Annotated in this window: 90 protein-coding genes, 3 tRNA genes, 3 rRNA genes and 3 pseudogenes (1 of these 99 running past the window's edge); 66 read left to right on the top strand and 33 right to left on the bottom strand. The window is 47.0% G+C overall.

The window, feature by feature from the left end:
- Window positions 1-86: 86 nt before the first annotated feature.
- Complete coding sequence (locus N7386_RS16515) at window positions 87-503, bottom strand: VOC family protein (protein WP_279769758.1); 417 nt, start codon at window positions 501-503, stop codon at window positions 87-89.
- 50 nt (window positions 504-553) lie between these two features.
- Complete coding sequence (locus N7386_RS16510) at window positions 554-1,168, bottom strand: NAD(P)H-dependent oxidoreductase (RefSeq protein ID WP_088210379.1); 615 nt, start codon at window positions 1,166-1,168, stop codon at window positions 554-556.
- A gap of 146 nt (window positions 1,169-1,314) precedes the next feature.
- On the opposite strand from N7386_RS16510, the gene N7386_RS16505 reads away from it, so the two are divergent.
- Together N7386_RS16505 and N7386_RS16500 are read left to right on the top strand one after the other, a co-directional pair.
- Window positions 1,315-1,935: a metalloregulator ArsR/SmtB family transcription factor gene (locus N7386_RS16505; protein ID WP_011623744.1), complete on the top strand. Its 621-nt coding sequence runs from the start codon at window positions 1,315-1,317 to the stop codon at window positions 1,933-1,935.
- Window positions 1,936-1,949: 14 nt separating this feature from the next.
- Entirely contained in the window at window positions 1,950-2,675 is a 726-nt protein-coding gene (locus N7386_RS16500; RefSeq protein ID WP_279769754.1) for a 16S rRNA pseudouridine(516) synthase, read from the top strand.
- A 97-nt stretch (window positions 2,676-2,772) separates the two neighbouring features.
- Here the strand turns inward: N7386_RS16500 and hmpA are convergent, their stop codons facing one another.
- The 6 genes from hmpA to N7386_RS16470 form a co-directional block, all read right to left on the bottom strand.
- Window positions 2,773-3,966: an NO-inducible flavohemoprotein gene (hmpA, locus tag N7386_RS16495; RefSeq protein ID WP_279769752.1), complete on the bottom strand. Its 1,194-nt coding sequence runs from the start codon at window positions 3,964-3,966 to the stop codon at window positions 2,773-2,775.
- A gap of 165 nt (window positions 3,967-4,131) precedes the next feature.
- On the bottom strand, window positions 4,132-5,757 hold the full coding sequence (locus tag N7386_RS16490; protein ID WP_011717995.1) for a methyl-accepting chemotaxis protein: 1,626 nt from the start codon (window positions 5,755-5,757) through the stop codon (window positions 4,132-4,134).
- Between the two features lie 162 nt (window positions 5,758-5,919).
- Window positions 5,920-6,006, bottom strand: a tRNA-Leu gene (locus N7386_RS16485).
- 44 nt (window positions 6,007-6,050) lie between these two features.
- Window positions 6,051-6,137, bottom strand: a tRNA-Leu gene (locus N7386_RS16480).
- Between the two features lie 55 nt (window positions 6,138-6,192).
- A tRNA-Phe gene (locus N7386_RS16475) sits at window positions 6,193-6,268 on the bottom strand.
- 219 nt (window positions 6,269-6,487) lie between these two features.
- Window positions 6,488-7,249 (bottom strand): outer membrane protein assembly factor BamD, encoded by a 762-nt coding sequence (locus N7386_RS16470; protein ID WP_039978513.1) that lies wholly within the window; start codon window positions 7,247-7,249, stop codon window positions 6,488-6,490.
- A gap of 122 nt (window positions 7,250-7,371) precedes the next feature.
- Here N7386_RS16470 and rluD point away from each other — a divergent pair, with 122 nt between their 5' ends.
- The 3 genes from rluD to clpB all read left to right on the top strand — a co-directional run bounded on the left by rluD (window position 7,372) and on the right by clpB (window position 11,805).
- A complete protein-coding gene (gene rluD / locus N7386_RS16465; RefSeq protein WP_279769749.1) occupies window positions 7,372-8,343 on the top strand; it encodes a 23S rRNA pseudouridine(1911/1915/1917) synthase RluD in 972 nt (323 codons plus the stop codon).
- 3 nt (window positions 8,344-8,346) lie between these two features.
- The gene (gene pgeF / locus N7386_RS16460) at window positions 8,347-9,114 is read left to right on the top strand and encodes a peptidoglycan editing factor PgeF (protein WP_279769747.1); all 768 of its coding nucleotides are present in this window, start codon (window positions 8,347-8,349) and stop codon (window positions 9,112-9,114) included.
- Window positions 9,115-9,231: 117 nt separating this feature from the next.
- Window positions 9,232-11,805 (top strand): ATP-dependent chaperone ClpB, encoded by a 2,574-nt coding sequence (gene clpB / locus N7386_RS16455; RefSeq protein WP_279769745.1) that lies wholly within the window; start codon window positions 9,232-9,234, stop codon window positions 11,803-11,805.
- 182 nt (window positions 11,806-11,987) lie between these two features.
- On the opposite strand, the gene N7386_RS16450 is transcribed toward clpB, so the two are convergent.
- Window positions 11,988-12,452, bottom strand: a complete 465-nt coding sequence (locus N7386_RS16450; protein ID WP_279769743.1) for a DUF4124 domain-containing protein — start codon at window positions 12,450-12,452, stop codon at window positions 11,988-11,990.
- A gap of 91 nt (window positions 12,453-12,543) precedes the next feature.
- Here N7386_RS16450 and pssA point away from each other — a divergent pair, with 91 nt between their 5' ends.
- From pssA to N7386_RS16415, 7 genes are all read left to right on the top strand, one after another.
- On the top strand, window positions 12,544-13,362 hold the full coding sequence (pssA, locus tag N7386_RS16445) for a CDP-diacylglycerol--serine O-phosphatidyltransferase (RefSeq protein WP_279769741.1): 819 nt from the start codon (window positions 12,544-12,546) through the stop codon (window positions 13,360-13,362).
- Between the two features lie 692 nt (window positions 13,363-14,054).
- A 16S ribosomal RNA gene (locus N7386_RS16440) occupies window positions 14,055-15,597 on the top strand.
- Window positions 15,598-15,908: 311 nt separating this feature from the next.
- A 23S ribosomal RNA gene (locus N7386_RS16435) occupies window positions 15,909-18,801 on the top strand.
- 128 nt (window positions 18,802-18,929) lie between these two features.
- Window positions 18,930-19,045, top strand: a 5S ribosomal RNA gene (rrf, locus tag N7386_RS16430).
- The 16S, 23S and 5S rRNA genes sit together here, the layout of an rRNA operon.
- Before the next feature lie 809 nt (window positions 19,046-19,854).
- Window positions 19,855-20,112: an OadG family transporter subunit gene (locus N7386_RS16425; RefSeq protein WP_011717989.1), complete on the top strand. Its 258-nt coding sequence runs from the start codon at window positions 19,855-19,857 to the stop codon at window positions 20,110-20,112.
- 11 nt (window positions 20,113-20,123) lie between these two features.
- Window positions 20,124-21,959 carry a sodium-extruding oxaloacetate decarboxylase subunit alpha gene (oadA, locus tag N7386_RS16420; RefSeq protein WP_279769739.1) on the top strand — a complete coding sequence of 612 codons (1,836 nt, stop codon included), beginning with the start codon at window positions 20,124-20,126 and terminating at the stop codon, window positions 21,957-21,959.
- Window positions 21,960-21,967: 8 nt separating this feature from the next.
- A complete protein-coding gene (locus N7386_RS16415; protein WP_279769738.1) occupies window positions 21,968-23,098 on the top strand; it encodes a sodium ion-translocating decarboxylase subunit beta in 1,131 nt (376 codons plus the stop codon).
- A gap of 50 nt (window positions 23,099-23,148) precedes the next feature.
- Here the strand turns inward: N7386_RS16415 and N7386_RS16410 are convergent, their stop codons facing one another.
- Both N7386_RS16410 and N7386_RS16405 read right to left on the bottom strand, forming a co-directional pair.
- Window positions 23,149-23,316 carry a hypothetical protein gene (locus N7386_RS16410; RefSeq protein WP_011623730.1) on the bottom strand — a complete coding sequence of 56 codons (168 nt, stop codon included), beginning with the start codon at window positions 23,314-23,316 and terminating at the stop codon, window positions 23,149-23,151.
- Between the two features lie 153 nt (window positions 23,317-23,469).
- Window positions 23,470-24,723: a dicarboxylate/amino acid:cation symporter gene (locus tag N7386_RS16405; protein ID WP_279769736.1), complete on the bottom strand. Its 1,254-nt coding sequence runs from the start codon at window positions 24,721-24,723 to the stop codon at window positions 23,470-23,472.
- 287 nt (window positions 24,724-25,010) lie between these two features.
- On the opposite strand from N7386_RS16405, the gene N7386_RS16400 reads away from it, so the two are divergent.
- The 5 genes from N7386_RS16400 (at window position 25,011) to N7386_RS16380 (ending at window position 31,495) form a co-directional block, all read left to right on the top strand.
- Window positions 25,011-25,436, top strand: coding sequence for a YqaA family protein (locus tag N7386_RS16400; protein ID WP_086903827.1), 426 nt, complete (start codon window positions 25,011-25,013; stop codon window positions 25,434-25,436).
- 141 nt (window positions 25,437-25,577) lie between these two features.
- A complete protein-coding gene (locus N7386_RS16395; RefSeq protein ID WP_279769734.1) occupies window positions 25,578-28,427 on the top strand; it encodes a pitrilysin family protein in 2,850 nt (949 codons plus the stop codon).
- Between the two features lie 183 nt (window positions 28,428-28,610).
- Entirely contained in the window at window positions 28,611-30,260 is a 1,650-nt protein-coding gene (gshA, locus tag N7386_RS16390) for a glutamate--cysteine ligase (RefSeq protein ID WP_279769732.1), read from the top strand.
- Window positions 30,260-30,721, top strand: a complete 462-nt coding sequence (locus N7386_RS16385; RefSeq protein ID WP_279769730.1) for a hypothetical protein — start codon at window positions 30,260-30,262, stop codon at window positions 30,719-30,721. The genes gshA and N7386_RS16385 overlap by 1 nt, the downstream gene beginning before the upstream one ends.
- 156 nt (window positions 30,722-30,877) lie before the next feature.
- Window positions 30,878-31,495 carry a hypothetical protein gene (locus tag N7386_RS16380; RefSeq protein ID WP_086903831.1) on the top strand — a complete coding sequence of 206 codons (618 nt, stop codon included), beginning with the start codon at window positions 30,878-30,880 and terminating at the stop codon, window positions 31,493-31,495.
- 50 nt (window positions 31,496-31,545) lie between these two features.
- Here N7386_RS16380 and N7386_RS16375 read toward each other — a convergent pair whose 3' ends face one another.
- The 4 genes from N7386_RS16375 to dauA form a co-directional block, all read right to left on the bottom strand.
- Window positions 31,546-32,808, bottom strand: a complete 1,263-nt coding sequence (locus N7386_RS16375) for a sensor domain-containing diguanylate cyclase (RefSeq protein WP_086903832.1) — start codon at window positions 32,806-32,808, stop codon at window positions 31,546-31,548.
- 152 nt (window positions 32,809-32,960) lie between these two features.
- Window positions 32,961-34,058: a 5-(carboxyamino)imidazole ribonucleotide synthase gene (gene purK, locus N7386_RS16370; protein WP_279769727.1), complete on the bottom strand. Its 1,098-nt coding sequence runs from the start codon at window positions 34,056-34,058 to the stop codon at window positions 32,961-32,963.
- On the bottom strand, window positions 34,058-34,549 hold the full coding sequence (purE, locus tag N7386_RS16365; RefSeq protein ID WP_279769724.1) for a 5-(carboxyamino)imidazole ribonucleotide mutase: 492 nt from the start codon (window positions 34,547-34,549) through the stop codon (window positions 34,058-34,060). The genes purK and purE overlap by 1 nt, the downstream gene beginning before the upstream one ends.
- A gap of 243 nt (window positions 34,550-34,792) precedes the next feature.
- Window positions 34,793-36,565: a C4-dicarboxylic acid transporter DauA gene (gene dauA / locus N7386_RS16360; RefSeq protein ID WP_279769722.1), complete on the bottom strand. Its 1,773-nt coding sequence runs from the start codon at window positions 36,563-36,565 to the stop codon at window positions 34,793-34,795.
- Between the two features lie 225 nt (window positions 36,566-36,790).
- Here dauA and N7386_RS16355 point away from each other — a divergent pair, with 225 nt between their 5' ends.
- From N7386_RS16355 to N7386_RS16340, 4 genes are all read left to right on the top strand, one after another.
- Window positions 36,791-38,632, top strand: a complete 1,842-nt coding sequence (locus N7386_RS16355) for a VWA domain-containing protein (protein WP_279769720.1) — start codon at window positions 36,791-36,793, stop codon at window positions 38,630-38,632.
- 44 nt (window positions 38,633-38,676) lie between these two features.
- Window positions 38,677-39,279, top strand: coding sequence for a sigma-70 family RNA polymerase sigma factor (locus tag N7386_RS16350; RefSeq protein WP_279769718.1), 603 nt, complete (start codon window positions 38,677-38,679; stop codon window positions 39,277-39,279).
- Window positions 39,272-39,997, top strand: a complete 726-nt coding sequence (locus tag N7386_RS16345) for a hypothetical protein (RefSeq protein WP_279769716.1) — start codon at window positions 39,272-39,274, stop codon at window positions 39,995-39,997. The genes N7386_RS16350 and N7386_RS16345 overlap by 8 nt, the downstream gene beginning before the upstream one ends.
- A gap of 218 nt (window positions 39,998-40,215) precedes the next feature.
- The gene (locus N7386_RS16340; protein WP_109285562.1) at window positions 40,216-40,752 is read left to right on the top strand and encodes a hemerythrin domain-containing protein; all 537 of its coding nucleotides are present in this window, start codon (window positions 40,216-40,218) and stop codon (window positions 40,750-40,752) included.
- Between the two features lie 67 nt (window positions 40,753-40,819).
- Here the strand turns inward: N7386_RS16340 and N7386_RS16335 are convergent, their stop codons facing one another.
- The 5 genes from N7386_RS16335 to N7386_RS16315 all read right to left on the bottom strand — a co-directional run bounded on the left by N7386_RS16335 (window position 40,820) and on the right by N7386_RS16315 (window position 47,806).
- Window positions 40,820-41,005 (bottom strand): DUF3545 family protein, encoded by a 186-nt coding sequence (locus N7386_RS16335; RefSeq protein ID WP_007650190.1) that lies wholly within the window; start codon window positions 41,003-41,005, stop codon window positions 40,820-40,822.
- A gap of 216 nt (window positions 41,006-41,221) precedes the next feature.
- Window positions 41,222-42,859, bottom strand: coding sequence for a glucose-6-phosphate isomerase (gene pgi, locus N7386_RS16330; protein WP_279769713.1), 1,638 nt, complete (start codon window positions 42,857-42,859; stop codon window positions 41,222-41,224).
- Between the two features lie 20 nt (window positions 42,860-42,879).
- Entirely contained in the window at window positions 42,880-43,836 is a 957-nt protein-coding gene (gene tal, locus N7386_RS16325) for a transaldolase (RefSeq protein WP_126511744.1), read from the bottom strand.
- 246 nt (window positions 43,837-44,082) lie between these two features.
- Window positions 44,083-45,201 (bottom strand): OmpA family protein, encoded by a 1,119-nt coding sequence (locus N7386_RS16320; protein ID WP_167373567.1) that lies wholly within the window; start codon window positions 45,199-45,201, stop codon window positions 44,083-44,085.
- A gap of 238 nt (window positions 45,202-45,439) precedes the next feature.
- Complete coding sequence (locus tag N7386_RS16315; RefSeq protein ID WP_023267627.1) at window positions 45,440-47,806, bottom strand: phosphoketolase family protein; 2,367 nt, start codon at window positions 47,804-47,806, stop codon at window positions 45,440-45,442.
- Between the two features lie 430 nt (window positions 47,807-48,236).
- Between N7386_RS16315 and N7386_RS16310 the strand changes: the two genes are divergently transcribed.
- Together N7386_RS16310 and yaaA are read left to right on the top strand one after the other, a co-directional pair.
- Window positions 48,237-49,703, top strand: coding sequence for a sodium:alanine symporter family protein (locus N7386_RS16310; protein WP_023267626.1), 1,467 nt, complete (start codon window positions 48,237-48,239; stop codon window positions 49,701-49,703).
- Between the two features lie 108 nt (window positions 49,704-49,811).
- Complete coding sequence (yaaA, locus tag N7386_RS16305) at window positions 49,812-50,585, top strand: peroxide stress protein YaaA (RefSeq protein ID WP_279769711.1); 774 nt, start codon at window positions 49,812-49,814, stop codon at window positions 50,583-50,585.
- A gap of 73 nt (window positions 50,586-50,658) precedes the next feature.
- On the opposite strand, the gene N7386_RS16300 is transcribed toward yaaA, so the two are convergent.
- Window positions 50,659-52,065 carry a M28 family metallopeptidase gene (locus tag N7386_RS16300; protein WP_279769709.1) on the bottom strand — a complete coding sequence of 469 codons (1,407 nt, stop codon included), beginning with the start codon at window positions 52,063-52,065 and terminating at the stop codon, window positions 50,659-50,661.
- A 135-nt stretch (window positions 52,066-52,200) separates the two neighbouring features.
- On the opposite strand from N7386_RS16300, the gene N7386_RS16295 reads away from it, so the two are divergent.
- A complete protein-coding gene (locus tag N7386_RS16295) occupies window positions 52,201-52,497 on the top strand; it encodes a metalloregulator ArsR/SmtB family transcription factor (protein ID WP_023267623.1) in 297 nt (98 codons plus the stop codon).
- Between the two features lie 60 nt (window positions 52,498-52,557).
- Here N7386_RS16295 and rpsT read toward each other — a convergent pair whose 3' ends face one another.
- Window positions 52,558-52,824 (bottom strand): 30S ribosomal protein S20, encoded by a 267-nt coding sequence (gene rpsT / locus N7386_RS16290; RefSeq protein WP_011623708.1) that lies wholly within the window; start codon window positions 52,822-52,824, stop codon window positions 52,558-52,560.
- A 252-nt stretch (window positions 52,825-53,076) separates the two neighbouring features.
- Here rpsT and murJ point away from each other — a divergent pair, with 252 nt between their 5' ends.
- The 12 genes from murJ (at window position 53,077) to N7386_RS16230 (ending at window position 66,836) form a co-directional block, all read left to right on the top strand.
- Window positions 53,077-54,636 carry a murein biosynthesis integral membrane protein MurJ gene (gene murJ, locus N7386_RS16285; RefSeq protein WP_279769706.1) on the top strand — a complete coding sequence of 520 codons (1,560 nt, stop codon included), beginning with the start codon at window positions 53,077-53,079 and terminating at the stop codon, window positions 54,634-54,636.
- Between the two features lie 65 nt (window positions 54,637-54,701).
- Window positions 54,702-55,637, top strand: a complete 936-nt coding sequence (gene ribF / locus N7386_RS16280) for a bifunctional riboflavin kinase/FAD synthetase (RefSeq protein WP_023267621.1) — start codon at window positions 54,702-54,704, stop codon at window positions 55,635-55,637.
- A gap of 32 nt (window positions 55,638-55,669) precedes the next feature.
- Window positions 55,670-58,492 (top strand): isoleucine--tRNA ligase, encoded by a 2,823-nt coding sequence (ileS, locus tag N7386_RS16275; RefSeq protein ID WP_279769704.1) that lies wholly within the window; start codon window positions 55,670-55,672, stop codon window positions 58,490-58,492.
- 9 nt (window positions 58,493-58,501) lie between these two features.
- The gene (lspA, locus tag N7386_RS16270) at window positions 58,502-59,014 is read left to right on the top strand and encodes a signal peptidase II (RefSeq protein ID WP_011623704.1); all 513 of its coding nucleotides are present in this window, start codon (window positions 58,502-58,504) and stop codon (window positions 59,012-59,014) included.
- The gene (gene fkpB / locus N7386_RS16265; protein ID WP_037429621.1) at window positions 59,014-59,436 is read left to right on the top strand and encodes an FKBP-type peptidyl-prolyl cis-trans isomerase; all 423 of its coding nucleotides are present in this window, start codon (window positions 59,014-59,016) and stop codon (window positions 59,434-59,436) included. Before lspA ends, fkpB begins: the two co-directional genes overlap by 1 nt.
- Before the next feature lies 1 nt (window position 59,437).
- A complete protein-coding gene (gene ispH, locus N7386_RS16260; RefSeq protein ID WP_133182172.1) occupies window positions 59,438-60,394 on the top strand; it encodes a 4-hydroxy-3-methylbut-2-enyl diphosphate reductase in 957 nt (318 codons plus the stop codon).
- A 217-nt stretch (window positions 60,395-60,611) separates the two neighbouring features.
- Window positions 60,612-61,175, top strand: a complete 564-nt coding sequence (gene pilV / locus N7386_RS16255) for a type IV pilus modification protein PilV (protein ID WP_279769702.1) — start codon at window positions 60,612-60,614, stop codon at window positions 61,173-61,175.
- A gap of 13 nt (window positions 61,176-61,188) precedes the next feature.
- Entirely contained in the window at window positions 61,189-62,148 is a 960-nt protein-coding gene (locus N7386_RS16250) for a PilW family protein (RefSeq protein ID WP_023267616.1), read from the top strand.
- Between the two features lie 11 nt (window positions 62,149-62,159).
- Window positions 62,160-62,621 (top strand): pilus assembly PilX N-terminal domain-containing protein, encoded by a 462-nt coding sequence (locus N7386_RS16245; protein ID WP_039978390.1) that lies wholly within the window; start codon window positions 62,160-62,162, stop codon window positions 62,619-62,621.
- 3 nt (window positions 62,622-62,624) lie between these two features.
- A complete protein-coding gene (locus N7386_RS16240; protein WP_279769701.1) occupies window positions 62,625-66,131 on the top strand; it encodes a PilC/PilY family type IV pilus protein in 3,507 nt (1,168 codons plus the stop codon).
- A gap of 10 nt (window positions 66,132-66,141) precedes the next feature.
- Complete coding sequence (locus tag N7386_RS16235; RefSeq protein ID WP_039978400.1) at window positions 66,142-66,534, top strand: type IV pilin protein; 393 nt, start codon at window positions 66,142-66,144, stop codon at window positions 66,532-66,534.
- Window positions 66,531-66,836, top strand: coding sequence for a TapY2 family type IVa secretion system protein (locus tag N7386_RS16230; RefSeq protein ID WP_279769697.1), 306 nt, complete (start codon window positions 66,531-66,533; stop codon window positions 66,834-66,836). Before N7386_RS16235 ends, N7386_RS16230 begins: the two co-directional genes overlap by 4 nt.
- 163 nt (window positions 66,837-66,999) lie before the next feature.
- Here N7386_RS16230 and N7386_RS16225 read toward each other — a convergent pair whose 3' ends face one another.
- Together N7386_RS16225 and N7386_RS16220 are read right to left on the bottom strand one after the other, a co-directional pair.
- Window positions 67,000-67,494 (bottom strand): GspH/FimT family pseudopilin, encoded by a 495-nt coding sequence (locus tag N7386_RS16225; protein ID WP_023267611.1) that lies wholly within the window; start codon window positions 67,492-67,494, stop codon window positions 67,000-67,002.
- A 182-nt stretch (window positions 67,495-67,676) separates the two neighbouring features.
- Window positions 67,677-67,799: pseudogene (locus tag N7386_RS16220) on the bottom strand (GspH/FimT family pseudopilin); the annotation flags it as partial.
- Window positions 67,800-67,874: 75 nt separating this feature from the next.
- Here N7386_RS16220 and N7386_RS16215 point away from each other — a divergent pair.
- Window positions 67,875-69,430 (top strand): IS3-like element ISSpu6 family transposase gene (locus tag N7386_RS16215; RefSeq protein ID WP_086937296.1). Its coding sequence is split into 2 segments (ribosomal slippage): window positions 67,875-68,337 and window positions 68,337-69,430, totalling 1,557 coding nucleotides; the frame shifts between segments, so codons are not numbered across the junction.
- Here N7386_RS16215 and N7386_RS16210 read toward each other — a convergent pair.
- Entirely contained in the window at window positions 69,384-69,863 is a 480-nt protein-coding gene (locus N7386_RS16210; protein ID WP_279769693.1) for a GspH/FimT family pseudopilin, read from the bottom strand. The two genes, N7386_RS16215 and N7386_RS16210, sit on opposite strands and share 47 nt — an antisense overlap.
- Before the next feature lie 242 nt (window positions 69,864-70,105).
- Between N7386_RS16210 and glnB the strand changes: the two genes are divergently transcribed.
- Window positions 70,106-70,444: a nitrogen regulatory protein P-II gene (gene glnB, locus N7386_RS16205; RefSeq protein ID WP_011073353.1), complete on the top strand. Its 339-nt coding sequence runs from the start codon at window positions 70,106-70,108 to the stop codon at window positions 70,442-70,444.
- Window positions 70,445-70,636: 192 nt separating this feature from the next.
- Window positions 70,637-71,926 (top strand): NAD(P)/FAD-dependent oxidoreductase, encoded by a 1,290-nt coding sequence (locus tag N7386_RS16200; RefSeq protein WP_086903854.1) that lies wholly within the window; start codon window positions 70,637-70,639, stop codon window positions 71,924-71,926.
- A gap of 60 nt (window positions 71,927-71,986) precedes the next feature.
- Here the strand turns inward: N7386_RS16200 and N7386_RS16195 are convergent, their stop codons facing one another.
- Complete coding sequence (locus N7386_RS16195) at window positions 71,987-73,003, bottom strand: LacI family DNA-binding transcriptional regulator (protein ID WP_086903855.1); 1,017 nt, start codon at window positions 73,001-73,003, stop codon at window positions 71,987-71,989.
- A 426-nt stretch (window positions 73,004-73,429) separates the two neighbouring features.
- Between N7386_RS16195 and N7386_RS16190 the strand changes: the two genes are divergently transcribed.
- The 3 genes from N7386_RS16190 to N7386_RS16180 all read left to right on the top strand — a co-directional run bounded on the left by N7386_RS16190 (window position 73,430) and on the right by N7386_RS16180 (window position 78,400).
- On the top strand, window positions 73,430-76,054 hold the full coding sequence (locus tag N7386_RS16190; RefSeq protein ID WP_086903084.1) for a TonB-dependent receptor: 2,625 nt from the start codon (window positions 73,430-73,432) through the stop codon (window positions 76,052-76,054).
- A 96-nt stretch (window positions 76,055-76,150) separates the two neighbouring features.
- Window positions 76,151-77,674, top strand: a complete 1,524-nt coding sequence (locus N7386_RS16185) for a tryptophan halogenase family protein (protein WP_126511737.1) — start codon at window positions 76,151-76,153, stop codon at window positions 77,672-77,674.
- Window positions 77,675-77,710: 36 nt separating this feature from the next.
- Entirely contained in the window at window positions 77,711-78,400 is a 690-nt protein-coding gene (locus tag N7386_RS16180) for a SapC family protein (RefSeq protein WP_126511736.1), read from the top strand.
- An 18-nt stretch (window positions 78,401-78,418) separates the two neighbouring features.
- Here N7386_RS16180 and N7386_RS16175 read toward each other — a convergent pair whose 3' ends face one another.
- Window positions 78,419-79,327, bottom strand: coding sequence for a sulfite exporter TauE/SafE family protein (locus N7386_RS16175; RefSeq protein ID WP_279769688.1), 909 nt, complete (start codon window positions 79,325-79,327; stop codon window positions 78,419-78,421).
- A gap of 490 nt (window positions 79,328-79,817) precedes the next feature.
- Between N7386_RS16175 and N7386_RS16170 the strand changes: the two genes are divergently transcribed.
- The 10 genes and pseudogenes from N7386_RS16170 to N7386_RS16125 all read left to right on the top strand — a co-directional run.
- Complete coding sequence (locus tag N7386_RS16170; RefSeq protein ID WP_279769687.1) at window positions 79,818-80,804, top strand: transporter substrate-binding domain-containing protein; 987 nt, start codon at window positions 79,818-79,820, stop codon at window positions 80,802-80,804.
- Window positions 80,804-82,291, top strand: coding sequence for a methyl-accepting chemotaxis protein (locus N7386_RS16165; protein WP_086903089.1), 1,488 nt, complete (start codon window positions 80,804-80,806; stop codon window positions 82,289-82,291). Before N7386_RS16170 ends, N7386_RS16165 begins: the two co-directional genes overlap by 1 nt.
- 28 nt (window positions 82,292-82,319) lie before the next feature.
- The gene (locus N7386_RS16160) at window positions 82,320-85,010 is read left to right on the top strand and encodes a family 20 glycosylhydrolase (RefSeq protein ID WP_279769685.1); all 2,691 of its coding nucleotides are present in this window, start codon (window positions 82,320-82,322) and stop codon (window positions 85,008-85,010) included.
- A gap of 223 nt (window positions 85,011-85,233) precedes the next feature.
- Window positions 85,234-86,142 carry a BadF/BadG/BcrA/BcrD ATPase family protein gene (locus N7386_RS16155; protein ID WP_279769684.1) on the top strand — a complete coding sequence of 303 codons (909 nt, stop codon included), beginning with the start codon at window positions 85,234-85,236 and terminating at the stop codon, window positions 86,140-86,142.
- Window positions 86,143-86,200: 58 nt separating this feature from the next.
- Entirely contained in the window at window positions 86,201-87,199 is a 999-nt protein-coding gene (locus N7386_RS16150) for an SIS domain-containing protein (RefSeq protein ID WP_279769682.1), read from the top strand.
- Window positions 87,200-87,242: 43 nt separating this feature from the next.
- Window positions 87,243-88,379 carry an N-acetylglucosamine-6-phosphate deacetylase gene (gene nagA / locus N7386_RS16145; RefSeq protein WP_279769680.1) on the top strand — a complete coding sequence of 379 codons (1,137 nt, stop codon included), beginning with the start codon at window positions 87,243-87,245 and terminating at the stop codon, window positions 88,377-88,379.
- Window positions 88,380-88,518: 139 nt separating this feature from the next.
- Window positions 88,519-89,706 (top strand): DUF5009 domain-containing protein, encoded by a 1,188-nt coding sequence (locus tag N7386_RS16140; RefSeq protein ID WP_279769678.1) that lies wholly within the window; start codon window positions 88,519-88,521, stop codon window positions 89,704-89,706.
- A gap of 339 nt (window positions 89,707-90,045) precedes the next feature.
- A pseudogene (locus tag N7386_RS16135) lies at window positions 90,046-91,074 on the top strand (MFS transporter); the annotation flags it as partial.
- An 81-nt stretch (window positions 91,075-91,155) separates the two neighbouring features.
- The gene (locus N7386_RS16130) at window positions 91,156-92,073 is read left to right on the top strand and encodes an IS5-like element ISSpu16 family transposase (RefSeq protein WP_014610914.1); all 918 of its coding nucleotides are present in this window, start codon (window positions 91,156-91,158) and stop codon (window positions 92,071-92,073) included.
- A 55-nt stretch (window positions 92,074-92,128) separates the two neighbouring features.
- Window positions 92,129-92,407: pseudogene (locus tag N7386_RS16125) on the top strand (glucose/galactose MFS transporter); the annotation flags it as partial.
- Window positions 92,408-92,471: 64 nt separating this feature from the next.
- On the opposite strand, the gene N7386_RS16120 reads toward N7386_RS16125, so the two are convergent.
- The 4 genes from N7386_RS16120 to N7386_RS16105 all read right to left on the bottom strand — a co-directional run bounded on the left by N7386_RS16120 (window position 92,472) and on the right by N7386_RS16105 (window position 96,645).
- On the bottom strand, window positions 92,472-93,194 hold the full coding sequence (locus N7386_RS16120) for a TorF family putative porin (protein WP_086903095.1): 723 nt from the start codon (window positions 93,192-93,194) through the stop codon (window positions 92,472-92,474).
- Between the two features lie 185 nt (window positions 93,195-93,379).
- Complete coding sequence (locus N7386_RS16115) at window positions 93,380-93,745, bottom strand: cupin domain-containing protein (RefSeq protein ID WP_126511731.1); 366 nt, start codon at window positions 93,743-93,745, stop codon at window positions 93,380-93,382.
- 17 nt (window positions 93,746-93,762) lie between these two features.
- A complete protein-coding gene (locus N7386_RS16110) occupies window positions 93,763-95,253 on the bottom strand; it encodes a CoA-acylating methylmalonate-semialdehyde dehydrogenase (protein ID WP_086903097.1) in 1,491 nt (496 codons plus the stop codon).
- 51 nt (window positions 95,254-95,304) lie between these two features.
- On the bottom strand, window positions 95,305-96,645 hold the full coding sequence (locus N7386_RS16105; RefSeq protein WP_279769675.1) for an aspartate aminotransferase family protein: 1,341 nt from the start codon (window positions 96,643-96,645) through the stop codon (window positions 95,305-95,307).
- A gap of 280 nt (window positions 96,646-96,925) precedes the next feature.
- On the opposite strand from N7386_RS16105, the gene N7386_RS16100 reads away from it, so the two are divergent.
- The 4 genes from N7386_RS16100 (at window position 96,926) to N7386_RS16085 (ending at window position 100,581) form a co-directional block, all read left to right on the top strand.
- On the top strand, window positions 96,926-98,422 hold the full coding sequence (locus N7386_RS16100; protein WP_279769673.1) for an aldehyde dehydrogenase: 1,497 nt from the start codon (window positions 96,926-96,928) through the stop codon (window positions 98,420-98,422).
- A 192-nt stretch (window positions 98,423-98,614) separates the two neighbouring features.
- Window positions 98,615-98,980, top strand: coding sequence for a septal ring lytic transglycosylase RlpA family protein (locus N7386_RS16095; RefSeq protein ID WP_279771046.1), 366 nt, complete (start codon window positions 98,615-98,617; stop codon window positions 98,978-98,980).
- Window positions 98,981-99,125: 145 nt separating this feature from the next.
- Window positions 99,126-99,983 (top strand): sulfurtransferase, encoded by an 858-nt coding sequence (locus N7386_RS16090; protein ID WP_279769671.1) that lies wholly within the window; start codon window positions 99,126-99,128, stop codon window positions 99,981-99,983.
- An 85-nt stretch (window positions 99,984-100,068) separates the two neighbouring features.
- Window positions 100,069-100,581 (top strand): DUF2937 family protein, encoded by a 513-nt coding sequence (locus N7386_RS16085; protein ID WP_279769669.1) that lies wholly within the window; start codon window positions 100,069-100,071, stop codon window positions 100,579-100,581.
- A 44-nt stretch (window positions 100,582-100,625) separates the two neighbouring features.
- Here N7386_RS16085 and N7386_RS16080 read toward each other — a convergent pair whose 3' ends face one another.
- Window positions 100,626-101,933, bottom strand: a complete 1,308-nt coding sequence (locus tag N7386_RS16080; RefSeq protein ID WP_279769667.1) for an FAD-binding oxidoreductase — start codon at window positions 101,931-101,933, stop codon at window positions 100,626-100,628.
- Window positions 101,934-102,167: 234 nt separating this feature from the next.
- Between N7386_RS16080 and N7386_RS16075 the strand changes: the two genes are divergently transcribed.
- From N7386_RS16075 to gabT, 10 genes are all read left to right on the top strand, one after another.
- On the top strand, window positions 102,168-102,716 hold the full coding sequence (locus N7386_RS16075; protein ID WP_039977919.1) for a cupin domain-containing protein: 549 nt from the start codon (window positions 102,168-102,170) through the stop codon (window positions 102,714-102,716).
- A 392-nt stretch (window positions 102,717-103,108) separates the two neighbouring features.
- Window positions 103,109-103,870: a gamma-glutamyl-gamma-aminobutyrate hydrolase family protein gene (locus tag N7386_RS16070; protein ID WP_279769665.1), complete on the top strand. Its 762-nt coding sequence runs from the start codon at window positions 103,109-103,111 to the stop codon at window positions 103,868-103,870.
- A 1-nt stretch (window position 103,871) separates the two neighbouring features.
- Complete coding sequence (locus tag N7386_RS16065; protein ID WP_011623668.1) at window positions 103,872-105,227, top strand: glutamine synthetase family protein; 1,356 nt, start codon at window positions 103,872-103,874, stop codon at window positions 105,225-105,227.
- A 617-nt stretch (window positions 105,228-105,844) separates the two neighbouring features.
- Window positions 105,845-106,945: a polyamine ABC transporter substrate-binding protein gene (locus tag N7386_RS16060; RefSeq protein WP_041408839.1), complete on the top strand. Its 1,101-nt coding sequence runs from the start codon at window positions 105,845-105,847 to the stop codon at window positions 106,943-106,945.
- A gap of 158 nt (window positions 106,946-107,103) precedes the next feature.
- The gene (gene potA / locus N7386_RS16055) at window positions 107,104-108,240 is read left to right on the top strand and encodes a polyamine ABC transporter ATP-binding protein (RefSeq protein WP_011623666.1); all 1,137 of its coding nucleotides are present in this window, start codon (window positions 107,104-107,106) and stop codon (window positions 108,238-108,240) included.
- Entirely contained in the window at window positions 108,237-109,142 is a 906-nt protein-coding gene (locus N7386_RS16050; RefSeq protein ID WP_220053641.1) for an ABC transporter permease subunit, read from the top strand. The genes potA and N7386_RS16050 overlap by 4 nt, the downstream gene beginning before the upstream one ends.
- On the top strand, window positions 109,139-109,954 hold the full coding sequence (locus N7386_RS16045; protein ID WP_011623664.1) for an ABC transporter permease subunit: 816 nt from the start codon (window positions 109,139-109,141) through the stop codon (window positions 109,952-109,954). The genes N7386_RS16050 and N7386_RS16045 overlap by 4 nt, the downstream gene beginning before the upstream one ends.
- Window positions 109,955-110,249: 295 nt before the next feature.
- Window positions 110,250-111,536 carry an FAD-binding oxidoreductase gene (locus N7386_RS16040; RefSeq protein ID WP_279769661.1) on the top strand — a complete coding sequence of 429 codons (1,287 nt, stop codon included), beginning with the start codon at window positions 110,250-110,252 and terminating at the stop codon, window positions 111,534-111,536.
- 57 nt (window positions 111,537-111,593) lie between these two features.
- Window positions 111,594-113,042: an NADP-dependent succinate-semialdehyde dehydrogenase gene (gene gabD, locus N7386_RS16035; RefSeq protein WP_279769658.1), complete on the top strand. Its 1,449-nt coding sequence runs from the start codon at window positions 111,594-111,596 to the stop codon at window positions 113,040-113,042.
- Window positions 113,043-113,144: 102 nt separating this feature from the next.
- Window positions 113,145-114,422: a 4-aminobutyrate--2-oxoglutarate transaminase gene (gabT, locus tag N7386_RS16030; protein WP_088210455.1), complete on the top strand. Its 1,278-nt coding sequence runs from the start codon at window positions 113,145-113,147 to the stop codon at window positions 114,420-114,422.
- Window positions 114,423-114,475: 53 nt separating this feature from the next.
- Here the strand turns inward: gabT and N7386_RS16025 are convergent, their stop codons facing one another.
- Window positions 114,476-115,343: the 3' portion of an LLM class flavin-dependent oxidoreductase gene (locus N7386_RS16025; RefSeq protein ID WP_279769655.1), read on the bottom strand. The gene runs 182 nt beyond the window's last position; the window shows 868 of its 1,050 coding nt (coding positions 183-1,050); its start codon lies off the right edge, out of view; it ends in the stop codon at window positions 114,476-114,478.

Here is a 115,343-nt window from a genome sequence, read left to right as displayed (position 1 = left end):
AAGTAACGATTTTTAGGGTTGGATCTAAGGAGTCCATAAGGCGAGGAATACTGAATTTATGTATCCCGTCGCCTTAGGATTAGCACTTAATAACGATTGCGTTCGTTGGGCAGATCGCTGAGATACTCCACAAACTCGACCTCAAAACCATGGGCATCGAAGAAGTAAATATTGCGCCGGAAAGGATCTTCCATGCCATCTTTGGCTATCGGAAAACCAGCTTGGGTTAGTCTTGCTATCACGGCATCTAAATCATTCACCACAAAGGCAAAATGGGCTAAGCCAATTTGATGGCCCGTTAAGTCACGGTTTTCGCCCTCACCGTTATCGCTAAAGGCAATGTACTGATAATCATCGCCAAAGTGGATCCAATTGCGTGGCTTGCCGTACCAAGTCCCTTTATCTCCGCCACGGACGCGCCAATGGGGGAAGGCGGCTTGATAAAAAGTGAGTGCTTTGGGGATGTCGTCAACGACTAGGTTGATGTGTTCTAAATAGATCATGATGCGTTCCTTGTAATGATTTTAGTCAGAGTGATAAACATCCAAGCTGCTTACATACCATAGCAGTATTCCTGCTGCTTGGGGTAGGGTTGATGAACATGGCGTTGGCGTATCGGCGCTAAGGCTTGGGCATATTGATGCAACATAAACAGGCTGTATTGCACTCTTTCCCTGAGGTCGATATCCCGCGTACCTTGGGGCGTAGCGTTGAGTACATTCTCGACATTACGGATGATCAAATGGTCGGGAATCGGCACTAATTTATTGTTTTTGAGTGCATTCATTTTGACTTCCACAATGGGGTAGGCACCGCTAATGCCGCTACAAACTGAAATCAACAACACCGGCTTATGGGCGGTTTCCTGACGGCTACACATCAACAGGAAGTTTTTAAGCAGTGGCGATGCCATTCCACCCCATTCGGGCGTAATCAAAACCAGGGCATCCGCAGCATCTACTCTTTGTTCAATCTCGGGCCAATGTTCGCCCTTGTTGTCCTCTTCACCGTCCCAAAATGGCAGATTGAACTGGCAAAGCTCTAAGTGATGGATAGCGTCGTAACCGACACTATGGGGCGATAAAAAACTGGTTTCGGCTATGTATCTCGCGACTTTAGCGCTTTGTGAGTGAGCTCTTTGGCTAGTGCTGATGATGAGTAAGTTCATTATGTAAACCTATTTGTTTATAAATTATTTATAAGGTAATTGCTTTATTTAATCTTGTAAAGAGTAAAATAAATAAAAAACTTTATTTATTCTGTTAAAAGGTGGGCGATTGAGGGATAATCCGAGGCGAAGAGCGGAGAGCGCATATGAAAACCACTGATAAGATTATTCAATTACTTAAGCTGCATGGTCCTTTAACGGCAAAGACCCTAGCGGAAGAACTGGCCCTGACCACTATGGGGGTTCGGCAGCATTTGCAGGCCTTAGAGGATGCGGGTGATGTCGATATTGAAGATAGAGTCGAAGGCCGTGGACGCCCAACCCGGTATTGGGGATTAACGGAGCAGAGTCGGACTCACTTTGCCGACCGCCACAGTGAGCTTAGTTTGCAATTGATTGATTCCGTTAAAATGATATTTGGCGATCAAGGTTTGGATAAACTGATTGAGCATAGGGAGCAAACCGCTATGCAGCAGTATCGCAGCGCGATGCTCGGCATGACGGATATTGCCAGTCGTTTAACGAAACTGGTGGAGCTGCGAACCCTCGAAGGCTATATGGCGACGCAGGAACAAGCGGATGGCGTTTTCTGGTTGCTTGAGAATCACTGCCCAATTTGCAGCGCAGCAACTAAATGCCAAAACTTTTGCCGCTCCGAACTGCAACAATTCCAGCAATTATTTGCCGATATCGCCACAGTGAGCCGTGAAGAGCATATCATCGACGGCGCCCGTCGCTGCGCCTATCGCATTGCGCCTTTATCTTAGCGCTGGGTGGGGTTATGCAATCAAAACGTGGTCGTCTCGACAGATATCTTGCCGTTAAGCTGCAAATTCACCGTAAAGCCGTGCGAGAACTCTTGCTGGCGGAGCGAGTGTATGTGGATGGCGCGCCTGCCAAAGCGCTCGATCTGCTGGTGGATGAATTTTCCCACATAGTATTTGATGGGCAAGTCTTACAGGCCAATAAGCCCGTTTATCTAATGCTGCACAAGCCTGTTGGCGTAGTGAGTGCCACCAAAGACACAGAGCATCGAACAGTGATTGATTTACTCGACTGTGATGCTCGCCATGAGCTGCATATTGCTGGGCGGTTAGATTTAAATTCTTCGGGTTTATTGCTGCTGACCAATGATAGCCGTTGGTCCGAAGCGCTCATGTCTCCTGAGCAAAAGGTGGATAAAGTGTATCGGGTGACTTTAGCGAATCCTTTGAGTGAGGAGTATATCGCGGCATTCGCCCAGGGGATGTATTTTGGCTTTGAAGATATCACAACACAGCCAGCAAAGCTGACTATCCTCGACACTCATATTGCAGAAGTCACGTTAAGGGAAGGAAAGTATCATCAAATCAAGCGGATGTTTGGTCGTTTCCGTAATCCAGTGGTGGGATTACATCGGCTTTCTATCGGTGAGATTACCTTGGATGATGGCTTAAAGCCGGGCGAGAGTCGTATGTTGACGGCACAGGAGGTGGCTTCTGTCTATCTTGCTGGGAAGTCTGCCTAACTCAGCGTTTATGGAACAAGCACAAAGCCACCTTGCCTTGCGGGAAGATGGCTTTGTGCTTAGTTATCTATCGATGATTGATAATGACGTTGCAGCCTTAGAGTTCGGCATGTGGGCCAAAGACTTCATAATGCATTTGCTCGCTAGGTACACCGAAGGCGAGTAATTGCTGTTTGATCGAAGCCATAAACCCAATCGGGCCACAGAAATAGTAATGTGCATTAGCCACGATTTTATCGGCGACGGAGGTTAAGTTCATTGTGCCTACAAAATCATAATCTTGGCCTAACACATCAGCCTTTGTCGGCTCTCTGTACCACACATGGCTGGCAAGATTCGCATGTTGGCCGAGTTTGTTTTTGATGGCCGATTTAAATCCGTGTACTCCACCGTGTTCGCAGGCATGTAACCAAGTCACTGCACTTGGATGTTTAAGCTTTAAGAGTTGATTTAACATGCTCTTCATCGGTGTTTGCCCAACCCCAGCTGAAATCAATACGACAGGTGTTTCAGCTTGAACCGCTAAAGTGAAATCGCCCGCAGGTGGCATCACTGAAAGTGTGTCACCGACTTGCAGTACATCGTGCAGTAGATTTGATACTTGGCCATTAAGTTCACGCTTTACCGTGATCCGATAGCTTTGACCATTCGGAGCATCCGAGAGCGAATATTGGCGAATTTCATCGAAAGCAAGCTTAGGATGTTGCGCCTTAATGCTTAAGTATTGTCCTGGAACAAAGTCTTTTACCGCTTTGCCATCCACGGGCGTTAATACAAAGGAGGCTATTTCTAAGGACTCGGCTTTTTTCTCACTGATGATAAATTCACGCACTCCCGACCAGCCGCCATCCTGCTGAGCACTTTCTTGATAAATCTGTGCTTCACGATTGATAAAGATATTGGCTAAAAATCCATAGGCATCGGCCCATGCCGTTAATACCTCTTCTGTGACGGCTTCTCCACCCAGCTCTTTGAGTGTCGCCAATAGGTGGCTACCGACAATCGCATATTGTTCTGGTTGGATTAAAAACCCTGTGTGTTTGTGGGCGATACGCTCTACAGCCGAACCGAGTGCTCCTAAGTTATCAATGTTTTTGGCATAGGCCGCAACTGCGTTAAATAGCGCTACGGGCTGACCGCCTGAGTGCTGATGCGCCAAGTTAAATACATCTTTTAACTCAGGATTGTGTTTAAACATCCGTTCGTAAAAATGTTGAGTGAGTGCGGGACCAGCAGATTCGAGTAGGGGAATGGTGCTTTTAATCACTTGGATGGTACGGCTATCCAACATAATGAATCCTTAACATGCTTTATTTATGAATGTTATTTAAGTCTAAAGATACATTTGATTTAGATCAATAAAAATCACACCTAAAACTGTTAGGTGTGATTTTGTGAAGATAGGTATTGAGTAATGAAGTCGTAGGCACAGTGAACCTGTGCCTACGAAGAAATGTTAAAGCCTAAATGCACTCACCTGATTACGCATACTGTTGGCAAGTTTTGTGAGATTAAGTACGGATTCACTCAACTCTAAGGCGGAGTTAGTGGAATGTTCGGCAATATCACTGATGGCGATAATGCTGCGGTTGATGCTCTCAGCCACGCTGCTTTGCTCCTCGGCAGCCGTGGCGATATGGGTATTCAGTTCGGTAATATTGTCGACGGAGGCGACAATCTCTTTTAACGCTTGGCCAGCTTGATTCGCCTTATCGTTGGCATCATCCACTTGATTGATACCGACCTCCATCGCATTCACCGCTTCTTTTACGCCTTGTTGTAGAGTGGCGATCATCGCTTCAATTTCTTGAGTCGATTTTTGGGTTCGTTGCGCCAATGTCCTGACTTCGTCGGCGACCACAGCAAAGCCTCGACCTTGCTCTCCGGCGCGGGCGGCTTCAATTGCCGCATTTAATGCCAGTAGATTGGTTTGTTCGGCAATGCTTTTGATCACATCCAATACCCGACCTATGTTTTGGCTTTCATTGGATAAAAAGCCAATCACTTGCGCCGTTTTTTGAATTTGCTCAGAAAGTTGCGACATGCTGGTGATGGATTGCATCACAATATGATTACCATTGGCGGCATAACTATCCGCATCCTTGGCAGAATCCGCTGCCGCTGCGGCACTTTGGGCCACTTCGGCAACAGTTGCCGTCATCTCATTCATGGCCGTTGCCGTTTGTTCGGTTTCAGCCTGTTGCTGTTGCATGCGTTTATTGGTCGCTTGGGTAAAACTGCTCAGCTCAGTGGCTGAACTATTGACCGTATTTGCGGCTTCGGCAATCGAGTGCAAAATGCCCCGCAGATGTTCAATCACTTGGGTCAGGCTAGTGGAGATCTGCCCGAGTTCATCGTCGTTGAAAGTTTTAAACTTAACGGTGAGATCAGAGTCTTGTCGTATCGTCTTAAGATTTTCAACAATATCACGGATCGGATTCATCACGCTGCGATTCACCCAGAGCCCAATCACTATGCTTATCAGCATGGCGATACCCGCAAGGGTGATAAAAATAGAAATAGAGGATTGGTAAATACCGTTTACGGCATCTTTCTCCTGACCGGCGATCTTAATTTGCAGATCAATCAGCTCGGAGACTTTACCGCTGATGGGATCGATGGCGTTATACAGAGGTAATATTTTGTCGTTCAGTTGATGCACCACATCGCCATTTAATCCCCGAAGATACGTGATTAACTGCTCTATTTGTTCATTGGCGGGAGTAAATAAACGCTCAGCTTGCTGCGCGAGTTGCGATTCTTCCTTGGTAAGCTCAGTTGATAGATATTTCTGCCAGCGTTGATTGACTGTGGATTTAGCACTTTCAAGGGCATTGATGGCCTGAGAAGCCGTAAAGCCGCCGGCATTAGCCTTGTTCACCGCATCAATCACATCCACGGCATATTTATCGGCAATCACTTTGAGATCATCAAGGGGGACGACTCGGTCGTTATAGATGCGTTCGACACCATATTCGATTTTTCCCATCATATTGATGGCGATAAAACCGATAGTCAGTAGCATTAGGAGTGGCACGAGAATGCCAATAAACATTTTTTGTTTTATTTGTAGACCATTCATATGGATTTCCTCGGTGAAACAAGGGAGTCCTTTAGGCAGAGCTCGAGCTGTCCCTATGATGAGTCTGTATGAATAGTTATAGCAAATTTAAGGAAGGTGATAAGTTACTTAAGGAAATTTAATCGCAGATACAAAAAACCTCGCTAAGCGAGGTTTAAATGTTGGTACAGATGAGAGGACTTGAACCTCCACGCCCGCAAGGGCACTAGCACCTGAAGCTAGCGTGTCTACCAATTCCACCACATCTGCATTGATATCCGACATTGTGTCGAATTTTAATTTTAATCGCAATTTGGTACAGGTGAGAGGACTTGAACCTCCACGCCCGCAAGGGCACTAGCACCTGAAGCTAGCGTGTCTACCAATTCCACCACACCTGCACTGTACTTTATTGCGATTCTTTACTACTGGTCGCTAAGGCAACCAATTTAAAGATGGTGCCCGAACCCGGAATCGAACCAGGGACACGAGGATTTTCAATCCTCTGCTCTACCGACTGAGCTATTCGGGCGACGGGCGCAATTTAAAGGCTTTTCGGCTTTTGAGTCAACTGATTTTTACGAAATAATGCAAAAAGTAGTGCGGTTGGATAAGTTTTACACGAATAGCGTATTTATTGACTCTTGCCCATATGAAAAGGAACTTGGCGCGCTGCAGAACCTAAAAGGGAAGGGGCATCAAACGGTGAACTTAAGATAAAAAAATGCCCCTTATAAAGGGGCATTTACGCTTAGTTTGATAAGATTTCGTTGTTTGGGAAGTTAGCTTGCATTACCATGAGCACGTTTTGCTTCAGTTGGTTCTGACCTAACTCGCCATAAGCTTCTGCCATAATCTCCAGTGCACGTTCCGTTGAAGGAGTGCCGGGATATGTTTCCAACACAGATTGAGCACGAACGGCCGCAGCACTCCAAGCGTTCATTTTGATATAATACTCAGCAACTTGAATGGAATATTTTGCTAAACGGTTTTTCAGCGACAACATGCGTTTTTGCGCATCGGCAGCATATTTGCTGTTGGGATAGGTTTTGATTAAACGATCAAAATCCTTAAAGGCATCTTGGGCATTTTTAGGATCGCGGTCGGTTCTATCGATATTCAACATATCGTGGAACAGATAGCTGTCCGCCTGCATATTGACGAGTCCACGCATATAGTAGACATAGTCGATATTCGGATGGGTTGGGTTTAAACGGATGAATCTGTCAATGTTGGCAATGCCAGAGGCAACATCGTCCATTTTGTAATAGGCATAAATCAGATCTAACTGAACCTGAGTTTTATGTGGTCCGAAGGGAAAGCGTGAGTCTAACGCTTCCAATGAACGGACGGCTTTAGAGTAATTGCCAAGTTCCATGGAGGTTCTTGCCTGAGAATAGAGCACATCAGGTGAGGTTTTGGCGGCAATATCGTTATCTTCAGGACTGCTGCTACAGGCTGATAACGCTAGCGAAAATAGGACTAAGGTTAAGCCTTTGGAGAATTTATACATACTTGAATTCAATTCTTTATAAGTTGTAGTTAAGAATTTTTCCATTTCACGATAAAATAGAAAGCATTCGATTGTAACAGATAGCACACATTTTTTGACCCCAAAATGGGGATACGGTTCCTATGACACAAGAGATTAATCTAAAAAGCGAGATTTCGGCAACACAAACTGGCCTGAGATTGGATCAAGCACTGGCTGAGTTGTTCCCAGATTACTCGCGCACGCGCATCAAGGAATGGATCCTATCTGATGCAGTCTATGTTGATGGCGTGATGGTGAATAAGCCGCGCGAAAAGGTATTCGAGCTGCAGCGCATTGAAATAAATGCCACGCTCGAAGAAGAAGTACATGCGGCCGCACAAGCTATTGAGCTGGATATTGTCTATGAAGACGATGATATCTTAGTGATCAATAAACAAGCGGGCTTAGTGGTTCACCCCGGTGCGGGCAATGCCGATGGCACTCTGATGAACGCACTGCTGCATCATTGCCCGAATATTGAGCACGTGCCACGTGCGGGTATTGTGCATCGTTTGGATAAAGACACCACAGGTTTGATGGTGGTGGCCAAAACGGTTGAAGCCCAAACCCATTTAGTGGCTGCGTTGCAAGCCCGTGAAATCACCCGTGAGTATGAGGCGATTGTCCTCGGTACTATGACGGCGGGCGGTACTGTCGATGAGCCTATTGGTCGTCATCCAACAAAACGTACCCATATGGCGGTGCATCATTCGGGTAAACCTGCGGTGACCCATTACCGTGTTGCGGAAAAATTCCGTAATCACACCCGTTTAAGATTGCGTTTAGAATCGGGCCGTACTCACCAAATTCGCGTGCATATGGCATACATTGGCCATGTGTTGGTGGGTGACCCAGTTTATGGCGGCCGTCCAAAACCACCCAAGGCAGCAAGTCCTGAGTTTTTCGAGATCCTGAAAAACTTTAAACGCCAAGCATTGCATGCGGTGCGTCTGGAGTTAGCGCATCCTGTTACCTGTGAAGTTATGAGCTGGACAGCGCCTATCCCAGAAGATATGGTGATTCTAACCAAAGCGCTGCGTCAAGATACCTTAGAACACCCAGTCGAGTACTAAGCTATGCTGCTTCACGATTGGCCTGTACCGGATAATGTGGCAATTGCGATGACTGACCGTCACGGCGGTGTGAGTCTCGCGCCCTACGACAGCCTGAACTTAGGGCTGCATGTGGGGGATGCGCCGCATCAGGTATTGGCTAATCGTGGCATTTTGGCGATACAGTTAGGGCTTGCGACTGAGCCTGTGTGGTTGGAGCAAGTCCATGGCACTCAGGTGATTGATTTGGCCGATATCGCCCCAATTAATCTTGCCCAAGAAGTGCAAGATACGCCACCTTTGGTGGCTGATGCCAGCTATACCGACCTTGCTGGACGGGTTTGTGTGGTGATGACCGCCGACTGTTTGCCAGTACTTCTGTGTAATCAACAAGGTACTGAAGTCGCCGCTGCCCATGCTGGCTGGCGCGGACTCTGTGATGGGGTGATTGAGGCGAGTGTGGCAAAATTTGCCTCTAAGCCAAGCGAGCTGATTGCCTATTTAGGGCCAGCTATTGGGCCTAAGACTTTTGAGGTTGGCGCCGAGGTGCGTGCAGCCTTTATGGCAGCAGATCCTAACGCCGCAAACTGCTTTGTCGCTCAATGTCAGGCAACTAAGCCGGACAAGTATCTCGCCGATATTATCGGATTAGCCAAATTGCGCTTAAAGCAACTTGGCATTACGCAGGTTTACAGCGCCGATATTTGCACTGTCTCTAGCTCAGATTATTTCTCTTATCGCCGCGATAAAGTTACTGGCCGCATGGCATCATTGATCTGGCTTAAATCTTAGGTTTATTCCCCTACAATTTGTATTAATTTCCCGCCGTCTTGCTTGAAATCGGTTAAATAGCCCCCATCTTTTAACTAACAAAATGTTATACCTCATTTGTGAGTTTTAGGAGGCTGTATGCGACTCGATCGTATGACCAATAAATTTCAGCTTGCCATCTCAGATGCCCAGTCGCTTGCGCTCGGGCGTGATCATCAGTTTATCGAACCGTTACATTTGATGATGGCGCTGCTCAACCAGGATTCTGGTTCTATTCATCCTTTATTAACCCAAGCAGGCATTCGAGTGAGTGCGCTGCGCTCGCTCTTGAGCCAAGAGCTTGAACGTCTACCGCAGGTCGAAGGCACTGGCGGCGATGTGCAATTATCCCAAGGTTTAATTCGCTTATTAAACCTGTGCGACAAGTTGGCGCAAAAGCGCAAAGACAAATATATCTCCAGTGAGTTGTTTGTCTTAGCGGCACTCGAGGGCAGCGATGCCTTAGCACAATGCTTAAAGAAATCCGGCGCCACCAAAGAGTTGCTGGAGCAAACCATTGAGCAAGTGCGCGGTGGTCAGAATGTGGATGATCCTAACGCGGAAGACCAACGCCAAGCGCTGAAAAAGTTCACTGTCGATCTCACCGAGCGTGCCGAGCAGGGCAAACTCGACCCTGTGATTGGCCGTGACGATGAAATTCGCCGCACCATTCAAGTGTTGCAACGCCGTAGTAAAAACAACCCAGTGTTGATTGGTGAGCCTGGCGTGGGTAAAACCGCGATTGTAGAAGGCCTCGCTCAGCGTATTGTGAACGGTGAAGTGCCTGAAGGGATTAAAAATAAACGCGTTTTATCTTTAGACATGGGCGCACTGATTGCGGGTGCTAAATACCGTGGTGAGTTTGAAGAGCGTTTAAAAGCTGTACTTAACGAGCTGGCGCAGGAAGAAGGCCAAGTGATCCTCTTTATCGACGAGTTGCACACTATGGTGGGCGCGGGTAAAGGTGATGGCGCCATGGATGCGGGCAATATGTTAAAGCCTGCGCTGGCCCGCGGCGATCTTCACTGTGTGGGCGCGACCACTCTCGACGAATATCGTCAATATATTGAAAAGGATGCCGCCCTTGAGCGTCGCTTCCAAAAAGTATTAGTGGATGAGCCTAGCGTTGAAGATACCATCGCGATTTTGCGTGGTCTGAAGGAGCGTTACGAGCTGCATCACCATGTGGAAATTACTGACCCGGCGATTGTCGCGGCGGCGACTATGTCGCACCGTTATGTGTCGGATCGTAAATTACCCGATAAAGCCATCGACTTGATTGACGAGGCGGCATCGAGCATTCGTATGCAGATGGATTCTAAGCCTGAATCCCTCGACAGATTGGAGCGCCGCGCTATCCAGTTGAAACTGGAAGAGCAGGCATTAGCCAAAGAAAACGATGAGGCGAGCCGCCGTCGACTCGAACATTTACGTGTCGAGTTGCATGAGGTTGAGGCTAAGGCGTCGGAGCTTAACGAAATCTGGCGCACCGAAAAAGCAGCGCTGGCAGGAACTCAGCATATTAAAGCCGACCTTGAGCAGGCGCGGATGGATTTAGAAGTGGCACGTCGCGCGGGCGATCTAACCCGTATGTCCGAGCTGCAATATGGCCGTATTCCAGAGCTTGAAAAGCAACTGGACTTAGCATCGCAAGCCGAAATGCAGGACATGACACTGCTACGCAATAAAGTCACAGACTTAGAAATCGCGGAAGTGCTCTCAAAGGCGACGGGGATTCCGGTTTCTAAAATGCTTGAAGGCGAACGTGAAAAGCTGCTGCAAATGGAAGTGGCACTGCATGAGCGGGTGATTGGCCAAAACGAAGCCGTGGATGCGGTCGCCAATGCGATTCGCCGTAGCCGCGCAGGGCTTGCCGATCCGAATCGTCCTATTGGTTCGTTCTTGTTCTTAGGACCAACTGGTGTGGGTAAAACTGAGTTGTGTAAGTCGTTGGCTAAGTTCCTCTTCGATACGGAATCGGCCTTAGTGCGCATCGACATGTCCGAATTTATGGAGAAACACGCGGTTTCCCGCTTAGTTGGGGCGCCTCCAGGCTATGTCGGCTATGAAGAGGGCGGCTACTTAACCGAAGCGGTGCGCCGTAAACCTTATTCGGTGATTTTGCTCGATGAGGTGGAAAAGGCACACCCAGACGTGTTCAACATTTTGCTGCAGGTGTTGGATGATGGCCGCTTAACCGATGGGCAAGGTCGTACCGTCGACTTTAGAAATACGGTGATCATCATGACCTCAAACTTAGGCTCTGACATTATCCAAGAAGGATTTGGTCACCTAAGTTACAGCGAAATGAAGAGCGCGGTGATGAATGTGGTTACCCATAGCTTTAGACCCGAGTTCTTAAACCGGATCGACGAGTCTGTGGTATTCCATCCCTTGGATGCGGAAAATATCAAGCATATTGCATCTATCCAAATTGCTTCATTGCGTAAGCGTTTGGCAGAGAAAGACTATACGCTGGAGATCACCGACGAGGCATTATCGTTAATCGCCGAAATTGGTTTCGACCCAGTCTATGGTGCAAGACCGCTGAAACGTGCTTTGCAGCAAGAGATGGAAAACCCATTAGCGCAAAAATTACTGCGTGGTGATTTACTGCCCGGCAAACCTATCAAGGTCAGTTGCGCCGCTGGTGAGTTGGTATTCGAGCAATAATTTACGCGGATGGTTACCGTGCTAAATGCTGCTTAACCTAAACAAAAAACCGAAGTCTTAGACTTCGGTTTTTTTATCTCTATATGCTACAGATATAATGTTCGCTAACCCTAAAAGAATGGCTAGCAATAGCGTGGCGTTGCTATTAAGGCTTCAGTCGATCCTATAACAAACGCAGAGCGTTATTTCTTATCGCAAAACAGTTTTATCCGCTGCTGATTCTCGCTAATCGCCGCTTGGCGCTCTTCTTCTGTCATCGCAACAGGTTCTTTATTACCGTCTGCTTGACGGGTGAGTTTAGTATGAGTCGTTAACACATCTAAATTATGTTTAGCATTTTCACAAATCGCTTCGGCTTGCTTAGCGTCTTTCTCTTTAATTAACGCCGCCGATTTTTCGGACTCGGACATTTCAGGGGGCGCATCTTTTTTTACGGGAGCGATATAGCCAATCTTACCAGGCTCGATATCTTCGCTATAAAGTTGCTGCGTTTTGGGTTGCTCCTGCTCCGGTGGCTGCTGACTGTAATGGGTGACACCATTCTCATCAACCCAAGTGTAAATCACCCCAGCTAATACGGGCTGAGTGAGCAGCATTAAGCATGCAATCCGCAGAAACGTTGCGCTAACCTTGGCTTTTTTTAACATAAAAATCATCCCTAAGGGTCACCATCGACATGATAGTAAAATATGCTATCTTGAAGCCTACTTCCATTTCAGCTCATAGCTTTATAAGTGTATGCAAAATTCCACGAATCAAACAGTAAAGAATAAAGGTATCTATTTACTGCCGAATTTATTCACCACTGCTGGCTTGTTTTCCGGCTTCTATGCTGTGATTGCCTCTATGAATGCTAACTTTGAAGCGGCGGCGATTGCGATTTTTGTGGCCATGATTTGCGATGGTCTAGACGGCAGAGTGGCAAGGTTAACGAATACGCAAAGTGACTTTGGTGCCGAATATGACAGCATGGCGGACATGGTGTCCTTTGGTATGGCGCCTGCGTTACTCGCCTATAATTGGGCGCTTGCGGATTTAGGCAAGGTCGGTTGGCTCGCTGCATTTATCTATTGTGCTGGCGCAGCACTCAGACTTGCTCGTTTTAATACTCAAGTCGGCGTGGCAGATAAGCGTTACTTTCAAGGGTTAGCGAGTCCTGCGGCCGCGGCGGTTATTGCCGGTAGCATTTGGCTTGGCAATCAATATAACCTCGATGGTAAGAATATCAGTTGGATTGCCGGATTGATTACGGCTATTACGGGATTATTAATGGTGAGTAATTTCCGTTATCACTCATTTAAGGAAATTGACTGGCGCGGCAAAGTGAATTTCATTGCTATCTTATTTGTGGTTGGCGTGTTTGTGGTGGTGTCGGTGCAACCAGCATTAATTCTCTGTATTGGTTTTTACCTCTACGCCATCTCGGGGCCAGTGATCACTATTCGTACCGTGAGAAAACTAAAAGTGGCGCACATTGTTGGCGATGGAGAGCATGAAAAGGAACAGGACGCGGGAGAGGACAGAAAGAGTTCAACAAATTCTGCGGATAAGCCTTAGGCTGACAGTTCCTACATTCACAAGCTTTAATTCCATGAGTTAGTTCTACGGTTCAAGAGTCGCTATTCGTTACTCTTGAACTGTTTTCCTCATCCGACATATACATCTATATATGCAAAAGTTTTAAAGCGTCCTTTCTTAAGGCTATTCAGTCTATAGAATTCCCTGCACATCCCTGCCGCGTATGCCAAACTTATCAACCCAAGTGACAAAGATTGCAGCATATTTATCCGATATTTGCCGTTTTGCTGGTTATTTGCTCACTTAGCGTAGTTTATTAAAAAAGCCCTTGCACAAAAAGTTCTGCTGCCTATAATGCGCATCCACTGACACGGCAGACAGCGAAAGCGAATGCGGTATCAGTGCGAATCGAATGCAAAATGTACAGTTGATTCGAAAGCGCCAAGAAGTTTGCAAAAACGCCTTGACGCGACTGGGGAAATGCGTAGAATACGCAGCCCTGACCCGCTGAGCGGTAACGCGAAGTGAATGGTCAAATGCTCTTTAACAATCTAAACAAGAAATCTGTGTGGACACTCACAGGTGTTGAGTTAATCGAAATTACTCTGCCGTTTGGCGAGTAATCAAAATTTACATCAATGAATGAGTGTTCATAGCAATATGTACAACGACTTATTAAGTTAAGTTGATTCAGAATTCATTGAGTCGTTTCTTCGGAAACAAAAAACTTTTAATTGAAGAGTTTGATCATGGCTCAGATTGAACGCTGGCGGCAGGCCTAACACATGCAAGTCGAGCGGCAGCACAAGGGAGTTTACTCCTGAGGTGGCGAGCGGCGGACGGGTGAGTAATGCCTAGGGATCTGCCCAGTCGTGGGGGATAACAGTTGGAAACGACTGCTAATACCGCATACGCCCTACGGGGGAAAGGAGGGGACCTTCGGGCCTTCCGCGATTGGATGAACCTAGGTGGGATTAGCTAGTTGGTGAGGTAATGGCTCACCAAGGCGACGATCCCTAGCTGTTCTGAGAGGATGATCAGCCACACTGGGACTGAGACACGGCCCAGACTCCTACGGGAGGCAGCAGTGGGGAATATTGCACAATGGGGGAAACCCTGATGCAGCCATGCCGCGTGTGTGAAGAAGGCCTTCGGGTTGTAAAGCACTTTCAGTAGGGAGGAAAGGTTGTAAGTTAATACCTTGCAGCTGTGACGTTACCTACAGAAGAAGGACCGGCTAACTCCGTGCCAGCAGCCGCGGTAATACGGAGGGTCCAAGCGTTAATCGGAATTACTGGGCGTAAAGCGTGCGCAGGCGGTTTGTTAAGCGAGATGTGAAAGCCCCGGGCTCAACCTGGGAATTGCATTTCGAACTGGCAAACTAGAGTCTTGTAGAGGGGGGTAGAATTCCAGGTGTAGCGGTGAAATGCGTAGAGATCTGGAGGAATACCGGTGGCGAAGGCGGCCCCCTGGACAAAGACTGACGCTCAGGCACGAAAGCGTGGGGAGCAAACAGGATTAGATACCCTGGTAGTCCACGCCGTAAACGATGTCTACTCGGAGTTTGGTGTCTTGAACACTGGGCTCTCAAGCTAACGCATTAAGTAGACCGCCTGGGGAGTACGGCCGCAAGGTTAAAACTCAAATGAATTGACGGGGGCCCGCACAAGCGGTGGAGCATGTGGTTTAATTCGATGCAACGCGAAGAACCTTACCTACTCTTGACATCCAGAGAATTCGCTAGAGATAGCTTAGTGCCTTCGGGAACTCTGAGACAGGTGCTGCATGGCTGTCGTCAGCTCGTGTTGTGAAATGTTGGGTTAAGTCCCGCAACGAGCGCAACCCCTATCCTTATTTGCCAGCGCGTAATGGCGGGAACTCTAGGGAGACTGCCGGTGATAAACCGGAGGAAGGTGGGGACGACGTCAAGTCATCATGGCCCTTACGAGTAGGGCTACACACGTGCTACAATGGCGAGTACAGAGGGTTGCAAAGCCGCGAGGTGGAGCTAATCTCACAAAGCTCGTCGTAGTCCGGATTGGAGTCTGCAACTCGACTCCATGAAGTCGGAATCGCTAGTAATCGTGGATCAGAATGCCACGGTGAATACGTTCCCGGGCCTTGTACACACCGCCCGTCACACCATGGGAGTGGGCTGCAAAAGAAGTGGGTAGCTTAACCTTCGGGAGGGCGCTCACCACTTTGTGGTTCATGACTGGGGTGAAGTCGTAACAAGGTAGCCCTAGGGGAACCTGGGGCTGGATCACCTCCTTACCTATACGACTAACTCGATGTTTGTTGAGTGTTCACACAGATGGCTTGTTGAACTTCTCGAAAGAGGAGGGAGAGCGAAATGCACCGCTTGCCGGTAAGCATTGTTCTTTAACAATTTGGAAAGCTGATAGTAATTAATACAATGATGTCTGTCGTTGTGTTAATACGAAAAAAATTGAGTTCTTAAAACACTTTTTAAGTGTCTTGAATATTCAAGTCTAAGGCGAGTCCATCTTCTTGGTCGAAGATGAGACAAGTAAAACCAGCTGGTCGCAACGACGCAAGTGATGTGAAACTCATTTGGGTTGTATGGTTAAGCGACTAAGCGTATACGGTGGATGCCTTGGCAGTCAGAGGCGATGAAGGACGTAGTAACTTGCGAAAAGCGTTGGCGAGCTAGTAACAAGCATTTGAGCTAACGATGTCCGAATGGGGGAACCCAGCAGCATAAGCTGTTATCACTGCATGAATACATAGTGTAGTGAGGCAAACGAGGGGAACTGAAACATCTAAGTACCCTTAGGAAAAGAAATCAACCGAGATTCCCCTAGTAGCGGCGAGCGAACGGGGATTAGCCCTTAAGTCAGAGGGGTGTTAGTGGAATGGTCTGGAAAGTCCAGCGGCACAGGGTGATAGCCCCGTACACGAAAACTAACCTTTGATGAAAACGAGTAAGGCGGGACACGTGATATCCTGTTTGAATATGGGGGGACCATCCTCCAAGGCTAAATACTCCTGACTGACCGATAGTGAACCAGTACCGTGAGGGAAAGGCGAAAAGAACCCCTGTGAGGGGAGTGAAATAGAACCTGAAACCGTATACGTACAAGCAGTGGGAGCGGTTCTTGAGACCGTGACTGCGTACCTTTTGTATAATGGGTCAGCGACTTACGTTTTGTAGCGAGGTTAAGCGAATAGCGGAGCCGTAGGGAAACCGAGTGTTAACTGCGCGTTTAGTTGCAAGGCGTAGACCCGAAACCCGGTGATCTAGCCATGGGCAGGTTGAAGGTTGAGTAACATCAACTGGAGGACCGAACCGACTAATGTTGAAAAATTAGCGGATGACTTGTGGCTGGGGGTGAAAGGCCAATCAAACCGGGAGATATCTGGTTCTCCTCGAAAGCTATTTAGGTAGCGCCTCGGACGAACACCTTTGGGGGTAGAGCACTGTTAAGGCTAGGGGGTCATCCCGACTTACCAACCCTTTGCAAACTCCGAATACCAAAGAGTGCTATCCGGGAGACAGACGGCGGGTGCTAACGTCCGTCGTCAAAAGGGAAACAACCCAGACCGTCAGCTAAGGTCCCAAAGTGTATGTTAAGTGGGAAACGATGTGGGAAGGCTTAGACAGCTAGGATGTTGGCTTAGAAGCAGCCATCATTTAAAGAAAGCGTAATAGCTCACTAGTCGAGTCGGCCTGCGCGGAAGATGTAACGGGGCTAAACATACCACCGAAGCTACGGGTGCAATCCATTAGGGTTGCGCGGTAGAGGAGCGTTCTGTAAGCCGTTGAAGGTGAAGGGGTAACCCACGCTGGAGGTATCAGAAGTGCGAATGCTGACATGAGTAACGATAAAGGGGGTGAAAAACCCCCTCGCCGAAAGACCAAGGGTTCCTGTCCAACGTTAATCGGGGCAGGGTGAGTCGACCCCTAAGGCGAGGCCGAAAGGCGTAGTCGATGGGAAACAGATTAATATTTCTGTACTTCCGCTAACTGCGATGGAGAGACGGAGAAGGCTAGGCTAGCGCGGCGTTGGTAGTCCGCGTTTAAGGTGGTAGGTGGGTGACTTAGGCAAATCCGGGTCACTATACACTGAGAGCTGATGACGAGTCCCCAAGGGGATGAAGTAGTTGATGCCATGCTTCCAGGAAAATCTTCTAAGCTTCAGGTTAGCGGGAATCGTACCCCAAACCGACACAGGTGGTCGGGTAGAGAATACCAAGGCGCTTGAGAGAACTCGGCTGAAGGAACTAGGCAAAATGGTACCGTAACTTCGGGAGAAGGTACGCTGCTGTTGGTGATGGGACTTGCTCCCTAAGCTGACGGCAGTCGCAGATACCAGGTGGCTGCAACTGTTTATCAAAAACACAGCACTGTGCAAAATCGCAAGATGACGTATACGGTGTGACGCCTGCCCGGTGCCGGAAGGTTAATTGATTGGGTTATCGCAAGAGAAGCTCATGATCGAAGCCCCGGTAAACGGCGGCCGTAACTATAACGGTCCTAAGGTAGCGAAATTCCTTGTCGGGTAAGTTCCGACCTGCACGAATGGCGTAATGATGGCCACGCTGTCTCCAGCCGAGACTCAGTGAAGTTGAAATTGCGGTGAAGATGCCGTATACCCGCGGCTAGACGGAAAGACCCCGTGAACCTTTACTATAGCTTGGCACTGAACATTGACCCTACATGTGTAGGATAGGTGGGAGACTTTGAAGCGGGAACGCTAGTTCTCGTGGAGTCGTCCTTGAAATACCACCCTTGTAGTGTTGATGTTCTAACTTGGGCCCCTAATCGGGGTTAAGGACAGTGCCTGGTGGGTAGTTTGACTGGGGCGGTCTCCTCCCAAAGAGTAACGGAGGAGCACGAAGGTTGGCTAAGTACGGTCGGACATCGTACGGTTAGTGCAATGGCATAAGCCAGCTTAACTGCGAGACAGACACGTCGAGCAGGTACGAAAGTAGGTCATAGTGATCCGGTGGTTCTGAATGGAAGGGCCATCGCTCAACGGATAAAAGGTACTCCGGGGATAACAGGCTGATACCGCCCAAGAGTTCATATCGACGGCGGTGTTTGGCACCTCGATGTCGGCTCATCACATCCTGGGGCTGAAGTCGGTCCCAAGGGTATGGCTGTTCGCCATTTAAAGTGGTACGCGAGCTGGGTTCAGAACGTCGTGAGACAGTTCGGTCCCTATCTGCCGTGGGCGTTGGATGATTGAGGGGAGTTGCTCCTAGTACGAGAGGACCGGAGTGAACGAACCGCTGGTGTTCGGGTTGTCATGCCAATGGCATTGCCCGGTAGCTATGTTCGGAATCGATAACCGCTGAAAGCATCTAAGCGGGAAGCGAGCCCCAAGATGAGTCATCCCTTGGACTTTAAGTCCACTAAAGAGCCGTTCGAGACTAGGACGTTGATAGGTCAGGTGTGTAAGCGTTGTGAGGCGTTGAGCTAACTGATACTAATGACTCGAGAGGCTTAACCATACAACCCAGATGGGTTTTACAAGTACTTAGCTTGAATACAAACACTTAAGAAGTGCAACTCAAACCAGCTTTCCGAATTAATTTACTGCCTGCATCAAGATAAGACGGGTAAGTAAATAACAAATTTGCTTGGTGACAATAGCATTGTGGTCCCACCTGATCCCATCCCGAACTCAGAAGTGAAACGCAATCGCGCCGATGGTAGTGTGGGGTCTCCCCATGTGAGAGTAGGTCATCGCCAAGCGCCCAAATAAACACAAAAGCCCTAGCCTAAACCGTTAGGGCTTTTGTGTTTATACGCTCCGCGAAAAGCTACCTCGATGTCGCCCCACCGCTAAGCGGGCTCCCCAGCTACGAAGACAAGCTTCTTCGCGTTCAATCATGGCTAAATACTGCGTATTTACAGCGCTATGATTTCACCCCCATGTGAGAGTAGATCATCGCCAAGTACCTAATTTTCTCGAAAGAGAGCAGAAAGCCAGCTGAATAAGCTGGCTTTTTTGTTTTTCGCGTTTGCCATTTCAACACTCTATTCCTCAGAATACTTCTTTAATTACTGACTTTTTAATTTATCGCCTCATATGCAATGTTAATAGAGAGCGACTTATTACTCCGTTTTCTTCATTCTCCAACCTTTAGCATCATTCCTTTAAATATCAGCTTGGTCCAAATACTGTAGCGTACCGTATTGAGGTTCCTTTGATTTTTGTCCTTAAAGGACTAATCATTAAATTCAAAGCTCGTACTCATTGTATGCTCGTTTAAGGGAGATTTAGAACCTTGTTGTCAGTTCATTTTTGCTTTTAGTTGCATCTTGGCTCGTATCTTTATCCCGTTCTCACTCCTCAACAAAAGTCTCTGCTTTACTGTTTCATTAACGAATATTCATTTTATCGCTCGTTCACTAAGGATCCCTCAGATACTTGTTGCTGATCTTATGTAAATTGGTCTTACCAATTTACATTCAGCGATTGAGTTTGCTATCAATGGAGATGTTGTGTAGTTGTAAATTTAATCTTTGATGCGGGTTGAGAAGCAGGAGGAGGTACTGACGTGAAAGGGGAGCTAACACAACAGCTTTTAGATGCTGTTGGCATCATGTTATTGGGCATGGGGCTGGTGTATTTATTTTTAAGTGTATTGATATTAGGTGTACATCTGGTTGCTAAGTGGTGCCGTGAAGAGCCCAAAGCAGCAGATCCGTTAAAGGCGAATGATGCTCGCTCGACCGGAGCTGCAAACACCTTGGATCCTAAATTGGTGGCTGCGATCAGCTTAGCCGTCCAGCAGTATCGTTCTCAGGCTAAATAATGGAGCGCCATATGAACCGAGTAAATTCGATTGTGGCGTCTAAGCCATTACAGTTAACCGATGTTGTCTTGAGGGATGCACATCAGTCTATTTTAGCAACGCGTTTACGCATTGATGACATGCTTCCGATTGCACCTCTGCTAGATAAAGTGGGATTTTGGTCGCTCGAGTCTTGGGGCGGAGCGACCTTTGATGCCTGTATCCGTTATTTGGGTGAAGATCCTTGGGATAGGATCCGTGAGCTGAAAAAGTTAATGCCCAATACGCCTCAGCAGATGTTACTGCGCGGACAAAACCTTTTGGGTTATCGCCATTATGCCGATGATTTAGTGACACGTTTTGTCGAACGTGCCCATGCCAATGGGGTCGATGTGTTCCGTATCTTTGATGCGATGAATGATGTGCGTAACCTCGAGATGGCGGTAAAAGCGGTGCGTGACGTCGGTGGGCACGCGCAGGGCACAATTTCCTATACGACCAGCCCTGTTCATACGGTTGATACTTGGGTCGATATGGCAAAGCGTCTTGAGGACATGGGCTGTCATTCACTGTGTATTAAAGATATGGCGGGTCTGCTGAAGCCGATGGAAGCCTTTGAGCTTATCAGTCGCTTAAAATCACAAACTCAACTCATGCTCTCATTGCATTGCCACGCCACCACAGGCCTGAGTACCGCAACCTATCAAAAGGCGATAGAGGCAGGAATCGATGTGCTCGATACCGCGATTTCTTCCATGAGCCAAACCTATGGTCATACGGCAACTGAAACCGTGGTTGCCATGGTGGCGGAGACTGAGCGTGAAACTCACTATGATCTTGCCTTGCTTGAAGAGATTGCCGCCTATTTCCGTGAGGTGCGGAAAAAGTACGCCAAGTTTGAAGGGGCGTTAAAGGGCGTTGATTCGCGCATTCTTCGGGCTCAAGTACCCGGTGGCATGTTGACGAATATGGAGAGTCAGCTCAAAGAACAAGGCGCGGCCGATAAGCTCGATGCTGTGCTGGAGGAGATCCCTAGGGTACGTCAGGATTTAGGTTTTCTGCCTTTGGTTACGCCAACCTCGCAAATTGTTGGCTCACAGGCGGTTATCAACGTACTGATGGGGCAAAGATATCAATCGTTGACGAAAGAGACTGAAGGCGTGTTAAGGGGCGAATATGGCGCCACTCCAGCCCCGGTTAATCCCGAGTTGCAGGCCAGAGTGCTAAACGGCGCAGCGGCGATAACCTGCCGTCCTGCGGATTTACTCGCACCAGAGTTGGACAAACTGCGTACGGAGTTATTATCAAAGGCGCAGGAGCAGGGTATTAGTCTCGTCTCTGAGAGTAATGAAAAGTCTCTGGACGATGATTTACTCATCTATGCGCTCTTCCCGCAGATTGGCTTACAGTTTTTAAAGCACCGTCACGATCCAACCGCCTTTGAGCCTAAACCTGAACTTGCGCCAGTGTCACCTGTTACGCCGCGAGAGGCCGAAACCTATACCGTCACGGTTGAGGGGCAAACTTATGTGGTTGAAGTCGCCGAGGGTGGCGAAATCAGTCAAATCCAAGCTCAAGGGCATGCCGCACAACAGCTTGGTCAAGCTAATCCTCCTCAGTCGAGTGCTGCGCCAGTGCCTCAAACCAGTGAAGTGAAACTTAAGATGAGTGCGCCCCTATCGGGCAATATCTTCAAAGTGCATGTCGGCATTGGTGACAAGGTGTGCGCTGGCGATGTCGTTATCATCCTAGAGGCCATGAAGATGGAAACCGAAATCCGCGCACAGGGGGATGGCATTATTACCCATCTCTTTGTGAAGGAAGGAGATTCGGTTGCAGTGGGTTCTCAATTACTGGCCTTAGCCTAGGAGTCGTTATGGATGGTTTACTGGCTTTCTGGGCCGAAACGGGCATAGCCCATTTTACTGCGGGGCAAGCCTTGATGATGGCTGTGGGCGCCTTGCTGTTATACCTTGCGATAGTGCGTGGCTTTGAGCCACTACTGCTGTTACCCATTGGTTTTGGCGCCGTGCTGGCGAATATTCCCAACGCGGGTTTTACCGATGAGGGCGGTATGCTGTATTACGCCTACCATGTTGGGATTGAAACCGGGGTGTTTCCGCTGCTGATCTTCATGGGGGTAGGTGCACTGACAGATTTTAGTGCGCTGATTGCCAATCCAAAGACCTTACTACTCGGCGCGGCGGCGCAGTTTGGGATTTTCGCGACCTTAATTGGGGCGATAGCGCTAAATCTGGTACCAGGTTTTGAATTTACCATGCAGGATGCCGCTGCCATTGCCATTATCGGTGGCGCGGATGGACCAACGGCGATTTTCCTTGCCTCTAAGCTTGCGCCTGAGTTACTGGGCGCGATTGCTGTGGCGGCCTATTCCTATATGGCGCTGGTGCCGATTATCCAGCCGCCGATCATGCGTCTACTCACGACCCAAGCCGAGCGTGAGATAAAGATGGAACAGCTCAGGGACGTGAGTAAGAAGGAGAAGATCATTTTCCCGCTGATGGTATTGGGCTTAACGATTTTATTCTTACCCGCAGCGACTCCTTTGGTTGGCATGTTTTGCCTTGGCAACCTAATGCGCGAGTCGGGTGTGGTAGATAGATTATCGAAAACGGCGCAAAACGAGCTGATTAATATCGTCACCATTTTCTTAGGTTTGGCCGTCGGTTCTAAACTTTCTGCGGAGCAATTCTTGCGCGTCGAAACCTTGGGGATCTTGGTTCTGGGCGCGTTGGCATTCGGGATTGGTACCGCTGCAGGGGTGCTGATGGCAAAACTGATGTGCAAATTAACCGGCGGTAAGGTCAACCCGTTAATTGGCGCGGCGGGCGTATCGGCAGTGCCAATGGCGGCAAGGGTAGTGAATAAAGTGGGGTTAGAGGCTAATCACCATAACTTTTTGCTGATGCACGCCATGGGGCCAAACGTTGCTGGGGTATTAGGCTCTGCGGTTGCGGCGGGGATTTTACTGGCTGTGCTTGGCTAGGCTGCGAGTTAGGAAGGCTAGAGCAAAGCCTATTGTTAACCAATAGGCTTTTAAGCCGTTAACCATAGGAGCAGCATAAGCAGCAAAATCACCGTGCCGCTGATGGCTATGATGTAGATAAAGCCACGTTTTCCTTGAGCCAGCGGTAAACCATTGGCTTTTAAAAACAGTATCCACAGTAAGCAAAGGATAAGCGGGAATAAAAACAGTTTGGTCATGTTTCATTCTACTTTTGGTAAATAAGTGAAGAGTTTAACAGCTTGCTTGGGCTAAAGTCATGGATGTTTTATTCGCAATAAGTGAAACACGGATAATAAAAAAGACCGCTTTTGCGGTCTTTTTATTGGATAACTCTTAATGATTTATCGTGATTAATTATCGGCAACCGCAGCCGTTTGAGTCTCGTTGCTGTAGAACTGATCAACATCAAGCTCATTTTCAGATTTGCCAATCACCACGGCGGTCATCATATCGCCTGTGACGTTGGTCGCGGTGCGGATCATATCGATAATACGGTCGATGGCGGCAATAAAGGCGATACCTTCTAGGGGTAAACCAATCACACCTAAAGTGACGGTTAACATCACCATGGCGCTGCCTGGCACGCCAGCGGTACCGACTGAGGCCACAGTGGCTGTAACGGCAATCATCACATAATCTAAGGTGTCGAGTGGAATACCGTAAATTTGAGCGATAAAAATCGCGGCAATTGCAGGGTAAATACCACCACAGCCATCCATGTTCATGGTGGCGCCGAGCGGCATAACGAAGGCGCTATAACGCTTTGATACGCCCATGGTTTCAACCGCTCTGGTACTGGCGGGCAGAGTGCCGAAACTTGAAGAGGTACTAAAAGCCACTAATTGCGCTGGCATGGCCTTACGGAAAAATTGCACAGGGCTTAAGCCCGCGGCAAATTTAACTAGTCCGCCGTAGACAAAAATCATATGGATAAGGGCGGCAATATAGATGGCGGCAATAAATTTGCCTAGAGGTAATAGGGTCGATAAACCATATTCACCCACTACCCAAGCCATTAAACCAAATACGCCAATAGGGGTGAGTTTTAGCACCATGCGTGTCAGTTGGAACATGACCTCGGCACCCGCTTCGATGGTGCGTTTTAGTGGTTCGGCTTTCTCACCAACCTTGTTGATGGCGATCCCGACTAACGCAGCAAATACAATGATCTGCAGAACTTTTCCATCCGCCAGTGAGGCAAAGGGATTGACTGGGATCATATCGAGCAGCACCTGCGCGAAGCCTGGAATATTGCGCTCACGCACTTCCGTGGTGGCCAGTTGCATTGTGCCGCCCATATCGATAAGCGAGCCAACCGCTAAACCAATCAGTGAGGCGACAGTGCCTGTCAGCATAAACATGCCTAAGGTCTTAAGACTTAAGCGTTTGAGATTTGTTTGAGAGCCGAGCGAGGTGATACTGACTACAATCGCACAAAAGACCAGTGGCGCAACCAGCATCTTAATGGCGCTGATAAACAAATCACCAAGGGGTTTAAGCACGGTAGCGGTTTCGCCTAACAGTACGCCAACGAGCGCACCTAAAATAAAGCCTGCGAGGACTTTTTGCCAAAAAGGAATGCGGCTAATGGTTTGAAGGATCATGCGTTTTCCAAAAATATATCATTACAAGCCCATGGACCTGAGATGCTAGTATGAGTATCCACTTGAAGTGAATGAACTTATACCAAGCGACGAGTCAGGTACAGGACATTTTTTGCCATTAAAAGCATTGTATCGGCTGTGGTAGGGTTATAACAAACCGATTTTCTTATAACTTATTGTGATAAATGAGTTTGTTGTGAAATGGTTAGTCGCTACATCCTTTTAACGCTGTGGTAGTTCACTGTTTGATAGTGTGAAAGAGCAGTAATTTCATAGAGTAAGCTTTTATGTCTGAATTAAGCATGATGTTTTCTGGGGCTTTTTTAGCCGCAACCTTGTTACCGGGAGGATCAGAAGTTTTACTGATTGCATTGCTGAATAAAGCGCCGCAAGCTTGGGCCGCATTAGTGGTGGTGGCCAGTGTGGGCAATACCTTAGGGGCGATGACGAGTTTTTATCTAGGGCGCATCGGCCGGTTTGCAAAGTCCCCCGAGGCCCTAAGTGAAGGAAAACATGCCAAAGCCTTAGCCCTTATTGAGCGTTACGGTGTTTGGTCGTTATTGTTGTCGTGGGCGCCAGTGATTGGCGATCTATTATGTTTATTGGCGGGGTGGTTAAAGCTTAGGGTGCTTCCCGCATTAGTGATTATTTTGATCGGCAAAACCCTGCGTTACCTTATCGTGGCGGCCGTCACATTGCATTGGTTTAGTTAGTTTTTAAACGTGTTGTTCGGTTAAAGGATGATAAGGCTGCAAAGGAAGTCCTTGTATTACTTGGAACTTTGCAGGGCTTAATGAGTCTGAACTCATTATTGATACTGAGCATTCTACAGGGGCTAATTTTTTAGCCTATTGATGTATAAGGGGAATACCTTGAAAAAATGGATATTAGCGGTCGCGATCTCCGCCGCACTTGCAGGTTGTGCCAGTCAAACCTCAACTCAATTACCCGCGGGCGTAAAGTTAATTGAAAATGTGCAACTGAAGGACTCTGAAGTTGGTATTCCCTTTAAAAAATATCAGCTTGCCAATGGTCTAACGGTTATTTTGCATCAAGATCATTCCGATCCCTTAGTGCATGTCGATGTGACTTATCACGTCGGCTCGGCCAGAGAACTTGCAGGCCGTTCAGGCTTCGCCCATTTATTCGAACATATGATGTTCCAAGGCTCTGAGCACGTCGCCGATGAGCAACATTTTGAGGTGGTGACCGAGGCGGGGGGCACGCTGAACGGCTCCACTAATACCGACAGAACCAACTACTTTGAGACAGTCCCTAGCAACCAGCTCGAAAAAATGCTGTGGCTCGAGTCTGACCGTATGGGCTTTTTGTTGCCGGCGCTAACCAGCGAAAAGTTTGAAGTACAGCGCGAGACAGTGAAAAACGAGCGCGCTCAACGCATTGATAATCAACCCTATGGCCGAATGAGCGAGCGCTTTAATCAGGCGATGTTCCCGGTCGGTCATCCCTATTCTTGGCCTGTGATCGGCTGGCCAGAGGATCTTAACCGCGCCACAGTGGATGATGTGAAACACTTTTTCCAGCGCTGGTACGGCCCGAATAACGCTACGCTAACGATTGGCGGCGATTTTGATGAGCTGCAAGCCTTAGCCTGGGTAAACAAATACTTTGGCGAAATCCCCCGTGGCCCCGAGGTTCAACCCGAGCCTAAGACCTTAGTTACGCTCGATAAGACGCGCTATATCTCGATGGAAGATAACGTGCATCTACCGCTGATCCGCATCGGCTTTCCGACTGTGTATGCCAGCCATCCCGATGAAGCCGCACTGGATTTATTAGCCAATATCCTCGGTGGCGGTAAAACCTCACTCGTTTACAAAAACTTGGTTAAGGACGGTTATGCCGTGCAGGCAAGCGTGAGCCAACCTTGCCAAGAGTTAGCCTGTCAGATGTCGATTTATGCCTTAGCCAATCCGCAAAAAGGCGCGACCCTAGCCGAACTTGAGCAGCGTATTCTCGACTCTATTAATGAGTTTGAGCAGCGCGGCGTCACCGACGATGACCTGCAAAAGGTGAAAGTACAGTTTGAGGCCGATACCATTTTTGGCCTGCAGAGCGTAAAAGGCAAAGTGTCTATGCTTGCCTTGAATCAAACCATGTTTGGTGAGCCGAATAAGATTGCAGTAGACCTTGCGCGCTATGCCAATGTGACCAAAGACGATGTGATGCGGGTATTTAAAAAGTACATCAAAGACAAGCCCATGGTGGTGATGAGTGTGGTGCCGCAGGGAATGACGGCTTTAGTCGCTCATCCGGATAACTTCACCCCTCAAACCTTGCCTGTGGCAGATACGGCTGTAGAGGGCGATTTACCCGCTGCCAAGTTGGTGTCAAGTTTTGACCGCTCCAAAATGCCAGCCTCGGGCGCGGCGCCCGTGCTTAAAGTCCCGACAATTTGGACCACTAAGTTAGCCAATGGCATCGAAGTGATGGGCACTCAAAGCAGCGAAACCCCGACTGTGGAGTTAGTGATTTATCTTAACGGCGGACACAGATTAGTGCCCGTTGAAAAGGCGGGCCTGGCAAGCCTTACCGCTGAGATGCTGAATGAGTCGACGCAAAAGCGCTCAACAGAGCAGTTGTCGCAGGCGCTTGAGATGCTCGGCAGTACGGTGGACTTTAGTGCCTCCGAAACCCAAAGCACGATTAAGGTGTCGGCGCTTACCGAGCACTTGGATGAAACCTTAGCCATTTTAGAAGAAAAGCTGTTCCAGCCTGCGTTTAACGAGGCCGACTTTGCGCGGGTGAAGCAACAACAGTTGCAGCAAATTCAGCATATGCAGTCAGACCCCGGCTATGTCGCTAACTCTGCGCTGTATAGCTTGCTCTATGGTAAGAATAACGCTCAAGGCGTCAGCGATGCTGGGACCTTAGATTCCGTTGCCGCGCTGACACTTGCGGATGTGAAGGCGTTTTATGCCGAACAGTACCGTGGTGCGAACGCTAAAATCATTACGGTGGCGGATCTGCCAGAAAGTGCATTACTACCTAAGCTCGCGGGATTGAGTCAATGGCAAGGGGAGGCGAGTAGATTGCCGCCACTCAAGTCATTCCCTGCACTAAAGGGCGGGACTATCTATCTGATCGATAAACCGGGCGCCGCTCAGTCGGTGATTAACATTGCGAAACGTGCCTTACCCTATGATGCAACAGGTAATTATTTTAAATCTTACCTGATGAACTATCCGCTTGGTGGCGCCTTCAATAGCCGTATTAACCTCAACTTACGTGAGAACAAGGGGTATACCTATGGGGCTCGCAGTTCATTTACCGGTGGCGTCGAAGTCGGTGACTTTGTGGCCTCGAGTGATGTGCGTACCGATGTGACGGCCAAGGCAGTAAATGAATTTATCAAAGAAATCAAAGCCTATCAGCAGAATGGGATGACAGATACTGAGCTCGGCTTTATGCGTAACTCGGTTTCCCAAGGACAAGCATTGGATTATGAGACGCCTTATCAGAAGGCGGGCTTTATGCGGATGATCCAGCGTTACCAGCTGAGCCAAGATTTTACTACCGAGCAGGACAAAATTATAAATACTGTAACAAAAGATGAACTCAATGCCCTCGCGGCTTCCGAGCTAGATATCTCGAAAATGATCATCTTAGTGGTGGGAGATAAGGCGAAAATTGAAGCGGATTTAGCAACTTTAGGCTATCCAATTGAAACTTTAGTATTGTAAATTAGCTTTTCGACCCAATATAAATTGCAGACAAGCTAATTGTGCAGCACAACCTCGCTGCCAGTCTAAAGTATTAACGAGTAAGACGGTGACAGCATTAGCTGTCACCGTCTGCGTTTTATCGTAGAAGAATGTAATTAGGCTTGCCCCACGGACAGGTTTAGATTTATTTTGAGGCGTATTTTGAAAGATAAGCCTCAAAATAAAGGTCTGACTGTTAACCTTGTCGCGATAGCGAATCACCAATCAGAGAAGCGCAAATTGAAGCCATTCAATGAATTAGTACAACATTTCTCGGACGCTCAAGGGCGTGCCGCACTCCTTGGCATGTTACGTGGAATTGAGCGTGAAGCGCTGCGTATCGACGAGTCAGGCTACCTTGCGTTAGATGGTCATCCATTAGAGCTTGGCTCTGCATTAACGCATTCGCGTATTACGACAGATTACAGTGAAGCACTGCTTGAATTTATCACTCCTGTAAACAATCAAGTTGGCCCCCTATTGCAAGGACTGACCGAGACCCATGCCTTTAGCGTGCGTCATTTGCATGGTCAGCGTCTGTGGCCCGTGAGCATGCCATGTTACGTGAAGGATGAGCAGAATATTCCAGTCGCCCGTTATGGCACTTCGAACACGGGTAAGATGAAAACCTTGTATCGCAAAGGCTTAACCTACCGTTATGGCGCCCTGATGCAGATTATCTCCGGGGTGCATTTTAACTTCTCGGTATCGCAGGAGCTGTGGCAAAGCCTCTATGAGTTGAGTGACAAAAGCGTGAGCTTTGAGGATTTTATCTCCGAATCTTACTTTGGCCTCATTCGCAATTACCGCCGTTTAGTCTGGGTATTACCTTATCTGTTTGGGGCATCACCTGCGCTGTGTAGCTCGTTTATCAAGGGGCAGAAGACCGATTTACGCTTTGAAAAATCGGGCCGCGGCACCCTGTATTTACCCTATGCGACTTCACTGCGGATGAGCGATTTAGGTTACACCAATAAAGAGCAAGAAGATCTTAATATCAGCTATAACTCCCTGCCCGAGTATCTGGCTGGGGTGAGAGCCGCGATTAAGATGCCATCGGCCAACTTTGCCAATATTGGGGTGAAGGTGGATGGTGAATATCGCCAGCTCAATGCCAACGTGCTGCAAATTGAAAACGAATTTTACTCGCCTATCCGTGCTAAACGCGTCACCAAAAGCGGTGAGAAACCCTCTGAAGCCCTTGCCCGTGCGGGGGTTGAATATATTGAGGTGCGTGCATTAGATGTGAACCCCTTCAGCCCGATTGGGATTGAAGAGAACCAAGTGCGTTTCCTCGACTTGTTCTTACTCTATTGCTTACTAACCGAGTCGCCTAAGTGCCATGCGGCAGAAGAAGCCCGTTTAAGTGCTAACTTAAAATCCGTCGTGCTTGAAGGCCGCAAGCCTGGGCTCGAGTTATTAACCGAGACAGGTACACGCTCACTGCAAACGTGGCTTTTGGATCTGTTTGAGCATTTGGATGCATTGGCCAAATTGCTCGATGGTGATAAACAGGAATACCAAGCGGCCTTAGCCCATTGGCGTGAAGCCGTGAATGATCCGCAAAAGACCTTGTCAGGGCAGGTCATCCAACAATTAATCACTAACGGCCAAGACCATGGACAATGGGTGATGTCACTGGCGCAGCAATATCACCAATACTTTATGGATTACCCCTTATCAGCCGAGGTTGTCAGCGATTATCAAGCCGAGGCGCAAGCATCGCTCAACAAGCAAGCGGACATCGAAGCGGCGCAAAGTGCGGTATCCTTTGATGATTATCTGACGGACTATTTCGGGACTTCATCCTAATGAGTCACTATTTAACCGGGCACAAACTTACACTAGCCGCCAGTCTACTCGGTCTCACTGCATTGTTGTCTGGTTGTGCCTCTTCGCCTGAAGATGACTTAAGTTGCGGCACTGTGTCCGGGTATTTACAGCCCGATGCCAGCACCCATTGGTATCGGGTTGTGGTGACTCATCTCAATGGTAAGCCCGTGGTGTCTAAACCTAATTATCAATTGGCGCCGGGGCAATATGAGTTCACTGTCGCCGAGCTGATTGATGATCCTTCCCTTGGGGTTTCCCTCAGTGCGCGTACTCCTAAAACCTTCAAGTTAATGGTGGAAGGGCATCAGCGTTACCATATTGGCGCCTTATTCCACACGGATAAACGCTATATGGGTAAAGATACCAACTATTGGGAGCCCGGTGTGTGGCAGCAAGAAAATCATGAATGCCAGTTTGACCTTAGCCCTGAAACAAAATAATCAGATTTAACAATGGATTGTCATTTCTGTTAATGAGTTTGGTCTGATAATAGGCGCTAAGGTGATCTTAGCGCCAAAAACAGGATTGGCGCTTTGCCTCACCCTGTGACTGTGCGATGATGAGCCAGTTTTATTTCTTGGGAGAACAAGCGCTGAATGAAATGGCTTTCGACAACTCTGCTATGTGCATCCATTGGTTTACTCTCTGGCTGCGCTACGTCTCCGCCTAAATCTCCCGATAACCTTTGCGATATTTTTCAAGAGCATCGTTCATGGTACGAAGCCGCTAAGGACACCCGTGATAAATGGGGCGTGCCTGTGCATGTGCCGCTGGCGATGATGTATCAAGAAAGCTCCTTCAAGCATAATGCCGCGCCGCCCATGGAGTACTTTTTAGGGTTTATTCCCATCGGTCGAGCCAGTGATGCCTATGGCTATGCGCAGGCCAAAACCATGACCTGGGATGATTATGTTCGCGAGACGGGAAACAGCTGGTCTTCTCGCAGTAATTTTGATGATGCCATGGATTTTATGGGCTGGTTTATTTACAAGACTAATAAGATCAATGGCGTTTCCAAGTGGGATGCGAGGGCGCAATACCTCAATTATCACGAAGGGTGGGGAGGCTATCGCCGCGGGACTTATAAGTCTAAGGCGTGGCTGGTTAAAGTTGCGGCTAAGGTAGATGACAGGGCTAAGCGCTATGCGGCTCAATATAAAACCTGTCAGGAGGATTTAGATTCTTCTTGGCTGTGGCGCTTATTCTTCGGCTAGTAATAGATTTATGCGTTTAGGAGCTTATGGTTGATAAGCTCCTAATGTCACTACCGCGCCAATTGGTTATTGGCCGCAATCGCTTCGAGTGCTTTTATCGCTTTCTTCTTACCGCGTTTTTGCTCATACATAGCTTGGTCTGCCTGTTTAAATGATTTTGCCCAATCATTGTCGTATGCGGCTATACCCACGCTGAAGTTAAGATTTAAGGATGACTCTTGGTGTAACTTGACGCGCATAGCATCCAAATCGCTTTCAAGCAGCTCTAATGGACCATGGCAGAGGGCGACAAACTCATCACCCCCGAAGCGCGAGATAATGCCTTTATGCTTCCAATAGCTCAGTATGGTATTCGCTACTCGCTTAATGGCCATATCGCCCGCCTGATGCCCATGCTGATCATTAATGGTCTTGAGATTATCCATATCGATAATCACCAAAAAGCTGCCTAGATGAGCCTTAGGTTGCCAATGTTGCAGAGCATCTTCGAAGTTTTTACGGTTATAGAGTCCGGTTAAGTTATCGAAGTTGGCGAGTTTAGTGATTTGCAATGACTTCTGGTACAGGGCAATCGCATTGCTGGCTTCATGGGTGAGAATAGAGACCAGATTGCGGTCGTAATCACTAAAGGCTCCGACACTACTGCTGTCGAGATTGAGCATGCCATAGAGTTTGCCATCGATGCGTATTGGGCTTGAGAGCGTAGAACGTATCGGTTGCTTAGCCGCGGTGAGCAAGATGTGCTGCTCTTCACCGGTGAGCGTACTGGCGGCATTGATGTTTTTCATATCATCCACTACCACCACGCGATCGCATTTGCCCTTAGTGAGTCGATATTCGAAGGATTGCTCGAGGGAAAAATTCAATTGCTTGAGCATGTTAAGATCAAGCCCAACAACGGATTCGAAGTGCAGTTTATGGGTCTCTTCGTTGACTTTGATGATGCTACCCATTTCGGCACCGTTAATGATGCAAACGGCTTTATTCAGCAGTGCATCGAGAAACGCATGTTCATTTTTATACTGGCTCGACAGATGGGCAAGCTCGTAAATGGCGTCGTTAATGCTCACCACTTGCTCTAAGTGTTGCCATAGGCGGGTTAAGCGACCCTGGTGCAGGTAGTAAATAAGGCTGTAGGCAATCACATAGATAAGACAGACAAACAGCAGCGGCAGGATAGTCCAACCTTCGGTGGGAGCATTAAACACAAACAGTAAGACGAATAATACTATTGGCACTATCAGCAGCAATAGATGATAGCGATAGTCCAAGCGGTCTATGGTTTTACGTTTAAAATTATCCCTTAATTTCACTCGGCAGTTCCTTTGTTCGTGCTCCGGTTAGTCAGCTTTAATCACTACATCACTAACTCATTCACGCTGAGTATGGATAAGTATATAACGAAGATAAAAAAATGACTGATAAGGGAACAAAATTGCTCCCTTATCAGTGGTCTGCGGCTCGGTTAGGCTTTAGCGAACTCAGCTAAAATCCACGCGAGTGGCGCTTGGTATTGGCTTGGCATCCAAGTTTGCAGCGCGCTAATACTGTCTTTTAACACGGCAGCATTCGGCACAGAAAGGTTTAAGTGCCCGACTTTACGCCCTGGACGAACCTCTTTGTTGTACCAATACAGCTCGGCATTGGGCAGGCTTAACCAGCGGGGATCGTTTTCGATACCAATCAGGTTGACCATCACGCATTGAAAGTTCACCTGTGGCTGCGGAATCGCAATACCGCACAGGGCTCTTAAATGCAGTTGGAATTGATCCATATGGGTGCCAGCTTGAGTCCAATGGCCTGAGTTGTGTACCCGCGGGGCTAACTCGTTAACCAGCAGATTATCGCCAACACGGAAACACTCCATCGCCATCACGCCGACATATTCCAGCTCATGCATAATGGCGCTGAGCATGCCTTCCGCTTGGGCTTGCAGGTGATTCAGGCGAGTCAGTGGCGAAATTGAGGCCATCAAAATGCCGTCTTGGTGCAGGTTGAGTGTTAATGGATAAAACACGCATTGACCTTCACGGGTACGTACGCCGACTAAGGAGACTTCTTCATCGAAGTTGATTGCTTGTTCGGCAATGGCCAAGTTACGCCAATCTTGGGGTATCTCTCCCGCTTCGGCTTGTTTTAGCCAGTGTTGACCCTTGCCGTCGTAACCACCTGTGCGGCGCTTCATTAGCACGCGAGGGCCAAAATCTTGGTACAGATTTTCGACGTCGGTTTTATCATCGACAAGTGTCCAAGGCGCTGTTGGGACTTGGATCTGATCGAGTAAGCTTTTTTGGCTGTAACGGTCGGCTAAACGGCTAAATACTGGGCCGTTAACAAAATGCGGATGGGTGCTGAGTTGTAAGCTTAAGGCGGATTCGGGCCACTGCTCGCGTTCTGCGGTGATGATATCCTGAGGCGCTAGCGGCAGGATTTCATCGGTTGGCGTCATGATATCTACGGCGCGAACATCAATCGCCAGAGGTTCGCCCGCGTGAGTCAGCATGGCGCCAAGTTGGCCATTACCTAATACCCAAACCTTAGGTTTTGCGCTTGCTTGAGTCATTAGGCTTCCCTCGGATCGGGATTGTCCAGCACTGCGCGGGTTTGTTCTTCTCTAAAGGCTTCTAAACGTGCGGCAAGCTCAGCATCGTTATTGGCTAAGATTTGGCAGGCGAGTAATCCGGCGTTAAAGGCTCCAGCGGTTCCGATGGCCAGTGTGCCTACGGCAATGCCTTTTGGCATCTGTACGATAGACAGTAAGCTATCCATGCCCGACAGCGCTTTGCTTTGTACTGGTACACCTAATACGGGTAAGCGAGTTTTTGAGGCAATCATACCGGGTAAGTGAGCGGCACCGCCCGCACCACCGATAATAATTTTAAAACCACGGTCAGCGGCTCCGGCTGCAAACTCCATCAGTTTATCTGGCGTTCTATGGGCAGATACGACTTCAACATGGTAAGGCACTTGCAGTTTATCCATGATCTCAGCGGCGGCTTCCATTGTGGGCCAATCACTCTTAGAACCCATAATAACAGCAACAAGGGCTTGCATGATAACTCCTTAACTCACTAATTTTAATTATATTTTGACCTTGTATCAGGTCTGGGTACAGTCGATGTCCGCAACCCCTATCAGAGCCGGGAGCATCATGGCGCAGAATAATAGCATGTAAAGCCTGATTTCTGACGTTTTTTGCGCGTAAAAATAGCGCTTTTAGCGTGGATAAAGTGTTCGCTGAATGGGCTTAAATCCCCTGAGACCATTAAAGGTTTCAGGGGGCAGGTATAAGAAGGGTTAACTTGAGGGTGACTGAGTGACAGTCGTACTTGATTCGATAATCTGTTCTGGCACAGGCGCTTCTGCCAAGGCTTCACGCAGAGTGGGATAAAACTTCAGTACGCCTTCAATCGGTTGCACTTTAGCTCTCGCTAGGGTGCGAATGGGTTGGAACTGCAAATCGGCAATGATCAGCTTAGTGTGGTTAAGTTTACATTTATCTATGAGCTTATTGAGTGCCGCAAGACCCCCCGCATCGAGGATGGATACCCCATCTAAGTAAAGGACGATGACTTGTTTGTCTTGGGTGAGGCTCGCTATCTCGGCAAAAATTCGATCTGCCGCGGCAAAAAACAATGGGCCGTTAATTTTTATCACCGCCCAGTCAGCGGGGAGGGGTTGATCGACATAGCGCTTATTGGTGCTGATATCATAGAGCTTGGTCATCTCAGCAATTTCTTTCATAAACAGTAGCGCGGCTAAGATAATGCCCACGCTGATGGCGATCACCATATCGAAAATGACTGTGAGTGAAAAACAGGTTAGAAACACCAAAATATCGCTGGTGGGCGCCGTTTTCAGTAAATGTACCGCTTTGGGGGCTTCACTCATATTCCAAGCCACCACCAATAATAATGCGGCCATGGCTGACATGGGTAAGTAGGCTAATACTCCCGCGAGCGCGACTAAACCCACCAAGACCACTATGGCGTGGATCATCGATGCTATTGGGCTCTGGGCTCCCGCCTTAACGTTTGCCGCGCTGCGCGCAATGGCCGCCGTTGCTGGGATACCGCCAAAAAATGGGGTAATGATGTTACCTATACCTTGGCCGAGGAGCTCACTATTCGCGCTGTGGCGTTTTCCTGTCATGCCATCGAGCACTACGGCACACAGCAGCGATTCAATCGCACCTAACATGGCAATCGCAAAGGCGGCGGGCAGTAAGGCTTGAAAGGTCGCCAGATTAAATTCAAAGGTTTGACCGTTTGCGCCCGTTTGTAACCAAGGCCATTCAAAGTGGGGGAGTACAGCGGGAATACCTGTGCCGACACTGCCGTCGCTTAATTGATAATGAAAGCGTGTTCCTATGGTTTCAATATCGGCGCCCATGGCATTTAACACTAGGGCAAGAATACTGCCTAAGGCGATTGCGGGCAGATGGGCTGGTACTGGGAGCTTCAATTTAGGCCAGAGTAGCATAGTGGCGAAGGTGGCCGCGGCGACTAACAAGCTCGGCAAGTGAAGGCTGGGTAATGCCTGGCCTAAGGCCATGATTTTGGAAAAATATTGCTCCGGCATGTGCTCTATATGCAGGCCAAAGAAGTCTTTTAGCTGCAAAGTTGCAATCACTACCCCAATCCCTGCGGTAAAACCTAAGGTGACGGATTCTGGGATGTAGAGGATCAATCTGCCGAGCCTTAACATCGCCATGGCGACTAACATCATGCCTGACATCACAGTCGCAATGAGCAGCCCTGCCAAACCAAATTGCTGGGCGATGGGATAGAGTAATACGACGAAGGCGGCCGTTGGCCCTGACACGCTATAACGGGAGCCGCCCGTCATCGCTATGATAAAACCACCGACAATGGCGGTGTATAGGCCATATTGTGGGGCGACACCGCTGGCAATGGCCAGTGCCATCGCCAACGGAATGGCAATAATCCCGACGGTCAGTCCCGCCAGCAGATCTTGTCCAAAACGTTTAACCGAATACTTATCTTTTACGCACGCCTCGCTAAGGGCGTGGGCAATTCTTAATGAAAACAAATGAGCAGAGTGTGACACGTGTGGGTCCATAAACGCGGCTTGTTACAAGGCTCTATTTTAGAGTCCAGAAAAATGTCCTTGTGTGATCATAGTTGCAAAAGGCGGTTAAATGTCTTTGTTTTTGATAAATACTGTGCTTGGTAAAGTGAATGTGACAATTTCTCTTATCAAATAACCCTTTTGTGCCGAAGCTGCGTTTATAGGGATATCCACCATTGAGAACACTTTGATTAGGTCACTATCATGAGATATCCATCTTCAGTCTTTCGCCATAAAGCGCATTTAAGTTTTGTTATTTCTGGATTAACACTCGCTATTTTGCTTGGTTTGAGTGGTTGCAGTGATAAAGCCGCGGAACAGCAAACCCCTGCTGAATTAGCCGCTCAAGCAAAACTCGCCGCCGAGCAACAGGCAGAGCGTCAGGCCTATAGGCAAAAAGAAGCCGCAATCGCCATGCATGAACAAGCCTCGTCAGCAAAACTGCGGACAATGAGTGCTGAGAGTCGAGCCTATATTGCGCAACCTACAGCCAGTATCAGTGCGGCGCCCGCGTTCAACGGCGATTGGCCGGGGGCTGTGCCACCCGAGCGTAATCGCTTCGAGAAACCAGTGCCAAACGGCATCATGATTGCGGGGGAAATCCCGGTTTCCACCTTTGCTATCGATGTCGATACTGGTAGTTACACGACCTTAAGACGAATGTTGAAGGAAGGGCGATTACCACAGAAGGACACGCTGCGCGTCGAAGAAATGCTGAATTATTTTTCCTATGACTATCCGCAGCCGGGGAAAAATGATGCGCCCTTTAGTGTCACGACTGAGCTTGCGCCATCACCCTATAACGATGACATGATGTTACTTCGCATCGGTTTGAAGGGATATGAGCAGAGTAAGGCTGAACTGGGTACCAGTAACTTAGTGTTTCTGCTGGATGTGTCAGGGTCGATGGCATCGCCCGATAAGTTACCTTTGCTGCAAACAGCCTTGAAAATGCTGACCCAGCAACTCGATGCGCAGGATAAGGTTTCGATTGTCGTCTATGCCGGCGCCGCAGGCGTGGTGTTAGATGGCGCAGCAGGTAACGATACTCAAACCCTTAACTATGCGTTAGAGCAGCTCAGTGCGGGTGGTTCAACCAATGGGGCGCAGGGGATTCAGCTTGCCTATCAGTTAGCGCAGAAACACTTTGTTGAAGGCGGTATCAATCGAGTGATACTTGCGACCGACGGTGACTTTAATGTCGGCACGACCAACCTCGATGAGTTAATCGATTTAGTTAGCTCGCAGAAACAACAGGGCATTGGGCTCACTACACTCGGCTTTGGTATGGGCGACTACAATGACCATCTGATGGAGCAATTAGCCGATAAGGGCAATGGGCAATATGCCTATATTGATTCTATCAATGAGGCGAGAAAAGTGCTGGTGGAACAGTTAAGTGCAACCTTACTCACCATAGCCAAAGAGGTGAAAGTGCAGGTTGAGTTTAATCCTGCTCTTGTGGCCGAATACCGCTTGATTGGCTATGAGAACCGCGCCCTCGCGCGTGAAGATTTTAATAATGACAAGGTGGACGCGGGCGAAATTGGCGCTGGGCATACGGTCACGGCGCTTTACGAGCTGCGTTATGTTGATGCGGGTAATTTGGCCAATGATAAACTTCGCTATGGCTATAATCCCAAAACGGGCCATGAAAAATATAGCCGCGACGAAATCGCCTTTCTGAAATTACGTTATCAGCTACCGGATGCGACTCAAAGCCAGCTACTGAGTTATCCAATCCGTGCCGACCTAAGGGTAAAATCATTAGCGCAGGCGAGTGATGATTTTCGTTTTGCCGCTGCTGTGGCTGGTTTGGGACAGTTGCTGAATCAAAGCCACTATTTGCATCAATTTGATTATAATAAGCTTAGTGCGCTCACACGTTCTGCGCTGGGGGAAGATACCTGCGGCTATCGGCATGAATTTATGCAACTTGTCGATACCGCTGCAATGCTTGCACAAACACAGCGAGCGCCAATCAAAAAATCCTTTGATGCCGGAGATAAACCTTTCCCGCCCGAGGACAAACTGCATCAGCAATGAGCCAAATTATTATGTTTCAGTTAGTTAACCATTAGGGAGCTGCCATGGCCCTGGCGATACCGCAAATGCATGCCCATGAGCATACCGATGAACAGTTAATGCAATGCTATGCCAAGGGCGATGGCAAAGCATTTGAGCAGCTTTATCTTAAACACAAAGGCGCCTTGTACCGTTACTTTGTGCGCCAACTCGGTGACAAACAGTTAGCCGAAGATTTATATCAAGAAACTTGGGGACGGGTGATCCGTGCCGCCGCAAACTATGAGCCGAGCGCTAAGTTTAATACTTGGCTCTATCGGATTGCCCATAATCTGTTGATTGACCATGTCAGGGCGGTTAAGCCCGTCGACTTAGTTAGCCATGATAACGAGGAAGGGCTAGATACCTTTGTGGGAGCTGAGCAGGAACAACCCGATGTGTATTGGCAGGAAACGCAAAAGAGTCTGTTGCTGAAAACCTGTATTGCCCTGTTACCCCAAGTGCAGAAAGAGGCCTTTATTCTCAATATCGAAATGGGCTTTACCGCAGCAGTGATCAGCGATATTGCCGGGGTGACACTCGAGGCGACCAAGAGCCGTATTCGTTACGCATATCAAAGCTTAAAAGATTGTGTCAATGCTAAATGGCAGGAGGTTGGCCATGAGTAATTCCACTCTGTCATCGGAAGAAGAGGCACTACATCAGGAAGTCTCGGCTTGGTATCACAAACAAGCACTGGAAATGCCGCCAGAGCGGCTCGACCAAGATATTTTGCGCCTATCACAGGCCCGCGTAGCTGAAATGAATGTGAGCCAGCTTAAGCCTGTAGCTACGCCAGTGTGGCGCCGTTTCCCATGGGCGTTATCGAGCGCGGCTTCATTAGTGCTTGTTGTTGGTTTAGTGATCCTTAACCGAGGCCATTTTGAGGAGGAGTTAGTCGCGCCTGCCGCTTTGACTATGAGTGCGCCCATGCCAGCTCAAGCACAGTTAGATAACGCTGCGCAGCAAGCCGAAATGGCGCGTCAAGCCAAAGTTGAGGATGAATCAACACAAAATAGCCAAAGGGAGGCGATAAGGGCTGAAGCTAAGATGTCAGCACACGAAAAACTACAAGCCGAGTCTCGAGCATTACCGCAAATAGCACGGGCATTGCCTCAGAATGAGGTAGCCGTAGCGGCTGCACCACATGATAAAGGTGTACTGATGGCGTCGTTAACACGTTTGCAGGCCTTGATTGACTCGAAACAAATACAGGAAGCCTTAGCACTTGAGCAGCGCTTAGTGGAGCAATTTCCTGAGTTGTCGAAAAGTAAGACTGAAATCGCTTCTGAAGATCTTAGTACAGTAGAAAAATTTAAAGCGTTACAGCAGCGCCTTCATCAATAGTTCAACTCCATCTTAATTAGCGGGGCATAGTTGCGTTATGCCCCGCTGACGTGCGTCTTTTATTCGTTAAGTAGTGGTATTTATCTAACCTTTTTACAGGCCGTAATGTTAATTACTTGATCATGGTCATAAAGCGAACAGGAATTCGCCTGCTATATTGGAGATCGATAAACGACTTGACTAGTATCAATAGTCAAAGCCCAAGTTCAGGAGGCGATATGCTTAAAAGACTCATGCATGATCATAAACATATAGCAGTGCTATTGAATGTCTTGAAAAACAAGCAGATGAAATTAGCTGAAGGTGAAGCCATCAATTTTATTGTGGTTCGGGACATAGTTGAGTATATGCAAGGATATGCTGAGCGCAGTCATCATCCTGTGGAAGACATTATCTATGCTTACTATTTGGCGCATAAGGCGAACGATGAAATTGATAAGCTGAGTGATGAGCACCAAGTGGTGACGGCGGCATCCTCGGCGTTAATGAATACCTTAAATCTCATTTTGAGTGATATTGTGGTCGCGAGGGATAAGTTAGTCGCTGATTTTGCGGAATATGTGGAGCTACAAGAAAAGCATATGCAAATGGAGGAGCGAGAAATCTTCCCATTACTGGCTAAAACCTTAACCGATAAGGATTGGCAGGTGATCGAGCAACAGTGCCAAGCGTCTTTAATCGATGATCCGTTATTCCTCGACCGCGAGCAACAGGCCTTTGATGAGCTGCGTTCTTACCTTAGAACTGCCGAATAGCGGAATGTAAAAACAGAAAAAGCGCCATTGGCGCTTTTTCTTTATATGCTGTTTATCAAACAATGGGTTACAACTGGATAGCGTCTATATCGTAATCAAAGTTGTTATCAATCTCTTGAAGTTCCTTGAGTAAACGATGTTTGTCCTTTAACGCTTCAATTTCTCGCCACTTACGCTTTTTATTGGAGCCTCGCGAGCGATCGGGTCTTTCTACGACTTCATCTAGCGCACAACCATAATCTAAACGATCCATGGTAACCTCCTGTTGTTGTATGTTTTGTCAGCGATTAAATAACATATTTTCAAAACAGGGTGCAAGAATTATGTTTCATTTGTGTTAACTTGAAATGAAGTTTGAATGATATGTCATTGATCTTCGCGGGAGAGGTAGGGGAAGTTGTGACGGAATATTTTAAGTTTATTAATGAGATAAAATAAAAAAGCCAGCGATTGCTGGCTTTTTGTTCGATCAGATTTTGCCCTGTCGATATAGGTTAATTAACCCATTGCTTGAGGCATCTAAGGCGGTAGCATCTTGCTCTGCGCCGATACGGGCGAGGACGTCATTACCTAAGCTTTTACCGAGTTCAACACCCCATTGGTCGAAGGAGTTGATGTCCCAAATGGCGCCTTGGACAAAGGTTCTGTGCTCATAGAGCGCAATCAGTGCACCTAAGGTTTCAGGAGTCAGCTTATCCATTAACAGAGTATTGCTTGGCTTATTGCCTGGCATAACTTTGTGTTTGGCGATAAGTAACTTCTCTTCATCACTTAAGTTGCTCTTGCTCAATTCGGCCAGCGCTTCATCTAAGGTGCGGCCCTGCATGAGCGCCTGAGTCTGTCCGAAGCAGTTAGAGGCTAACTGATCATGGTGCTCACCAATAGGATTATGGCTTTGCAGCGGCATAATGAAATCGGCCGGAATTAATGCAGTACCTTGATGCAGCAGCTGGTGGTAAGCGTGCTGACCATTTGTACCTTCGCCGCCCCAAATCACCGGACCCGTGCTGTAATCCACATGGGTGCCATTAAGGGTGACTGACTTACCGTTACTTTCCATATCCAGTTGTTGGAAGTAAGCGGGAAGTCCGCGTAGGTAATGATCGTAGGTCAATACCACATGACTTTGAGCATTAAAGAAATTGCCGTACCACAGAGACAGTAATCCCATGATCACTGGCATGTTTTCCGCTAGAGGCGCATTGGCAAAATGGGTATCCATTTGGTGGGCGCCCTTTAATAGGGAGCGGAAGTTATCCATGCCGATGAGTAAAGCGATGGGTAAACCAATGGCTGACCAAAGTGAATAACGACCACCAACCCAGTCCCACATTGGGAAAATATTGTCAGCATCGATACCAAAATCGGTCGCTTTTGCCACGTTAGAGGTCACGGCAACAAAATGTTTCGCAACGTCTGACTGTGAACCACCTTTGGCTAAGAACCACGCCTTGGCCGTTAAGGTGTTGGTCAGCGTCTCTTGTGTACCAAAAGACTTAGACGACATGATAAACAGGGTGGTTTCTGGATCGAGCAGCTTAAGTTTTTCACTGATCGAGGTGCCATCGACGTTGGCAACGAAATGACAATTGAGGCCTGTAATCCAATATGGGCGTAAGGCTTGGGAAACAATTTTGGGGCCAAGGAATGAACCACCGATACCGATACTGACAATATCGGTAATGGCTTTGCCTGTGTAGCCTTTCCACTGTCCAGAGGTGACTGAAGTGACAAACTGCTGCATCTTGTTCAGCGTTTGCTGTACTTCAGGAACGATATCTTGACCTTCGGCAATGATGGATTGCTCGGCGGTGCTGCGTAGTGCGGTATGCAAAACGGCACGTTTTTCGGTGGTGTTAATAATATCACCGGCAAACATCGCCTTGATTTTAGCGTCAAGCTTTGCCTCTTGCGCCAGTGTCAACAGCAAGTTGAGTGTCTCAGGTGTCGCTCTATTTTTTGAATAATCTAAAAATAAGCCACAGGTAGAAAGCGACATGTTGCTAAAGCGTGACGGATCGCCTGCAAAGAGTTCCCGCATATGCGGGATCTGATGGCTATGCGTTGCTAACGCTTGCCAAGTTGTGCTTTGGGTCAAGATAGTCATCGAATCGTCTCCGAAGATACTTAGTTTGCCAGTTTTGCCTTGAGCATGACTTCGAGTTTGCCTTGGTCGATGGCGAAGTTACGGATACCTTCTGCTAACTTGTCGACAGCCATAGGATCTTGGTTGAAGTCCCAGCGGAATTGCGCTTCGGTTAACGGCTCTCCGGCTGCAACTGTGGTGCTGGCAGGAATGAGTTTAGGTTGAATAGCAACGTGAGAGTTTGCCAGCTCTTCTAGCAATGAAGGGCCAATAGTCAGGCGGTCACAACCCGCTAATTCGATGATTTCACCGATATTACGGAAACTTGCACCCATGACGACAGTGTTATAGCCATGCTGTTTGTAGTAGTTGTAAATTTCAGTCACAGAAACGACACCTGGGTCGTTTACTGCGTCATAGTCTTTACCTGTGTCTTTTTTGTACCAGTCGAGGATGCGGCCAACGAATGGAGAAATTAAGTACACGCCAGCTTCTGCACAGGCACGTGCTTGAGCAAAGCTAAAGAGTAGGGTTAAGTTACAGTTGATGCCTTCTTGCTCTAACTCTTTGGCGGCACAAATGCCTTCCCACGTTGAGGCTAATTTGATCAGAATGCGAGATTTATCCACGCCCGCTTCTTGGTACAGACGTACTAATTTATGTGCTTTCGCAATGGATTTTTCTTTGTCGAAGGATAAGCGGGCATCCACTTCGGTTGAAATTCGGCCTGGAACCAGTTTCAGAATTTCCACGCCAATATTTACGGCAAGTTTATCGCTGGCATCATCAATCTGTTGCTCAATATCAGCACTTTGTAATTTAGCCCATGCGATAGCATTGTCGATTAGAGCGCTATACTCGGGAATTTGAGCCGCTTTTAGAATGAGTGATGGGTTGGTCGTTGCGTCTTCTGGCTGATAGCGTTTAATCGCTTCAATATCGCCAGTATCGGCCACAATCGTAGTGTATGACTTGAGTTGCTCTAATGTATTTGCCATGAAAAACATCCTTCTCAGATAGCGGTCTAAACTCAGAAATGAACTGATGACTATTAGAAGCGATTTTGCCAACTTTTCCAACCATCAATGTAAAAAAATTACAAAAATGGTAAAACGATATCGTATTGGCATGAAAGCTGTGATTGTATTGCAACGACATGTAAGCATCATCAGATTGCATAGTGTAGATGTTATAAAAACAAAAAGTCGCTGCAAGCAGCGACTTTTTTATTCTTAAGAGTGCAATTACTTCAGAACAGGTTGTTTTTCAGTAGTTGTCACGATAGCTTCGATGCGGCGGTTTGCAGCATGAGCTTCTTTAGTGTCACCAGCGACTAATGGCTTAGTGATACCGTAACCGTTAGAAGTTACACGGCTTTGGCTGATACCATATTTTTCAACAAGGATCTTCGCAACAGCGTCAGCACGCTTGTCAGACAGAGTCATGTTGTAGTCTGGTTTACCTACGTTAGAAGCGTGACCAGCAATTTCAACTGTGAACTCTGGGTTTTTGTTCATGTAGTTAGCCAGTCTTTCGATGTCTTTGTAGTACTCTTTCTTCACTACAGCAGAATCGTTAGCAAACTGGATAGAACCTACATCTTCTTGCTTCTTAACGTTTTCATAGATAGTACAGCCAACAGAGTCAACTTTGTGAGTTGCTGGAGTTGCTGGGCACTGATCTTTATCGTCGTAAACGCCATCGTTGTCAGAGTCAACTGGTGTTGCAGCAACAACGGCTGCAGCTACTGGAGCGGCAGGAGAACCGAAACGGTAGCTTAATTCTAAGCCCCAGTAGTTGCTGTCAGCATTTACTGGAACGATCGCACTGGCACCAGCGTTATCGTCTAAGTTTTCGTAGCGACGGTACTTAGCTTGTAACTTCAGGTTATCAGTGAAGTTATAACCAACACCTGCACCGAAGTAAGGTGCAAAGTCGTTTTCGCTGTAAGAACTAGAAACGCCACCAACGCGTTGGTTGTTTTCTAGGGTGTAGTACATTGCGCCAGCTTCAGCAGATAGGCTCCAACGGTTACCTAGTGGCCATACACCAACTAAGCCAAGAGTTGCACCTTTAACGTCTGCATCATTGCCAATGCCTGCATAGGTCCAATCTGCACTACCTAGATCACGATAGCCGATTTCAGCACCAAAGTAGTCATTAAACATATAGCCTGCGAAGATGTCCCATGCGTATGGGTTGTCATCGCCGTTGTCAGTTGCAATGTGTTCATAGTTATTAACGCCTAAACCTGCACCAACATACCAAGGTGTTAACTCTTGAGATGCACTGGCAGCAAGTGGAAGCATTGATGTAAGCAAAACTACTTTTAATGTATTCTTCATCATTTTCTCTAAGTCCATTGTTTATGATTCTCCACCAATATGCTTTGCGGGTTTTTATGCAAAACATTGCTAGCACTTAGTGTGGGGATCCTTTGGTATTGTAGCCAGCGATTAATTATCACCGCATTTGTTAAAACTTTCCAGTGTTCAGTCTGAAGTTTTTTTATCGAATAGCATTTTGTTTCTTATTTTGGATGTTAAAAAGGCATCCCTGAGGATGCCTTTTTTGTATTGTGTTTGTTAATTTAATTGAGTGTTAGCGTGTCCAAACCCAATTCTCAATTTCAACAGGGTCAACACCATGTGCTTTAATATAGTTACGGTGGTCAACGAGTCGTTGCAGCATATCTGTAGTGATTGAAACATGCTTAGTTTCGTCAATAACGCCCTGTTGGAATAGTTTGTAAGCCATATCAATAACAAGGTGATAGCGAGAAGTACCATTACGCACACCCATATCAAATGGTGTTGTTGTTGAACCTTCTTCTTCGTAGCCTTTAATTCTGAAACGGCGGCTTCCTTTGTAATCAAAAATTAACTTTTTGATCGTATTTGGATAACCATGATAGTTAAATACAACCCCTTTATCTTGGGTAAATATTTCATCCATCATCCATGGTTTTTCTTTAAATTTACGGCTGCCTAAGCCATCACTGCTTAATTCGGTTACGCTGACAAAGCGAATTCTGACTCTTGGTAAGAGTTCACGAATAATCACTAAAGAGGCCATACATTCTTGAGTGACATAATCACCACAACCCGCAAGCACGATATCTGGATTTTCATCTGAAGCAAAATCCCACACCATCACACCGTCTTTAGCTTGTTTGCGTGCTTCTTCTAAACTCAGCCACTGTGGTAGCTCTTTTTTACCAGCAACTAGGATGTTTAGTTTGTCACGATCCGCAAAGGCACGTTCGGTATAAACTAAGGTGCTGTTTGCATCAGCAGGTAAATAAGCAGAGATAATCTTTGGATGCTTTTCTAACATCGCACCGAGGAACGATGGGTTTTGATGCGAGTAACCGTTGTGATCCTGACGCTCTAATAATGAAGAAAGTACTACGTTACACGCTGGTAAAGGTTTGCGGAAATGCACCCCTTGGCTGGCATAAACATATTTACAGTATTGGTCGGCCATTGAAGATACAACCTGTGAGAAAGACTCATAGGTTGGGAACATGCCGTGGCGACCTGTTACTGTGTAGCCATGTAACATACCAAATAGTAAGTTCTCAGAGAGTAACTCGAGTACGCGGCCATCACGAGACATATCTTCGTCCCAGCTTTCAATTGGCCATTGCCATGCGCGGTCAGTTTCTTCAAATACCGCTTGCAGTTGGTTTGAATAGGTTTCATCTGGGCTAAAGATACGTAAGTTACGTTGGTCACGGTTTAGTTTGAATGCGTCACGCATCCATTGACCCATTTTCAGCATGGAGTAACCGCGGTGTCCGCGTGGCACTTCTGGGCCATAGCTGAGTTTTTCTAGATCTGGATTAGATAACGCTCTAACAACTTCCCCGCCATAAGTGAGATGTTGGCGACCACAGGCTAAATGTTTTGGTGGGATCAGCGAGCCAATATCCGCATCAAAAATCAGTTCACCTTGAGCATTGATTTGATAAAGCTCTTGGAACTGGTAGCTGGCTAACCAGTTATCCAATGCAGTTAAGTGGCCTTTATCGGTCGCACATTTGTTGACGATAACTTGGTGCGATTCGCAGTTACCTTCTAGTTTTGTGCCGTTATATTCGCTTACACCTGTCCAGCCTTTGGCGGTGCGCATTAAAATCACCGGCCAGCGAGGTTTGACAATATCTTCACCCTTGCGAGCTCGGGTTTGGATATCATTGATCATGCTATAAGCAGTATCCATGGCTGCAGCCATTTGGACGTAGATATCTTCTTCCGCTTCGCTGTCAACAATAATAGGGTGATAGCCAAGACCGCGGAATTCAAGATCTAACTCTTCATGGCTCATGCGTCCCATACGGGTTGGGCCTGAAATCTTATAGCCGTTGATATGCACGATTGGTAACACTGCGCCGTTGGTGGCGGGGGAGACTAAACGGTTCGCATACCAAGAGGCTGCTAGAGGACCGGTTTCTGATTCACCGTCACCTACTAATACGGTTGCGATAAGATCAGGATTGTCTAATACAGCTCCCCAACCTACAGCTAACGAGTAACCTAATTCGCCCCCTTCAAGAATTTGACCGGGTGCTTCAGGGTTAGCGTGAGAAGGGTAACCATAGGCTGCCGAAAACTTCTTACAGATATCTTCAATACCAGTTTCATTATAAGGAATGGTTTCTGGATAAAAGTGGCTGAGTGAGCCTTCGATGAATAGGTTAGCTTGTACTGCGGGGAAACCATGGCCTGGGCCGACTAAGTAAATGAAAGGACGATTATGTTTTACAATGAGTCGGTTGACGTTGGCATAAACGAAGTTGATCCCTGGACAAGTCCCCCAGTGGCCGAGCAGGCGAGGTTTAATGTCCGAATGCGCAAGTGGGCGCTTATGTAATACGTTTTGCTTTAGGTAAATCTGAGAGGTGGCGAGGAAGTTAGTGGCTCTTACATACTTTTTAAGAGCATTTATCTCATGTGTTGTCGTCATATTAAGCCTCACTAGAGCAGACGGAATTGAACTGTGTTGTGTTGGGGTTACTATATTTGTAATTTTCTTACAAAAATGTGTCCTGCATCCAAATTTTAAAACTTGTGTTTGTCGTTAACGCATGTGGACTAAGTTTGTTAAATTGTTAATTTAATATTAACAGTGACTTATCTAAGCTTTACGAGTGTGAGATTGTCGCTATTTAACGATACAAACCTAGGCTTGATCACATGAGTAATTTCGAATACTGTGCTATTTTGCTGCGTTGAATTCGGTAGCCGTGATGTTGTAAATTCACGGAAGGATAATTTGAAAGAATAAATCTACCGATATTCTTACCTTTATTTGGAAGGATTCATTCACCACAAATGTTGCACCTCGCTAAGTATAGGTGGAGGCGGGCATTTGCTACGGGAAGAAGTAAAATAATATGTTAGAAACGATTGTAAACTTTTTGAACGCACTGCTCTGGGGCAAATTGCTCGTTTATGGACTGGTGGGTGCGGGGCTTTATTTCACCTTACGGCTTGTATTTATTCAACTTACTCACTTCAAGCACTCTCTAAAAGTCATGACCATGAGCCGCCAAGGCTGTGAAAGTGGACTGTCTTCATTCCAAGTATTCTGTACGAGTATGGCCGCTCGGGTTGGCGCCGGAAACATGGCTGGTGTTGCTGTGGCGATTGGCGCTGCTGGACCTGGCGCTGTGTTTTGGATGTGGCTTATTGCCATGTTGGGCATGGCAACCGCCATGGTGGAGTCGACGCTTGCACAAGTATATAAGGTACGAGATACCAACGGTCAGTTTCGCGGCGGTCCTTCCTATTATATGGAGAAGGGACTTGGACAGAGATGGATGGGGGTGTTGTTTGCTTTCTTCCTGATCATCGCCTTTGGTTTAGTGTTTAATGCGGTACAAGCCAATACCATTACGGGGGCAATGGAGCGGGTGTTTGGCTTCGACCCGACCTATGTCGGGATCGGCTTAGTGTTAGCCAGTGGTTTTGTGATAGTCGGTGGCTTACGTAAAGTTGCTCGAGTGTCTGAATTTATCGTGCCTATCATGGCACTGGCTTATATTCTGATTGCCTTTATTATTGTGTTGTTCAATTTAGATCAATTGCCAGCTGTAATCAGCTTGATTGTAAAGAGTGCTTTCGGTTGGCAAGAGGCCGCAGCAGGTGGAGTTGCTTATACGGTCGCTCAGGCCATGCAAGCGGGTATTGCCCGTGGTTTGTTTTCAAACGAGGCGGGGATGGGTAGTGCGGCAAACGTGGCTGCGAGTGCCTCGCCTAATCCTAATCATCCAGCATCCCAAGGTTTTGTGCAGATGATGGGAGTGTTTGTCGATACCATCGTTATCTGTACCGCAACTGCGGCAATTATTTTGCTTTCAGGCGATATTGGTTCTAGCGATGACGGCATTCGTCTCACCATCAATGCGATGTCAAACCACGTTGGAGATTGGGGCGGCGCCTTTATTGCGATAGCCATTTTCCTATTCTGCTTTACCTCTATCATTGCTAACTATTCCTACGCCGAAACCAATGTGATGTTTTTAACGGGTAATAGCACTAAGGCATTACCGCTATTTCGTCTGTGTGTATTAGCTATGGTGATGTTTGGTGCAGTGGCCAAAATCAGCTTAGTGTGGAACTTAGCAGACGTGTCTATGGGGCTAATGGCCACGGTCAATATTATTGCTTTGCTGCTGTTATCTGGCTTAGCAATACGGGTTATCAACGATTACTGTGAGCAATTGAAGAGTGGCAAAATGCCTGAGTTCGATCGCAGTAAGTTCCCCGAATTGATGGAACAACTCGATGATGGTATTTGGCAGGATAATAGTGCTAACGAGCAGGCGAAAACGCGTACAGAATCTGCGCTTAGTCGATAAACTCAAGTTCACTGATTAACGCTATCGGAAAAACCACGTCATCCGTACGTGGTTTTTTTATGCTTGTTCAGTATCATAGTGGCGTACTTTATTTGTTGGAGCGTGTTAATGTTGATTTTGGTTTCACCGGCGAAAACCCTAGATTTTGAGCAACCTCCCTTGACTCAAACCCACACTCGGCCCGATTTTTTAGCTTATAGCCAAGAGCTTATTCAAGTCTGCCAACGGTTAACCCCCAGTGACATAGCAACATTAATGAAGGTGAGCGATAACATCGCAGGTTTAAATGCCGCGCGTTTTGGGGAGTGGACACCCGATTACAGCATTGATAATGCTAAGCAGGCAATTTTTGCTTTTAGAGGCGATGTTTACACGGGGTTTGATGCTGATACGCTGACACCCGAACAGCTTGAACGGACTCAGTCACAGCTGCGCATTTTATCTGGGCTCTATGGTTTACTGCGGCCATTGGATTTAATTTTACCTTATCGCTTAGAAATGGGGACTGCGCTTGCCAATCCTAAAGGTATGAATCTCTACGATTTTTGGGGTAATACTCTCACTGAAGCGGTCAACAATGCGGTTGCTGCGCAGGGCGATGACATCATTATCAATCTTGCGTCCAATGAGTATTTCAAGGCGATAAAACCAAAACAATTAGCAGGTCAATTAATCACTCCTGTCTTTAAAGATTTTAAAAATGGCCAATATAAAGTCATCAGTTTTTTTGCTAAAAAAGCAAGGGGAATGATGGCAAGATATATCATTGACCAGCAAGTGAGTTCTATTGATGAATTAAAAGCGTTTGATGTGGCAGGTTATTACTACAGTGAAGAATTGAGTAAACCGAATGAGCCAACATTCTTGCGTGAAGCGCAGTAATTCATAAATGCGTTAAATCACAAGAGCAGCCTAGGCTGCTCTTGTGATTTACGAAGGATGTGCTGGCGGAAGATTATTTCGACTCAGTACTAATCGGTGTTAACACAAGATTCGAGTTCGCCATGATATAGGCAAATTGAGCATATGCCGCCACATTTTGTGCGAGCGCTTTAGGATCGATTTTATCTAAGGTGTCGTTAGGTGTATGGTGATAATCGAAGTAATCGTGGCCATCCTGTCTTAATGACGCAACCGGCACGCCTAATGCGGGCAACATGGAGACATCAGGCCCGCCAGAGGCTTGATTATTACCAAGGGCGACACCGTTATATGTCATTGGCTTTATGCTCTCTTGGACTTGTGCAAAAACGCTGTCATTTACCTTAGTATCGATTTGATAAATCGGGCCTGCGCCAAAATCCGATTCGGCAGCAATATAATGCAGAGGTAGCTCGGCTTTATGTGCTTCAGCATAAGCTTTGCCTCCCACTAAGCCAATTTCTTCGGCAGCGTAAAGTACCACTCGTACAGTTCGGGCAGGTTTTTGAGGAAGATCTTGAATATGTTTCGCCGCGGCAGTCACAATCGCAACGCCAGCGCCATCGTCAATTGCCCCCGTCCCTTCATCCCAAGAATCTAAATGGGCGCCAATCAGCACGATTTCGTCAGGTTTACTACTGCCAGTAACTTCTGCAATCACGTTATAAGAGGTATTTGTACCTAAATCCTTCGGTGACATATGCAGCTCGAGCACCGCATTGGGATCGCGTTTTAACATGGCATCGATTAAATCGGCATCGGGATTTGACATCGCCGCCGCAGGGATTTTAGCCACACCATCTTGATAACGCATCACGCCAGTGTGAGCCATGCGGTCATGGTCGGTGCCAATCGAGCGAATAACGATTGCAACGGCTCCCTTTTGTGCTGCTGCGACTGCGCCTTTCGAGCGGCCGCCGACACTTTTGCCATAACCTTCACCCGTGATGTGACGTTCAGTTTTTTGATCGATAAAGGCAATCTTGCCTTTTACATCTTCTGGGTTTGCCGCTTGCAGTGCCGCAAGGCTATCAAAACGAGCAATTTTAGCCTTAATACCTTCAATTGGCGTTGCAACACTTCCACCTAGAGCTGTGATCACTAAAGGTTGTTCCACCGGAGAGATGATCTTGGCTTTGGCTTCACCACGTTCCCAAATAGGAACCTGTACTGGCTCTTTATAGACCTTATCAAACCCGAGACTGGTTAACTTATTCATTGCCCAGTTCACGGCAATAATGTCTTTTGGACTACCAGCAAGGCGCGGTCCTACTTCTACCGTAAGAGATTCGACTATGTCATATCCCAAGGATGAAGCTAAAGCGGTTTGTTGTAATTGAGAAGGTATATCTGTTTTGACTGGTATTTCGATATGAGTTTGGCAAGCGCTCAAACCACTAATAAAAAGGCCTGTTATCAAAGTTGCTTGGTAGGATTTCATAGGTTTCCTTTGTTTTTATTAAGCATGTCCCACTTTTGAAAACAATCTAGCAAAAAGTGTGCTTTATGTCCCGACTATATCTGTAAGGCAACGCTATATTAGCGCAGGGGTTAGTTTTAGGAGAAAAAGTGCGTAATGAATATTGAATTAATGCAGGAGCGAGCCGATCATGCCGTAGTGCTATTAAAAGCACTCGCGAACGAACGCCGTTTATTTATCCTTTGTTATTTATTGAGCGAAGGTGAAATGTGCGTTGGCGAAATGAATAAAAAATTAGGCTTAAGTCAATCGGCACTATCACAACACCTTGCTTGGTTACGCAAAGATAATTTAGTAACCACACGCAAAGAAGCGCAAACCGTATTTTATTCGCTTAAGAGTGATGAAGTGCGGGAGATGATCCATTTACTGAACAATATTTATTGTCATTAATGATAATCATTAGATATAAAAAAACCGGCAATTGCCGGTTTTTTTTATTCACTAAGAAAATTAAGCAGCCAGTGCTTTGATCTTAGCGTTCAAACGAGCCTTATGACGGGCAGCTTTATTCTTGTGAATAAGGCCTTTAGTCGCCATACGGTCAACGATTGGTTGTGCAGCAGCGAAAGCTTCAGTTGCTGTTTTGTGATCGCCAGCTTTGATAGCAGCGATTACTTTTTTAACGTATGTACGTAACATTGAGCGACGGCTGGCGTTGTGCTGACGACGCTTTTCAGATTGAAGCGCGCGCTTCTTTGCAGACTTGCTATTAGCCAAGGTGCAACTCCTAAAAACTGGATTTGATACTTTTAAAGGCCGAGGAATATGCCTGCATTTAGTCACTTTGTCAATGACTATGATTGAATAATCATCATAAAGATAAATTAATTCAACCCGCCTTGGCTATCTTCAACCCAACTCGTGTAATATGTGGCGCAATTCTAACAGCTATTGCCGCAGTGTGACAGAGCCTGAGTCGATTTTTTGAGATGAATCACCTAATCCATTCGATGTAGGTCTGGGGGACGTTTGAGTAAAAAATTATTGAAATCTGGCATGATTGTTAGTGCTATGACGTTGATTTCTCGTGTTTTAGGTTTGGTTCGAGATGTAGTTGTTGCCAATTTAATGGGGGCAGGGACAAGCGCCGACGTTTTTTTCTTCGCGAATAAAATTCCTAACTTTTTACGCCGATTATTTGCTGAGGGGGCTTTTGCTCAGGCATTTGTTCCCGTACTGACCGAGTATCAAGAAAAACACACTTCGGACGAGACTCGAGAGTTACTCAGTAAAGTGGCGGGAACCTTAGGGCTGTTGGTGACCATTGTGACGCTTGTCGGTGTCATCGCATCCCCCGTATTGTCAGCCTTATTTGGTGGCGGCTGGTTTGTGGCTTGGCTTAACAATGAACCCGATGGCGCTAAGTTTGAGCTGGCAACGGTAGTGCTTAAAATCACCTTCCCGTATCTGTGGTTTATCACCTTTACTGCGTTAGCGGGGTCTATTCTAAATACCCGCGGGCGTTTTGCGGTATCGGCCTTTACCCCAGTATTCTTAAACGTGGCTATTATTGCGGCGGCAATGTTTTTTGCGCCTACGTCTTCTCAGCCTGAAATTACCCTTGCTTGGGGTGTGTTTTGTGGCGGTTTAATTCAGTTTTTATTCCAAATTCCCTTCTTACTCAGGGAAAAGGCCTTAGTTAAACCTTCATGGGGTTGGAAGCATCCTGGTGTGGTGAAGATCAGAACCTTGATGATCCCTGCGCTGTTTGGGGTTTCAGTTTCACAAATCAATCTATTATTCGATACTTTTATCGCCAGCTTCCTCATGACGGGCTCCATCAGCTGGCTGTACTATTCAGACCGCTTATTAGAATTTCCACTCGGTTTATTCGGTATCGCCATTGGCACCGTGATTTTACCTGCTTTATCTCGCAATCATGTGAATGCCGAAGGGGATGGCTTTGGTAAAACCATGGATTGGGGTATTAAGGCAATTCTGTTATTAGGATTACCCGCCATGATGGGGTTGATTGTGCTCGCCCAGCCCATGCTGATGGTGTTGTTTATGCGCGGCGCCTTCTCCATTCAAGACGTCGAGATGGCATCCTACAGCTTGATGGCTTATGGCAGTGGTTTACTCAGTTTTATGCTTATCAAAGTGTTAGCGCCTGGATATTACTCACGCCAAGACACAAAGACCCCTGTGCGTTACGGCATTATCGCCATGATCACTAACATGGGCTTTAACCTCATTTTTGCGATTCCCTTTGGTTATGTTGGCTTAGCGATTGCGACATCGATGTCGGCTTTACTGAATGCGACCCTTTTATATCGCGGCCTACACAAAGCGGGTGTTTACCGAATTTCTAAGCCAACAGTGGTGTTTTTCCTTAAAGCCGTGGTTTCAACGGCCTTGATGGTGGTAGTCTTGTACTATTTCTTACCCACGCAATCCCAATGGTTGGAATGGCAGTTAGTTGGGCGTGCTAAGGCTTTGATTGGTTTGATTGCTGTTGGCGCTATGACGTATTTACTTGGCTTATTGGCGTTAGGAATTCGTCCTTGGTCAATGAAACGGGGAGTTTGATTGCTGATTCTTATCGTTAGCTGTTATATAATCAGCCGATTTGCGCTTGGCAGTTGTCTAAAGTTATGGAATTAATCCGCGGTATACATAACATTTTGTCATCCCACCATGGCTGTGTGCTGACGATAGGTAATTTTGATGGTGTGCATCGCGGCCATGCACAGGTGATTGCTAATCTGGTGCAAAAGGCCAAACAGCTCTCGCTACCGCCGACTGTGATGACATTTGAACCTCAACCACAGGAGTTATTCCGTGGTGAGAATGCGCCCGCGCGTCTGAGCCTATTGCGGGACAAAATCATCCTGCTCGATGAGTTAGGCGTTGAACGGTTAGTGTGTGTTAACTTCAATCGCGCCTTTGCGGACCAACCAGCGGAGCATTTCATCGAAGAACTGCTGGTGCGTAAACTTGGGGTGAAGTACCTCGTTGTCGGCGATGACTTTTGCTTCGGTCAAGGCAGAAAAGGCAATTTTGAAATGCTGATGCAGGCGGGAGCACGTTATGGCTTTACCGTGGTCAGCACCCAGAGTTTTATGGTGGGCTCGCAGCGCGTGAGTTCGACCGCAGTAAGAGAACAATTAGCTAAAGGAAACCTAGAGCAGGCAAGGCGCCTACTCGGTCATCCCTTTACCTTAAGCGGCCGCGTGGCCCACGGCCAAAAAATTGGTCGAACCATAGGTTTCCCCACCGCCAATATCGCCCTCAAACGCAATGTGGTGCCGGTGCGCGGGGTGTTTGCGGTGAAACTCTATTGGGAAGATAGCGATATTTATGAAGGGGTTGCCAACATTGGCTTCCGCCCGACCGTAAATGGTCAAGTTTGCCAGCTCGAGGTGCATCTTTTTGATTTTGAAGGTGACATTTATGGCAAGCATGTTGAGGTTGAGTTAGTGGCAAAACTTCGCGATGAACAACCCTTTGATTCATTGGATGCACTAAAACAACAGATTTTGAATGATGCAAATGAGGCCAGAGCTTTATTTGGTAACGATGCAGGCTGATATTTATCAGTTTAATTAACGGTATAGGATCAATGAGCGACTATAAATTTACTTTGAATTTGCCGGAAACTGAGTTTCCGATGCGTGGTAATTTGGCAAATCGCGAGCCAGAGATGTTAGAGCGCTGGACGAAAGACGGTCTGTATCAGCAGATCCGTGATAGCCGAATTGGCCGCACACCTTTTATTTTGCATGACGGCCCACCGTATGCGAACGGCAGCATTCATATTGGTCACTCAGTAAACAAAATTCTTAAGGACATTATTGTTAAGTCAAAAACCATGTCAGGTTTTGACGCGCCTTATGTGCCTGGTTGGGATTGCCACGGTCTGCCAATTGAATTGAAAGTTGAGCAAAAAGTCGGTAAGCCTGGTCAAAAAATTTCTGCGGCCGAATTCCGCGAAGAATGTCGTAAATATGCGGCTGAGCAAGTCGATGGTCAACGTGCTGACTTTATTCGTTTAGGCGTGCTGGGCGATTGGCAAAAGCCTTATTTAACGATGGACTTTGCTACCGAAGCCAATATCGTACGCTCTCTATCAAAAGTGATTGAAAACGGTCACTTACATAAAGGTGTTAAACCGGTTCATTGGTGTACAGACTGTGGTTCTGCATTGGCCGAAGCCGAAGTTGAATACGAGGATAAAACCTCTCCCGCTATCGATGTGGCTTTTACTGCGACTGATAGCAAAGCTGTTGCCGCTCAGTTTGGTGTAAGCGATTACTCACATGCTGTGGCTATGGTGATTTGGACTACTACACCTTGGACACTACCAGCTAACCGCGCGTTATCTATCAGCCCTGAGCTGGATTACAGCTTGGTTGAGTTTGTGAAAGAAGGCGCGACTCACGCGGTTATTCTGGCCGACGTGTTAGTTGAAGCGTGTATGACGCGTTACGGTGCCGAGAGCCACAGTGTGTTAGGTAAAGTTAAAGGCGCAGCGCTTGAGCTGGTTCGCTTTAAGCATCCATTCTTAGCCTTTGACGTGCCTGCGATTTTAGGCGACCACGTGACGACTGACGCGGGTACGGGTGTGGTTCACACGGCACCTGGCCATGGTCAAGACGACTTCGTGGTAGGTCAAAAATACGGTTTAGAAGTGGCAAACCCTGTTGGCGATAACGGTGTTTACAAACCTGACACTGAGTTTTTTGCCGGTCAACATGTATTTAAAGCAAACGACAATGTGGTTGCGCTGCTGAAAGAAAAAGGCGCACTATTACACCATGTTGCATACCGTCACAGCTATCCACACTGCTGGCGCCATAAAACGCCCATTATCTTCCGTGCTACGCCGCAATGGTTTATCTCAATGGATAACCACAACCTGCGCAAGCAAGCATTAAGCGAAATTGAGCAGACTCAGTGGATCCCTGACTGGGGCCAAAGCCGCATCGAAAAGATGGTTGAGAATCGCCCTGATTGGTGTATCTCCCGTCAACGTACTTGGGGCGTGCCAATTACATTATTCGTACACCGCGAAACCGAAGAGCTGCACCCTGACAGCGTGTCGTTAATGGCACGTGTAGCCAACCGCATTGAGCAAGAAGGCATCCAAGCTTGGTGGGATCTCGATGCTGCCGAATTACTGGGTGAAGAAGCCGAACAATACCGTAAAGTGACCGATACCTTGGACGTATGGTACGACTCAGGTTCAACCTTTGCTTCTGTGGTTGGTGCGCGTCCAGAGTTTCATGGTCATGGCGTCGATTTATACCTCGAAGGTAGCGACCAACACCGTGGCTGGTTTATGTCATCATTGATGATTTCTACTGCGATGACTGGCAAAGCTCCTTACAAGCAAGTGCTGACCCACGGCTTTACCGTTGATGGTAAAGGTCGCAAGATGTCGAAATCTATCGGTAACGTCATTGCGCCGCAGCAAGTCACCAACAAGTTAGGTGCGGACATTCTGCGTCTTTGGGTTGCGGCGACCGACTACAGCGGTGAAATGACGGTATCGGATGAAATCTTAAACCGTAGCGCCGATGCTTATCGCCGTATTCGTAACACCGCTCGCTTCTTACTAGCGAACCTTAATGGCTTCGATCCAGCTAAGGACTTAGTGGCAGTAGAAGATATGGTGGCGTTAGACCGTTGGGCGGTGCGCCGCGCGGCAGCTCTGCAACAAGAAATCATTGAAGCTTACGAGCAATATAACTTCCATATTGTGACGCAAAAATTGATGCAATTCTGCTCGGTTGAGCTAGGTAGCTTCTACTTAGACATCATCAAAGATCGTCAATATACCGCGAAGCAAGAGGGCCATGCCCGCCGTAGCTGCCAATCGGCACTGTTTCACATTGCTGAGGCCATGGTGCGTTGGATTGCCCCAATCCTAAGCTTTACTGCCGATGAAGTGTGGCAATTACTGCCAGGTCAACGTGATGCTTACGTGTTTACCCAAGAATGGTATCAAGGTCTGCAATCTATCACTTTAGATACAGATCTCAGCGATGCGTACTGGGAAAATCTGCTGACTGTGCGTAACGAAGTCAACAAGGTCATCGAGCAAGCACGCCGTGATAAACGTATTGGTGGCTCCTTAGAAGCCGAAGTCACACTGTTTGCTGATGCGGCATTAACTGAACAGTTAACGCACATTGGTGATGAGCTGCGTTTCGTCCTGTTGACCTCTGAAGCCAAAGTATTGCCATTGGCGGATGCGACAAGCGATGCCGTTGAAACCGAACTTGTGTCATTGAAGTTAGTGGTAAATGCGACAACAGCAGAGAAATGCGAACGTTGTTGGCACCATAGGGAAGAAGTGGGCACGATTGAGGCTCACCCAACGCTGTGCCATCGCTGCGTAACCAATATTGAAGGTGACGGCGAAGTTCGTCTGTTTGCGTAAAGGATCTGTATGCCATTAACTTGGAAAGACAGTGGCTTACGTTGGTATTGGGTAGTTGTATTGGTGTTTTTGGCCGATCAACTATCCAAGCAATGGGTCTTAGCCAATTTTGATTTGTTCGAATCGGTGAAGTTATTACCTTTTTTTAATTTCACCTATGTACGTAACTATGGCGCCGCATTTAGCTTCTTAAGTGAAGCGGGCGGTTGGCAACGTTGGTTATTTACCCTAGTGGCCGTTGGTTTCAGTACCTTGTTGACTGTGTGGCTGCGCAAGCAATCTGCATCCCTATGGAAGTTAAATTTGGCTTACACCTTAGTGATTGGTGGCGCCCTAGGTAACTTAATCGATCGATTGATGCATGGTTTTGTGGTGGATTTTATCGATTTTTATTGGGGTAAGAGCCATTATCCTGCCTTTAATATCGCTGATTCCGCGATTTTTATCGGCGCAGTGCTGATCATTTGGGATTCGTTTTTTAACAGCAAATCCGAACAAGATAAAACCGAAGAGGTGAAGTAGTGACTGTGACACGTTCGTTATTGTGCCATATGAATATTGTGCTTGAAGATGGTTCAACTGCCGATAGCACTAAAGCCTCGGGTAAGCCAGCACGTTTAAATATCGGCGATGGTACTTTAAGCCCTGCATTCGAAGCGCAGCTTGCTTCCTTAAATGAAGGCGACAAGCACAGATTTACGCTTGAAGCGGTTGATGCCTTTGGTGAGTCAAATCCCGATGCGATTCATTATATGGATAGAACCCGCTTCCCAGCCGATATGGAGCTAGAAGTGGGTGTTATCGTGAGTTTTGCTGGTCCTGGCGGCAGTGAGATCCCCGGAATTGTGCGTGAGGTTGCGGGCGATTCGATTACGGTCGATCTGAATCACCCTCTAGCGGGACGCAAAGTGACATTTGAACTCGACGTGGTGAAGGTACTGTAAGATGAAATTTGATCCTACCAGCCCAAGTTTAAATATTATGCTGGCTAATCCTCGCGGCTTTTGTGCTGGTGTGGATCGCGCCATTAGCATTGTTGAGCGTGCGCTCGAGTTATTTTCGCCGCCGATTTATGTTCGCCATGAAGTCGTGCATAACCGCTATGTGGTGCAAAATCTGAAGGATCGCGGTGCCGTATTTGTAGAAGAGTTAGACCAAGTACCGGATAACAATATTGTTATCTTCAGTGCGCATGGGGTTTCTCAGGCGGTACGCGCCGAGGCTAAGGCACGTGGTTTGCGGGTATTCGATGCGACTTGTCCGTTAGTCACCAAAGTTCATTTACAAGTGACCCGTGCGAGTCGCAAGGGGATTGAATGTATTTTGATTGGCCATGCGGGGCATCCTGAAGTTGAAGGCACCATGGGACAATACGATAACCCCAATGGTGGTGTTTATCTGATTGAGTCCCCGGCAGATGTCGAGACTTTACAAGTTCGCGATCCTAATAACCTCTGCTTCGTGACTCAAACAACGCTCTCGGTCGATGATACACTCGATATCATCAGCGCCTTATTGAAACGCTTCCCGTCCATCGAAGGCCCACGTAAGGATGATATTTGTTACGCGACGCAAAACCGTCAGGATGCGGTGCGTAACTTATCGGCCGATGTGGATCTGTTAATTGTGGTCGGTTCGAAAAACAGCTCTAACTCTAACCGCTTGCGTGAATTGGCATTGAAAACCGGAACTCAATCTTATCTAGTTGATACCGCAGATGATATAGATTCATCTTGGTTTGAAGATGTGACAAAAGTTGCAGTGACCGCTGGCGCATCGGCACCAGAAGTGCTGGTTCAGCAGGTGGTTCAAGCGATTGCAAAATTAGCACCGAGTGTCGTTACTGAAGTTGAAGGGCGCAAAGAAGATACCGTCTTTGCCGTACCTGCTGAACTACGTTAATTGATGTAGAAAATAGTCGTAAATTGAAAGAGGCCAATGGCCTCTTTTTTATTGTCTAAGTATGACTAAATTCAAACAAAGCATAATGAGATTGCAGCTTATATGCTATTGTTACTGGCCACTTACATTTTACTCATCTATTATTAACTGCTAATAATATTTTTATCGTAAGATTAAGATTTATAAAGGGTAAAAGACTGAAAAGTTTGTCAAAAATATGACTAAATTCGAACGATTGACACAGCGGAAATATCGACTGGGCTTCTCATTAATTGAAGTTCTAGTTGCATTGGTGATTCTCGTGATTGGTTTAATTGGTATTTTTAATTTACATGTCGTTGCTAAACGTGGCAGTTTTGAGTCTTTCCAACAAACTCAAGCTTCATACTATGCAAATGACATTATTAATAGAATGAAACTGAATCGAACTCAATTAGCTAATTATAGTGGAGAATATACTGGAACACTGACTAAGCCGAGTAAAGCATGTGATGTTGTTGTTGGGGCGGTCAGTTTATGTACGCCTGCTGAAACTGAAGCTTGGGATCTTTATCAATGGGAACAGAGTTTCATGGGCGCTGCAGAAATCGTTGATGGCCAAAATGTCGGTGGATTAGATACTCCAACAGCTTGTATAGCCATTGATGGAACGACGGTGACTGTTGCCGTGGCATGGAGAGGCATTCGTGAGGGCGCAGGCACAACATACACTGGTAATGAATGTGGTGAAGATCTTGGCACTCGTCGACGTCTTTTTGTCGTATCAACAGTGATTATTTAGGCGAGCAGACAAAATGACGAATTTTCAAAAGGGAATGTCGTTAGTGGAGTTAATGGTTTCGATGCTTATCGGGCTATTTCTTACGCTAGGGCTTTTCGCCATGTTTAGTATGTCTTCTTCAAATGTGGTAACGACTAGTCAATTCAACCAACTACAAGAGAATGGCCGGATTGCCTTGGCGTTGATGGAAAGAGATATTACCCAACTTGGTTTTATGGGGGATATTACGGGAACGGACTTTATTCTTGGAACGAATATGGCGCTAAGAGACGGCATTACCAATGATTGTATTGGTGCTGGTGTTAACAACGGTACATTGCCTAACGCCGAGCCTGCACACTTTAGACGTCTTTGGGGATATGAAGCTGGCAAAAGTGCAGAGAGTTTGACTTGCTTAAATGGTGTTAATCCGAATACGGATGTTATTCAAATTAAAAGGCTTATTGGGCCGCCAGTTACTAACCCTAATGGTGAACGTTATTATATGGCAGTCAATTCAAGTGAAGCAGTGTTATTTAAAGGGGGAAACCCTCCTAATCCTGCACTTGAAAATGCCCGCTTCTGGGAGTATCAGCATCATATATACTTCATAAAAAATGACGGCTCTGTGCCAGTATTAAGACGTAAAACACTCACTAAAAATAATGGCATGAATAACGAAGAACAATTAGTTGAGGGGATAGAGAATATGCGTATTCTCTATGGTTTTGATAATGATGGCGATGATACTGCTGATAGTTTTATGCCCGCCGAAAACGTGACTACGTTAATGTGGGATAATGAATTATTTCAGCGTTTAGTTGCGGTTAGGGTTTTCTTATTAGTTAGAGCAATCGATGAAGATAAAAGCTATACAAATGATACGACTTACACTTTAGGCGATAAGGAAATAAAAGGATTAAATGACCATTATCGGCGAAAAGTTGTTTCAACAACGATGGTGCTTGCCAATCCGGTGTTAATTAGAAATTAGAGGGTAAAGGGATGAGAAAGCAAAAAGGAATAGTACTGTTTTTCGCACTCATAGTCCTACTATTAATGACCATCATAGGTGTCGCTTTAGCGGTAAATTCTACGCAATCTATGCGAATGTCAGGTGCGGGTTCTGAGCGAATAGAAGCTAAAGCCATCGCCGATGGCGGCTTAGAAGCGGCTATAGAAGCGAATAAAGGTACGAGTTTAGCAACGTTATCAAATGTCTCTACTGGCACTGAGTTTGGTGCTCAACAGACCTTAACACCTATTCCATTTGAGGTTGATGCTGGTGGAAATGTGATTATTGGGGCCAAAGATGTTGGATGCCAACGAAGTACAAAAGCGAATAGTGGAAACATCATCAGTTGCCGACGGGTTGAAATTAGCAGTACAGCTAATTTTGGCCGTGATAATTTAGGTCAGCTCACCGTTGTTGCGGGAGTCGAGCAAGAAGTTTTGACAGGGAGTTAAGATATGCTAACTAAAAAACTCACTTTGTGTACATTGCTTGCATTGGCTGTCACGTCAATATCAACCTTTGGCGATGACACTGAATTATATGTTAAAGAGTCGACAACTCGCACGGGTGCTAGACCTAAAGTCTTGGTTATTTTTGATAACTCGGGAAGTATGTCTACCGAAGAAATTACTCAGGTGATTGATTATGATCCCGATTATGACTATCCCCCTATTAGTGGTTCAGGGTACAGTGGCGATCGAATCTATTACACTGTGGGAGGCGGAGCATTACCAAAGCCGGATACCAGTTCAGATAGACGATATTTTGATGCTACGATAAACGGTTGTAATCAAAGTAAAGCTGCATTGGATCAATATGGCCGTTTTACAGGCTATATTCGCGAGTTCACTTCAAGTGGAACTACGGGGGTATGGAAAGAGTTTCCCGAGACAGATGGTCGTAATATTAAGGTTGTTGATTGCTGGGAGGATATTTCTACAGTAGATCCTCAAAACTCATCTTCTTACAATGACGGATTTCCTGCTAATGGGTTAACAATACAGAGTGGTTGGAAAAAGAAAGCATTTCCTTATTTTACGTCATCTTCCCCCAGTAGCACATGGGGTGATGCTTTAATTGCCGCAAAAAATACAGATTTTGGTGTTGGTCAGCCTGTCACTTTTTATACAGATAACTATTTAAGGTGGTATTGGTTGTCTAAAGAAGGACGGTTGCCAACCGTAAAAGTTTCAAGGTTAGAGATTGCGAAGAAGGCGATTTCTAACATTATTAATTCTACCCCAACCGTCGATTTTGGGTTGGCTGTATTTAATTACAATTATCCTAATGAGGGGAATAGGGATGGTGGCCGGATAGTTTCTGGTATTACACAAATGACGGATGCTGCTCGAGATAGCTTACTATTAACTATTGATAAGTTACCAGCAAAAACTAATACACCTTTGTGTGAAACTATGTACGAAGCCTATCGTTATTTTGCTGGTAAAAGTGTTGTTTTTGGACACGCGGATACCGATTATGGCTCTTATGTAGGCAATCGCCCTCCTTATGATACTTCTGTAGAAAAAAACGGTACTTACAGCAGCCCATTTAAAGTTTGTACTGATATTGCCTATGTGATTTATGTTACTGATGGCTCACCAACCGTTGATGGAAGTGCTAATAACGATGTTAAAAGTTTAACTGCTACAGCAAGTAAAAGCGGTGATTATTCATCATTTTCTCAGGGTTTAAGTTCGCCTAGTTATTTACCTGCATTAGCAAGTTATATGTTCAATAATGATCTAATCAATAAACTTGATAGCTCTAACACGGAGCAAATGCAAAATGTGCGCACTTACACTATTGGTTTTAGTAAAGGCGCAGAGGATGCGGCCCCCTTATTAGCGGAAACAGCTAAACGTGGTGGTGGCTTATATTTTGCAGCTCAGAATAGTTTAGAATTACAAAATGCCCTTAATGATGCGTTATCAAATATTCTTAATATAGACTCGAGTTTTACTTCTCCAAGTATTGCGAGTAATAACTTTGATAGAACACAAACTTTTGATGCTGCTTACTATGCAATGTTTTTACCAGGTAAAGGTCCTCGCTGGAGTGGTAATTTAAAGAAACTTAAAGTAACAGCTGATGGCACCTTAGTTGATAGTCAAGGAAATGCGGCTATTGCTGATAACGGAAATATTAAAGATACCGCTTGTACGATTTGGTCCGATTGCGCCAGCCAAAAAGATGGTAATAAGGTAGAGGTAGGTGGTGCTGCTGCTCAAATTAAGAGTCAAGCTAGTCGAACCATTTTAAGTAATTTAGGAGGAGCAAATAGTTTGTCTCCTCTTACGTTATCTAATGCACAAAGTGCTGCTGGTGGCGATCAAGCTCTAGCTACCTTTATGAGAACCAGTATTGATGAAGTCGCAAATACTCTAGATTGGTTAAAAGGTATTGATGTTGATGATGACAATAAAAACGGCAGTACAACCGATAAACGCAGTGATGTTATGGGCGACCCTTTACATTCAAAACCACTGGCATTGAATTTTGGTAGTGAAACGGCAACGGATATCAGAATCATTCTTGGTACTAACCAAGGTGTATTACATATGTTTAAGGATGGTGGAGAATCAGTGTCCGAAACATGGGGATTTATTCCTTTCGAACTTCTCCCTAATTTATATGAACTTCGAACCAATGATCCATCTGGTGTACACACAGTATATGGAATGGATTCATCTCCCGTAGCTTATACCGAAACGGATTCTACCGGTAAAGTAAACAAGGCTTGGGTTTTTGTGGGTATGCGGCGTGGAGGATCATCTTATTATGCTCTGGATGTATCTAACCCAGACAGCCCATCTCTTATGTGGACAATTAATCCTTCTTCCGATGGTTTTGCTGATCTAGGTCAGACCTGGTCGGAACCTATTGTGACTAAAATCGTTGGTTACGATAAACCGGTATTAATTTTTGGTGGAGGTTATGATGTGAGCTTTGATGCTACACCGACGACTTCGCCATTAGGTAGTGTTGTATATATTGTTGATGCACAAAAGGGAACGCTGATCCATTCTTTTGGTGGATCGGCGAGTGGGGCAACTGTGTTGCCTGGTATCCAAGGCAGTATTCCTAATTCAGTTGCAGTGCTTGATAGCAACAACGATGGTTATACAGACCGTATATATGCATCGGATGTTACTGGTAACATTTGGCGTATGGATTTACCGAGTGCAAGCATCGATACTTGGACTGCGTTCAAATTTGCCTCATTGGGTGGTACAAATAGTGATAATCGACGGTTCTTCGCTGAGCCTGTTGTTGCTCAAACAATGTTTACAAATTTATCGGAAGTATCCGTGACAACAGGGAGTGAAACTGTCACAACGAAAACATATCAAAATGTGCCTTATGATGCTGTTGCTGTGGGTAGTGGGATGAGGCCTAGTCCTTCAAGTACAAACGTTAATGATATGTTTTTTATGCTTCAAGATCGTAACGTCGTCACTAAGAGTTTTACTGGGAGTGATGTACCTTCTACCATTACTATCAATAACTTGTATGATGTTACATCAAGTGCACCCACTTCAGAATCCGATAATATTAGCTTTAGTACTAAGTTAGGTTGGTTTTATGACTTTTCGGGGTTAGGTGAGAAGAGCTTAACCGCGGCGCTTATTGTTCAGGGGAAGGTGTACTTCACATCATATTCTCCACCAGCTGACTCTGTTGCGGATAACGTATGCCTTGTTTCTGGTGCTGGTAAACTCTATGCGTTTGATTTACATAAAGGAACTAGGTCATTTTCTCAGTTATACTATGAACTTGGAGAACGTGTACCCGATACTCCTCAAATCGTGATCCCTGCACCTGAGACTGGTAAAGATCCTTATATTTATATTATTGGTGTTGGTAAAGGCGATAAAAATGAAAATGGTGAATACAGTGGCACGATAAATGTCGCTTCTGGTTTAGGCGTGAATAAAATTTACTATCATATTAATGAGTAAATATTTTTATATGAATATCAAATACAAAGGTTTTACCTTAATCGAAGTGATGATAGTTGTTGTCATTATCGGGATTTTGGCTGCAATTGCATATCCTTCTTATACTCGCTATGTGGCTCAAAGCACGAGAGCTGAGGGATTGTCTGCGTTGATGAGATTAGCCAATTTGCAAGAGCAGTATTACTTAGATAATCGTAAGTATACGACTGACTTATCTGAGCTTATAGGTGCAGACCCTTATATAACTGAACATGGAAATTACTCTGTCACATCAAGTGGTACGTCATCATTTACACTAAAAGCGGTCGCGCAAGGAATACAGGCTAGTCGAGATTCATCATGTACGCCTTTGACCATTACTGATACAGGGGCTAAAGGTCCCAGTGCGGAGTGTTGGAAATGAAAAAATTATTGATCACAACTATTTTGGTGCTAACGTCTAGTCATCTTTGGGCTGCAGTTGCGAGTGGTCAAATAGAACAAGACTTTAAATGCTATATAACATCAAAAAAGGATGCTGAAATTGCATTTTATCGCTGGAAAACCAGTGAAATGAGTTTACGTATGGCGAGTCTTGTTGGGTCACTTCGTGAGTCGAATGATGGGCAAAAATTCTATATAAACACTGTTGAAGAATGTGTTGAGCTTAGTGCCAAATTTAGTAGTAGCAAGGCTCAAGAGCTGGACCGGTTAACCCCAAGATAAATATATCTTTAAAAAAGTTTGAAAGTGTCAAAGCTATTTATGACGGGGTAAACATGATAAAAAAGCCTAAAAAATTTTAGGCTTTTTTATCCGTAGTTATTTTCACTATCAAACTGTTATTAATGTTTAATTAGTTGTCTATCAATAATGAACCATACATAGGTTATGAACAACTTTTGTGCTCGTCATCTTCTTTTATAAGACCAGACGTGCTTATTTTAATGCTTTTTGAAGCATCACTTTTACCACTTGGGCAATAGATGATTGATGTTTCTGTTGATACCAAACCATCGGATGTAAAATTCACGGTTTTATCTGTTGGGCCTGTTAATGAAATAGTATCTTTTGAGTTAAATCCATCTATTATCTTTAGTACCTTCTTGGCGCCATTACGTTCGACATAAACACTAAACCCTTTACTCCAATCATTACCACAGGGATTGGATGCGTAGGGGCAAACTGTTACTGTCGTACCATAATTCACTGCTTGATTTCGGGCAAAGGCAAAGAGGTCATTAATCTTTTGTATCTCATTGGCTCCGCGGGTCGCTTCATATATCGCAGTAAATGATGGTACTCCAATGGATAGCAACAAAGCAGCAACCGCAATGGTGACCATTAACTCAACTAAGGTAAATCCCTTGGATATAGTAAACATGCAGTAATCCTCGCTTAAACTTAATTAAGTATATGCGAGAGTGACTTGTTGGTCAGTAACTATCTGTTTAAGATAAATTTATATAACCAATGGTTTTATTATTCTGTTTCTTTATAATTTTTAGGTTTTTTAGGTTTTTTAGGTTTTTTAGGTTTTTTAGGTTTTTTAGGTTTTTTAGTGTTTTAGCGACAATCAATATTTTTGGCGGTTGATATACGAACTCGTCCAGCTTGATTTACGACCACTGCTTTGGAGTTTTTACTGTCAACAGTTCTTGGACAATATTTAAATGTGCCATTTGCCCCCCCCCTGTGTCAGGATTGTTGTCACCCCTAAATAATCATTATGTTTAAAGACAGGGTGCGGCAAAAGAGAACGATATGGCTCGGTATTCACCAGAACGTAAAGAAGCGATCCTTAAAAAATTATTACCTCCTCACAACTTAACGGTCGCAGAGGTCGCTCGGGAAGAAGGCATCGCGGTGCAAACCTTGTATCATTGGCGAGATATTGCCAGAAAAGAAGGTCGCCCCGTGCCAGGTAAAACATTAACAGCCGATGATTGGTCGGCTGAAGCAAAACTTGCCGTGATTATTGAAACAGCGCCGCTGTCGGAAGCGGAGATAAACCAGTATTGCCGTGAAAAGGGCTTGTTCCGCGAGCAAGTACAGCAGTGGAAACAGGATTGTTTAGCTGGTTTTCAAACCTCAGAAGTACAAACTAAAACCATTAAACAGCAGGCTAAGGCTGACAAAGCCGAAATCAAATCGCTGCAACGGGAATTGCGCTATAAGGAGAAAGCGCTGGCTGAAGCTGCTGCGTTACTGGTGCTCAGAAAAAAGCTCAATGCGCTCTGGGGGGACGACAGCGAGGAGAGCTAACCCCCTTGCCTGAGCGCATAGCATTGATTGCCTTAATCCAAGAGGCCTATACCAATGGTGCTCGCCTTTATAAGGCTTGTGCTGAAACGGGCCTCAGTAAGCGTACCTATCGACGTTGGTATCGAGAAGGTCAAGTGCAAGCTGATTTAAGGCCAACAGCAGCTCGACCAGAGCCAGCAAATAAACTCGAAGAACATGAGCGACAACAGATATTAAGTGTGTGCAATCAAGCGGAGTACGCCAGCTTACCCCCGTCGCAAATTGTGCCAACATTATTAGATAACGGGATTTATATCGCCTCGGAATCCAGCTTCTACAGAGTGTTAAATGCTCATGGTCAACTTAACCATCGTGGCCGCACTCAGGCTGCGGTCAATCGAAGCAAACCGTTGAGTTATCGGGCAGATGGGCCGAATCAAGTGTGGTCATGGGACATCACTTATTTAGCCTCAATCGTCAAAGGCCAGTTCTACTATTTGTACCTGTTTGAAGATATTTACAGTAGAAAAATAGTGGGTTACGAAGTTCATGAGCAAGAAAGTGGGGAATATGCCGCTGCGCTAATCCAACGCTGTCTGTTACGCGAGCAATGCTTTAACACGCCATTAGTGCTGCATTCTGATAATGGGGCGCCGATGAAGTCACTGACCATGAAAGCCAAGCTGGAAGAGCTTGGTATTACGGCATCATTAAGTCGGCCGCGGGTGAGTAATGACAACCCCTTTTCAGAGTCGTTATTTAAAACGTTGAAATACCGCCCACAGTGGCCGGCATCAGGTTTTAGCTGCTTAGCAACAGCAAGAGAATGGGTGGAAAAGTTTGTAACCTGGTACAACGATGAGCATAAACACAGCCAGCTAAATTTTGTCTCACCAGGGCAACGTCATGCACTGCAAGATGGCGCTATTTTAGCGAAGCGCAAGAAAGTGCTTGAGGCGGCGAAGGAAAGAAAACCGATGCGTTGGTCTACAGAGATCAGAAATTGTGAAGCGGTTGGCGCTGTAACACTCAACCCAGATAAGGCACCAGAAGAAGGCGTAATAAATGCAGCTTAATATTTAAACAAAGAGTGACAACTATCTTGAAAAACACCGCCCCCGATGCAAGTCCATCTGGCTGAAACTTAACAGAACTACGGTTATATTTTATAAAATCTTGGCTATCAAACTCATCTAGAGTCATTATCACTTTGTCATTTAAATCGAGTGTTTCTGCAGTACCTGAGTCCGTAAAAACTGAAATGCCTTTTTGCCAGTCTTCATGACATTGACCGTCAATTAAGGGGCAAACCGTTACTCTATATCCGTAGTTGATAGCGGTATTACGTGCAAATACAAGTGTTTGCTGAATTGTCTTAATATTTGAATCCGCTCTAATACTGTCTTTAATATCAGTAAATGTCGGAACACCAATGCTAAGGAGTAGTGTGGAGATGGATAGTGTTGTGACAAGTTCAATCAAGCTAAAACCAAGTTGTTGTGCTTTCATAACAGTTCCTTTGTTTTAGGGGTCGCATCCTGCGAACGTGTGGAGCCTTTTACTAAAGTCTAAGTATAGGAAGGCGGCAATGAGGTCGTAGTGTTTTTTATAGATTTTTACGTACTAAGAATCGTTTTATAGAAACTGTGTTTTATGAGGAAAGCACCGCCTATACTTCAATAATCACTTAACCCCGTGTAAGCTAATGGCATTCTATTGATTCTCTGTAAGCAAGTGCTAAGGAATGTTTGATGAAAAAAGTTGAAGCGATTATTAAGCCTTTTAAATTGGATGATGTACGCGAGTCACTTGCTGAGATAGGTATCACCGGGATGACAGTGCTGGAGGTTAAAGGTTTTGGCCGTCAAAAAGGGCACACCGAGCTTTACCGCGGTGCGGAGTATATGGTCGACTTTTTACCTAAAGTTAAAATTGAACTCGTGATTCAAGATGATTTAGTCGACCAAGCGATTGATGTTATTGTGGAAACAGCTCGTACCGGTAAAATCGGCGATGGTAAGATTTTCGTAACCGATGTAGAGCGCGTTATCCGCATTCGTACCGGTGAAGAAAACGAAGAAGCGGTGTGATTTATCCGTTTAAAGAGAGGGCCATTAGGCCCTTTTTTGTTGCTTAAAATTTATGTTCGATGTGACTAAGTCTTTCTGTTCCTGAAATATCTTTAATGCAAAATAGCCTCTTTAGTTAGACTAAAGTAGTTATCTCTTATCTGTTCCATGGTATAACTTAGCCACTTAAATAGGCTTGTTGAGGTTGTTATTTTGGCTACGAAACGAATCGTGATAGTAGGTGGTGGGGCGGCAGGTTTAGCGCTAGCCTCTAAATTAGGCCGCAAGATGGGCGGTAGTGATGTCGTCGATGTTTGCTTAATTGATAAAAGCCCAATCCATATTTGGAAGCCAAAATTACACGAAGTAGCTGTTGGGGTTATTGACCAGTCTATAGAGGGATTGTTGTATCGAGATCATGGTCTTAAGAATGGCTATCGCTACATTCGTGGCGAAATTGAGCAATGTGAACCTGATGCCAAAACCATCCAACTTGCTGCGGTTTATAGTGACTCTGGTGAATTGCTGCTTGAGCCCCGTCAAATTGAATACGATTACTTAGTACTAGCCTTAGGCGGGGTCTCTAATAGCTTTAATACCCTAGGTGCTGAGAAGCATTGTATTTTCCTTGATAGTTTAGATAACGCTAACTTATTCCATCAAAAATTATTAGATGCATTACTGCAACTCAATGAAACACAAGAGAAAGTCAGTATAGGTATTGTTGGTGCTGGCGCCACCGGTGTCGAATTAGCCGCAGAGCTTCACCATGTCATTGAATCGGTGAAAGAGTATGGCTACCTCAATATCTCTAAGAATCATCTTGATGTGCATCTTATTGAAGCGTCACCAAAAATTCTCCCACAGTTACCCGAACGAGTGAGCGCAAGAGCTCAAGCGGTATTGGATAAAATTGGCATCCGTTTGCATATCGGGGTGCAGGTTAAAGAAGTCACCCGCGATGGCTTTATTACACAGGATGGTGACGTTATCGAAGCGGGACTTAAAGTGTGGGCGGCTGGTGTGAAAGGTCCAAAAGCGTTTCAAAACTTCTCTAAGTTACCCATTACGCCACGCAATCAAGTGGAAGTTGATGCTTGTATGCGAGTTAAAGGCCATCAAGACATTTATGCGCTTGGGGATTGCGCTCTATTAATTTTGGAGTCCGGCCAACCTGTGCCCCCTCGCGCTCAAGCGGCAGCACAAATGGCGGATACCTTGTATGAGAATATTGTGAATCGTTTACAAGGGAAGGCGGAAAAACCTTTTGTGTATAAAGACTATGGTTCTCTGGTGTCTTTAAGTCGTTTTTCTGCGGTCGGTAATCTAATGGGGAATTTGCGTTCTGGGACTTTCTTCGTGGAAGGTCATATCGCAAGGGTCATGTATATTTCGTTATACCAAAGACACTTAGCGAGCCTATATGGCTGGTTCTCCGCAATTATTTATCGCATTGCGCAAAAGTTACTGAAATGGCAAAGGCCAAAGCTGAAATTGCATTAACTGAAAACAAAACAGAGAGCCTTGGCTCTCTGTTTTGTTTTAGCCTTGTAGGGCTGAAAATTAATGTTTGGGAGAGGCAGAAGAGTCTCGGATCACAGGCTCTGGCGTAAATGTTTTTGCAAACTTGGCATCTTGTTCACGGCGTTTCGCGATTAACAGCTCTGTTGCCACTTGGGCAATTTCAGCGTTAGGTTGATGCACTGTTGTTAGTTTTGGCCAAGTTTGGCGTGAGAATGGGCTGTCTTCGAAGCCGACAATGGATAGATCGCCAGGGATATCTAGCCCTGCTAAACGAGCTGCAAAAAGTGCCCCTGCTGCAATTTCGTCGTTACAGGCAACAATCGCTGTTGGGCGGTTCTTCTGTTTGATCAGCGTGTTAGCCCCTTCAACGCCAGACTCAAATGAGTATTTTCCTTCAATTATGTAATCTTCATTCAGAAGCAGGCGATTTTTTGTTAATGCTTGTTTATAACCAAGTAACCGCTCTTTGGTAGACTCGTGGTGTAAATCGCCACTTAAAAAGGCAATTTCTTTATGGCCTAAGTCGATCAAATGCTGAGTAATTTCTACCGCACCAAATTTGTCATTGACTAAAATCGTCAGTCCATCCTGCTCTTTATCACCTTCGCCGGCAATAATGCGCACATAGTTGGCGTCAATATCACTTAAGGCTTTAAGAACTTTAGGATCTTCAGAAAGGGGCGGTGTTAATACTAAACCTGCCAGCCGCGAATGTTTCACGAGTTGAGTCAGTTCATCACAAATGGTGTCAGATTTGGCATTACAAGGATGAATAACCAGTTCATAGCCTTTATCTTTACAGGCCGACAAAATCCCGTTTTGCATATCAATAATGTAATAAGCGTTGGGATTATCATAAATAAAACCAATGGCATAGGATTTTGTGCCAGCAAGGTTTCTGGCTGCGAGATTGGGCTGGTAGTTTAATGCTTTGATGGCCTCGTTCACTTTATCAACCGTGGCTTGTTTTACCGAAGGTTCGTTATTGGTTACGCGGGAAACTGTCTTGATTGACACTCCAGCATATTTAGCGACGTCGTTGATAGTGACTTTCATTGATCTACAAACTCTTTATTCAAATGTGCGAAGGGCTAGCTAATTGATGAACCTAAATCCTTTAGGCGCAATTTACAAGCCGACAGCGTTGTCAGCTTGCTTTTTATTATGCTTCTTATAGTGCGAGCATTTACCGCGTATAGCAATGCTGAATTGTTACAAACTGAGGCATTTTTCAACTGTTAACACTCGGTTATAAGTTGTAATTTTACATCGAAATATCTAAGTGATTATTTTTACTTGAATATATTGGTTTTTTACTTCTCAACACTTCGCTTTATGACATTTTTTTTCGTCCAGAGTTATTTTGTTGTGGCAAGGCTGTTAATTATTGTGTAATGTTTGCACTAGACATGACAGCGTTGTCATTCCATCGGAATGGTTATGAATACTAAAACGATAATAAAGTTATGGAAGGGAAACGAGATGCGACCATCATCCTTTAAGAAAAGTGTACTAGCTACAAACATTGCTATCCTACTCGGCAGCGCTGTTTCAATCGGAGCTGTTGCTGCAGAAGCTGAAGCCACTGCAGCTGCTGCTGAAAATATTGAGAAAATTGAAGTTCGTGGTATGAGAGCTTCGATGAAAGCTTCTGTTAACGACAAACGTTTTTCTGATTCTGTCGTTGATGCTGTGACTGCTGAAGATATCGGTAAATTCCCTGATGGTGACGTAGGGGAGTCCTTAGGTCGTATTCCTGGCGTTGCTGTAAACCGTCAGTTTGGTCAAGGACAACAAGTTTCTATTCGTGGCGCTTCAAGCCAATTAACGAGCACGTTACTGAACGGCCATTCAGTTGCTTCGACTGGTTGGTTTGACCAACAAGCTATCGACCGTAGCTTTAACTACAGCTTACTGCCGCCAGAAATGGTTGGTGGTATTCAAGTTTACAAATCATCTCAGGCTGATATCGCTGAAGGTGGTATCGGCGGTACTGTAATTGTTAAAACTCGTAAACCTTTAGATTTGGAAGCAAACTCAGTCTTCCTGAGTGCGAAAGGGGATTACGGAACCGTTTCAGAAGAAATTGATCCACAAACTTCAGGTTTGTACAGCTGGAAAACGGAAGATGAGAAGTTTGGTTTCCTAGTGGCTGGTTCTTTGGATCAAACACAATATCAACGTAACGGTATTGAAACTCTGTTAGGTTGGGGGGAAATTGTTCCTACTACTTTCCAGCAAGACCGTGAGCGCACAGCTTTAAATGCTGCATTCCAATACAGACCAACTGATAACCTGGAATTCGGTCTGAATTTAATGAGCTTACAGCTCGATGCTAACAACGCTAACACGTCAATTTTCTTATTCCCAACCCAGCAAGGTGAGAATACTTGTCTTAAGAAAAATGCCGCAGGCGTATGTACATTAGTTGAACACACAGATAAAGGCGGATTTGCTTGGGCACAAACATGGGCTCGTAAAGCAAGTATGTCATCAGACACTGTGGATTTAGATTTCGCTTATCAGGCTGAAAACTATAAGTTAGAAGGCCGCATCGGTAAAACTAAAGCTGAAGGTGGTACCGATCTTACTTCTAACTACGGTCAATCAATTGGTAAACCAGAAGATTTCGCAGGGACTTACGATGCAACTGGTGATGTGATTGACATCAACATTGCAAACAACTCATTTGATGCGGGTGACTTCAACGGTCAATTGGAAACTGCTGGCTGGGCGCTGAAAAAACAACCTAACACAGACGAAGAATCATTTGCGACCTTCGATATCACTGTTCCAGTTGAATTTGGCGTTATTACCTCTATTAAATCAGGTATTAGCTATGCAGACCACGATGTAACTCAAACGACTGAAGCTGCACAATCATCTAATATCGTCGCAAAAGATGCCTCTGAATATTACTCTGGCACTATGTCATCTGGCGCTGGTTTTACCTTACCTAAGCCAATTTTTGACAATATGATCAGAGATGCTTATGGTGCTATCGATGGCTTTACTTTAGATAAGTCTGGTTACGGTACACTGCAAGAGAAAAACTTAGCCCTGTACACTATGGCTACTTTTGCCGGTGAAGGTGTGCGTGGTAACTTCGGTTTAAGATATATCTCTACCGATGTTGAGTCTGACTACTACGCGTTTAGCCAAACTGGTACTTATGCTGATGATTTAAGTACTGATAAGGCAAGCTATCACGATGTATTACCAAGCATGAACATTGCGTTTGACTTGGCAAGTGACTTAATTTTAAGAGCATCAGCTGCGCAAGTTATTTCTCGTCCTAACTATGCGGATCTCTTCGCGACGTCTAAGTTACCAGGTTTCAACGATGGTACGCCAGGCAACGAGAAGAAAGTGACTGGTAGCGTGAATTTGCAGCCGTTCAAAGCCTCTCAGGCTGATCTGAGCTTAGAATGGTACTTCAGCGGTGAAGGATTATTTGCTGTTACTTACTTCATTAAAGATGTTAACTCTTTCATTTCGACAAGAGAAAAGCTGAACCAACAGATTGGTATTGATGATCCTAACTTAGTTGCTCAAGGTGGCAGTTCTTGTGGTGCAGGCATCTACGACTGCTGGACCGTGAGTGAAAACTACAATGCTAACGGTGGTTCTATCGATGGTATTGAGTTGCAGTTGCAAGATTCATTTGACAATGGTTTTGGTTACTCAGCTAACTACACCTTTGCAGATGCTTCATCTCCAGCTGAAAACTATGCGGACCGTGTAGGGGTGTTCTCAGACTCATCTAAGCATACTGTTAACTTAGTGGGTTACTATGAAATCGATGATTTCTCAGCTCGTGTAGCTTATAACTGGCGTTCTGAGTATATGATGCGCGAATTACCAGGCTTCTATGGTAACCGCGAGCACCAAGCTTACGGCACGTTAGATTTAAGTGCTAACTATGATGTAACTGATTACTTATCTGTGACATTTGAAGTGGTTAACTTACTTGAAGAAGATAGCATTCAGAAAGGTGTATCACCTGTTGATGCTGAAGGCGTTATCAGTGAGTTTAAAGATAACTACCCAGTGTGGAGCTTCGATGGTGAAGCTCGCTACAAACTTGGTGTAGCACTGCGCTTCTAATTCAATTCAGTGACGAAAAAGCCTAGCAATCGCTAGGCTTTTTATTATCAAAAACACCAACAATAAACTCAGCTTACGCAATTTTAGAGGCGCGTTATGACAATCAGAAAAATAGCCATTATAGGGGGCGGGACTTCAGGTTGGTTAGCGGCGAATCATTTAGGGCGAGTGTTGCAGGGGCGCTCTGAGCTATCTATCACGCTGATTGAATCTCCTGATATTCCTATCATCGGAGTTGGTGAAGGTACTGTACCGTCCATTCGGAAATCACTACAGAGTTTTGGGATCAGTGAATCAGAGTTTATTCGCTCATGCGATGTGACATTTAAGCAGTCAATTAAATTTGTAAATTGGTTAGATAAAGTTCGACATGGTAAGGATAATTTCTACCACCATCTATTTGATATCATCAATTTACAAAGTGTAGATACTGTTTCTGCTTGGTTGGCCGAGAAACAAGGCGATTTTGCAGATTATGTTTCTCCCCAGCATCTTGTTTGTGAGGCTGCAAAAGCGCCAAAGCTAATCACAACACCCGAATATGCCGGAGTGTTAGGCTATGCCTATCATCTAAATGCGGCAAAATTTGCCAAATTACTGGCTAAAAATGCGATTGAGAAATTCAACGTTGAGCACATTTTTGCCACTGTGCAGGATGTTCGTTTAGGCGATGATGGTGCAATTTCATCTTTGCAGACCGAGCAAGGGACTCTCTCTTTCGATTTCTATATTGATTGCAGTGGCTTTGAATCTATTTTGTTAGCTAAGGCACTAAAAGTGCCATTTATCAGTAAAGCGCATCAACTGTTTATTGATACTGCGTTAGTCGCGCAAATCCCAACGCAACCTACGGATATCATCCCTCCTTATACTCAAGCAACGGCCCATCGAGCAGGTTGGATTTGGGATATCGCATTGACCCAGCGCCGAGGCACGGGATTTGTCTATTCGTCTGCTCATATGGCGCAGTCAGAGGCAGAGCGAAAGTTTGACCAATATCTCGGTGGCAAACTTGCCGATGTTCCCCATCGTAAAATTCCAATGACAGTGGGCCATCGTCAACAGTTTTGGGTAAAAAACTGTGTAGCTTTAGGGTTAGCTCAAGGCTTTTTAGAGCCGATTGAAGCGACATCCATATTGTTAACGGATTTCTCTGCACGTTTTCTGGCAGAACGTTTTCCAGTGCATACAGATGATGTTGATTATTTAGCAAAGCGATTTAATGATACCGTGGGCTACGCATGGGAGCGGGTCGTTGAATTTGCCAAACTGCATTACTGTTTATCGGATAGAACTGACTCATCATTTTGGTTAGATAATCAGGCTTCAGAGACTATTCCCGAAGGATTAAGGCAACGACTCGAACTATGGAAATCCTATAGTCCTATTGCTGAAGATTTTCCATCTAAGTTTGAAGTGTTTAACTTAGACAATTATTTATACGTGCTTTATGGCATGAAATATCAGACTAATTTGCGTGGTGGCTCATCGGCAACACAGGCCTCTTTGAACATGTATATGAACAAAATGTCGAAGGTAAAACAACAGATGCTAGATGGTTTGCCTGAGCATAGGGAATTGCTCGATAAAATCTGTACCTATGGTTTGCAATCTATTTAATCGTTTTAAATTTAATGGGTAAAAAGGAAAAATATAATGAAAACACAATTTGTACCTTTAAATGACTCGAGTCATAAGAATTTGGCTATTGGTGATAAGGTCGATTACAGCTACTTTGAAACTGTGCATATGCTACCACTGCAAGTGCAAGAGTTTATGTCGGCTGCGACAAGCTTTCCTATTGTATTTACAAAGAATAACCAAACTGGCGAGTTTGTTTCTATCGCGATTACCGCGCTAAAACCGAATACCAATAAGCTGCTAAAAAATGGGCAGTGGCAATCACGATACTTACCTATTCAAGTGCAGTTGTATCCATTAGGCATGACCCATGTCGATGAGGAAAAGATTATCTTAGGCATCGACATTAACAACTCATCCGTGGCTGAAAATGAAACTCACCGATTATTTACTGAGACTGGTGAGAAAACGGACTACTTGTCCAAGAAGCTCGAACTCGCGGGTTTACAAGCTAGCTACCAAGATATGACAAAGTACTTTATCAAAGTATTGTTGGAGCACGAGTTATTACAACCAAGAACACTTACAGTTACGGCGCTGGATGGTACGAAAACCAACATCGACGGGATCTATACGATTGATGAGCCTAAATTACAGCAGCTTGATGATGCGACTTTGCTGAATTTCGCGAAACGGGGTTTCTATTCAGCCATTTATGCGCATCTTTGCTCATTAAGTTTAATTGATTTAGTGATGGATAAATAAGATAGCGGGCTTTCCATTTTAGTTTGCGAGCATGACACTCCCAGTCAAGATAATCCAACTTGAGAAAAACAGCTTTAAGGTTTTGACTGGGAGAATTAGCGCCAGTTTTCGCGCTAATAAACCACCGATAATTGCACCAGGGCCTGCAAACAGTACCAGTTCGAATAGGGCATGACTGCTACTTGCAAACACATGTATCGGACTTGCCGACCAGACGGTGATCGCCGATACCACCACTCCGATGGCAACGGCCATCTTGGCACACACTCCCCGTAACATCAGGTAGATCACTAGCAGCTCGCCCACGCCAACCGATAACCAAGCGGTGATGATCCCACCCAAATAACCAATTACTGCTAGCCAGCAATAGTCTAGGGCGTTGAGGCGATGGCTTTGAAGGGTACGGCGCTGGCTACTGATAATGATCGCTATCCCTAATAGGATGGAAAAAAGACTAAAGCTGGTATGCAGTGAGGAGGGTGAGTTCAATTGCCATAACTGACTGCTCCAAAGGCCAAGCACTGAGCTGGTTGCCGCTAATAAAATGCTTGGAATAAAGCCTGACCAGGTTTTGTCATGGTGATGGTGTCGTCGATAGTAGCCTGACCATGAAATCGCCCCTGCCGTCATACCAAAGCATTGGATCATAAATGACGTGGAGACACTCTGAACTTCACTGAAATTTAAACTAGAGAACACCGGAATAAAGATCACTCCACCTCCCGCTCCCGTGGCGTTTGCAAAGATGGCTCCCGTTATCCCCAAAAACACAAATTGACCGTATTGTTTTATTAACTCAATGGGTTGATGAAATTGGACTAACCAACATAGCCATGCACTCAATAGCACAAGGACGATTGCTATCGGTCGATAATATTGACCGAGGTTAATATGTCTACGTTTGAAGATAAGGCCATTTGACAGCATTTCGAGTTATTGAGTGGAGTGGGTGAGTTGTTGCATGCATGTTATCAGTCAAAGACAGCGTTGTCACACTGGTGTGGAAATAAAAAGTTAAAACATAATTTATTGATATTTAATGGTTAAAAGTATTTTGACTAAAAAAATACCGATAAATGTCAAAAAAATGTAGAAAACCTGTTCTTTCTTGTGTAATTTAATCAATGACAACGCTGTCATCTGCTTGTGTGATTCGTTGTTTTGTAAGGTCTGCATGAAGAGGATGAGGTCTCCTTATTCATGTACTTGGCAGAAGTATTGCTGGTCGGGCGGCGATACGTTTGTCTTTAATATTTTGATAGTCTCTCCCCAGAAACTAGCGTTGGCTGGGTACTGTAAGCAGTGCCCAGCCATTTTTTTAGGTAGAGCGACCTTGCTTAGGATAAGCAGACAAGTTAGCGGCATTAAAAAATAAAACTCGCTGGATATTCCAGTCATAAAAAAGAGGCTGCGATTCATGGTTATTCATATTGCTACACTGCTTGGCAGCGTAGTAACTACTTTTGCTAAGCGTTTGCTGATGCCCATCATTGGACTTTGGGCGAGCGTTATGGTTTGCGCTTTTAGTTTCACCGCGATAGCCGCCGTGGAGTCGGCGTCGTTTACGCTTACCAATGCCGCTAGTGCAGGCAGTTCTACGGTAAATAATCTCGTTCCCATCAAGATAGTGACCACAATCCAACAGCAGTGGCAGTTTAATCTCCTCAAAGAGGCGCTGCGCCGCTCTGGTCAGTCCTATCAGGTCGAACAAATGTCGACGCAGATGAACCAAAAACGTAAGGTCGAAGAAGCGTTGGCTGGTACTGTCGATGTTTTTTGGAGCATGACTTCGAAGGAGCTTGAGGAAACCGTGCTCCCGGTTCGTATCCCTTTGTTTAAGGGATTACTCGGTAACCGCCTGTTAATTATCCGCAAAACGGATGAGGCTAGATTTGCCAATGTAAAAACGCTGGCGGATTTTAAGCGATTAAAAGCAGGGCAAAACCGCTATTGGCCCGATGCCAGCATCCTAGAAGCCAATGGTTTGCCTGTCGTGACTAGCTATCAATACACCAACCTGTATCCGATGTTAGAGGGGGGCCGATTCGATTACCTCGCCCTCGGCGCACAGGAAATTGGCGATGAACTCGCAAGCCACCCCGATCCCGCGCTGAAAATCGATACTCATATCCTGCTGCAATATCGCTCGCCGGCATATTTTTTTGTCTCCCCCAAACGTCCCGAGTTAGCGGCAGCAATCTTAGCCGGACTCGAAAATATGATAAGCGACGGCAGCTTCGATGAGATGTTTAATCGTGAGCTTAAGATAGACAAGCTCTACCGTGATGCCCAGTTTGAGCAGCGCGTCATTATTCGTCTCGATACGCCCGATTTAAGTCCTTTAACCCCCATTGAACGCCAAGAGTTGTGGTTAGATCTATTTAGTATGCAAGGTGCAAAATAATGAAAACATTAGCCTTAAAAGTACAAATTGGGTTAGCAGCTGCGATATTTATGATAGTCAGCGTGCTGTTTGGGGTGTCCTATTGGTTGGCGAGCGATAGCTTGACCAGCAACGAAATGGCCTTTGAAGACAATACCGTTGCTAATCTTCAAGTCACCATGGCGCAGCCGATTTTTACCTACGATTACGAGCAGATCCGTGCAGTGTTGTCTGTCATGTTAAAGTCTGAGCAAATCTATCAAATCACCGTTGTGGATCATCGGGGTAAATTGCTCGCCGAAGACAAACAAACCGAGGCCGTTGCCGCAAGCGACCTACAAACAAGAGAGTTACAGTTCAGTGACCAAGGTAATCCGACTGGGCGTTTAACCATTGCCTTCTCGACTTTGCCGGTTAAGGCGCAATTATCCGACTTACTGCTGGGGTACTTTTTACAGGCGCTGCTGATTTTAGCGGGAAGTCTGTTAGTGATTTTCATCATTCTCAAACGCTTAGTGATTAGTCCCTTAGATAAGGTCGTCGCCGCGTTAGAAGAAATCGCCAATGGTGATGGCGATTTAAGCCACAGATTACCCGTGGAGAGCGAAGATGAAATCGGCAAACTTGCCAATGCTTTCAACGGTTTCGTCGAGCAAATTCATGGCACTATTACCAGAGTGCATGAAACCTCGGGCCTGCTATTGGGCGATGCTAAGGCGCTGGGTACGCTGTCGCAAAGCAACAATCAAAGGGTGCAGGCTCAGCTTAAAGAAACCGAAGCTGCGGTCACGGCCGTGACTCAATTGAGTGCCAGTGCCAACGAAGTGGCCATCAATGCAAAACGAACTGCCGATGCGGCAACCCAAGCCGATAGAGCGGTCGACGATGGCCAGCGTCAGTTTGACTCGGGCTTAGCCATTACCCGTCAATTAGCGGGGGAATTAGCGCGTTCTGCACAATCGGTATCGCAGCTACAACAGGAAACTCAACGCATCGATGAAGTCGTGGTGGTGATCAACAGCATTGCCGAACAGACTAATCTACTCGCCCTAAATGCCGCCATTGAAGCCGCCAGAGCGGGTGAGCAGGGGCGTGGTTTTGCCGTTGTTGCCGATGAAGTGCGCTCATTAGCGAGCCGCACCCAACAGGCGACGGGTGAAATCCAAAAAATGATCCAACAGGTGCAGAGCCGAGTTGCCGAAACCGTGAATGTGATGCAATCGAGCCAGACTCTCTCCAATCAAGGTGTCAACCGTTCGGAAGAAATTAAGCTAGTGCTGTCTAAAGTGACTGATTTAGTTTCCAATATCAGTAATATGAATATCGAAGTTTCCCATGCGGCGCAGGAGCAAACCTGCGTCACCGAAGCGATTTCTCGTACATTAAATGATCTTGCCAATGTCTCAGGTTCAGCCTCCCTCGATAGTGAGCACTTAGCACAATCGAGTGAGCGACTGTTTCACCAAGGGGAAAGACTGCGGACGTTAGTAACTTCCTTCAGATTGTAGCCATTTCTGAAGCTAGAAAAGGAATATCATGAATAAAACGATTGCCGCCACCGCGATTTTATTGGCTCTGGGCTTAACGGCCTGTAGCGATGCGCCTAAAACCAATGCGGTGCCTAGCTCAAGTACTGCCGAGCAAGCTAAGCCCAGCCAATTAACCCAAGCGCAATTGCAGCAGTTTGGGGATACCTTGGGCGTGAGTTATCGCGTGCTGACTAACAGGCCCGACGATAACTGCGACAAAGCCGCCGCCGAAGGTCGCTGTTTTGTTGCTGAAATCGATTTTGTCCCAGAGGTTGAGCTTAAGAGCCGTGATTGGGCGATTTATTTTAGCCAAATGCGCCCAGTTCAAGCCATTGAAAGCAAAGAGTTTAGTATTACGCATATCAAGGGCGATCTGTATCGTATCGCGCCCACCGAGGCATTTAGCGGTTTTAGCAAGGGCGAGAAAAAGACTCTAAGGTTCCGTGGTGAGTTGTGGCAGCTCTCAGAAACCGATGCCATGCCCAACTATTACATAATTGCAGGCGATTTATCGCCAGTAGTGATCGCCAGCACGCAAGTAAAGCAAGATTCTGAAACGGGGATGGAAGTGCGTCCCTATGTTGAGGCGTACACCGATATGGTGAAGCAGTATCGCCGAACCGATGCGGACAAATTAGCGCCAGCCACACCTGCACAGTTATTTAGTAATAATCAACACGTCAGTGAAGATGCCAACTTAGCGGTCAATACCATTATTCCGACGCCACAAAAAGTCGCTATCCACAGCCAAGATAAAGCCGTGTCACTGACCTCTGGTATTAAACTGGATTTCGGCTCGGTCGCCAACGCATCTGCCGCGAAACAGGCTTTGGATCCTGAACAATTGGCGGCGGCACTTTCCCGCTTAGCACGCTTAGGTGTTAATGAGTCTGAACAAGGTTTGGCGGTAAAGCTAAACTGGCGTCAAGGCGCTGAGGGCAGCTATCTGCTGGATATTAAAGCGGATGCGATTGAGATTGCCGCTGCCGATGCTGCTGGGTTTTCCTATGCGTTATCGTCGCTTGCCAGTCTGATTGATGTGCAGGATCTGCGCGTAAATGCCATGACGATTGAGGATAGCCCAAGGTATCCGTTCCGCGGCATGCATATCGACGTGGCCCGTAACTTCCATAGCAAGGCGTTGATCTTTGACCTGCTGGATCAAATGGCGGCATACAAGCTCAACAAATTGCACCTACATATGGCCGACGATGAAGGTTGGCGCCTAGAGATCGATGGCCTGCCGGAACTGACCGACATCGGCAGTAAGCGTTGCCACGATCTTGAGGAAAATACCTGTCTGTTACCGCAGCTTGGCAGCGGGCCTTTTGCGGATGTGCCCGTCAACGGTTTCTATAGCAAACAAGACTATATCGACATCGTTAAATATGCCGATGCGCGCCAAATTCAAGTGATCCCTTCCATGGACATGCCAGGCCATAGCCGCGCGGCGATAAAATCGATGGAGGCGCGTTACCGTAAGCTAGTGGCTGAAGGTAAAGCTGAGGAAGCGAAAACTTATCTGTTGTCGGATGCGGCGGACACCACAGTGTATTCTTCGGTGCAGTATTACAACGATAACACCCTGAACGTTTGCATGGAGTCGACCTATCAGTTTGTCGATAAAGTCATTGATGAAATTGCAAAATTACACCAAGCAGCGGGCCAGCCATTAACTCGATACCATATCGGTGCCGACGAAACGGCAGGGGCGTGGAAGCAATCGCCCGCCTGTTTGGACTTTGTAGCTAATAACGATAAAGGCGTGAAATCCATCGACGATTTAGGGGCGTACTTTATCGAGCGCATTTCGAATCAACTCGCGAGTAAAGGCATAGAAGCGGCTGGTTGGAGCGATGGTATGAGCCATGTGCGCCCAAGCAACATGCCTGCAAAAGTCCAATCCAACATTTGGGATGTGATTGCCTACAAAGGCTATGAGCATGCCAATCAGCAAGTCAACAACGGCTGGGATGTGGTGCTCTCAAATCCTGAGGTGCTGTACTTTGATTTCCCCTATGAAGCCGATCCTAAGGAGCATGGCTACTACTGGGCAAGCCGCGCAACCAACGCACACAAAGTGTTTAGCTTTATGCCGGACAACTTAGTGGCAAACGCGGAGCAGTGGACCGACATTCAAAATCTGCCTTTTGAGGCCGACGATAGGGCCAGAACCGATGAGAAGGGCAAACAATCCGGTCCAAGGGAACAAGGTAAAGCCTTTGCCGGATTACAGGGCCAGCTCTGGAGTGAAACCATCCGTAGCGATAACACTGTGGAATATATGATTTTCCCACGTTTACTGATGCTGGCGGAGCGTGCTTGGCATCAAGCCGCGTGGGAAGTGCCATATCAATATCAAGGCGCTTTGTATAATCAAACTACGGGACATTTCACCGCTGCGATGCGTGAGGCTCAGGCGCAATCTTGGCAGCAAATGGCTAACACCTTAGGGCATAAGGAGTTTATCAAACTCGATAAGGCGGGTATCGATTACCGAGTGCCGACCGTCGGCGCCGAGATCCGCGACGGTAAACTGTTTGCCAACGTGGCTTATCCAGGACTCAAGATTGAATGGCGACAAGCGAGTGGGCAATGGCAATCCTATCAAGCAGGGCAGGCGGTAACGGGCCCCGTTGAGATCCGCGCCATCGCGGCCGATGGGAAACGTAAAGGCCGCAGCTTAGTCGTTAATTAATAAAAAACTATATCTGGCTGTATTTTAAAATAAAAATACAGCCTTTTTCTTTTTCACTTTCAGCCATTTCTTTCGCCTGACATTTGATTAGAAATTGCTTCAAAAAGTAAATGACAACGCTGTCATTTCTACTGTAACATTGAGTTAACTAAAGTTGAGTGTCGTATTAACGGCATAAGTATAAGCAACGGTAGCGCTGCATTAAGAGATGAAGAGGGGTGTCATGGGGTTAGTCCAGACAAAAGATCAACAACTGTTTATCGGTGTTGATGGGGGCGGCAGTAAGTGCCGAGCCACTATCTATACTGCGGACGGTACCGTTTTAGGGACAGGTGTTGCTGGGCGCGCTAATCCGCTGCATGGTCTTGCACAAACATTTGCATCTATTGAAGCATCGACTCGCCAAGCTCTGCTGGATGCGGGCATGAAGGAAACCGATAGCCATTTACTTGTCGCGGGCTTAGGACTGGCTGGAGTCAATGTGCCGCGCCTGTATCAGGATGTGATCAGCTGGCAGCATCCGTTTGCCGCCATGTATGTCACTACGGATCTTCATACCGCTTGTATCGGTGCACACCGCGGCGCGGATGGTGCGGTGATCATTACGGGTACAGGTTCTTGCGGTTATGCCCATGTAGGTGATGACAGCTTAAGCATTGGCGGACACGGTTTTGCGCTGGGCGATAAGGGCAGCGGTGCTTGGTTGGGCTTAAAAGCTGCCGAGCATGTATTACTCGCCCTCGATGGTTTTGCCGCGCCGACCGCCTTAACCAAAATGCTGTTAAACCATTTTGGGGTAAGTGATGCCTTGGGCATAGTCGAGCATCTCGCCGGTAAGTCTTCGAGTTGCTATGCCGAATTGGCTAGAAGCGTACTCGATTGCGCCAACGCGGGTGATGAAGTCGCTCGCGGGATTGTGCAGGAAGGCGCCGATTACATCAGTGAAATGGCTCGCAAGCTGTTTAGCCTCAATCCAGTGCGATTCTCGATGATCGGTGGTCTTGCCGAACCGCTACAGGCATGGCTTGGCAGCGATGTGGTGGCCAAGATTTCTGAAACCTTAGCGCCGCCAGAAATGGGGGCCATGTACTTCGCTCAACAGCAATTTAACTCAGTTAACATTAATGAATAAGCCGTTTTAGCGCATCAGTGCTAAAGCAATCCCCGTATTGATTTGTAAGGTAAATAACATGACAAACACTATTATGGAGCAAGAAGCTCGCACCGCGCCGCAGAAGATTGCGGGTCAGTTAGCCGCTAACGCCGATTTAATGCAGCAGTTAGGTGAAAAACTGCGTGCTTTCGATCCCCGTTTTGTGATGATTGTGGGCCGTGGTTCATCGGACCATGCAGGTGTATTTGCTAAATATCTTTTTGAAATCGAAGCGGGTGTCCCCACCTTTGCTGCCGCGCCATCTGTGGCCAGCGTTTACGGTAAAACCTTGAAGTTAGAAGGCGGATTAGTGATTGTGATTTCGCAATCTGGCCGCAGCCCTGATATTTTAGCCCAAGCACGTATGGCAAAAAACGCAGGCGCGTTTTGTGTGGCGTTAGTGAATGATGAAACCGCACCAATCAAGGATATCGTCGATGTGGTAGTGCCATTACGTGCTGGCGAAGAGAAAGCCGTTGCCGCAACAAAGAGCTACCTTGCAACTCTGTCGGCGATTCTACAATTAGCCTCGGCGTGGACGCAGAGCGAATCCCTCGCGGCTGCTGTTAACTCGTTACCTCAAGCACTGCAAACTGCGGTCGATGCTGAGCCACAGTTGACTCCAGCATCGGTTGAAAACGTGAAAAACTTAGTCGTGTTAGGCCGTGGTTTAGGTTACGCCGTGTCTAAGGAAATCGCACTTAAGTTAAAAGAAGTGTGTTCTATCCATGCCGAAGCCTTTAGTAGTGCTGAGTTCCTCCATGGTCCTGTGACCTTAGTGGAGAAAAAACTCACGATTGTGGATGTCTGCATTGGCGATGAGTCGTACGCTAGCCATATCGAACAGATTGAAAATGTGAGTCAGCGTGGTGCCGATTTAGTGCATTTGAATCAAACGTCGACGGATATTCACCCACGTGTTGCGCCGTTAGCCTTGTTACAACGTTTTTATATCGACGTGGCTTCAGTCGCGATTGCCCGTGGTATTGACCCAGACCAACCCGCAGGGCTGAAAAAAGTCACTCAAACGCTGTAATGGATGGCCGTTGTAGCCGCGTTAATTTGAAAAGAGGTTTGGGATGAAATTCACCTTAATTGCCGAGCAACTGTTTGATGGTGAAGCCTTCCATCGGGATGTGCCTGTCACCATTGAAGATGGGCTGATCGCCAGCTTAGACACCACATCGGGTGCTAAGGAAATTCGCTACCCAGGCACCCTAGTGCCAGGTTTTATCGATGTGCAAGTTAACGGCGGTGGCGGCGCGTTATTTAATAGCAGCCCAACGGTCGCTTGCATTGAAACCATAGGTAAGGCGCATGCTCGATTTGGTACCACAGGCTTTTTACCCACGCTTATCACCGATGATGTGCAGGTGATGGCCAAGGCTGCCGATGCGGTTGCCAGTGCGGTCGCGCAAAAGAGTGCAGGCGTATTAGGCGTTCATTTTGAAGGCCCGCATCTTTCGGTACCTAAAAAAGGCGTGCATCCACAAGGTTTTATCCGTGAGATCACTGAGGCTGAACTGGCGATTTTTTGCCGTCAGGATTTAGGTATTCGAGTGGTGACCTTAGCGCCCGAAAATGTCTCGCCTGAGGTGATCCGCCTGTTGGTGGAGTCTGGCGTTAAAGTGTGTTTAGGCCACTCCAATGCGGACTACGATACCGTTGTCGCAGCCTTAGCGGCGGGGGCAACAGGCTTTACTCACCTCTACAATGCTATGTCACCCTTAGGTTCCCGAGAGCCTGGCGTGGTGGGCGCGGCGATTGAGAGCGAAACCGCTTGGTGTGGTTTGATTGTCGATGGCCACCATGTGCACCCCGCTGCAGCAAGGGTCGCCCTGCGCGCTAAACCCCGTGGCAAAGTGATGTTGGTGACCGATGCTATGCCGCCAGTGGGCATGGATGATGAAACCAGTTTTGAGCTGTTTGGTACTCAGGTACTGCGTGTCGGCGATAGATTAAATGCAGTGACAGGTGAGCTGGCAGGCTGTGTGTTAGACATGGCGACAGCGGTTGAGAACAGTGTGAAGATGCTCGGTTTATCGCTCGGTGAGGCCTTGCGGATGGCATCTTTGTATCCTGCCGAGTTCCTTGGCATTGCCAAGAACGTAGGTCGGTTAGCAGTAGGGCAGCGTGCCGATTTAGTGCTGCTGGATAATCAATATAAAGTGCTGGCCAACTATATTGCTGGAAATGCGGTTTATGTTCGCCCTTAGTGTGGGTTGAGTCAGTAAAGCGTTAACCTTGGCCCTTGTCTTATTTTGATGACAGGGGCTAAGTTTTTTTTATTGTACAGTCTGCATTTTGCTCAAAAGTTATAAAATAAGTGAAATAACAATAATAAAGGATAATGGTATGAGTACGACTGCACCGGAATCTGTCGCCAATACGGGCGTGAATGCTCAGGATGCTGCCGCGAAAAAGCGTCAGTCAAAACCGCGGTTGATGTCCCTCGATGCCTTGCGTGGCTTCGATATGTTTTGGATTTTGGGTGGCGAAGCCCTATTTGGCGCCTTGCTTATCTTGACGGGCTGGGCTGGCTGGCAATGGGGTGATACCCAAATGCACCATAGCGAGTGGAATGGGTTTCGCTTCTATGATTTGATTTTTCCGCTGTTTATATTCCTCTCTGGTGTTGCCCTTGGATTATCGCCAAAACGCTTAGATAAATTGCCTATGCATGAGCGCATGCCAGTGTATCGCCACGGGATTAAACGGCTGTTTCTTCTGTTGTTGCTTGGCATTCTTTACAACCATGGTTGGGGAACGGGGGCGCCTGCCGATCCTGAAAAAGTCCGTTATGCCAGCGTATTAGGTCGAATTGCCTTTGCGTGGTTTTTTGCCGCCTTGCTGGTGTGGCATACCAGTTTACGGACCCAAGTGCTGGTGGCCTTGGGCATATTAGTGGCTTATGGCGCGGTGCAACTCTGGTTGCCGTTTCCTGGTGGACAGGCTGGAGTGTTATCACCCACTGAGTCAATCAATGCTTATGTGGATAGCCTTTTATTGCCAGGAGTGAGTTATCAAGGACGAACGCCCGATCCTGAAGGCGTGTTATCGACACTGCCCGCCGTAGTCAACGCCTTAGCGGGTGTGTTTGTCGGTCACTTTATTGTGAAATCCCATCCAAAAGGGGAGTGGGCTAAGGTTGGTCTATTGAGCGTTGCCGGTGGTGTTTGTTTGGCCCTAGGCTGGTTGCTGGATGGGGTTATTCCCGTCAATAAAGAGCTGTGGACAAGCTCTTTTGTGTTGGTCACTAGCGGTTGGAGCATGCTGTTGTTAGCGCTGTTTTATGCCCTAGTGGATGTGCTCAAATGGCAAAAGCTCGCCTTTATTTTTGTGGTGATAGGCACTAACGCCATCATTATTTATCTGGCGTCCAGTCTGGTGGATTGGAAGTATATCGCCCAGAGTGTGTTCGGTGGCGTTATCGCGGCATTGCCAGAAAATGCTCAGCCCTTAGCGGCCGTGATTGGTTTGCTCACCGTTCAATGGTTAGTGCTGTATTGGATGTATCGTCGCAACATTTTTGTGCGGATCTAACGTCGATATCTGATTTTCCCTCAAGCCACAGACTAATCTCTGTGGCTTTTTTATTTCTAGCAAACAAAGGGCGCAGAGCATCTTTGGTTGTAAATCAGCGGTTAACTGAGTGTTTATGGCTCATTTTGGGGCAAATCTGGCCATTTTGCGGGCTAAATCGCAAATGACAGCGTTGTCTTTTTGTGTTGTTTGTTTTAACATCACTGAAACAATGGTGCGTTTGGATGATAACATTAGCCATTGCAGACGAGTTGCGATACGGATGTGCGGAATACTCAGCGGTTTTTAGTCCCGCCATCACCTTAAAAATTAATTACTATAAGAAGCAGGTTTATGGAAATGACACTCGATAAAAGCCAGCAGAAAAGCAGTTTTCTCCCCATGGCGATAGTGGCAGCACTCTTTTTCATCCTCGGATTCGCAACCTGGTTGAATGGATCCTTGATGCCCTATTTAAAACAAATTTTGCAACTCAATCCCTTCCAAGCCTCATTAATCCTGTTCTCTTTCTACATTGCGGTGACTTTTACCGCGCTGCCCTCGGCGTGGGTTATCCGTAAAGTCGGTTATAAAAATGGTATGGCACTGGGGATGGGCATCATGATGCTCGCAGGCCTATTATTTATTCCTGCGGCTAAGACCCAAATATTTGGCCTGTTTTTATGTGCGCAATTAGTGATGGGCACAGGCCAAACCCTGCTACAAACGGCAGTAAACCCCTACGTGGTTCGCCTTGGACCTGAAGAGTCTGCCGCGGCCCGCGTCAGCGTAATGGGCATTTTGAATAAAGGTGCGGGGGTGATTGCGCCCTTAGTCTTCTCTGCTTTGATTCTAGATAGCTTTAAAGACCGCATTGGCACTACGTTAACCCAAGTGCAAATTGATGAAATGGCAAACAGCTTGGTTTTCCCTTACCTCGGTATGGCAATCTTTATTGGGGTGTTGGCGCTTGCTGTTAAAAAATCGCCTCTACCAGAATTATCTAATGAAGATGAAGTGGCCGAGCACACAGATAAAGGCCAAATCAAGGCTGCTTTGTCCCATCCTAACCTCGCATTTGGGGTTATCGCGCTATTTGTGTACGTGGCCGTTGAGGTGATTGCTGGCGATACTATCGGTACCTTCGCCTTATCGCTCGGGGTTGAGCATTACGGCGTGATGACCTCCTATACAATGGTGTGTATGGTGCTGGGTTATACTTTAGGCATTATCTTGATCCCTCGCTTTATCTCTCAGCCAACGGCACTGATGATTTCGGCGATTCTTGGGCTATTACTGACCTTAGCCATACTGTTTGGGGATAATAATTCCTACGCGATTGCCAATACGCTGTTAGTGCCTTTCGGCGGTGTGGCCTTGCCTGATACCTGGCGTTGTTGCCTAAATGAATGAACCTTCCGTCTCAGATGCGATCAGATCCTGTGAATACCACGCAGGAACCGCTATCAGATGGGCAAATCTAAATCTCGCATTACCAATTGGCCGGAATATAACAAGGCGTTGACCAACCGAGGCTCACTGACTTTTTGGATAGACGAGCAGGCGCTCAACCTCTGGTGTCACACTGAACACCATGGTGGTCGAGGTCGGGGATTTCAATACAGTGACACGGCGATAGAAACCGCCTTAATGCTCAAAGGTTTGTTTAATCTCCCCTTGCGAGCACTAGAAGGTTTTCTCAACTCAGTGTTTAGTTTGATGAGTCTGCAATTAACTTCACCTGGTTACAGCTGCATCAGCAAGCGGGCAAAGACAGTCAAAGTTAACTACCGCCCCCCTTGCCGAGGCGCGATTGCTCACTTAGTTGTCGATGCCACAGGACTGAAAGTATATGGCGAAGGTGAATGGAAAATGCGTAAACATGGTAAGGAAAAACGCCGAACTTGGCGTAAGTTGCACCTTGCGATAGATGCGGCCACACATGAAGTCATCGCAGCCGAAGTCAGTTTAGAGAGTGTGGCAGATAGTGAGGTTCTCCCAACGTTATTAAACCCACTAAGGCGCAAGGTAAAACAAGTGTCAGCTGACGGTGCTTATGACACCAAAAAATGTCATAAGCTGCTGAAACGCAGAGGGTGTAAACCTACGATACCGCCGCGAAAAAATGCAGGTTATTGGGAAGAAGGTCATCCCAGAAACGAGGCCGTCAGCGCTCTGAAAAGTGATGAACTCAAACAATGGAAACAAGAGAATGACTATCACCAACGCTCCCTGTCAGAAACAGCTATGTATCGTTACAAGCAACTGATTAGCCCGAAATTGAGCCTGCGGGACTACAACGGCCAAGTCGGCGAGGCACTGGCTGGTGTGAAAGTGATGAACAAAGTCATAGGACTGGGTATGCCTATTCGCCAGAGGGTCAATTAATACCAGGAACCCTTTTAGGAAAAGGCATACCTAAGATTGATTTAGGCAACAACGCCCTGATACCTTACTCTTCATTGCCTTCTTAGGATTAGCCAATGCGATTGTTTGGCCTGCGGTGTGGCCTCTGGCGCTGTCGGGTTTAGGTAAGCTCACCAGCACAGGTTCGGCATTACTCATCATGGGGATTGCGGGTGGTGCTTTTGGTCCACTGTTTTGGGGACTCACGAGTTCGGCCACCGATATGGGGCAGCAGGGCGGTTATATGGTGATGTTACCTTGCTACCTGTTTATTCTCTTCTATGCCGTGAAAGGCCATAAGATGCGTCACTGGTAATCGGTTATCACGCGATGTAAAAAAGCCCTCAACAGAGGGCTTTTTGCTATTTGCTGGGGATTAATTAGAAGGCGTAGCTGACTGTTGCTAATACGGTATCATCGTTTTTCCACACACCGTCAGAGACTTTCTGATCGCCGCTCAAATCGGTGCCAAGCCATGCGAGTGACAGGCCAAATCCCATAAATTCGGTGGATACGCCAACGGAATAATCCGAATAGCTATCAAAGCCTTCACCATCGTCTAAGGCATCGCCTACGTTGTAGCCGTAATGCAGATCGAGGTTCCAGTTTTCAACAAACTCATAGGAGTAATTGATTTCGCCGTAGTGATAATCTAAATCGCTGCCACCGTAATCATTGGTGTACCAATAGGCTACGCGAAAGCCGCTAAACTCGACGCCAGCAGTGACTTCGAAATAGCCGAGATCACTCTCGCCCGAATAGTTATAGCGGTTGAGGGTCACGTCGTAACTGACGTTATCATTGATGTCACCGCCGTAGGCAACATAGAAGTCGTACTCGATATCTGGACCGTTGTAACCAGGCTCATCAAAGTCGACATTACTGGCCCAAGCGCCGACCGAAAATCCCGACTCAAAACTCCAATCGACACCACCTTGAACAGCAGGATCGCCCGCAGTTTGCGAGATACCACGGAAGCGATAATCATTGGTTACGCCAATTTCCCCCGACACTTCTGCGGCGGCAATGCCGGAGAATAAACTGGTCGTTAGCGCGAGCCCAACAACTTGTGCCAGCCGCTTTTTATTTAGGTTGTTATTCACGGTATTTCTCCCATTTTCTTGGTTGACACGGATGTACTAAGTTCTTTTAGCTTTTAAAACAGGCTAGTACATTCGTTGCTTTGCCAAACAACAACCCAGGAAACCCCGTAGCTGTGACCTCATGGCGAGTTAAGCTAAATCGCTTTAGCTTGGTTAAACGAGGTAAAAAGCACCCCCTATGAAACTCACTTTTGTTCGAAGATGACATAAACCTTGCGGCAGGGCGTGACGACTTGCCACACCCCTTGAAAACCCGCAGGAATAATAAATCGGTCGCCGACAGTGAAGGTTTGTGACTGCCCCTCAAGATCTGTGATGATGCTGGTCCCTTCGAGGATCTCGCAATACTCGTATTCAGTGTAGTTGATTTTCCAAGCACCTGATTCGCTTTGCCAAATTCCACTGTGGAATTGATTACAGGGGCTAGAGTAATGATTCTGTAATTGCTGGGTGGGATTACCAGAGATGCGCTTTTCTGGAGCGACTTGGTAACTTCCCACCGGCGATTGTGCGCTAGCAAAGCGAATGATCGACGTGATGCTCATTGTCATATTGGCTCCCACCGAGGTTATTTCATGGTGGGCATAACAAACTCAGCCTGAGTCTGTTTGCCTACGGGCCAGCGCGCCGTGATGGCTTTACGTTTGGTATAAAAACGTACCCCGTCAGGGCCATGCATATGCAGGGGACCAAAGAGCGAACGTTTCCAGCCCCCAAAGGAGTGGAAGGCCATAGGTACAGGAATGGGCACGTTAACCCCTACCATACCGACCTGCACATGGTGGCAAAAATGTCTGGCAGCCTCACCGCTTTGGGTAAAGATGGCAGTGCCATTGCCAAATTCATGTTGGTTGATAAGCGCCAGTGCGCTGGCATAGTCCTTAACCCGCACAATCGACAGTACTGGGCCGAAGATTTCTTCGCGGTAAATACGCATCTCAGGGGTGACGTTATCGAATAAACAGGCCCCTAAGAAGTAACCCTGCTGATGATCGGCCACGGTTAACTGACGACCGTCCACCACTAAGGTTGCGCCTTCTTGGACGCCAGCGTCGACAAATTCCGTGACTTTGGCGAGGTGTTGGCGGGAGATCAACGGCCCCATTTCCATCTCAGGGGTGAGGCCATTGCCCACTTTTAACTGTTGAATTTGCGGTAATAATTTATCGACTAGCTTGTCGCCCACATCCCCCACGGCCAATACCACCGAAATAGCCATGCAACGCTCGCCCGCACTGCCATAGGCTGCGCCCATGAGGGCACTAACCGCTTGATCTAAATCCGCATCCGGCATCAGTAGCATATGGTTTTTTGCGCCGCCGAGGGCCTGCACCCGTTTACCGTGTCTAGATGCGGTGCTGTAAATGTATTCCGCAATTGGGGTGGAGCCTACAAAGCTGACGGCTTGAATATCTTCATGGCTGAGCAGGGTATCGACGGCCTCTTTATCACCGTTGACCACGTTAAATACCCCCGCAGGGAGACCAGCTTCGGTGAGTAATTCCGCAATACGCATTATCGCGCTTGGGTCTTTTTCCGAAGGTTTCATAATAAAGGTGTTACCGCAGGCAATCGCGATTGGGAACATCCACATGGGAACCATCACGGGGAAGTTAAAGGGCGCTATGCCTGCGACAACACCTAAAGCTTGATTGACTGACCAAGCGTCGACACCACCGCCTACCTGCTCCGTATGCTCCCCTTTGAGCAAGTGTGGGATACCACAGGCAAATTCGACGACTTCGAGGCCGCGGATGAGTTCTCCCCGCGCATCATCGAGCACTTTACCGTGCTCTAAGGTAATCAGTCGCGCCAGCTCATCCATATGTTGCTCGACCAGCGCTTTAAACTTAAATAACACACGAGCACGATTGAGGGGCGTTACCTGTGACCAAGTGTCGAAGGCCGATTTGGCGATAGCAATGGCGGCTGAGACTTCGTCGCGACTCGCGAGGGAGACCTGACCTCGGCATTCTCCCGTAGCGGGTTCGAAAATCTCTTGGCTTCTTGTACTGGCGGCGGTGTGCTCGCCATTCACATAATGAGTCATTGTCAGCATAGGTAACCTTTCAATTGCCCCCAATTTGGGCGTTAGATTAAAAATTGTGCATCATCCTACGGCGCGAATTGCATCGCTTAGGCTGTTAACTATTTGGTCTATTTGGTGTTTCTCTACGATTAACGGTGGGGATATGGCGATAATATCGCCCGTCGCCCGCACGAGCGTGCCTTGATGGAAACAATGCTCGAACACGCTGTAACCGCGTTTACCGACGCCTTGGCTATTCGGCGAGAGTTGGAAGCCTGCGACCAATCCAGTGTTGCGGATATCAATCACATTCGGCAAACCTTTGAGGCTGTGAACGGCATCCTCGAAATAACGCTCAAGTTCGAAGCTGCGTTCAAATAGCTGTTCGTTTTCATAGATGGACAGGGTAGCGAGCGCCGCGGCCGCCGCTACTGGATGCCCTGAATAGGTATAGCCGTGGAAAAACTCGATGAGTTCGGTGGGGCCTTGCATACAGGTATCGTGAATAAAATCCTGCACAAACACGGCGCCCATTGGGATCGCACCATTATTGATGGCCTTGGCCGTAGTGATTATGTCGGGGATAACGCCCCAGCGCTGGCTGGCAAAGGCGGCGCCGACGCGACCAAAGGCGGTAATCACTTCATCAAAAATCAACAGGATGCCGTATTTTTGGGTGATTTCCCGTAGGCGTTTTAAGTAACCTTGTGGCGGTAAAATTACCCCCGCCGAACCCGACATAGGTTCAACGATAACGGCGGCAATATTCTCAGCGCCGTGAAGTGTGACGAGTTGTTCTAGGACTTCGGCTTTTTCGGCACCAAGGCTAGGCAAGCCACGGCTAAAGGCTGAATTTTGAATATCTAAGGTGTGGGGCAAGTGGTCCACGCCTTGTAGCAGTTGGCCACTGAAGGCTTTACGGTTATTGCTCAAGCCTCCCACTGAAATGCCACCAAATCCTACGCCATGGTAGCCCAGCTCTCGGCCAATAAAACGGGTGCGTGACGCTTGGCCATTGGCTCTGTGGTAACAGAGCGCCATCTTAAGCGCGGTATCGACGGACTCTGATCCCGAGTTGGTAAAGAAGACTTTATTGAGTCCTTCAGGACTGAGTTCAGTTAACCGTTCGGCGAGTTCGAAGGCGAGGGGATGACCCATTTGGAAGGACGGTGCGTAATCCATCTCGCGAATTTGCTTGCTGACGGCTTCGCTGATCTCACGTCGCCCGTGGCCGGCGTTACAACACCACAAGCCAGCCGTTGAGTCTAATACCTTGTTGCCATTGATATCCGTGTAGTACATGCCTTCTGCTTGGGCGAGCAGGCGAGGGCTGGCTTTAAACTGGCGGTTGGCGGTAAAGGGCATCCAATAATGTTCGAGAGAAGGATGCTCATGCGTTGTGTTGTAGGGTGAATCGGCCATAGTGTTTACCTTGTCCTTTTCCTTGTTAAATGAGGTCAGGTCTTCGTTAAGGGTGGCTAATATTTGCTATGCTATGTTAGAAATAATGAACATGGAAGAGGTGTGTGCAGTTATTTGTGGCAAAAATGCTATTTTTGTAAAAAATATTGAATATTAACGATTGAACAGCGTAATCTAAGCAGCAGTTAACGACTTAGGTCATCTTTGGCATTTGGCCGTCGAGATAGCCCTCATCCCAATAAAGCTAAAATAAACAAATACAAACGATTAAGAGGTCATCATGAGTACACCTAAAAAACGGAGTGATTGGGAAAGCCTCGCTGCTAGCCTAGCAATCAATGGCAAGGCTTATATCAATGGCGAATACCGCGATGCGGCTGTGGGCAGCACCTTTGACTGTGTCAGCCCAATCGACGGACGCGTATTAGCCAAGGTGGCCAGTTGCGATCTGATGGACGCCAATATCGCCGTCGCTAATGCCCGTGAGGTGTTTGAATCTGGCGTGTGGTCAAAGACTGCCCCCGTTAAACGTAAGCAAGTGATGATCCGTTTTGCCGAGTTATTGGAAGAAAACGCCAATGAACTTGCCCTGCTAGAAACCTTGGACATGGGTAAGCCAATCCGTTTTTCAAAGGCGGTAGATATTGCCGGTGCCGCCCGTGCTATCCGTTGGTCGGGTGAGGCCGTCGATAAACTCTACGACGAGCTAGCGCCTACGGCACATAATGAAATCGGCATGATCACCCGCGAGCCCGTGGGTGTGGTGGCGGCGATTGTGCCTTGGAACTTCCCGTTATTAATGGCCTGTTGGAAGCTGGGGCCAGCACTGGCGACGGGTAACAGCGTTATTCTTAAACCTTCGGAGAAATCTCCCTTAACGGCCATCCGTATCGCCGAGCTTGCGGTACAGGCTGGGATCCCTAAGGGCGTGCTAAACGTACTGCCGGGTTATGGGCATACGGTCGGCAAGGCACTGGCGCTGCATATGGATGTGGATACCTTAGTCTTTACTGGCTCAACAAAAATCGCTAAGCAATTAATGATTTATGCGGGCGAATCGAATATGAAACGAGTGTGGCTCGAGGCTGGCGGTAAGAGCCCGAACATTGTATTTAACGATGCGCCCGATCTTAAAGCGGCAGCGGTGGCGGCAGCCGAAGCCATTGCCTTTAACCAAGGTGAAGTCTGTACCGCGGGCTCGCGTTTGCTGGTGGAGTCTGGGGTTAAAGACCAACTGATTGCGTTGATCGCCGAAGAACTGGCCTCATGGCAGCCTGGGCATCCGCTGGATCCCGCTACTATCAGTGGCGCCGTGGTCGATAAGCAGCAATTAGATACCATCTTAAGCTATATCAAGGCGGGCCAAGACGAAGGCGCGAGTTTAGTCCATGGTGGACAGCAAGTGCTGGCCGAAACGGGCGGCGTGTATGTGCAACCCACTATCTTTAGCCAAGTGCACAACAAGATGAAAATCGCCAGCGAGGAAATCTTTGGCCCAGTGTTATCTGTCATTGAATTCAATGGCATGGAAGAGGCGATTGCGATAGCCAACGACACCATTTACGGCTTAGCAGCTGGGGTGTGGACGGCGGATATCAGCAAGGCGCACAAAACCGCCAAGGCTCTGCGAACTGGTATGGTGTGGATTAACCATTATGATGGTGGCGATATGACGGCGCCTTTCGGTGGTTATAAACAGTCTGGCAATGGCCGCGATAAATCCATGCACTCCTTCGACAAGTACACTGAAATTAAGGCGACTTGGATAGCCCTCTAATTCGTTTTACTCCCTCTCAAGCCTCTTTACGCCTAAGCGAAAGAGGCTTTCTTTTTTCTGGTTAACCCTCTAATTAAATGGATAAAGTGACGCAAGGGTGCCTCTTGGGGATTTTTGCTGTACATTGCTCCGATGATGAACTCATTTGCTAAGGGATGTTCTGTGAGTCTCAAATACTTATCTTTGACCTTAATGCTGCTAGCCACCTTGGCCTTGTCGGGGTGTTCTTCTACCCATTCGGGAAGCTGGCAGGGGTTTACTGAGTCTGGCCAAGCTTCTTTCTACGGCGATAAACATCAAAATAAGAAAACCGCCAGCGGTGAGCGTTATAACCATAAATTAAAAACGGCTGCCCATAAGGAAATTCCTTTTGGCTCAGTGGTTAAAGTGACAAATCTTAAGAACGGTAAAACGGTTGTGGTTAAGGTTAACGACAGGGGGCCTTTCGTGCGGGGCCGAATTATAGATTTGTCCAAATCCGCATTTAGCAGCATAGGCAATACTTCGGCAGGTTTACTGGATGTCAAAATTGAAGTGATTCAAGCCGCGAGTCAGTAATCGACTCTCAACGAGCTTGTTATGTGTGCTTTACCGAAACCGTATCGGTTCGAATGGTTTGAATAGCGCTTGGGTTTTAGCATGTGCAGCAAAACCCAGGCTGATAAGTCATTATCCCAGTTGGAAATCAGAATAAGGGCAGCCAATGGAATATCCTCTCGTGAGTACTCAATGGCTCGAAGAGCACCTCACCTCGCCAGATCTTGTGTTACTCGATGCCAGCATGGCCGTGGTGTTGGGCAAAGAGCCTATCCTCTATTCCGAACCTGTGTGCATTCCGCGCTCGAGGCGCTTTGATGTCGAAACGGATTTTTGCGATAAAACTTCTACTCAAATCCACGCCTTGCCAAGGTTTGAACAGTTTGTAGAAGGCATTGCCAAGCTAGGAATAGACCCGCAAAGCGTGGTGGTTATCTATGATAATCAAGGGATTTATTCATCTCCGCGCGCTTGGTGGATATTCAAGGTGATGGGATTTCACCGTGTGTACGTGCTCGATGGTGGTTTACCCCAATGGATGGCTGAAGACAGAGTCACCTCATCCCGCTATCAGGCAGAAGGGATAGATTATGGTGCAAGCGATAGTGAAGAACTCACTGCCGTTTTGGGATATCAGCCTGCAAAAGTGATGGACGCCGAGGCCGTGTTTGCCAAGCTTGATGATAGCGACAGCGCGATTATTGATGCCCGCGGCGCTGCCCGCTTTTTAGGCCAAGTGAGTGAGCCGCGCCCCGGTGTGCGTAGTGGGCATATTCCCCATTCGGTGAATTTGCCTTTTACAGAGGTGCTCGATGGCTTCAAAATCAAAAGCTCGGCCGAATTACAAACCCTGTTTCAAGAGCTTGCTGGCGATAAACCGTTAAGGATTTTCAGCTGTGGCTCGGGCATTACCGCCTGTATCTTAATCCTAGCGTCGCTCGCTTCTGGCCATGCCGATGCAGTGCTTTACGATGGCTCGTGGGCCGACTGGGGCAGTCGCAGTGATTTACCCATAACGCAATAAGCGCTGATAGCTGGAGTGCTGAGCAGGATAATTAGCAGCACTCCATTGGCAGTGATATATCCTTTGACTTATCAAGGAGTTTGCCATGTTAACTCGATTGTTTGATAAGCTGATCTTCGGCTTTATCTTAGTGATGGCGCTGCAACTTCCCCAATTAGCCGATCATTATCAGCAATTTTTGGCGGGGCTCTATACCTCGACTCAATGGCAAGTTGAGGGCTACGAGGCCACGGCGAAGGAATATTACTACGGCGATGTAGAAACCATGATAGCCCGCCATTTGCAAAACGAGGAGCCTAGCGTCAGGGCGGATGCCGAGCAAAAGCGCCAGACGCTAGCCTTGTATCAAGCGTTGCAGCAGGGAATGCAGACCTTTGCGCAGGGGAATCTCTTCGAGAAAACCGCCTATATGTTTAATCCAACTCGTTTTGAATATTTACAGCAAACCATAGTTAACTTTAAGCCCGGCATCCCGTTAACCACCAGTGGTATAGCTTTTGGCGTGCTGGTGGCGTTAGTCGTGCATTATTTTGGCTCGCTGCCCTTTATTCTGTGGTCAAGGCGCCGCAAACGCCTTAACGCTGTCCGCGCCATTTAGTGTCGTTGGATAGCTTGCTCGCATATCCAACGACAGGGCAAACCTCAGAATAAGTCCTTAAACCTGTGGTACAGCATGCCCGCAGCCAGCATGGGCGAGCGGAATGTGGGGCCGCCGGGGAAGGTCATATGCTTGATTTTAGCGAACACATCAAAATATCCCGCCTGCTGACATATGGCTTCGGCGAGCAGTTTGGCAGCCATATGGGTGGCATTGACGCCGTGGCCTGCGTAGGCTTGGGCGTAAAAAATATTACTCGCATCGGGGAGGCGACCGATTTGGGGCATACGGTTGGCGCCAATGCCTATCATGCCGCCCCATTCGTAATCTATGCGTACGCCTTTTAACCGTGGGAATACCTTCTCAAGGTTCGGCCTGAGCGCTGCTTCAATATCCTTAGGGTCTTTGCCTGAATAAGTACACAGTCCGCCGAAGAGTAAGCGTCTATCCGCCGATAAATGGAAGTAATCTAAGGCGATTCGCATGTCTGCAAAGGCCATATTTTGCGGGATAATGCTTTGGCATTGCGCTTCTGTTAGTGGCTCAGTTGCAAGCAAGTAACTCCCCGCGGGCAGTACTTTACCGCCGATGTAGCTATTCAGTTTATGGCCAATATAAGCGTTGCCCGCGAGCACCACATATTGGCAAGTCACTTCGCCTTTTGCTGTTAATACTCGCGGTTTATCCCCAGGAATAATCTTTTCTGCGGCGCTGTATTCAAATAATTGAGCGCCCAAGTTTCGGGCAACACGAGCCTCGCCCAAGGCCAAATTCAGCGGATGTAAATGGCCGCTGCCCATGTCGACTAGAGCGCCTTGGTAAAAGTCGGAGCCGATAACTTCTCCGAGCTGAGACTGAGTTAATAGTTTGATTTCATGCTGATATCCAAGGCGTTTAAGATGGTCGAACTCTTGTTCTAGTTCGAGCATATGCCGAGGTTTAACTGCAAGATCGCAATAGCCCATTTGTAAATCGCAATCGATGTGATGGGTCTGGATGCGATTTCGCACAATCTCTACCGCCTCAAACCCCATCTGTTCAATGGCGCTCACGCCTTCTTGGCCTATCTCATTGATAAATTGCGCAGGATCATGGCCAATCCCGCGGATCAGCTCGCCACCATTACGCCCTGAGGCGCCCCAGCCTATGCGCTTGGCCTCGAGTAGCACCACGTTTAGGCCCTTTTGCCGCAGTTCGATAGCTGTGTTAATACCACTGAAACCACCGCCGATAATGCAAACGTCGGTGCTTACCTTGCCCTCAAGTTGGGGATGAGCGTAAATTTCTTTTGCAGTATCAACATAATAAGACTGGGGATATTGTTCACTATGAACGGGAGGTTTGGTGGTCATTTGAGCTCCAAAAAATTGTTTTTATTGTAAATTGGGCTTGTCCCAGTATACTCATCACACTTTTGTGATACTGCTTAAAAGTGTGCATTTTATTTAACACACTTTTTAGATAGAATACAACGGAAGCGATTAAACTCACGCTTTTAGGGCTAAAATGTGTTTGGGATGATGTTTATCCTGAACAACCTGTTCTTCATCTATCGGGGCAACCGATCCTTTGGGGAGATGCGAAATTTGGATATTGGAGCCAGTCTCAGAACTGTTCGAAAAATGAAAGGCTTATCCCAGCGTGAGCTGGCTAAGCGTGCTGGTGTGACTAACAGTACAATTTCAATGATCGAAAAAAACAGTGTTAGCCCATCCGTCAGTTCTTTGAAAAAGGTATTGTCGGGTATCCCTATGTCTTTAGTGGATTTTTTCTCGATTGAAGCCTCGATTGAGAGTGAGCAAAAAGTGGTTTATCGCTCCGATGAACTCCTCGATATAGGTACAGGGCCGTTAGAATTTAAGTTGATTGGCCGTGACTTTCCCAATCGTGCCATGTCGGTGATGAGTGAAACCTACCCACCGGGTTCGGATACGGGCGAGGAAATGCTGAAACACGAAGGTGAAGAGGCGGCCATGGTGATCGAAGGCAAATTCGAACTGACCGTTGGCGATGAGGTATATATCTTAGAAGCGGGTGATAGTTACTATTTTAACAGTGAGTTACCCCATAGATTTCGTAACCCTTTCGATGAACCCTGTCGACTGGTCAGTGCAACAACGCCAGCGAATTTCTAATCGCATAGCTAGTCTCAGAGCGCTGTCCTAGATTGTTTAGGATGGCGCTATCTTGAGATTTCCCCCTTATCTACCTCGCATCAAACTGGCTTTGGATTACAAAATATTTTTCAAAGTGTAAATAATATTTTTCAAATGACTCTAAATCAGCTCTGATTATCTTTGCCTAATTTTCATCATAAACAACCGCTATAAGCCGATTCTGTTACCCTTAGGCAACACAATACCCCCTAATTTCCTGTATTACATCCCAAAATGCTGTCTTGCAATTAAACGATCATTAACAAGTGTTTAACCTCTTGCCTGAGGTTAAAATTCGGTGTACTGTGTGAAAAAATGAACATTAAAACTTAACATGTTCATTATGCAGTCATTCAAGGTGAAGGTGAGTTATGTCTGTCGAGTTGCCCCTTATTGGTGTAATTGCGTGTAATCAACAATTGGGATCACATCCCTTTAATATTGTTGGTGAAAAATACCTCTTAGGTGTAGTGAATGGTGCTAAGGGCTGGCCCTTAGTGATCCCCTCATTAGGTGCTGAACAACCTATTGAAGCGATTCTGGCAAGTCTCGATGGCATTCTCTTTACCGGTTCGCCTTCGAATGTTGAACCCCATCTCTATGCGGGTGAACCGAGTGAAGTCGGTACTCACCACGATCCCAAACGCGATGCCACCACCTTACCGCTTATCCGTGCGGCCATTGCGGCGGGTGTGCCTGTGCTGGGGATTTGTCGTGGCTTTCAAGAGATGAACGTCGCGTTTGGTGGCAGTTTGCATCAGAAGTTGCACGAAGTGGGCGGTTTTATTGAACACAGAGAAGATAAAGAGGCCTCGTTAGAGGTGCAATATGGGCCATCCCACAGTATTACTGTGGAGCCTGGGGGGGTCATTTACGAGGCCTGGGGCCGTAACTCGGCAGAGGTAAACTCTGTACATACTCAGGGCGTGGAGCGTCTTGGGATTGGGTTGCGGCCAGAAGCTTATGCTCCAGATGGTCTAGTGGAGGCCTTCTCCGTTATAGACGCAAATGAATTTGCCCTCGGTGTGCAATGGCATCCTGAATGGAAGGTGAGTGAAAACCCATTTTTCCTCTCTATATTCAATGCCTTTGGTTATGCGTGCCGTCGTAGGGCTACAACTCGAGTGAAATAAAATGAATAAGCTAATCGCTTTTTTAAAAGAACGAAAAATCACAGAAGTCGAATGTGTTATCAGCGATATGACAGGTATCGCCCGCGGAAAAATTGCCCCAGTGGATAAATTCCTCGACGAAAAAGGCATGCGCTTACCCGAAAGCGTGTTGCTGCAAACCGTGACCGGTGACTTTGTCGACGATGATATTTATTACAGCTTGCTCGACGATGCCGACATCGATTTTGTCTGTGTCCCCGATGAAAATGCCGTATTTATGCTGCCTTGGACCATTGAAGCCACTGCTCAAGTGATCCACGATTGCTACGACAGAATGGGCAATCCCATCGAATTATCGCCACGTAACGTGTTGAAGAAAGTGCTTTCGCTATATGAGCAAAAAGGCTGGGAGCCAGTTATTGCACCTGAGATGGAGTTTTATCTCACCAGTCGTAGCGATGACCACGATTTACCCCTTAAGCCACCAATTGGTCGCTCGGGCAGACCCGAAGCGGGGCGTCAGTCTTTCTCGATTGATGCGGCTAACGAATACGATCCGCTTTTCGAAGATATGTATGACTGGTGCGAACTGCAAGGTTTAGATATTGATACGCTGATCCACGAAGACGGCCCAGCGCAAATGGAGATTAACTTCAGCCACGGCAATCCATTATCTCTTGCGGATCAGGTGTTTGTATTCAAGCGTACCCTACGTGAGGCGGCATTAAAGCACAATGTGTGCGCCACCTTTATGGCTAAACCTGTGACCGATGAGCCTGGCAGTGCGATGCACATTCATCAAAGCGTAATTAATAAGGAAACGGGCAAAAACATCTTCACCAATGAAGACGGTACTCAAAGCCCATTATTCTTAAGCTATATCGCTGGTTTACAAAAGTTTATTCCTGAACTCTTGCCGTTGATGGCACCTAATGCCAACTCGTTCCGCCGTTTCTTACCGGGCACCTCTGCGCCAGTTAACTTGGAATGGGGCGTTGAGAACAGAACCTGCGGTCTACGTATTCCTGAGTCTTCACCGCAAAACCGCCGCATTGAAAACCGTATTCCAGGAGCGGATGCAAACTGCTATTTAGCCATCGCTGCGAGCTTACTCTGCGGTTACATCGGTATGGTGGAAGGGTTAAAACCTTCGACGCCAGTGCAGGGGAAATCGAACGAAAGCCGTAGCAACAATCCACATTGCCTGCCGTTAACCTTAGAAGAAGCCTTAGCGGCGATGGAAGAGAGCGATGCCTGTAAGGAATATTTAGGTGAAGCCTTTACCACTGGCTTTGTGGCGGTTAAACAGGCCGAGCTTGAAAACTTCCGCCGCGTCGTGAGTTCGTGGGAGCGTGAGTTCCTGTTACTCAGTGTGTAATTTGCACTGTTTTTGTTCAAAACTGTCACGGTCTTAACGGATTTAAGGCCAAGATAGCGGGAATATTTGAACAATCAGTAAAAATGCTCTGCACCAATTTGGTAATTTTGCTTAACTTTGGTGCAGAGCGCTTTTAAATTGAAATGCTTACGTATGCTTTACGGTTACTGAGTTGCGGTGTGAAATCCCATTCAATGGTGTCAGAGTAGTGATGATTTCATTCCTTGGTAGCGTGTGCATAAATTTGATTGAAATAAGCGTTTTATAACTTACTGTTAGTTAAGCTTAAAAAGAGTTTTTCCTAAGATGGTTTCAGCGGTTTTTCTAGGGGCTTGAGGCATTTGTCTTAATGTTGCAAGATGTAGGGCGTACAAATATCTAGTCTGTTTTATTGCTTGTTAATGCAAGTGTGTAAATCGACAAATTTGGCATGAAATCTGATACTCCCATCAATTGCAGCCACCTAGAGATGAAGGCATTATGGTGCTGTAGAGACTGCCGATGCGGTTTTTAAGGTGTAGCATTGGTCGAGAATAACAACAATAACCGAGCAGATGGTCGGTGACACAATCTCAGAATTGTTAAAGGCAATTCTGCTACCCGAGAAAGGAGAAAGCATGAAGCTATTTAATAAGATGACGACTTTGGCTTTAGTAACCGCGGGCGCCCTCGCAAGCGTTGCTGCCCAAGCTGAAGAAGTAGTGCGCGTATATAACTGGTCTGATTATATCGCGGAAGATACCTTAGAAAACTTCAAGAAAGAAACGGGCATTCGGGTGATTTACGATGTGTTTGATAGTAACGAAGTGCTGGAAGCCAAGTTACTGTCTGGCCGCAGTGGTTACGACATCGTGGTTCCATCTAACCATTTCCTCGCTAAACAAATTAAGGCTGGCGCATTCAAGCCGCTAGACCGCTCTAAACTCAGCAACTTTAAAAACCTCAACGCCGATCTGATGAAACAATTAGAGAAGGCTGATCCGGGTAATCAATATGCCGTGCCTTACCTCTGGGGTACCAATGGTATCGGTTACAACATAGATAAAGTGAAAGCCGCAGTGGGTGAAGATGCGCCATTTGATTCTATGGAGCTGATCTTTAACCCAAAATATGCTGAAAAAATCTCTAAGTGTGGCTTTGCTATGCTGGATTCGGCCGATGATATGGTGCCACAGGCTATGATCTACTTAGGTCTTGACCCTAACAGCACGAAAGCCGAAGACTATGAAAAAGCAGGTGAATTACTCGAAAAAATTCGCCCTTACGTGACTTATTTCCACTCATCACGCTATATCTCTGATCTCGCGAACGGCGATATCTGTGTGGCATTCGGCTTCTCTGGTGACGTATTCCAAGCTGCGGCCCGTGCCGATGAAGCGGGTAACGGTAACAAGATTGGTTACTCGATTCCAAAAGAAGGCGCGAACCTGTGGTTCGATATGTTAGCTATCCCTGCGGATGCGGCTAACGTTGAAAATGCTCACAAACTTATCAACTACTTACTTCGCCCAGAAGTGATTGCGCCTATCTCTAACTATGTGGCTTATGCTAACCCTAACGACCCTGCACAGCCTTTAGTTGATGAAGCGATTCGCAATGACCCTGCGATTTATCCACCAAAAGAAGTGTTGGATAAATTGTATATTGGCGAAATCCGTCCATTGAAAATCCAACGCGTATTAACCCGCGTCTGGACCAAAGTGAAGTCAGGCCAATAATCGAGATGGGGCAAGCCTTGCTTGCCCCTCTAATAATGCAGACATTGGCTTGCTCCTTGAGCATTCGGCCTACAGATTTTATCTCTATTCATTAATTCATTGTGTAAATCTCAAGTATTGAACGCCTTGTCGCAGCAATACTCGGGTGGAGAAGTACTATGGCAAGCACCTCGGGCGTCACCAACAAACCCACTACAAAGACGCAAGAAAAAGTCCTGCTTAAGATTGAGCGGGTCAGTAAATTGTTCGACGATGTACGCGCGGTTGACGACGTATCATTGACGATTAATAAAGGTGAGATTTTTGCTTTACTTGGGGGCTCTGGATCGGGTAAGTCGACCTTATTGCGTATGCTCGCGGGGTTCGAAAGACCCACCTCTGGGCGAATTTTTCTCGACGGTGAAGATATTACCGATTTGCCTCCCTACGAACGTCCCATCAATATGATGTTCCAATCCTATGCGCTTTTTCCCCATATGACGGTCGCGCAAAACATCGCCTTCGGTTTAAAGCAAGATAAGTTACCCAAAGCGGAAATTGAGCAAAGGGTGCAAGAAATGCTCAAACTGGTGCATATGGAACAATATGGCAAACGTAAGCCGCATCAGCTTTCCGGTGGTCAGCGTCAGCGGGTGGCGTTAGCCCGCTCCCTCGCGAAACGTCCTAAGTTATTGCTACTCGATGAACCGATGGGCGCGCTAGATAAAAAGCTGCGCACTCAAATGCAGTTAGAAGTGGTTGAAATTCTTGAGCGTGTTGGCGTGACCTGTGTGATGGTGACCCATGATCAGGAAGAAGCCATGACCATGGCGGGCCGCATTTCGATTATGAGCGACGGTTGGATTGCCCAAACTGGCTCACCCATGGACATTTACGAGAGTCCCAACAGCCGCATGATTGCCGAATTTATCGGTTCAGTGAATCTCTTTGGCGGCGAGATTGAAGTGGACGAAGTCGACCACCTCATCATTAAACCCAATGACTTAGCACAGCCTTTCTATGTGGGTTACGGGGTAACGACCAGTGCCGAAGAAAAGCATGTGTGGTTAGCGGTACGCCCCGAAAAAACCATTATCAGCCGTGAGCAACCTGAGGGCGAGTACAACTGGGCCAAGGGTATAGTGCATGATATTGCCTACTTAGGTGGCATTTCGGTGTACTACATTCGCCTCGAAAACGGTCAAATAGTGCAATGCAGTATGACTAACCGTGAACGCCGTGCCGACCATGCGACATGGGATGATGAAGTGTTCATCAGCTGGGAGGACACCAGTGGCGTGGTGTTAAGATCATGAAGATGAAGTCAAAACTAAAATGGCTTAAGGGACGTTTTTGGACGATTAGCTTCCCCTACGCTTGGCTGTTGTTGTTCTTCGCCTTGCCCTTTGCCATTGTTCTTAAGATCAGTTTTTCGACGGCGGCGATTTCGATTCCACCCTACGAGGCGACCTTCCAATATGCGGATGATGTATTAAACATCTTCCTGCATTTAGGTAACTACTTGATGTTGCTAGATGATTCGCTGTATTACACCGCGTATCTCAGCTCATTAAAAATGGCGCTCATTTCGACCATTGGCTGTTTGATCATTGGTTATCCCATGGCCTATGCCATTGCCCGTGCGCCAGCAAGGTTGCAAACCGTGCTGCTGCTATTGGTGATGCTACCTTCTTGGACCTCGTTCTTAATTCGCGTTTATGCTTGGATGGGGATCTTAAGTAACACGGGGATTATCAATAACACATTGATGTGGTTAGGAATCATTTCTGAGCCATTGCAAATCTTAAACACTAATATCGCCGTTTATATCGGGATTATCTACGCCTATTTGCCCTTTATGATTTTGCCGCTGTACGCGACCTTAGTGAAGTTAGATATGAGCCTGATTGAGGCTGCATCTGATTTAGGGTCGAGCCGTTTAAATACCTTCTGGAAAATCACTTTCCCGTTATCGAAGAGCGGGGTGATTGCAGGTTCTATGCTGGTGTTTATTCCTGCGGTAGGGGAGTTTGTGATCCCTGAGCTGCTCGGCGGCCCAGATTCTCTGATGATAGGTAAAGTGCTGTGGCAGGAATTCTTCAATAACCGTGACTGGCCAGTGGCCTCATCACTGGCGATTGTGATGCTGGCACTCTTGATTATTCCTATTACCTTATTCCATCGCTATCAGGCGCGTAGTTTGGAGAAAGACCTATGAAAAAGCTGAGTTTTTCTTCGGTGATGCTGTGGTTCGGCTTGTTCTTCTTGTACGCACCTATGTTGATCCTCGTGATTTATTCTTTTAACGAATCTAAGTTAGTGACAGTGTGGGGCGGGTTTTCACCTAAATGGTACGGCGAGTTATTTGCCGATCAGCAAATTCTCGATGCAGTGTGGACCAGCCTTCGGATTGCGTTTTACAGCTCAACCATGGCGGTGATTATCGGCACTATGGCCGCCTTTGTGATGACGCGGTTTAAGCGCTCTTGGGCCAAGCTCACCCTGTCGAACATGATCACTGCGCCTTTGGTTATGCCTGAGGTGATCACGGGTCTGTCATTGCTACTGTTATTTGTGCATATGGCAGATCTCTTAGGTTGGCCGAAAGAGCGCGGCATGGTGACCGTTTGGATTGCCCACTCGACTTTCTGTGCGGCCTATGTGGCTGTGGTGGTGTCGTCAAGACTGCGTGAGTTAGACATGTCAATCGAAGAGGCGGCAATGGATTTAGGCGCAACGCCGCTTAAGACCTTCTTCCTGATCACTGTGCCCATGATTTCACCGGCATTAGTGGCGGGCTGGTTGTTATCCTTTAGTCTGTCACTCGATGACTTAGTGATCGCAAGCTTTGCCTCAGGCCCTGGCGCGACCACCTTACCTATGGTGGTGTTCTCCTCGGTGCGTTTGGGGGTATCACCTAAGATCAACGCCTTGGCAACTCTTATCATTCTATGTGTGTCGTTAATCGCCTTCTTGTCATGGTATATGGCAAGACGCGCCGAAAAACGTGAGCGTATGCCGCTGAACTAATAAGTGGTGCTATAACACAGAGTAAACAAACACAGAGCGAACAAACACTGAGTTGTCTTCTCTCGCGAAAAGGATGGCCTTGATACCAAAGGCCATCCTTCTCTCTGCCCGCCAAGTCTTCTTATCTGTGCCTACACAGTCAATTTTCGAATCCGTTTCAGGCATCAAGGATACCTTGTTTGAAATATCAAACATTGTGTAAATTATTGTGCTTTTATGGCTAGTGTTTCCCGATTTGAAGGTGTAGGATGTGATAGTTGTTTAAAATAATGAACATAAAAATCAAGGGAACATCATGTCAGCCATACCTCACACTGGATCATATTATGCGGCATCGGCCAACGATAAGGTTGAGCGCGCGCGTTTACAGGAATCGATTGAAGCCGATGTTTGTGTGATTGGCGCGGGGTACACAGGCCTGTCTGCCGCACTGCATTTACTCGAATCGGGTTTTAGTGTGGTGGTGCTCGAAGCGGCGCGAATTGGCTGGGGAGCCTCGGGGCGTAATGGCGGACAAATCGTCAACAGCTATAGCCGTGACATTGATACCATTGAAAAAACCGTTGGCAAAGAACAAGCCAAGCTCTTTGGTCAAATGGCCTTCGAGGGCGGACGCATCATCCGTGAACGTATTGCTAAGTACAACATTGACTGCGATCTAAAGGATGGCGGCGTATTTGCGGCGATGAACGAAAAGCAGATGGGACATTTACGCCATCAAAAGCAGTTATGGGAAAGCCATGGCCATGTTGGCAAGCTTGAGATGCTCGATGCAAACAGCATTCGTTCTGTGGTAAATACTGAGCGCTATGTCGGCGGTATGTTGGATAAGAGCGGCGGCCATATTCACCCGCTGAATTTAGCCTTGGGTGAAGCCCGTGCGGTAGAATCCCTCGGCGGAAAGATTTTTGAAGACTCCGCGGTGCTGCGGGTCGATGAAGGCGATAGCCCTGTGGTGCACACCGCTAAGGGCAGTGTAAAAGCCAAGTTTGTGGTGGTGGCGGGTAACGCTTACCTCGGTAAACTCATGCCTGAATTGCAAGCTAAATCTATGCCCTGCGGCACTCAAGTGATCACCACAGAGCCCTTGGACGAGGAGTTGGCTGCAAATCTGTTGCCCCAAGACTATTGCGTCGAAGATTGTAACTATCTGCTCGATTATTTCAGGTTGTCTGGCGATAAGCGTCTGATCTACGGCGGTGGTGTTGTTTATGGTGCCCGCGACCCTGCGGATATCGAATCCCTGATTATCCCGAATATGCTCAAAACTTTCCCGCAGTTAAAAGGGGTTAAGGTTGATTACGCTTGGACGGGTAACTTTTTATTGACCTTATCGCGTTTACCACAGGTCGGCCGTATTGGTAAAAATATCTATTATTCACAGGGTTGTAGCGGCCATGGCGTCACTTATACCCACTTGGCAGGCAAGTTAATTGCCGAAATGCTCAATGGTCAAGCCACGCGTTTCGATGCTTTTGCAGCGCTGCCCCATTATCCCTTCCCTGGCGGACACGCCTTACGTGTGCCTTTTAGTGCGCTGGGGGCATGGTATTACAGTCTAAGAGATAAATTAGGTATCTAATTTATTTGAATTTTTTATACGAGGTAAGGCATTACCTCGTCGCGAGAGGAATTTCCTGTGTTGTTAAAAGACCCGAGTCTGCTGCGTCAGCAATGTTATATCAATGGTCAGTGGTGCGATGCGCAGTCAAAAGAAACTGTCGCTATTGCCAATCCCGCGACGGGCGCGGTGATAGCCAGTGTCCCAGTGATGGGGCAAGCCGAAACGCAAGCGGCGATTGCGGCAGCCGAAGCGGCCTTGCCCGCATGGCGAGCGCTTACCGCAAAAGAGCGTGGTGCCAAGCTGCGTCGCTGGTTTGAATTACTCAATGAAAACAGTGATGACTTGGCGCTAATGATGACTACTGAGCAGGGTAAACCCCTCGCCGAAGCTAAGGGTGAAGTCACCTACGCCGCCTCCTTTATCGAATGGTTCGCCGAAGAGGCGAAGCGCGTCTATGGCGATACGATTCCTGGGCATCAGGGCGATAAACGCATCATGGTGATCAAGCAGCCCGTGGGCGTGACTGCGGCTATTACTCCTTGGAACTTCCCTGCGGCGATGATCACCCGCAAAGCCGCGCCAGCACTGGCTGCAGGTTGTACTATGGTGGTGAAACCTGCGCCGCAAACGCCTTTTACCGCATTAGCCTTGGCCGTGCTTGCCGAGCGCGCCGGGATCCCTGCGGGTGTGTTCAGCGTGATCACTGGTGATGCTATTGGCATTGGTAATGAGATGTGCAGCAATCCAGTCGTGCGTAAGTTGTCTTTTACTGGCTCGACCCAAGTGGGCATTAAGTTAATGGAGCAATGCGCGCCGACTCTGAAGAAATTATCTTTAGAATTAGGCGGTAACGCGCCATTTATCGTATTCGACGATGCCAATATCGATGCGGCGGTTGAAGGCGTGATGATCGCTAAGTATCGCAATGCGGGGCAAACCTGTGTTTGCGCTAACCGCATTTATGTTCAGGCGGGCGTATATGATGAATTTGCTCGCAAGCTCAGCATTGCCGTGGGCAAATTAAAGGTGGGTGAGGGGATTACTGAAGGTGTCACTACAGGACCGCTCATCAATCGCGCGGCGGTCGAAAAAGTCCAGAGCCATCTTGAGGATGCGCTCAGTAAAGGGGCGTCTGTGGTTGCGGGCGGCAAGCCCCATAGCTTAGGTGGCAACTTCTTCGAGCCCACGGTACTGACACATGTCGATAGCAGTATGCGTGTCGCCCGTGAAGAAACCTTTGGCCCACTGGCGCCGCTGTTTAAGTTTACCGATGTGGACGATGTGATTAAGCAAGCCAATGATACCGAGTTTGGGTTAGCGGCTTATTTTTATGGCCGTGATATCTCACTCGTGTGGAAAGTGGCCGAGGCATTGGAATACGGCATGGTGGGCGTCAACACTGGGTTGATTTCCACCGAAGTCGCGCCGTTTGGCGGAATGAAATCCTCAGGACTTGGCCGAGAAGGCTCTAAGTTCGGCATCGAAGAATATTTAGAAATCAAATATATCTGTATGTCTGTTTAAGCATCAGTATGGAATAGACCGCCAGTGGTAGCCCTTTGGGCATAGGCATTGTTATCGACATTTGTGTATAGCCAAGTTAGGCACGCGAGCAAGGAATACTAAATGAGCACAACCAATGATTCATTGATGGCACGTCGCCAAGCCGCAGTCGCAGGCGGTGTTGGTCAAATTCATCCTGTTTTTACCGCTCGCGCCGAAAACGCGACCGTGTGGGATGTGGAAGGTCGAGAGTTTATCGACTTTGCGGGTGGTATTGCGGTGCTTAACACTGGGCATTTACATCCTAAGGTGAAGGCGGCCGTTGCGGCGCAGCTTGAGGACTTCTCCCACACCTGTTTTATGGTGCTTGGCTACGAAAGTTATATTCAAGTCTGTGAAAAACTGAATCAGTTAGTGCCGGGGGATTTTGCCAAGAAGACGGCCTTATTCACTAGCGGCTCAGAAGCCGTTGAAAACGCGGTTAAAGTTGCTCGTGCATACACTAAGCGGGCGGGCGTGATTGCCTTTACCTCGGGTTACCATGGCCGTACTATGGCGGCATTGGCGTTAACGGGAAAGGTCGCGCCTTACAGTAAAGGTATGGGATTAATGTCGGCCAATGTGTTCCGCGCCGAGTTCCCCTGTGCGCTGCACGGCGTGTCCGATGATGATGCGATGGCCTCTATCGAACGTATCTTTAAAAACGATGCCGAGCCGAGCGATATTGCGGCCATCATCCTCGAGCCTGTGCAGGGTGAGGGTGGGTTTTATGCCGCATCGCCAGCCTTTATGCAGCGTTTACGCGCGCTTTGCGACCGTGAAGGTATTATGTTGATTGCCGATGAAGTGCAAACGGGTGCGGGTCGCACTGGGACCTTCTTCGCCATGGAGCAAATGGGCGTGAGCGCTGATATCACGACTTTTGCTAAATCCATCGCCGGTGGTTTCCCCCTTTCAGGTATTACGGGGAAAGCTGAAGTCATGGATGCCATTGGTCCCGGTGGCCTTGGTGGCACCTACGGCGGTAATCCGCTGGCCTGTGCGGCGGCACTTGCGGTACTTGAGGTGTTTGAAGAGGAAAAGCTGCTTGAACGTGCCAATGCAATTGGCGAACGGATTAAGTCGGCGTTAAATACTATGCAAGTCGAACATCCGCAAATTGCCGATGTGCGTGGTTTAGGGGCGATGATCGCTATTGAACTGATGGAGGAGGGCAAACCCGCGCCTCAGTACTGTGCCCAAATCTTAGCCGAGGCAAGAGATAGAGGACTGATTCTCCTATCCTGTGGCACCTACGGTAACGTGCTGCGTATATTGGTGCCATTGACAGTACCAGACGAGCAACTCGCTGCGGGGCTGGGCATTCTTAAGTCCTGCTTCGATGCCGTGTTAAAAGGTTAACAGATATAAAAAAATCCCGCTTAGGCGGGATTTTTTATGGCGTGGTTTAACGCTTAAGAGCCTTTTATCTCCATTAGGATTTGCAGCGCTCGCTCACGTTTGTCCTGATCATACAAATCGTTGGTAAAGATAAACTCATCGACACCCAGCTCCTTCACTATCATCTCTAAGCGGTGCTTGATGGTGGTGGGGCCACCTGTGACGGATAAGCCTAAGAAGTTATCGACATAGGTTTTTTCCTGCTCGCTCCACAGGCCATCCATGCTGTCTACGGGCGGTTTTAACCACAGCGGTTCACCACGGATCAGCGCAAGCACCCGTTGCTTGGAGGTGGTGCTTAAGTATTCTGCTTCGGCGTCTGTCTCGGCGGCGATAAGTGGCAGGCCAAGCATGACATAGGGCTTATCCAACACCTTAGATGGCTTAAAGTCGCGGCGGTAAATCTCTATCGCATCGTAGAGGAATCTGGGCGCAAAATGCCCTGCAAAGACATAGGGTAAGCCGCGCTGTGCCGCAAGCTGGGCGCTAAACAGGCTAGAGCCGAGTAGCCAAATCGGCACATGGGTGCCTTCGCCGGGAATCGCTCTTACGGGATGACGGCCATTGTAGTCGCCGAGCAAGGTCTGTAACTCGCTCACCTCGGCGGGAAATTGCTCCGCGCGGCTCATATCGCGGTTAAGGGCGCGGCTGGTGATTTGATCGCTGCCCGGTGCGCGGCCAAGCCCTAAATCGATACGTCCAGGATAAAGACTCTCGAGCGTACCAAACTGCTCGGCAACCACTAAGGGCGCATGGTTGGGCAGCATAATCCCACCCGCACCGACGCGAATGCGTTTAGTATTTTCAGCAATATAACCAATTAACACCGATGTCGCGGCGCTGGCGATACCGGGCATATTGTGGTGCTCGGCAAACCAGAAT

It is taken from the genome of Shewanella sp. GD04112, assembly GCF_029835735.1.
Taxonomy (GTDB): domain Bacteria; phylum Pseudomonadota; class Gammaproteobacteria; order Enterobacterales; family Shewanellaceae; genus Shewanella.
This window is presented reverse-complemented; position numbering and strand designations above follow the sequence as displayed.

Bases quoted from the DNA above. Each gene is read 5' to 3' on its own strand.
- N7386_RS16085 (WP_279769669.1), top strand. From the start codon at position 100,069: ATGTTAACTCGATTGTTTGATAAGCTGATCTTCGGCTTTATCTTAGTG.
- pssA (WP_279769741.1), top strand. From the start codon at position 12,544: ATGCAAAATTCCACGAATCAAACAGTAAAGAATAAAGGTATCTATTTA.
- N7386_RS16185 (WP_126511737.1), top strand. From the start codon at position 76,151: ATGACAATCAGAAAAATAGCCATTATAGGGGGCGGGACTTCAGGTTGG.
- N7386_RS16235 (WP_039978400.1), top strand. From the start codon at position 66,142: ATGAATATCAAATACAAAGGTTTTACCTTAATCGAAGTGATGATAGTT.
- N7386_RS16470 (WP_039978513.1), bottom strand. From the start codon at position 7,249: ATGTATAAATTCTCCAAAGGCTTAACCTTAGTCCTATTTTCGCTAGCG.
- N7386_RS16045 (WP_011623664.1), top strand. From the start codon at position 109,139: ATGAAAAAGCTGAGTTTTTCTTCGGTGATGCTGTGGTTCGGCTTGTTC.
- N7386_RS16230 (WP_279769697.1), top strand. From the start codon at position 66,531: ATGAAAAAATTATTGATCACAACTATTTTGGTGCTAACGTCTAGTCAT.
- N7386_RS16060 (WP_041408839.1), top strand. From the start codon at position 105,845: ATGAAGCTATTTAATAAGATGACGACTTTGGCTTTAGTAACCGCGGGC.
- N7386_RS16380 (WP_086903831.1), top strand. From the start codon at position 30,878: ATGAAATGGCTTTCGACAACTCTGCTATGTGCATCCATTGGTTTACTC.
- N7386_RS16355 (WP_279769720.1), top strand. From the start codon at position 36,791: ATGAGATATCCATCTTCAGTCTTTCGCCATAAAGCGCATTTAAGTTTT.
- potA (WP_011623666.1), top strand. From the start codon at position 107,104: ATGGCAAGCACCTCGGGCGTCACCAACAAACCCACTACAAAGACGCAA.
- N7386_RS16140 (WP_279769678.1), top strand. From the start codon at position 88,519: ATGAGTACGACTGCACCGGAATCTGTCGCCAATACGGGCGTGAATGCT.
- N7386_RS16335 (WP_007650190.1), bottom strand. From the start codon at position 41,005: ATGGATCGTTTAGATTATGGTTGTGCGCTAGATGAAGTCGTAGAAAGA.
- N7386_RS16415 (WP_279769738.1), top strand. From the start codon at position 21,968: ATGGATGGTTTACTGGCTTTCTGGGCCGAAACGGGCATAGCCCATTTT.
- N7386_RS16090 (WP_279769671.1), top strand. From the start codon at position 99,126: ATGGAATATCCTCTCGTGAGTACTCAATGGCTCGAAGAGCACCTCACC.
- N7386_RS16505 (WP_011623744.1), top strand. From the start codon at position 1,315: ATGAAAACCACTGATAAGATTATTCAATTACTTAAGCTGCATGGTCCT.
- glnB (WP_011073353.1), top strand. From the start codon at position 70,106: ATGAAAAAAGTTGAAGCGATTATTAAGCCTTTTAAATTGGATGATGTA.
- N7386_RS16500 (WP_279769754.1), top strand. From the start codon at position 1,950: ATGCAATCAAAACGTGGTCGTCTCGACAGATATCTTGCCGTTAAGCTG.
- tal (WP_126511744.1), bottom strand. From the start codon at position 43,836: ATGGCAAATACATTAGAGCAACTCAAGTCATACACTACGATTGTGGCC.
- N7386_RS16080 (WP_279769667.1), bottom strand. From the start codon at position 101,933: ATGACCACCAAACCTCCCGTTCATAGTGAACAATATCCCCAGTCTTAT.
- N7386_RS16315 (WP_023267627.1), bottom strand. From the start codon at position 47,806: ATGACGACAACACATGAGATAAATGCTCTTAAAAAGTATGTAAGAGCC.
- gabT (WP_088210455.1), top strand. From the start codon at position 113,145: ATGAGCACAACCAATGATTCATTGATGGCACGTCGCCAAGCCGCAGTC.
- lspA (WP_011623704.1), top strand. From the start codon at position 58,502: ATGCCATTAACTTGGAAAGACAGTGGCTTACGTTGGTATTGGGTAGTT.
- N7386_RS16395 (WP_279769734.1), top strand. From the start codon at position 25,578: ATGTATAAGGGGAATACCTTGAAAAAATGGATATTAGCGGTCGCGATC.
- N7386_RS16050 (WP_220053641.1), top strand. From the start codon at position 108,237: ATGAAGATGAAGTCAAAACTAAAATGGCTTAAGGGACGTTTTTGGACG.
- N7386_RS16095 (WP_279771046.1), top strand. From the start codon at position 98,615: ATGCTGCTAGCCACCTTGGCCTTGTCGGGGTGTTCTTCTACCCATTCG.
- purK (WP_279769727.1), bottom strand. From the start codon at position 34,058: ATGACTCAAGCAAGCGCAAAACCTAAGGTTTGGGTATTAGGTAATGGC.
- N7386_RS16170 (WP_279769687.1), top strand. From the start codon at position 79,818: ATGGTTATTCATATTGCTACACTGCTTGGCAGCGTAGTAACTACTTTT.
- N7386_RS16115 (WP_126511731.1), bottom strand. From the start codon at position 93,745: ATGACAATGAGCATCACGTCGATCATTCGCTTTGCTAGCGCACAATCG.
- hmpA (WP_279769752.1), bottom strand. From the start codon at position 3,966: ATGTTGGATAGCCGTACCATCCAAGTGATTAAAAGCACCATTCCCCTA.
- ribF (WP_023267621.1), top strand. From the start codon at position 54,702: ATGGAATTAATCCGCGGTATACATAACATTTTGTCATCCCACCATGGC.
- N7386_RS16245 (WP_039978390.1), top strand. From the start codon at position 62,160: ATGAGAAAGCAAAAAGGAATAGTACTGTTTTTCGCACTCATAGTCCTA.
- N7386_RS16155 (WP_279769684.1), top strand. From the start codon at position 85,234: ATGGGGTTAGTCCAGACAAAAGATCAACAACTGTTTATCGGTGTTGAT.
- N7386_RS16350 (WP_279769718.1), top strand. From the start codon at position 38,677: ATGGCCCTGGCGATACCGCAAATGCATGCCCATGAGCATACCGATGAA.
- N7386_RS16105 (WP_279769675.1), bottom strand. From the start codon at position 96,645: ATGGCCGATTCACCCTACAACACAACGCATGAGCATCCTTCTCTCGAA.
- N7386_RS16405 (WP_279769736.1), bottom strand. From the start codon at position 24,723: ATGATCCTTCAAACCATTAGCCGCATTCCTTTTTGGCAAAAAGTCCTC.
- N7386_RS16310 (WP_023267626.1), top strand. From the start codon at position 48,237: ATGTTAGAAACGATTGTAAACTTTTTGAACGCACTGCTCTGGGGCAAA.
- N7386_RS16070 (WP_279769665.1), top strand. From the start codon at position 103,109: ATGTCTGTCGAGTTGCCCCTTATTGGTGTAATTGCGTGTAATCAACAA.
- N7386_RS16240 (WP_279769701.1), top strand. From the start codon at position 62,625: ATGCTAACTAAAAAACTCACTTTGTGTACATTGCTTGCATTGGCTGTC.
- N7386_RS16110 (WP_086903097.1), bottom strand. From the start codon at position 95,253: ATGCTGACAATGACTCATTATGTGAATGGCGAGCACACCGCCGCCAGT.
- N7386_RS16040 (WP_279769661.1), top strand. From the start codon at position 110,250: ATGTCAGCCATACCTCACACTGGATCATATTATGCGGCATCGGCCAAC.
- rluD (WP_279769749.1), top strand. From the start codon at position 7,372: ATGACACAAGAGATTAATCTAAAAAGCGAGATTTCGGCAACACAAACT.
- ispH (WP_133182172.1), top strand. From the start codon at position 59,438: ATGAAATTTGATCCTACCAGCCCAAGTTTAAATATTATGCTGGCTAAT.
- N7386_RS16195 (WP_086903855.1), bottom strand. From the start codon at position 73,003: ATGAAAGTCACTATCAACGACGTCGCTAAATATGCTGGAGTGTCAATC.
- N7386_RS16345 (WP_279769716.1), top strand. From the start codon at position 39,272: ATGAGTAATTCCACTCTGTCATCGGAAGAAGAGGCACTACATCAGGAA.
- clpB (WP_279769745.1), top strand. From the start codon at position 9,232: ATGCGACTCGATCGTATGACCAATAAATTTCAGCTTGCCATCTCAGAT.
- N7386_RS16490 (WP_011717995.1), bottom strand. From the start codon at position 5,757: ATGAATGGTCTACAAATAAAACAAAAAATGTTTATTGGCATTCTCGTG.
- N7386_RS16130 (WP_014610914.1), top strand. From the start codon at position 91,156: ATGGGCAAATCTAAATCTCGCATTACCAATTGGCCGGAATATAACAAG.
- N7386_RS16250 (WP_023267616.1), top strand. From the start codon at position 61,189: ATGACGAATTTTCAAAAGGGAATGTCGTTAGTGGAGTTAATGGTTTCG.
- N7386_RS16225 (WP_023267611.1), bottom strand. From the start codon at position 67,494: ATGTTTACTATATCCAAGGGATTTACCTTAGTTGAGTTAATGGTCACC.
- pilV (WP_279769702.1), top strand. From the start codon at position 60,612: ATGACTAAATTCGAACGATTGACACAGCGGAAATATCGACTGGGCTTC.
- pgi (WP_279769713.1), bottom strand. From the start codon at position 42,859: ATGACTATCTTGACCCAAAGCACAACTTGGCAAGCGTTAGCAACGCAT.
- N7386_RS16100 (WP_279769673.1), top strand. From the start codon at position 96,926: ATGAGTACACCTAAAAAACGGAGTGATTGGGAAAGCCTCGCTGCTAGC.
- N7386_RS16510 (WP_088210379.1), bottom strand. From the start codon at position 1,168: ATGAACTTACTCATCATCAGCACTAGCCAAAGAGCTCACTCACAAAGC.
- N7386_RS16160 (WP_279769685.1), top strand. From the start codon at position 82,320: ATGAATAAAACGATTGCCGCCACCGCGATTTTATTGGCTCTGGGCTTA.
- N7386_RS16295 (WP_023267623.1), top strand. From the start codon at position 52,201: ATGAATATTGAATTAATGCAGGAGCGAGCCGATCATGCCGTAGTGCTA.
- N7386_RS16300 (WP_279769709.1), bottom strand. From the start codon at position 52,065: ATGAAATCCTACCAAGCAACTTTGATAACAGGCCTTTTTATTAGTGGT.
- N7386_RS16175 (WP_279769688.1), bottom strand. From the start codon at position 79,327: ATGCTGTCAAATGGCCTTATCTTCAAACGTAGACATATTAACCTCGGT.
- purE (WP_279769724.1), bottom strand. From the start codon at position 34,549: ATGCAAGCCCTTGTTGCTGTTATTATGGGTTCTAAGAGTGATTGGCCC.
- N7386_RS16320 (WP_167373567.1), bottom strand. From the start codon at position 45,201: ATGGACTTAGAGAAAATGATGAAGAATACATTAAAAGTAGTTTTGCTT.
- N7386_RS16165 (WP_086903089.1), top strand. From the start codon at position 80,804: ATGAAAACATTAGCCTTAAAAGTACAAATTGGGTTAGCAGCTGCGATA.
- N7386_RS16400 (WP_086903827.1), top strand. From the start codon at position 25,011: ATGTCTGAATTAAGCATGATGTTTTCTGGGGCTTTTTTAGCCGCAACC.
- N7386_RS16150 (WP_279769682.1), top strand. From the start codon at position 86,201: ATGACAAACACTATTATGGAGCAAGAAGCTCGCACCGCGCCGCAGAAG.
- N7386_RS16180 (WP_126511736.1), top strand. From the start codon at position 77,711: ATGAAAACACAATTTGTACCTTTAAATGACTCGAGTCATAAGAATTTG.
- N7386_RS16385 (WP_279769730.1), top strand. From the start codon at position 30,260: ATGAGTCACTATTTAACCGGGCACAAACTTACACTAGCCGCCAGTCTA.
- N7386_RS16340 (WP_109285562.1), top strand. From the start codon at position 40,216: ATGCTTAAAAGACTCATGCATGATCATAAACATATAGCAGTGCTATTG.
- N7386_RS16190 (WP_086903084.1), top strand. From the start codon at position 73,430: ATGCGACCATCATCCTTTAAGAAAAGTGTACTAGCTACAAACATTGCT.
- ileS (WP_279769704.1), top strand. From the start codon at position 55,670: ATGAGCGACTATAAATTTACTTTGAATTTGCCGGAAACTGAGTTTCCG.
- N7386_RS16410 (WP_011623730.1), bottom strand. From the start codon at position 23,316: ATGACCAAACTGTTTTTATTCCCGCTTATCCTTTGCTTACTGTGGATA.
- N7386_RS16065 (WP_011623668.1), top strand. From the start codon at position 103,872: ATGAATAAGCTAATCGCTTTTTTAAAAGAACGAAAAATCACAGAAGTC.
- N7386_RS16450 (WP_279769743.1), bottom strand. From the start codon at position 12,452: ATGTTAAAAAAAGCCAAGGTTAGCGCAACGTTTCTGCGGATTGCATGC.
- nagA (WP_279769680.1), top strand. From the start codon at position 87,243: ATGAAATTCACCTTAATTGCCGAGCAACTGTTTGATGGTGAAGCCTTC.
- pgeF (WP_279769747.1), top strand. From the start codon at position 8,347: ATGCTGCTTCACGATTGGCCTGTACCGGATAATGTGGCAATTGCGATG.
- N7386_RS16515 (WP_279769758.1), bottom strand. From the start codon at position 503: ATGATCTATTTAGAACACATCAACCTAGTCGTTGACGACATCCCCAAA.
- yaaA (WP_279769711.1), top strand. From the start codon at position 49,812: ATGTTGATTTTGGTTTCACCGGCGAAAACCCTAGATTTTGAGCAACCT.
- N7386_RS16210 (WP_279769693.1), bottom strand. From the start codon at position 69,863: ATGAAAGCACAACAACTTGGTTTTAGCTTGATTGAACTTGTCACAACA.
- oadA (WP_279769739.1), top strand. From the start codon at position 20,124: ATGAACCGAGTAAATTCGATTGTGGCGTCTAAGCCATTACAGTTAACC.